90 protein-coding genes are annotated in these 115,343 nt (G+C 43.2%); 33 read left to right on the forward strand and 57 right to left on the reverse strand.

Annotated features, from left to right (window positions below):
* Positions 1–85 precede the first annotated feature (85 nt).
* The 6 genes from O3Q51_14370 to O3Q51_14395 form a co-directional block, all read right to left on the reverse strand.
* Positions 86–1,570, reverse strand: coding sequence for a T9SS type A sorting domain-containing protein (locus O3Q51_14370; protein MCZ4410003.1), 1,485 nt, complete (start codon positions 1,568–1,570; stop codon positions 86–88).
* Positions 1,571–2,587: 1,017 nt separating this feature from the next.
* Entirely contained in the window at positions 2,588–4,864 is a 2,277-nt protein-coding gene (locus O3Q51_14375) for a family 16 glycosylhydrolase (protein ID MCZ4410004.1), read from the reverse strand.
* Positions 4,865–5,272: 408 nt separating this feature from the next.
* A complete protein-coding gene (locus O3Q51_14380; protein MCZ4410005.1) occupies positions 5,273–5,818 on the reverse strand; it encodes an antibiotic biosynthesis monooxygenase in 546 nt (181 codons plus the stop codon).
* A gap of 80 nt (positions 5,819–5,898) precedes the next feature.
* Positions 5,899–6,579: a type 1 glutamine amidotransferase domain-containing protein gene (locus tag O3Q51_14385; GenBank protein ID MCZ4410006.1), complete on the reverse strand. Its 681-nt coding sequence runs from the start codon at positions 6,577–6,579 to the stop codon at positions 5,899–5,901.
* Positions 6,580–6,773: 194 nt separating this feature from the next.
* Entirely contained in the window at positions 6,774–7,349 is a 576-nt protein-coding gene (locus O3Q51_14390) for a Crp/Fnr family transcriptional regulator (GenBank protein ID MCZ4410007.1), read from the reverse strand.
* Between the two features lie 88 nt (positions 7,350–7,437).
* Positions 7,438–8,313: a hypothetical protein gene (locus O3Q51_14395; protein ID MCZ4410008.1), complete on the reverse strand. Its 876-nt coding sequence runs from the start codon at positions 8,311–8,313 to the stop codon at positions 7,438–7,440.
* Positions 8,314–8,747: 434 nt separating this feature from the next.
* On the opposite strand from O3Q51_14395, the gene O3Q51_14400 reads away from it, so the two are divergent.
* Positions 8,748–9,077 (forward strand): hypothetical protein, encoded by a 330-nt coding sequence (locus tag O3Q51_14400; protein ID MCZ4410009.1) that lies wholly within the window; start codon positions 8,748–8,750, stop codon positions 9,075–9,077.
* A gap of 110 nt (positions 9,078–9,187) precedes the next feature.
* Here the strand turns inward: O3Q51_14400 and O3Q51_14405 are convergent, their stop codons facing one another.
* The 10 genes from O3Q51_14405 to O3Q51_14450 form a co-directional block, all read right to left on the reverse strand.
* On the reverse strand, positions 9,188–9,808 hold the full coding sequence (locus O3Q51_14405; GenBank protein MCZ4410010.1) for a fibronectin type III domain-containing protein: 621 nt from the start codon (positions 9,806–9,808) through the stop codon (positions 9,188–9,190).
* A 1,485-nt stretch (positions 9,809–11,293) separates the two neighbouring features.
* Positions 11,294–11,629 carry a hypothetical protein gene (locus O3Q51_14410; GenBank protein ID MCZ4410011.1) on the reverse strand — a complete coding sequence of 112 codons (336 nt, stop codon included), beginning with the start codon at positions 11,627–11,629 and terminating at the stop codon, positions 11,294–11,296.
* Positions 11,630–11,698: 69 nt separating this feature from the next.
* Positions 11,699–13,276 carry a PQQ-binding-like beta-propeller repeat protein gene (locus O3Q51_14415; GenBank protein ID MCZ4410012.1) on the reverse strand — a complete coding sequence of 526 codons (1,578 nt, stop codon included), beginning with the start codon at positions 13,274–13,276 and terminating at the stop codon, positions 11,699–11,701.
* Between the two features lie 61 nt (positions 13,277–13,337).
* Positions 13,338–13,712: a hypothetical protein gene (locus O3Q51_14420; GenBank protein MCZ4410013.1), complete on the reverse strand. Its 375-nt coding sequence runs from the start codon at positions 13,710–13,712 to the stop codon at positions 13,338–13,340.
* Between the two features lie 8 nt (positions 13,713–13,720).
* The gene (locus O3Q51_14425; GenBank protein MCZ4410014.1) at positions 13,721–14,212 is read right to left on the reverse strand and encodes a hypothetical protein; all 492 of its coding nucleotides are present in this window, start codon (positions 14,210–14,212) and stop codon (positions 13,721–13,723) included.
* Between the two features lie 300 nt (positions 14,213–14,512).
* Complete coding sequence (locus O3Q51_14430; protein ID MCZ4410015.1) at positions 14,513–14,986, reverse strand: SRPBCC family protein; 474 nt, start codon at positions 14,984–14,986, stop codon at positions 14,513–14,515.
* A 100-nt stretch (positions 14,987–15,086) separates the two neighbouring features.
* The gene (locus O3Q51_14435; protein ID MCZ4410016.1) at positions 15,087–15,593 is read right to left on the reverse strand and encodes an ATP-binding protein; all 507 of its coding nucleotides are present in this window, start codon (positions 15,591–15,593) and stop codon (positions 15,087–15,089) included.
* 75 nt (positions 15,594–15,668) lie between these two features.
* The gene (locus O3Q51_14440; GenBank protein ID MCZ4410017.1) at positions 15,669–16,967 is read right to left on the reverse strand and encodes a hypothetical protein; all 1,299 of its coding nucleotides are present in this window, start codon (positions 16,965–16,967) and stop codon (positions 15,669–15,671) included.
* Between the two features lie 277 nt (positions 16,968–17,244).
* Complete coding sequence (locus O3Q51_14445; protein MCZ4410018.1) at positions 17,245–17,457, reverse strand: hypothetical protein; 213 nt, start codon at positions 17,455–17,457, stop codon at positions 17,245–17,247.
* A gap of 460 nt (positions 17,458–17,917) precedes the next feature.
* A complete protein-coding gene (locus tag O3Q51_14450) occupies positions 17,918–18,940 on the reverse strand; it encodes a LacI family DNA-binding transcriptional regulator (protein ID MCZ4410019.1) in 1,023 nt (340 codons plus the stop codon).
* A gap of 256 nt (positions 18,941–19,196) precedes the next feature.
* On the opposite strand from O3Q51_14450, the gene O3Q51_14455 reads away from it, so the two are divergent.
* From O3Q51_14455 to O3Q51_14470, 4 genes are all read left to right on the forward strand, one after another.
* Positions 19,197–21,824: a TonB-dependent receptor gene (locus O3Q51_14455; GenBank protein ID MCZ4410020.1), complete on the forward strand. Its 2,628-nt coding sequence runs from the start codon at positions 19,197–19,199 to the stop codon at positions 21,822–21,824.
* A gap of 93 nt (positions 21,825–21,917) precedes the next feature.
* Positions 21,918–23,126 carry a hypothetical protein gene (locus O3Q51_14460; GenBank protein ID MCZ4410021.1) on the forward strand — a complete coding sequence of 403 codons (1,209 nt, stop codon included), beginning with the start codon at positions 21,918–21,920 and terminating at the stop codon, positions 23,124–23,126.
* Entirely contained in the window at positions 23,123–23,758 is a 636-nt protein-coding gene (locus tag O3Q51_14465) for a hypothetical protein (protein MCZ4410022.1), read from the forward strand. Before O3Q51_14460 ends, O3Q51_14465 begins: the two co-directional genes overlap by 4 nt.
* The gene (locus O3Q51_14470) at positions 23,755–25,068 is read left to right on the forward strand and encodes an MFS transporter (GenBank protein ID MCZ4410023.1); all 1,314 of its coding nucleotides are present in this window, start codon (positions 23,755–23,757) and stop codon (positions 25,066–25,068) included. Before O3Q51_14465 ends, O3Q51_14470 begins: the two co-directional genes overlap by 4 nt.
* 287 nt (positions 25,069–25,355) lie before the next feature.
* Here the strand turns inward: O3Q51_14470 and O3Q51_14475 are convergent, their stop codons facing one another.
* The 28 genes from O3Q51_14475 to O3Q51_14610 form a co-directional block, all read right to left on the reverse strand.
* Positions 25,356–26,327, reverse strand: a complete 972-nt coding sequence (locus O3Q51_14475; protein MCZ4410024.1) for a VOC family protein — start codon at positions 26,325–26,327, stop codon at positions 25,356–25,358.
* Positions 26,328–26,356: 29 nt separating this feature from the next.
* Complete coding sequence (locus tag O3Q51_14480; protein MCZ4410025.1) at positions 26,357–26,764, reverse strand: DoxX family protein; 408 nt, start codon at positions 26,762–26,764, stop codon at positions 26,357–26,359.
* A 3-nt stretch (positions 26,765–26,767) separates the two neighbouring features.
* On the reverse strand, positions 26,768–27,169 hold the full coding sequence (locus O3Q51_14485; protein MCZ4410026.1) for a hypothetical protein: 402 nt from the start codon (positions 27,167–27,169) through the stop codon (positions 26,768–26,770).
* 6 nt (positions 27,170–27,175) lie between these two features.
* Positions 27,176–27,706, reverse strand: coding sequence for a YceI family protein (locus tag O3Q51_14490; GenBank protein MCZ4410027.1), 531 nt, complete (start codon positions 27,704–27,706; stop codon positions 27,176–27,178).
* Positions 27,707–27,794: 88 nt separating this feature from the next.
* Complete coding sequence (locus tag O3Q51_14495) at positions 27,795–28,313, reverse strand: Crp/Fnr family transcriptional regulator (protein ID MCZ4410028.1); 519 nt, start codon at positions 28,311–28,313, stop codon at positions 27,795–27,797.
* A 111-nt stretch (positions 28,314–28,424) separates the two neighbouring features.
* Positions 28,425–28,991: an integrase core domain-containing protein gene (locus O3Q51_14500; protein ID MCZ4410029.1), complete on the reverse strand. Its 567-nt coding sequence runs from the start codon at positions 28,989–28,991 to the stop codon at positions 28,425–28,427.
* A 34-nt stretch (positions 28,992–29,025) separates the two neighbouring features.
* Positions 29,026–29,607 carry a helix-turn-helix domain-containing protein gene (locus tag O3Q51_14505; GenBank protein MCZ4410030.1) on the reverse strand — a complete coding sequence of 194 codons (582 nt, stop codon included), beginning with the start codon at positions 29,605–29,607 and terminating at the stop codon, positions 29,026–29,028.
* 232 nt (positions 29,608–29,839) lie between these two features.
* Complete coding sequence (locus O3Q51_14510; GenBank protein ID MCZ4410031.1) at positions 29,840–30,151, reverse strand: type II toxin-antitoxin system RelE/ParE family toxin; 312 nt, start codon at positions 30,149–30,151, stop codon at positions 29,840–29,842.
* Positions 30,133–30,375 (reverse strand): hypothetical protein, encoded by a 243-nt coding sequence (locus O3Q51_14515; protein ID MCZ4410032.1) that lies wholly within the window; start codon positions 30,373–30,375, stop codon positions 30,133–30,135. Before O3Q51_14515 ends, O3Q51_14510 begins: the two co-directional genes overlap by 19 nt.
* A 285-nt stretch (positions 30,376–30,660) precedes the next feature.
* Entirely contained in the window at positions 30,661–31,707 is a 1,047-nt protein-coding gene (locus tag O3Q51_14520; GenBank protein ID MCZ4410033.1) for an AI-2E family transporter, read from the reverse strand.
* Between the two features lie 6 nt (positions 31,708–31,713).
* Complete coding sequence (locus tag O3Q51_14525; GenBank protein MCZ4410034.1) at positions 31,714–33,093, reverse strand: efflux transporter outer membrane subunit; 1,380 nt, start codon at positions 33,091–33,093, stop codon at positions 31,714–31,716.
* A complete protein-coding gene (locus O3Q51_14530; protein ID MCZ4410035.1) occupies positions 33,086–34,114 on the reverse strand; it encodes a DUF2955 domain-containing protein in 1,029 nt (342 codons plus the stop codon). The genes O3Q51_14525 and O3Q51_14530 overlap by 8 nt, the downstream gene beginning before the upstream one ends.
* Positions 34,104–35,189, reverse strand: coding sequence for an HlyD family secretion protein (locus O3Q51_14535; GenBank protein ID MCZ4410036.1), 1,086 nt, complete (start codon positions 35,187–35,189; stop codon positions 34,104–34,106). The genes O3Q51_14530 and O3Q51_14535 overlap by 11 nt, the downstream gene beginning before the upstream one ends.
* On the reverse strand, positions 35,189–35,629 hold the full coding sequence (locus O3Q51_14540; protein ID MCZ4410037.1) for a potassium channel family protein: 441 nt from the start codon (positions 35,627–35,629) through the stop codon (positions 35,189–35,191). Before O3Q51_14540 ends, O3Q51_14535 begins: the two co-directional genes overlap by 1 nt.
* Positions 35,630–35,802: 173 nt before the next feature.
* A complete protein-coding gene (locus O3Q51_14545) occupies positions 35,803–36,261 on the reverse strand; it encodes a hypothetical protein (GenBank protein ID MCZ4410038.1) in 459 nt (152 codons plus the stop codon).
* A gap of 126 nt (positions 36,262–36,387) precedes the next feature.
* Positions 36,388–36,843 carry a hypothetical protein gene (locus O3Q51_14550; GenBank protein MCZ4410039.1) on the reverse strand — a complete coding sequence of 152 codons (456 nt, stop codon included), beginning with the start codon at positions 36,841–36,843 and terminating at the stop codon, positions 36,388–36,390.
* Between the two features lie 574 nt (positions 36,844–37,417).
* Positions 37,418–37,975, reverse strand: coding sequence for a hypothetical protein (locus O3Q51_14555; GenBank protein MCZ4410040.1), 558 nt, complete (start codon positions 37,973–37,975; stop codon positions 37,418–37,420).
* A gap of 50 nt (positions 37,976–38,025) precedes the next feature.
* Positions 38,026–38,877 (reverse strand): hypothetical protein, encoded by an 852-nt coding sequence (locus tag O3Q51_14560; GenBank protein ID MCZ4410041.1) that lies wholly within the window; start codon positions 38,875–38,877, stop codon positions 38,026–38,028.
* A 103-nt stretch (positions 38,878–38,980) separates the two neighbouring features.
* Positions 38,981–39,457, reverse strand: a complete 477-nt coding sequence (locus O3Q51_14565; GenBank protein ID MCZ4410042.1) for a hypothetical protein — start codon at positions 39,455–39,457, stop codon at positions 38,981–38,983.
* 12 nt (positions 39,458–39,469) lie between these two features.
* Entirely contained in the window at positions 39,470–40,561 is a 1,092-nt protein-coding gene (locus tag O3Q51_14570) for an alpha/beta hydrolase (GenBank protein ID MCZ4410043.1), read from the reverse strand.
* 263 nt (positions 40,562–40,824) lie between these two features.
* Positions 40,825–42,027, reverse strand: a complete 1,203-nt coding sequence (locus O3Q51_14575; protein ID MCZ4410044.1) for a T9SS type A sorting domain-containing protein — start codon at positions 42,025–42,027, stop codon at positions 40,825–40,827.
* A 211-nt stretch (positions 42,028–42,238) separates the two neighbouring features.
* Entirely contained in the window at positions 42,239–42,682 is a 444-nt protein-coding gene (locus tag O3Q51_14580; GenBank protein ID MCZ4410045.1) for a hypothetical protein, read from the reverse strand.
* A gap of 11 nt (positions 42,683–42,693) precedes the next feature.
* Positions 42,694–43,950, reverse strand: coding sequence for a serine hydrolase (locus O3Q51_14585; protein MCZ4410046.1), 1,257 nt, complete (start codon positions 43,948–43,950; stop codon positions 42,694–42,696).
* Positions 43,947–44,381 carry a hypothetical protein gene (locus O3Q51_14590; protein ID MCZ4410047.1) on the reverse strand — a complete coding sequence of 145 codons (435 nt, stop codon included), beginning with the start codon at positions 44,379–44,381 and terminating at the stop codon, positions 43,947–43,949. The genes O3Q51_14585 and O3Q51_14590 overlap by 4 nt, the downstream gene beginning before the upstream one ends.
* Positions 44,382–44,569: 188 nt before the next feature.
* Positions 44,570–45,349 (reverse strand): redoxin domain-containing protein, encoded by a 780-nt coding sequence (locus O3Q51_14595; protein MCZ4410048.1) that lies wholly within the window; start codon positions 45,347–45,349, stop codon positions 44,570–44,572.
* A gap of 101 nt (positions 45,350–45,450) precedes the next feature.
* On the reverse strand, positions 45,451–46,572 hold the full coding sequence (locus O3Q51_14600) for a DEAD/DEAH box helicase (protein MCZ4410049.1): 1,122 nt from the start codon (positions 46,570–46,572) through the stop codon (positions 45,451–45,453).
* Between the two features lie 344 nt (positions 46,573–46,916).
* Positions 46,917–47,282, reverse strand: coding sequence for a DUF2200 domain-containing protein (locus tag O3Q51_14605; protein ID MCZ4410050.1), 366 nt, complete (start codon positions 47,280–47,282; stop codon positions 46,917–46,919).
* A complete protein-coding gene (locus O3Q51_14610) occupies positions 47,279–48,310 on the reverse strand; it encodes a serine hydrolase (protein MCZ4410051.1) in 1,032 nt (343 codons plus the stop codon). Before O3Q51_14610 ends, O3Q51_14605 begins: the two co-directional genes overlap by 4 nt.
* A 395-nt stretch (positions 48,311–48,705) precedes the next feature.
* On the opposite strand from O3Q51_14610, the gene O3Q51_14615 reads away from it, so the two are divergent.
* A complete protein-coding gene (locus O3Q51_14615) occupies positions 48,706–49,842 on the forward strand; it encodes a DEAD/DEAH box helicase (protein ID MCZ4410052.1) in 1,137 nt (378 codons plus the stop codon).
* Between the two features lie 176 nt (positions 49,843–50,018).
* Here O3Q51_14615 and O3Q51_14620 read toward each other — a convergent pair whose 3' ends face one another.
* The 4 genes from O3Q51_14620 to O3Q51_14635 form a co-directional block, all read right to left on the reverse strand.
* A complete protein-coding gene (locus tag O3Q51_14620; GenBank protein MCZ4410053.1) occupies positions 50,019–52,355 on the reverse strand; it encodes a T9SS type A sorting domain-containing protein in 2,337 nt (778 codons plus the stop codon).
* 188 nt (positions 52,356–52,543) lie between these two features.
* On the reverse strand, positions 52,544–53,266 hold the full coding sequence (locus tag O3Q51_14625; protein ID MCZ4410054.1) for an SIMPL domain-containing protein: 723 nt from the start codon (positions 53,264–53,266) through the stop codon (positions 52,544–52,546).
* 142 nt (positions 53,267–53,408) lie between these two features.
* Complete coding sequence (locus O3Q51_14630) at positions 53,409–54,569, reverse strand: iron-containing alcohol dehydrogenase (protein ID MCZ4410055.1); 1,161 nt, start codon at positions 54,567–54,569, stop codon at positions 53,409–53,411.
* Between the two features lie 196 nt (positions 54,570–54,765).
* On the reverse strand, positions 54,766–55,563 hold the full coding sequence (locus O3Q51_14635; GenBank protein ID MCZ4410056.1) for a DUF1853 family protein: 798 nt from the start codon (positions 55,561–55,563) through the stop codon (positions 54,766–54,768).
* A gap of 470 nt (positions 55,564–56,033) precedes the next feature.
* Between O3Q51_14635 and O3Q51_14640 the strand changes: the two genes are divergently transcribed.
* From O3Q51_14640 to O3Q51_14720, 17 genes are all read left to right on the forward strand, one after another.
* The gene (locus O3Q51_14640) at positions 56,034–58,643 is read left to right on the forward strand and encodes an SUMF1/EgtB/PvdO family nonheme iron enzyme (GenBank protein ID MCZ4410057.1); all 2,610 of its coding nucleotides are present in this window, start codon (positions 56,034–56,036) and stop codon (positions 58,641–58,643) included.
* 29 nt (positions 58,644–58,672) lie between these two features.
* Positions 58,673–59,407 carry a DUF6090 family protein gene (locus O3Q51_14645; protein ID MCZ4410058.1) on the forward strand — a complete coding sequence of 245 codons (735 nt, stop codon included), beginning with the start codon at positions 58,673–58,675 and terminating at the stop codon, positions 59,405–59,407.
* Between the two features lie 17 nt (positions 59,408–59,424).
* Positions 59,425–60,153, forward strand: coding sequence for a DUF6090 family protein (locus O3Q51_14650; GenBank protein ID MCZ4410059.1), 729 nt, complete (start codon positions 59,425–59,427; stop codon positions 60,151–60,153).
* Between the two features lie 148 nt (positions 60,154–60,301).
* Positions 60,302–66,142, forward strand: coding sequence for an ATP-binding protein (locus O3Q51_14655; GenBank protein MCZ4410060.1), 5,841 nt, complete (start codon positions 60,302–60,304; stop codon positions 66,140–66,142).
* Positions 66,139–68,343, forward strand: coding sequence for an ATP-binding protein (locus O3Q51_14660; GenBank protein ID MCZ4410061.1), 2,205 nt, complete (start codon positions 66,139–66,141; stop codon positions 68,341–68,343). The genes O3Q51_14655 and O3Q51_14660 overlap by 4 nt, the downstream gene beginning before the upstream one ends.
* Before the next feature lie 11 nt (positions 68,344–68,354).
* Positions 68,355–70,598 carry an ATP-binding protein gene (locus O3Q51_14665; GenBank protein ID MCZ4410062.1) on the forward strand — a complete coding sequence of 748 codons (2,244 nt, stop codon included), beginning with the start codon at positions 68,355–68,357 and terminating at the stop codon, positions 70,596–70,598.
* A 4-nt stretch (positions 70,599–70,602) separates the two neighbouring features.
* Positions 70,603–74,322 (forward strand): ATP-binding protein, encoded by a 3,720-nt coding sequence (locus O3Q51_14670; protein ID MCZ4410063.1) that lies wholly within the window; start codon positions 70,603–70,605, stop codon positions 74,320–74,322.
* Positions 74,323–74,350: 28 nt separating this feature from the next.
* Entirely contained in the window at positions 74,351–76,348 is a 1,998-nt protein-coding gene (locus O3Q51_14675; GenBank protein MCZ4410064.1) for an ATP-binding protein, read from the forward strand.
* 8 nt (positions 76,349–76,356) lie between these two features.
* Positions 76,357–80,061 (forward strand): ATP-binding protein, encoded by a 3,705-nt coding sequence (locus O3Q51_14680; GenBank protein ID MCZ4410065.1) that lies wholly within the window; start codon positions 76,357–76,359, stop codon positions 80,059–80,061.
* A gap of 81 nt (positions 80,062–80,142) precedes the next feature.
* Positions 80,143–83,925 (forward strand): ATP-binding protein, encoded by a 3,783-nt coding sequence (locus O3Q51_14685; GenBank protein ID MCZ4410066.1) that lies wholly within the window; start codon positions 80,143–80,145, stop codon positions 83,923–83,925.
* Entirely contained in the window at positions 83,922–87,617 is a 3,696-nt protein-coding gene (locus O3Q51_14690) for an ATP-binding protein (protein ID MCZ4410067.1), read from the forward strand. The genes O3Q51_14685 and O3Q51_14690 overlap by 4 nt, the downstream gene beginning before the upstream one ends.
* 6 nt (positions 87,618–87,623) lie before the next feature.
* On the forward strand, positions 87,624–89,732 hold the full coding sequence (locus O3Q51_14695; GenBank protein ID MCZ4410068.1) for an ATP-binding protein: 2,109 nt from the start codon (positions 87,624–87,626) through the stop codon (positions 89,730–89,732).
* Positions 89,733–89,736: 4 nt separating this feature from the next.
* A complete protein-coding gene (locus O3Q51_14700) occupies positions 89,737–91,851 on the forward strand; it encodes an ATP-binding protein (GenBank protein MCZ4410069.1) in 2,115 nt (704 codons plus the stop codon).
* An 8-nt stretch (positions 91,852–91,859) separates the two neighbouring features.
* The gene (locus tag O3Q51_14705; protein ID MCZ4410070.1) at positions 91,860–93,902 is read left to right on the forward strand and encodes an ATP-binding protein; all 2,043 of its coding nucleotides are present in this window, start codon (positions 91,860–91,862) and stop codon (positions 93,900–93,902) included.
* 75 nt (positions 93,903–93,977) lie between these two features.
* A complete protein-coding gene (locus O3Q51_14710; protein MCZ4410071.1) occupies positions 93,978–95,303 on the forward strand; it encodes an ATP-binding protein in 1,326 nt (441 codons plus the stop codon).
* Between the two features lie 5 nt (positions 95,304–95,308).
* The gene (locus O3Q51_14715) at positions 95,309–95,683 is read left to right on the forward strand and encodes a response regulator (protein MCZ4410072.1); all 375 of its coding nucleotides are present in this window, start codon (positions 95,309–95,311) and stop codon (positions 95,681–95,683) included.
* Positions 95,684–95,693: 10 nt separating this feature from the next.
* Positions 95,694–96,734, forward strand: a complete 1,041-nt coding sequence (locus O3Q51_14720) for a response regulator (GenBank protein ID MCZ4410073.1) — start codon at positions 95,694–95,696, stop codon at positions 96,732–96,734.
* A gap of 19 nt (positions 96,735–96,753) precedes the next feature.
* On the opposite strand, the gene O3Q51_14725 is transcribed toward O3Q51_14720, so the two are convergent.
* Positions 96,754–98,946, reverse strand: a complete 2,193-nt coding sequence (locus O3Q51_14725; GenBank protein ID MCZ4410074.1) for a B12-binding domain-containing radical SAM protein — start codon at positions 98,944–98,946, stop codon at positions 96,754–96,756.
* A gap of 242 nt (positions 98,947–99,188) precedes the next feature.
* Here O3Q51_14725 and O3Q51_14730 point away from each other — a divergent pair, with 242 nt between their 5' ends.
* Positions 99,189–100,730: a hypothetical protein gene (locus tag O3Q51_14730; GenBank protein MCZ4410075.1), complete on the forward strand. Its 1,542-nt coding sequence runs from the start codon at positions 99,189–99,191 to the stop codon at positions 100,728–100,730.
* Between the two features lie 74 nt (positions 100,731–100,804).
* The gene (locus tag O3Q51_14735) at positions 100,805–101,239 is read left to right on the forward strand and encodes a cupin domain-containing protein (GenBank protein ID MCZ4410076.1); all 435 of its coding nucleotides are present in this window, start codon (positions 100,805–100,807) and stop codon (positions 101,237–101,239) included.
* 69 nt (positions 101,240–101,308) lie between these two features.
* On the opposite strand, the gene O3Q51_14740 is transcribed toward O3Q51_14735, so the two are convergent.
* From O3Q51_14740 to O3Q51_14765, 6 genes are all read right to left on the reverse strand, one after another.
* Positions 101,309–102,952: a PQQ-binding-like beta-propeller repeat protein gene (locus O3Q51_14740; GenBank protein ID MCZ4410077.1), complete on the reverse strand. Its 1,644-nt coding sequence runs from the start codon at positions 102,950–102,952 to the stop codon at positions 101,309–101,311.
* A gap of 18 nt (positions 102,953–102,970) precedes the next feature.
* A complete protein-coding gene (locus O3Q51_14745; GenBank protein ID MCZ4410078.1) occupies positions 102,971–103,342 on the reverse strand; it encodes a hypothetical protein in 372 nt (123 codons plus the stop codon).
* Positions 103,332–104,489, reverse strand: a complete 1,158-nt coding sequence (locus O3Q51_14750) for a hypothetical protein (protein ID MCZ4410079.1) — start codon at positions 104,487–104,489, stop codon at positions 103,332–103,334. Before O3Q51_14750 ends, O3Q51_14745 begins: the two co-directional genes overlap by 11 nt.
* Positions 104,489–104,710, reverse strand: coding sequence for a helix-turn-helix transcriptional regulator (locus O3Q51_14755; GenBank protein MCZ4410080.1), 222 nt, complete (start codon positions 104,708–104,710; stop codon positions 104,489–104,491). Before O3Q51_14755 ends, O3Q51_14750 begins: the two co-directional genes overlap by 1 nt.
* Before the next feature lie 94 nt (positions 104,711–104,804).
* Entirely contained in the window at positions 104,805–105,452 is a 648-nt protein-coding gene (locus tag O3Q51_14760) for a response regulator transcription factor (protein ID MCZ4410081.1), read from the reverse strand.
* Positions 105,452–107,374 carry a sensor histidine kinase gene (locus O3Q51_14765; protein ID MCZ4410082.1) on the reverse strand — a complete coding sequence of 641 codons (1,923 nt, stop codon included), beginning with the start codon at positions 107,372–107,374 and terminating at the stop codon, positions 105,452–105,454. The genes O3Q51_14760 and O3Q51_14765 overlap by 1 nt, the downstream gene beginning before the upstream one ends.
* A 362-nt stretch (positions 107,375–107,736) precedes the next feature.
* Here O3Q51_14765 and O3Q51_14770 point away from each other — a divergent pair, with 362 nt between their 5' ends.
* From O3Q51_14770 to O3Q51_14805, 8 genes are all read left to right on the forward strand, one after another.
* Complete coding sequence (locus O3Q51_14770; GenBank protein MCZ4410083.1) at positions 107,737–109,584, forward strand: cystathionine beta-synthase; 1,848 nt, start codon at positions 107,737–107,739, stop codon at positions 109,582–109,584.
* Positions 109,585–109,589: 5 nt separating this feature from the next.
* A complete protein-coding gene (locus O3Q51_14775; GenBank protein MCZ4410084.1) occupies positions 109,590–109,811 on the forward strand; it encodes an RNA-binding S4 domain-containing protein in 222 nt (73 codons plus the stop codon).
* Positions 109,808–109,999 carry a YwbE family protein gene (locus O3Q51_14780; GenBank protein ID MCZ4410085.1) on the forward strand — a complete coding sequence of 64 codons (192 nt, stop codon included), beginning with the start codon at positions 109,808–109,810 and terminating at the stop codon, positions 109,997–109,999. Before O3Q51_14775 ends, O3Q51_14780 begins: the two co-directional genes overlap by 4 nt.
* A gap of 228 nt (positions 110,000–110,227) precedes the next feature.
* Positions 110,228–110,821, forward strand: coding sequence for a hypothetical protein (locus O3Q51_14785; GenBank protein ID MCZ4410086.1), 594 nt, complete (start codon positions 110,228–110,230; stop codon positions 110,819–110,821).
* A 94-nt stretch (positions 110,822–110,915) separates the two neighbouring features.
* Entirely contained in the window at positions 110,916–111,656 is a 741-nt protein-coding gene (locus tag O3Q51_14790; GenBank protein MCZ4410087.1) for a carbon-nitrogen hydrolase family protein, read from the forward strand.
* A gap of 22 nt (positions 111,657–111,678) precedes the next feature.
* Positions 111,679–112,113 carry a hypothetical protein gene (locus O3Q51_14795; GenBank protein ID MCZ4410088.1) on the forward strand — a complete coding sequence of 145 codons (435 nt, stop codon included), beginning with the start codon at positions 111,679–111,681 and terminating at the stop codon, positions 112,111–112,113.
* 100 nt (positions 112,114–112,213) lie between these two features.
* Positions 112,214–113,014: a 23S rRNA pseudouridine(2604) synthase RluF gene (gene rluF / locus O3Q51_14800; protein ID MCZ4410089.1), complete on the forward strand. Its 801-nt coding sequence runs from the start codon at positions 112,214–112,216 to the stop codon at positions 113,012–113,014.
* Positions 113,015–113,051: 37 nt separating this feature from the next.
* Positions 113,052–113,753 (forward strand): hypothetical protein, encoded by a 702-nt coding sequence (locus O3Q51_14805; protein ID MCZ4410090.1) that lies wholly within the window; start codon positions 113,052–113,054, stop codon positions 113,751–113,753.
* Positions 113,754–113,898: 145 nt separating this feature from the next.
* On the opposite strand, the gene O3Q51_14810 is transcribed toward O3Q51_14805, so the two are convergent.
* Positions 113,899–114,519, reverse strand: coding sequence for a hypothetical protein (locus O3Q51_14810; protein MCZ4410091.1), 621 nt, complete (start codon positions 114,517–114,519; stop codon positions 113,899–113,901).
* Between the two features lie 347 nt (positions 114,520–114,866).
* Complete coding sequence (locus O3Q51_14815) at positions 114,867–115,220, reverse strand: hypothetical protein (GenBank protein ID MCZ4410092.1); 354 nt, start codon at positions 115,218–115,220, stop codon at positions 114,867–114,869.
* Positions 115,221–115,343 lie beyond the last annotated feature (123 nt).

Raw genomic sequence — 115,343 nt, forward strand, 5'->3', positions numbered from 1 at the left:
GTTTTTTTTAAGTTCCGCAGGGTTGCAAACCCAGCGGAGCAGGTTTATTAGATCTGCAACATCAATTTCTTAATCACAACCCGTCTCAATGCTGAATAAGTAATTTTTCGCTGTAATAGCTGTTGTTTTTGGTTTTTACTTTTAACAAATATAAACCATTTTCGAGTTCTTGGATGTCTATTGTATTCCCATATCCTGCAAGGGCTTTTTTTCCTTCCATCGTATATATTTCCCAGTTCATTTGATTTTCAAAGTCTATCTGAATGTTTCTTGAAGCAGGATTGGGGTAGACTAAGATTGATCTTTTATGTTTACTATTTTCAAGCCCGAGTAAAGAGCAATTAAGATTAGTTCTTGTAATAGCAAGTTGGGGACCTGAGGGAATGTAAACAAGACTATCCTGTTGATTCAGGTCTACTGTTCCATCATCATACGTAAGGGGTATATCAATACCTGTATTACAATCGCCGCTAATTTTATGACTATGTATTTGTCCAATATATTTCATTTCAGCAGCAGACAGTATGTCATTAAGCATGACAAATACCCTTAATGTGTCTTCGTTTCCAAGAAGTAAAGATCTAAAAGCTAATGAAGTAATTCCATCAGCGGTACTTTGCAAGTCTGGCTCTATAACACCAATAACAAATATCTCGCTATTCAGCATGGATATTGAATCCAGGCAATTGCCATTATAATCGAAATGCCTTAGCCATAAATTGTTATTTGTACTGACCAATGTGCCATTTTCCATTTCTAAATGGTAAATTCCATTTTGATTGATTGTTGCTCTAGAATCAAAATCAAAGGTAGACCACGAGTATGCTTTGGTGAACGCTAAATTAAATGCTTCATCGTAAACTGCCAGATAGTTAACGTAACCCGTATTAGAATTAGGCTGAGGATTTACTCCATCAAATGTTGCGTATGCATGTCCGTTTGCAGCTACAACAACGTGAGTTTGACTACCGTCATGATAACAATTGATGTCATTCACATTTGCATTATGGATTGTATCAATGCTTATGTTGCTGAATCCGTTTTCATCAGCCGTCGATATGATACTATAGTTGAGCCAACTTTCACTTCTGGCTCCGAAAAAAACTTTGTTTAAATATCCATGACTAACACGGGCATCATGTCCGTTCAAGTCTGAATTGTAATCGGTCAGAACTATATTGCCGTTGAGATCTGTAACGATTAAGAAAAAACTGGATGCCGGTATGGTCTCATTTCCTACAGATATTTGATCAAGGCTTTGACCAACAAAATAACAATGCCCAGAGGTATCCAATCCACAATCACTGATGTATGACCAACCTGTAAGTGGGATATCCCACAGAACTTCTCCAATACTATTCATTTTTTTTAAAACGGATTGGCCATAGGAGTAGCTCGCAGCTATTGTGTCTTCGTATATTACAGCTGAATACCGATCACCATTTTGGGTCTTCTGATATGCTGTGATTAAACCAATATTGTCATTATAGACAGTGTCAACAGATGGAAAAAACTGAGCGTATATTATTGAGCTCCAAAAACACAGTACAGAGAATAAAAGTAACTTCATTTCTCAAAAATCGGGAATATTTGCTTTAATTTACAATTTCTTTGAGTTTATTCGTAAATAATGAAATCCTTTCTAGAAGTTATTGTCCTCTTTTAACTTCAATAACATCTATTTTTTCGACAAATATTCAGAAAACACTCTGTTTTCTACATTGAGCAACTTTTTTATAGCGTCCTTTACTATCTTTAATACATGGACTAATCTGAGTTTAAAACTTTCGGAATACCTACTTATATATTTTCATTTTTATACATATACCTTGGTTTAAGTGTATACATATTTCAGGACGGGTCAAATAAAGTACAACGCCCGAAATAAAATAAATGCCTTGCAGTTTCGCAAAGCTTCTGACCGGGGTGTTTCCCTCCAAAGGCGGGTAAATTTTGCGGGTTTTCTTCCTCCAAAGGCGGATAAATTTTAGACTAATTAATAAATAACTCGCAGTTATCGGGCATTTAGCAATTTGTTTGCGAAACAGGCTATCAGACTCATTTATAGCAATAAAACGCCCTCAATTGGCAACCACAGAAATCACTAGAGGCAGGTAAAGGCACTTGTCTCGCCGTAACGCAGTGAAGAAGGATGTGTTTTTATTTGATGTTAGCAGTTTTAATATAATAATCATGATACTTTTCCCCTCCATGTCTGTAAGCGCCGGTATTTTATGTCAATCCCTTTCTCGATTCCTCTCGTCGTCATTTTTCTGTAACAGAGAAATAATTGTTTATCTGACAGCACTTCAAGTCTCCCTTTTTCAATTATACTCTTCTTCCGCTCTTGCGCGTCTTCTATATTGAATCCTAGTTCTTTGATATGAGTCATCAACTCATCAATTTCACCACTTCACCGCAAACACGAAGGTTGGAAACTTTTACTCATCTTCCTTGATAAGAATATATAGAAATGAAAGGATTCATTAGATGACTCTCAGGAAGACCAAAAGAAAATAACAATTTGCGCAGGTCAATTCCTAAGCATTTTTTAAGTCTCGAACATCTGAGGGAACACCACAAAAAATCATTGTTTCACGATAACCTTGGCGTAGCGAAGAGATTGTCCGCTCAGGTTTACGACATATACGCCTGATGGCTCTGTGCTCAAATCAAAATCAACCAGTTGTCCTTGAGCTACTACGTGCTGCTTGAGAATTGACCGTCCCTGTGTGTCCATTACCTCGAGTGTGTAATTACTACCCGTTGGGAAGATACCTCTCGAGTCCAAAAAATACTGTCCCGAAGAAGGGTTAGGATAAACCGCTATCACCTCGGTTATGTCTTCTGCGATTTCTGTTCCAGCACTCAAGATCGCATCTGTAGTGTTCATCACATCATCAAAGTACCAGAATTCTGTACTTGTGGATCCGTGATTATATCTCATCCCAATTTCGTCATAAACATCTGTAGGTGCTTCGCTGAAATCATACACCAATTGAACCCATTGGTTCACGTCATTTGGCCCGTACTCGACGTTAATCCTGAGCTTCTCCTGACCTGTTGTTAGGTCGTCAATCAAGAATCGGACTATTCCAGAACTGCTTGAATAGACTTTCTGAGCCATCAAAGGCCTTAGATCTGTCGGTATTTCATAAACGTTCGCTTCGATTCCTGCATAGTAAGGACTTCCTGGAGTTTTGTTTACCCGGCCCACTAGTGCGCTCGTATTGATTCCAGAAGGAGAAGGATTGGCAACCTCACTCCATACTGCTCCATATCTGGGGATGAAATCCATATCCACTTCATCAAAATCAGCATATACCAATGACTCCTCAACGGCGACCAGCAGTTCGAAAGTGTTAGACCAGCAACTGTTCTCAACTAATACCGTAATCATTGCATCAGCAACCCCGAAGTCTACTTGAATCGAAGGTGTACCTTGTCCTGAAACAATTTCGACATCAGAAGGAACCGTCCAGGAATAGCTTGAACCAGGTATGTCAGCTATGGAGTAAGTTCGATTAGCAGTATTCGGCGGTACGGACGGCTGACCTATAATTCCAATTGTTTGAAGCGAAACTGAGAGAGAGTTTTCAAAACTGGAGCCGCAGGAGCCCATTAAAGAGTAAGTGACATCTCCTGGTTCGCATCCCCATTCTACTGCAATTTGATTGGTTCCTTGTCCGGAAACTATGTTCGCACCTGAGGGTACTTCCCAAGAAAAAGAACCTCCACTAGTCTGCGATACATTAAAAGTAATGTCAGCCTGATTCTCGGTAACCGTAATTGGTCCTGAAATGTCGGGAGTGATGAAACTCTCAACTTCGTATGAAAGAAATACTGTTTCGCAACTTGTTTGCAATTCAAGATCTACGTTACCAGCTGTGCAACCCCAATCCACTGTGATTTGGTGGGTTCCTTGTCCCGATATTATGGATGCATCCTGTGGAACCGTCCAAATGTAATTGGCTCCTTCAATTTCAAATGTGCTGTATTCCAGACCAACGGCTTCAACTATAGGCTGCTCACCTCTGATGGGAAGCCTTTCGGGATGGTTATAAACACGCACGTAATCAACCTCCAAAGTTTGAGGTAGTTCGGTGGTCTCATCTACTGGTCCCGGCCAGTTCCCTCCTAAGGCCAAATTCAAAATAAGATAAAAATCTTCTTGAAAAGGTGCCCATGGACTAAGGATGTCGGGAGTCAACTGGTGGTATTGGATTCCATCAAAGAAAAAGGTGACGGAGTCTGGCTCCCATTCTATACTGTAAATGTGAAAATCATCAGCCAATATTTCATCAGGAGGCAAATTGTAATAGCCTGAAATGAATGTGTGCGGTTCTCCTGTGTGCATTGTTCCAACAACCTGTCCAGGATTACTGCCAATCATCTCCACGATATCTATTTCCCCGCTCTCAGGCCAACCTCCGTAGGTGTCTTCTGTCGATAACATCCAAAAGGCGGGCCAAACTCCTTGGCCCGTAGGGAACTTCATGCGCGCTTCAATGCGGCCATAGCGAAAGTCGCCTTTATTCTTGCTATAGATTTTGGCAGATGAATAGGCAAGCCCTCCGAGCGTATCTTCTTTGCCCGTAATGATAAGCCGGCCATTCTCTAACATAATATTTTCGGGAGAATCCGTATAGTATTGCTCTTCGTTATTCCCAAAGCCACATAGGTCCGGACATCCATCCCCGATTTCGTAACTCCACTGATCACTATTCAATTCGGTGCCGTTAAATTCGTCGGACCAAATAAGTTCCATGCATGCTTGCGCGTGAAGGGTTGCGGGGCTGAGCGCCAATAAATAGCAAAACAGGGAATAGTTACAAAGTTGTCTCATTAGGTTCTTACGTTTCATAAAATGGTTGTTTTTTCTCCTCAAACTAGCAGGATATTTTAGATTCCTATTGCCCTGGTTTTGAATATGGTAAGATCGCTATTGTTCGGTCCCGGTTGGAAGCCCTGTCGAAAACAAACAAATGACCGAGTTAATCAGATACTTTTATCTATTTGCAAAACCTTATTCCTACTTACGAGTTTTGGTTTGACACCAAAGCTATAAAAAAACCACTCGGGATACAGGAAAAAAGGAAATGAGTCGAAAGTGCCTTCATTTTAGCTTGCTCACAACGGTTAGTATAAGAGCAGTAGCGGATTAACTGCTATTAGCTTTCAGATAGTAAGATACTTAATTAAAAACTAAAACGGTTTGAGTGAATACCCAAACCGCTATTGCTTTTATACCTTGTTGTGAGTAGTTTTTTTCTTAATCCTTTTTAAATATCCATGCAGCGAAAACGGTAGTAATTTTCGGCATAATTACATAGGTCATAAGCGATACTAGAGTTATTGATACCAGCAACATCCTAATGTAAAGGGGAAGGACTCTCAAGTAGATTCCAGCCAGAGTGCTTAATGTTAAGACCGATGGATAAATAACCATCCATGTAAGAAGAGCCATTTTCCATTTCTTTGGAGGTTTTGAATTAGAAAGCTGAGGCAAGGAAAACCAAAATTCTATGCCTTCCTGATATCGTATTTCACTTTCCTTAGTGATGAATTGTCTGATTTCTTTTGCCCATTCTTTTCTTGTATCTGAATTCGCCCAGATCTTATAATTGACTTCGTTGTCAAAACGAATCATTAATATATATTCATTTTCTAGTTTACTGTCGATCTGTAGGGTTTGTATGCCTTCATATCCTTTGTGTTCTTTTGCCTTTTTGATAACCTGTCTCAGTGCTTGTTCAAAAGGTGTTTTCTTTTCTGGTTTCACAAAGTGTGAAACGATAACCGAAAAAGGGCTTTCCATAACTTCTTGGGATTTAAAAGAGAAAAGACGACAAAATCAAAAGCATGATGTTGTCGTCTTATAGTGAGCCTGTTAAGCTGTTAGTTCAATTTTTTCAGTAGTAACTCAGCTACCAATTCTGAAGACATTGGGTTTTGTCCGGTTACTAATAAACCGTCTTCTACTGCATAAGGATTCCAATCCTCACCTTTTGAATAAACTCCTCCATTTTCTTTGAGGGCATCTTCCACAGAAAAGGGGACGATATTTGTGAAATCAATTGCCGCCTCTTCTGAGTTTGAATAGGCTGTTACTTTTTTGCCTGCAACAAGGGGTTTGCCCTCAGCATCTTTAGTATTCTTAAAAATGGCTGGTCCATGACAAACAGTCGCCACTGGCTTATTGTTGTTATAAAATGCTTCCACTAAAGCGATTGACTTTTTATTATCGGCTAAATCCCATAATGGGCCATATCCGCCTGTGTAGAAAACTGCATCATAATCTACGTGTTTTACAGTTTCCAGCTTAGCTGTATTAGAAAAGACAGTTTGTGCTTCTTTATCTTCATTGAACCTTTTAGTTGAAGAGGTCTGAAAGTCTGGCAATTCGCTTTTAGGGTCAATAGGGGGCTGACCACCTTTGGGTGAGGCTAGTGTAATATCTACGCCTTTGTCCTTTAAAAAGTAATATGGGCCTGCAAACTCTTCAAGCCAAACCCCAGTTTTGTCACCTGTATTTCCTAACTCATCATGACTAGTAATTACGAATAGAATCTTTTTCATTGTTTCTTTTTTTTCTTGATTAGTATTTAATTCTTGATTTGAAACTGCGCTTTCTTTTGCCTTATTCCCACAAGAAAAAAGAAAAGCAGAGCTTAATAATGCTATTAGTGCTTTTTTCATTTTATAATGATTTAATTACACAGCAAAATTGAGCTATATACTTCTCAAAAAAATTGATGTATGGTAAGAAACGGTTATTGAGCGATTTCTTTTCTGATTCTACTAAGACTCTCAGTTGTAATTCCTAAGTATGAGGCAATGTGGTAGTTTTTGATTTGTTGTTCTATTCTAGGATAAGTTTTGATAAAAGATAAGTATCTGTCTTTTGCAGGAAAGGCTAAGTTGTTAAGTGTTCTTCTATGAAACGCTTCCATTCTCTTTTCCAGTTTTTTCCTAAAGAACGTCTCAAAAGTTGGAATGTCAAGATACATTTGCTCCATGTTATTTCTAGATAACTTATATAGCGTGGTATCTTGAATACATTCAATATTCATCATGGCCTTAGCACCTGAGAAAAAAGCAGTATAATCACTAATCCACCAATCTTTTATGGCAAACTGTAAAGTATGGTCTTTACCAGAATCATCAATAAAAAAGGTTCTTAAACATCCACTATAAACATAATGTGTATGTGAAACTGTTTGATCCTTACGTAATAAAACATCCCCTTTTTTTAAATCAATTCTTTTTAAGTTCTCTCCAAGAGTTAACAGTTCTTCTTTTGAAAAATCGATGTGTTTAAAAACTTCTAAAAGTATTGATTCCTCCATGTTTTCTCAATTACTCACAACGCTAAGAGTAAGATGTCGTAAGCGACGTAAGGAGCTTATGCATTTTACTCAATGTTACCAGCTTTTTTTATTTTATTAGTCTTTTTAGTTTTTCCCATATACCTTCTTTCTCCAAGACATTTTCTGACTGTTTTTCTTGACCGCTAAGTAGTTCTATATATTCAAAATCAGCTTCACATGACTCAACGTTGTAATTCTTATTGAATTTAACTTTAGTCTTAGGTATAGTGCTCTTATAAATTATTCTATCGGTTGTTTTTACGAACTCCCATTTGTTTAAATAAGACGGGAACCGCATTCCACCGCCTTGCATCAGCCAAATGCAATGTTTATTGCTTCGAATCAGATTGTCATACTCGGCTCCATCAATTTTGAAAAAGTCAAACGGAGTTTCTATTACAGAATAAGTTGTTTGAAGCGATTGTGGGTCGAGGTGCTCTACTCTCATTTTTTGTCCCCAATTCTCAATAGTCCAAACGTTGTTGTCAGAACCGAATATTGTCTGCGAAATGTAGTTTTCTGGGTTCTTATATCTAAAAATTACCTTAAAGGATTCTAAGTCAATTAACTGGGAGTCATGTTGTCCATTGATTAAACAGAATTCACTTTTTAAATCAAATTGATTACCGTGCATGAAAAATGAATCAACTTCTATTGATTTATCATTTTTTAAGTCAAGAATTTCTATCCCATTTCGAGTAGGTAGTGCTAGAAACTGTTTGTTTGGGGAATGAAGTTCTAAGTAACTACAATCAGAAACAGTCCCAGACTTAAACAACTTTTTATTTTTAAACACTTTAAGTTCTCGGATGTAAACAGACATTCTGATTTCATCTGGTTCAGAAAACTCAACTTGATAAACATCATCGTTGAATTCGAACTGAAGGTTTTCAGGAAACGATTCAAATTTTATGTCTGATTTATCTGTTTTTTGAATTTTCATCTTATTGCTGGTAACAATTGTATAACACCCACTAGTGTGTGTTATTCAGCTTATGGCCCTACCTAAAGTTAAGTTACAGAGGAAGGTCTCAGCTCCATGGTATATTCTACCTACAAGTATAACGAATCTCAGGCTCAATGAGGTATAGCCCCAAAATGCTATTCACTTATTGACCGCGTAGCCGTAGAATGGAATTACACGTATTATTATACGTATAATTATACGTATAATCGGATTCTACGCCTCTGGATCGTTTGAAGCAGCATGTAGCAAAGGTCTGAAGAGGAGGCAATAAAGAGAAGTGCCTCTTGGCCGTTTTCCCATTTTTTTCTAATTTCATTCCGATGATCAACCCTGAGTGAAGAGAAGGTTGTGTTTCTGAATCCTTCCTGATTGCCGCTCGGTGTTGGCCGCTAACCAAACATTGAGACGCAATGCAAGCACATTTTAGAATTAGAAAAGCAACCAATGGAGTTGAATTGAACTTTGTCATCAAAGACGGCGGTGAATTACTTCACTGGCTGTGGTTTGAAGATATTGCTGCCGCCAAGGCTTTTGTGAAAGTACTGAAACGTAAATGCACCAAAAAGTATTTGTTCATCTCGGTTCAAGAAGGTTTATATTATTTCATGCTTATAGAAAAATTCAGGATCTTATTTTGCTGCAGTCATGATTATTCTTCGGCTCAGAGAGCTAGGGATGGGTTTGCCTTACTTTGCCGCCAAATACGCAAAGCCAAGGTGATGGGATTGACGGAGCTTTAAATCATTTAACGGCAACATTCTTTTATTCAGAAGAAAAACCCCCGCTTCGGGTATACTGAAACGAGGGTTCATTGACAACAGCGTCCAAAAGTCTAAAAAGGGGAGACTTGTTAGGCTGCCATAATCATAGCAGGATCGCTAAAGCCACTGCTCGAGCTGCGGCCTACCGCTTTTACTCTAAACCAGTAGTACTGCCCCGGCATTAGGTTATTGATCTCTGCTTTGCTTTTTGATGTTACCGCAACCGATGTCCACACAGCATCTACCTGCGAGGGATCGTTTGTGGTCATCATAACCTGATACGAAACGGCATTGGGCACAACTTCCCAGTCCAGATCTATCACACCACCGTGGCTGCTGCGTTCTGCTACTACGGCACTTGGCACAGATACGGGTGGTACAGGTTCAGCTTCACTTCTGATGTCGAATCCCGATGAAAGAATCACGTCACCATCTCCTGCCGCCGTCATAGCCACATAGTTGGCCAGGATGCGCAGCATGTCCTTGAGTTCTTTGGCAGCCTCGTCTCGAACGTAGCGATCACGCTTGGTACCGTCGAGGGCGGCTACTGCCAGCGTCTCGAATTCATCCAGTTTGGTCTGGATGTCAGCAAGGGCCGGTTGTGGGTCTGCAAAGTTTGGATTTCCCGTCATGCGGTTAATCAAACTGCGTGTAAATAAAACGAGCGACCTTGGATTGAGGCGCGCTACACCTGCTTTAATTGTTGCCATTTTCATGGAGTTTATGCAAGGGCCGAGGCCACTTGCGGTTTCGCTTAATGAAACGGGGAGGGTCGAAAAAGGGTTACGCAAAGGGTTGCTGTACAGTGTGTTGTGAATTAGGTGCTGTCACAAAAAAAACCATAGGTTAAAAATCGAAGTCACTTTTTAACCTTAGGAATATTTTGTGACGGGCACCTTCGCTGTGAAACGAAAATCGGGAAGTTCAGAAAAGTCCAAGGTTAAATATATGTTTTTAACGATGCTGATTATGGGGTGTTTTTTCCGCCTTTCAAAAAGGGCGATTTAACCTGAGCGGCATCAAAAAAAAAGTTCACTTTTTTTTCAAATGATGTTTTATGGAGTATCAGGTGTTGTTCAATTTGTTGTTTTTTATCCTTCATGAAGGATCACTATGGTTCGAATTCAATTCTATCAATTGAAATATGATTGCACTTTAGAACAAAGGGGCCTTATTAGTTTTCACGGAGAAATTAATACAGCCTTGACTTTTATTCGTGGCGTGTTTGTTTTAAGAGGAACTCATGAGACCGCTTGCGCTAAGTTTTGTCCCTTTTTGTGTCAACCGAAGGCCCGTAGGGAGGGACTGAGCTCACGAATTCAGCTGAAAGCAAAAAATCAATGAGTAACACAAAAAGGGAATGAAAACGCTATTTTGACTGATCAATTATTCCCCATTTACAACCGAATCCATCCATCTACACCCCTTCAAAAACTCCTTGACGACTGTAAAAATCTTTTTGACGACTGTTTTTAACTCTTTGAAGCCCTTCAAGAAGTCTTTGAAACCCTTCAAAAACCTTCCGACAACTGTTTTTAAGTCTTTGACGACTGAAAAAAAGCCCTTGAAACCCTTCCAAAACTTTTTGACAACTGTTTTTAACCTCTTGAAGCCCTTCAAAATGTCTTGGAAACCCTTCAAAAGGTTTCTGACGATTGTAAAATGGGGTGCAAGCCAAGGGCTAGAAAAAAAGAAACCCCGCAAAGGATTGCAGGGTTGGGCCGGTACACATTGTGCTATTGCACGGCTAACCAAAACCTCGCACCAGCAAGATGAAGGTAAGGAAAATTTTTGGGATGGGGTAGGAGAGTTGTGAGAAAATGCAGGATAATTATAGGCCTATTGTTTGAAACTAGTCGGGCAAGCCCGAAAACGGAATGCTATTGGTGTTAATTTTTTCAGCTCGATACACTTTTATGATCTATGTTCCTTTTCTGTATTTTCTGGTAATCTTCGGGTTGATCTATCTCTTGGCACCCGACCAAGGGCCGAATTGCTTGGAAAGGGCGGAGCGGTATGCGGAGGGGAAGGGTAGAGAGAAAAAGGTAGAATAGGAGGGCTTATAGCAACTTTACGACGTTGGAGTGTTTTTATGTAGCGAAGTAAGTCAAGATAGTGGTGCAGAGTAAATGTGACCTAAAGTTTATATTTGGTTGGTTCAGCAGAATTGACGCCCTACGTGTTATAAAGACGAGTCATTGCTCTCCAAAAGCACTTTCAAATGACATTGAATCTTCGTCAAAATCATCATCGTAGCGGTTTGGAAACATATTATCTAATTCGGCTTCTGCATCATAAAACTCATGTTCATCTTTCAAATGGATGAGTCGTTTGGCTAATTGATCGAGTTGATCAAATTGGGTGGCATTAGCTTGATCTTTTAAGTCAGCTATTTCTTCTTCAACGCTATAGACAAGTTCCACTTCTTTTTCATATTGGGCGCTACCTATTTGTTCAACATCGTGATTTTCGAAGATTGTTTCCAATTGCTCAACTTGTTGTGCTAGTTCTTTTATTTCTTTAGATATCATTTTTTCAAGTATTTTGGGATTGGTAACGTTTAGTATATGAAGCGTAGCCTGCCGATAGGCGGCTATGATTTATATACCGTGTTGTCCATAGTTTTTATTTATATCGTGTTGAGAGTTCTTCATGAACATTGGATAATCTTCAAGTCCACTAATATTGGTGTTAACACTTATTAATTCTCCTGTTGTCGTAGGAATAAATACTATCCCATCCTTTATAACAGGGGAAGAACGGACAGTCTTATTTGTCTCTTTTTTAAACAATACCTCTCCATTGTCACAATTCAATATTAGTAATTCACCTTTTAAAGTTACCGTGATTAGTTTATTTCCTGTAATTATTGGCGTGCTGGCAACTGAACCTCCTTCAGTTATTTGGTCAATATCAAATTTATAGCTCCAAAGCACTTTCTCATTAAGTGGGTCAACGCATTTAATTACATCTCCCATTAAACAAATCACATTGCTTTTATAGACCGAAACTAACGATGGTTGAAAAAGTTGAAGAGATGCTACATTGGATTGTCCAATATTTGAACTTGCCAATTTCCATCCAGAAGTAACAGGTGCTCCACCAATGAAACCATTTCCTAAATCCAAGCTATCTGATTTAGTCTTCAATTTTGACTTTTTTTGTACAGAATAGTCAAGATATGGGGCTTTTGTCTTTTCAAATTCCTTAATAAACTCAAGAGATTTTGCATCTAGGATAGCAATTGATTCTTTAACTCCAGTTGAATCATCTGAACGTCTAGTTATCAATATTCGATTTTCTGAAAAACTTGGCGGTGAAGTTGCTTTAAGCGAAGAACAAGAGATAATGTCTCCTGTTGTCTTATCTAGTTTATATAGTGTACCTGGAAATGTTGTCAAGTAAATATTTGATTCAACAATAACAGGTGTTTTTAGAACATCTCCGTCAAGCCATTTTTGCCAAATTATTCTACCGTTGGACGCATCCAAGCAAATAAACGGATGTGATGGTTTAATCTTCTTGTAATCATTTGTTAGGGTTGTATCAGTATATACCTTAAGACTTGGATATGTTGTATAAATTCGATTTTCGGAAGCAACTGGATTAGAAAGAAGTGGGTCGCCTAACCAATGAGACCAAGCCATTTCACCTGTAAATCTATCAACAGCGAAAATCGTACATGATTCAGTGTTAAATACGAGCAGAGACCCTATGACTATTGCAGATGAAGGTCCATCATCATCAAGGTCAATTGCCCAAATTAAACTTCCATCTTGAATTTTGAAGCAGAAGTATGATTTGCTTCCAAATCCACCTGACACATAAAGGTTGTCTTCAACAATTGTAGGGGTTGTAATTGGTGTATTGCTTTTTAGCTTTATAGTATATCCATCAGAGCGTTTTGTGAGATAACCATCAAGACTTCCTTGTTTTACATGTCCCTGTTTGAAATTAGTCTCAAACTTTAACATGGTATCATTATTAAATTTAATTACTTCAGATTTGAAATCGATTGTTTTAGAGAAAACTGAATCAATGGGTAGTTCAGTGATTTTCGTTATTTCAACTTCCGTGACTATTACTTCTTTATTATTAAACTCTAGAACATAGTAAGTTCCAACACCAAATGAAATTAGCAATAGTAGAAGTAATAATAAGTTTCTCTTTTTCTTCATGCTCAATTATGGACAACGTTCTGTGTAAGATGTCCTAGCTGACGTTAGGAAGCTATGCATTTTACACGTTGTTGTGCGGTCGTTTTTCTTTTTTTATTTCTTTCAGGAATGAATTTAAGTCCATTTTGAATTTTGGCGTAATCTCTCCTTCCATGTAATGAAAAACATCTGGGTCATCATTTCCTTCTACAGCAAAATACCAAAACTGATAACCTTGATGCATCATAAAGACACAATCCGTTTCACTTAGGAAATTTTCTATGCCATTTTCTTCAAGTAATTCAACTGCCCATGTTTTAAGCTCTGACTCTGAATTTAACAAATCGGTCCCAACTAGATTTGGCGGCTTTTCCCAATAACATAATCGAAAGAACTGTCGAAAAGTCTCTGGCAGTCTTTCTTTGAATTCCTTCTGTACTTGTTTGAGAGTAGTCACTGCGTCCTTTATTTTTTCAATTCGTTCTTACTCCATTCAAGTCCTTCAAATATTGCCTGTTCACTTATCAACCATTCTGCTTTTTCATCTTCTATAAAAGTCAATTTACTATCTTCAATTTGCTTATCAAGGTTAGACTTACCAGCCCCATATCCGTGAATTTTGTCAGTCGAGATAATGTTGACTTTATATCCAAGTTTTGTTTTTTCAATTCTTAATCCACCAATGTAATCGTCCCACAGGTCAAACGGAATAAATTTCGCTTGTCCTTTTTCTATTGTTTTTATTCTATCTGTCCAATAGTCGAGAAGTTTGATTGCACCAAAGGATAAAATTGAATCATCACTAACTTTCAACTTTTCAAGCTCGGATTCATCAATTTCTAAAAAGTCAAGCAAATAATAACTGTCGGCTGTTCTCGAAAAACTTGGCATCAAGTCAATTTTTAAAAAGAGGTCATCGTGTCCACTTCCAAGTTTATCAATAATCAGTCTTATCATACTCTATTCTTCGTTTCTATTAATGACGCACAACAAGTAGATAACCGCAACTCAGTTGCACTTTACCCTAGTATTTGGGGAATAACCGCAACTCAGTTGCACTTATTCAGCTTATGGGCTTATTGACTTTCAACAACACCCTTAGTATTCTACCCCCAAAACATCCTTAGAAAAACCTCACTCCTTCTATTCGGTTTTGGCTATTCCAAAAATAAGAAAAACCGCTTCAGTTCGAAGCGGTTGTGGATAAGACTTGAAAAGTCGGGGAGGGGTAGCCTTAGAAGAGAGGGTATCGAAGGGCTATGCCAACAGTTCCTTCCGTTTTCCTGATTCAGCCACTTCTTTCACCACGCTGTTTCGTTGGGTGAGCAAGTTGGTCATGTACTTTTCGAGTATGAGTTGATCGACCAGCTTTCCTAAGATACCGAATGGGGACTCATAGTCGAAGATGTCCGTCATAAGCGTTCCTCCATCCGTTGCGCTGAACCGGTGCTCGTGTTTGAACCGTTTAAAGGCTCCGCTGATCATCTCGTCTACGAAATATGTCGGGCGATCATAAGCCGTGATCTTTGACGTGAGGTGTTGGTAAATACCGAAGTGCTTCGCTCTCCAGGTAACGGTCTCGTTAAGGCCAATCAGCCCGCTGGTTTTTCCCGCCACTGCCGTCTCATTGGTTTGTTGGGTCGAGAGCTTGTGCAGGTCTATGCTTCTGGAAAGGTCAAACACTGTTTCTATGTCAGCCTTTATTTCTGTTTGAAGTTCAATCCTTGGCATCGTCGACCTACAGTGTGGTGGAGTTGAATGTTAACGGTGAAAGATAAGAGTAGTAGCGGCGAAGGAGCTATTACTTTTATCTAATGTGATGTGCTGGCTCTTATTCTTCAGGGTTGGTATCTATTATTACGGCATTCATTAATTCGCTTTCTGTTGCTTTATGAAATTCCCCTTCCATAAAATCAAACATTCCTGGTGTTACTTCGAATGAGAAAGTTTCACCTCTATTCACGTTTCTATCTAAAACTCGTTTTCGTCTAATTGGATGTTTTGCAGACACATAGTGTAATTGAATCTCTTTACCGTTTTCTTCGGCTAATTGCTGGAATAATTTTCTTTTCTCTCGCTTAGTAAATCCAAGATCAAGTATCACATCACATCCTCGATTAGATATATCTTCTGATAATTCCCATATTAGTTTTTCGCATCTTTCAACTCTTTCCATAATCCATTTTAGATTCATTGATTTAGGAAGATCATCTCCATACAATTTCCACATCCAATTATCTATTCCCAAATGAATTCCTTTAACTTCATCTGCTAATTTCTTTGAATATGTCGATTTTCCTGCCCCTTGAGGTCCAAAAACAATATGTATTCTACTCATTCAGTTTTTTATATTATGTTTTTTTCTTGCTTGTACCTAACGGTTTGGCTATGAGCAGTAGCGTCCCGCAGGGCGCTATTGCTTATAGGTTGTGTTGGGCACAGTTTTTATTTTTTCTAGATATTTTTTGGCAACAGTCAGTCTACTTCGGTCAATTGTCGTTTTAAAAACTCTTTCAATATCCTTAATTTGCTTATCTATTGTCGGAGAGCTTTCGAGTAATGACCATAGATCTACTACTCCTTTGAACTTATTTAAAATCCGCTTCTCTTTAATTTTATCCCAAGCTAGAAACCCTGCTTTGCCTGCTACTTTTCCAAGATTTAAGTCTTTAAGAACTTCTTCAACAGATTGGTTGTCAATCAAATTGTCGATTGAATTTTCATAATTTGAATCCTTCGCCACATCTAAGAATCTAAACATCAGACGTGTTGACTCATCATTGTATTTCTTTACTAAAGCAGCCCAAAATTTCTTGTACTGCTTTACAGCTTCTACCTGTTCTTTTATTGTACTAGCTTCATTGAGTGACTTTTCAAACTTTTCACAGCAAAGTCTGAATTCAGTAAAGTCTTCTCTCAATTCGCAGAGTACATCAGGAATTTGCTCAATCGTCTTTGTTTTGGAAAGTACAATGCTAACCAATGGTGGAATCGCTTGAAGTTCAGTACCAAAATGATTTTCTGCATCTTGAATCTTTTGGCCTTGAAGTTCACTTAGCTTAGTGTATATCTCTTTTGAAATTGCCTTTTTGCCAAGTTCTTTTAACTGTTCTTGGTATGTAAATACAGGTAAAGCAGCTTGGACATTATGATTTGTTATAGTATTGAAAAACGATTTTACAATCTCGAAAGGTTGATTTGTTGTTTCACCAATGAGTACTTGGCTCTTACTTCCAAATTCGGGTTGATCCTTTCCTGCAAAACCCAAAGAATATGTTTTCACGCTACTTATTGGCTTGGTAAAATCCGAAAGAATAAAGTTGTTTCTAATTCTTTTTGAATCTCTTTGGCGAAAGGCTTCTACAGCTTTTCGAGCAGTTTCTTCATCGTTTTTTTCAACCTTGTCAACATATACACACTGGGTAATATTATTACCAAACCCGCTGACAACTGATATATTTTTCGATTTAGAAAGCATGTCAAAGATTGGTCTACCGTGAGGAAAAAGTACCTCTCGAGTAATATTAATATGCTCTAGTTCTCTTCGAGTTACAATGAAATGACTAGATAATAGGTATGATTCAACGAAAGCGTTGAAATTGAAGATAAATTCAACGGTTGGCTTACCATATCCACCAATAAAGTAATCAAGTTCATCCAATAGATTTGAAGAAATTATGCAGCTGTTATGTTCAATTGTAAGCTCTTTCATTTTTCAAATTGTGCCCAACAATAGGATAAGTGCAACCAGTTGCACTTTACCTCTATATTTCGCAGATAAGCGCAACTCTGTTGCACTTATTCAGCTTATGGTCTTATTGACTTTCAACAAGCACCATCGTTTTATCACTCCCAAAACATCCCCAGAAAAATCTCACTCTTCCTCAATCAGCTTTGGTCGGCACCACAAGATAAGAAATACCCACTACAGGAAAATCAGGTGTTGATAAGATTGGAAAAGTCGGTGGGATGGGGTGCCGCTAAGGTCACTACTGCCCGTCGTTTTGGGGCATGTACTTCACTTCTTTCAAATAGGCCTCCCATTCCTCTTTGGTAAAGCCGTGCTTGCCCGGGCTTATGCCTCGGCCAAAATCAGATGCGCCGCGATCGGTCAAGGTGATGGAGAAGTCATCGGTGATTTCCAAAAGGAGTTCCAGCCCAAAAGAGGTGAGCAAGTGCACGGTCTGGCCATTGTCGGCCATCGATGCCGTTGATAAAGTGATTGTCTTTGAATCGATCCTTGGCGTCTTTTAGGGTCGCCTTTTTTACGCCACGAATGGTGAGCTGAGCGCGCCTGCCTAGCGGCAGGCTCCGTTGTGACTTGGTGTCAACCCTGCGGCACTTGCTATGAAAATGCGCTTTTAAGTATATGTTGGTTTCAGGTTATTGATACTTAGGGATCGCCGCAGGGTTGCTACTGAGCGCAGCGTTCTCACGCAGCGAAGCAAGTAAACCCAGTGGAACGGTATTTTAAAAAACTGAAAAGTGAAGTTGTTCCTTATCGCGAAAGAATAAACCCCAGAAGCTCCTCTTCAGAACGTTAAAGCTAGAAATCTTCGGGAGCAGGACCGTATAAAAATTTGTGGTAATTGATTTAATGCAACAGTTCTGTCGAATCTTTGCTCCTCCTCTGGCTTCAGTCTGTGTTGAAAACAGCGTTCCCTATTGCTGAAAATCTTCTGTTAACAAATCTGATTTCATGTTACTCATCAGCGGAGTATCAAGAATGTGGATTTGATTTTGAATAGGTGCCTTAGAACCCTCCATGCGCATAATGAGACGTTCTACCGATAGCTCTCCTGCACGGCAACCATCATGGTGCAAAAAGAAAATTGGTTCCGTAAAGAAAAAGGGCAACTTCCCGTCTGATATTCCCATAATGCGACAATCATCGGGAATGGCCATTCCATATGATTTCAATGCAGGGACAATTCCCGAAATCACTTCATCGCTCATGGCAAAAATTCCATCTATACCCTGCGCAGCATAATCGAGGGCACTTTTGTAAGCATCATTCACCTGATGAACGTGGGAAGTACCGACATCAACGAGTCCAAAATCCTCTACCGCATTCAAATACCCGCGTTCTCTTTCAATCGTTATGCTCATGGCAGGGTGACCAAAAATGCCCGCTATTTTGCCACACCCTGCTTCCTTTAAGGATGACACGGCGCTGTAAGCAGCCTTCTCGTCGTCAATTTTTATGATATCAAATGTGGCATTGCTAGGAGCTTTATCAAAAAATACGACCGGAATCCCATGGTCAATGGCTCGCTCAATATGGGTGAGTTCTTCCGTCTCACAGCTCAACGAAATAACTATTCCACTTACCCTGTTATCAATACAGATTTGAAGATTCTCCAACTCTCGCTCCAGTTGTTCATTGGATTGCAAAACCATTACATGGTAACCTGCTTTGGCAGCAGCATCTGTCACTCCATTTATTACCGAGGGGAAAAAGAACATGTTTACCTCAGGAATGATGAGTGCAATTGTAGGGTTGGAAGAGCTTCTCAGATTGGAGGCCATCTTATTTGGTCTGTAATCGAGGGCCTTTGCAATATCCTTGATAGTCTTTTTCACCTCGTCACTGATGTCGGGATGATCTCGAAGCGCTCGCGAAACAGTAGATGGATTGACTCCTGCCATCTTTGAGATATCCTTAATGGTTACTTTTTGACTCATGCTTTTCGTTTGCTTACCCTGACAATAGTGTAGAATTTCATCATTCCCAACTTGACTGAAGTGTATGCGGTACAGCAAATGTTCCTAATAATCACTCGCGACTGCTTCTAAAGATATGAACAATAGAACGAAATATTGGCATACTTATCAACCGCAATCGTTTGCACAACCGATTGCAGAAATTTCAAGCGCTTGGCTTCTAGCGTATTCATATGGGTAATCACATAGATTTGTGTCAAACAAACACCAAACAAGAATGAAGAAAAATGTACAATTAACCCAAGTACTTCTTGCCTTTCTATTTATTGTTTTGAGCGATGTTGCGTTGGCACAAGGCAATATTACCGGAACAGTCAGCAGTGAGGATGGACCACTGCCGTTTTCGACAATACAAATTAAGGAGACCGGTGGCGGTGCAGTTAGCGATCTGGACGGTAACTTTGAGATTAAGGACTTGCCTGCCGGCGATTACACTCTCGTTACGAATCAAATTGGTTACAAAAGTGATGAACAAACGGTTAGTGTAGTATCGGGTCAGACCGTAACGCTAGCAATAGTTTTGGGAAAAGACGCCCTAAGCCTTAACGAATTGGTTATAACGGGAGTTTCAAATCCAGTTTCCAAATTGGAAAGCTCAGTATCGATGACTACTCTTCGACCTGCAGCAATGATTGACCAGAATGCAGCCAATACTGCAGAGTTACTTCGCACCATTCCCGGTATTCGATCTGAAGCTTCAGCAGGAGAAGGTAATACCAACATTACGGTAAGAGGAGTTCCTATTTCATCGGGAGGTTCTAAATACCTTCAACTACAGGAAGATGGTATGCCGATTCTTCAATTCGGTGATATCTCTTTCGGAACGGCTGATATCTTTTTGCGTGCTGACCAAACAATACAGCGAGTCGAAGCTATTCGAGGTGGATCAGCATCGACCATGGCGAGCAACTCCCCTGCGGGTATCGTAAACTTCATTAGCAAAACGGGTGCAATAGCAGGTGGATCCTTGATAACCAGCGTAGGATTGGATTACGATAATTTCCGTACTGATTTTGAATACGGTGCTCCTATAGACGATAAGACGAGCTTTCACATCGGTGGTTTCATGCGTCAAGGCGAAGGAGTGCGCGAAGCAGGCTACAAAGCAAATCAAGGTGGGCAAATTAAAGCGAACCTTACCCGTCGCTTCAAGAGCGGTTATGCACGTGTATACTACAAGCACTTGAACGATCGCACTCCGGCTTATCTCCCAATGCCTATTCAAGTGAGCGGTACCAATGCCGATCCGACTTGGGAAAATATACCGGGCTTTGATGCCAGAAGCGGTACCATTCACACGCCATTCTTAACGTCAAACTTGACTACTGGACCTGCGGGTGACTTGAGACGAAGCAACGTTATGGATGGAATGAACCCCGTGTCAAATGTGGCCGGAGCTGAATTCGTTTCAGACTTAGGTGAGGGATGGAGTATTGAGAACCGCACGCGAATGGCTTTTAACTCTGGCCGTTTTGTTTCCCCTTTTCCTTCAGAAGTAGGCGATGCAACGGCGATAGCTGAATCCATTGGAGGTGCAGGAGCACAACTTCAATATGCCGATGGAAGTGAGTTTGGAAATGGAAATGCGGACAACAACCTTTTGATGAGACTTCATGTTTTTGACACCGAGCTAAATGACTTCAACCTTTTTGCCAATGACCTTAAAATCAAAAAGAGCATAGATAATTTAGATCTTACTTTCGGGTATTACAGATCGGTGCAAAATATATCCATGTCCTGGTTATGGAACTCCTATCTATTCGACGTCAACGGAGAAGATGCACGTCCGGTCAACGTAACAGGACAAGACGGGACAGAATTTAGCACAAATGGACTATATGCTTACGGAACACCTTTTTGGGGAAATCTACACCGCAATTATGATACCCAGCACAATACCAGTGCACCGTATGCAGCAGTTTCTTACAAATTGAATGAGAATCTTTACATCGATGGATCAGTGCGCTATGACATGGGTTCTGTAAGCGGTTCATTTGCAGGTGGAACTTCTCGTCCCTTTGATATGAATAATGACAGCACCATATCGGCTTATGAAGAGGATGTTTATTTTATTGACAATGAAGCACGGACTCCGGTTGACTATGATTACGAATACCTCTCATTCTCCTTGGGAGCGAACTATAAAATCGATGAGACGCAAGCCGTATTCGGACGTTTCAGTCGAGGTGGTTCTGCAAAAGCAGATAGAATACTTTTCCAAAATCTACCCTACAGCGGTGGTGTAGAAATCAATGCACTCGATATGATCGATCAAGGTGAAATTGGTTGGAAGAAAAACTTTAAAAATGCAGCATTATTTGTGACTGCCTTTTACGCACAGACTACTGAAGAAGGAGGATTTGAGTTAACTACTCAAAATATTATCGATAACAATTACCAAGCATACGGACTCGAAGTGGAAGGTGCAATCAACTATAACAAATTTGAGATACGGGGTGGACTTACTTACACCGAAGCAACTATTGAGTCAGGCGACAATGATGGAAACACTCCAAGACGTCAGCCTACATTGATGTACTTTGCAACTCCTACTTATCGGTTTACAGAAAAGCTCAATATCGGTGCTACCATTATTGGCCAAACAGGAGCCTACACTCAGGACAACAATGAGCTCTGGATGCCTGGCTATGCCTTTGTGAATGGATTCATTCGTTACCAATTGAACAAGAACTTATCGGTATCTGTACAGGGCAATAATATCTTTGACACACTTGGTCTTACGGAAGCTGAAGAAGGTGCTATAGGAGAGAACCAAGTAAACTTTGTTCGCGCCAGAAGCATAGTCGGACGCAACCTTAGTGCATCTGTAATGCTCAGATTTTAAATTGGATTTTTGATTTTAGTTAGGTAGACAAAAGTCGCATGGGTATCCATTCCCATGTGGCTTTTGTCGACTTTATTTAAAAACGCTGCCTGAATGAAACCGATTCCTATTCAAACTATCAGAGAGAAGGCCATAGAAGTACTTCATGGTTCTTGTTTGCCTCAAGGCATTGCAGCTAGTGCTCAGCAGGCTGATAATTATCGCCGCATTTGGGCGCGTGATGGAATCATGACGGGAATTACAGGTATAACAATCGGAGATGAATATATCATAGAACATCTGGCCAAAACCATCCACTACTTGGGTCAGTATCAGGATCAGTCGGGAATCATTCCTTCCAACGTTGGTGTTGAGTCAAAACCCACTGTGAGTTTTGGGAGTACGGCGGGAAGAGTTGATGCTACGGCATGGTGGATCATTGGAGCACTCTTATTGCTAAAAGATTATCCGCAGCTTTTGAAGAACGTGGAGAACCTCGAAGAGAAGGTATTGAAAGCCATTGGTGTAATGGAAATTTGGGAGATGAATCTCGGTAATTTAATTTACACGCCCATTGGTGGAAACTGGGCAGATGAATATGTTATCCAAGGACATACGCTCTATGACAATACTTTGAGGTTATGGGGCCTTAAACTGGCTGCAAGTGTTCTCGCCGACAAACAACTCACAGATAAAGCAGGCAGAGTAGAAGAGAAAATAAAACAAAACTTTTGGTATAGCACAGATCACGATACCCCACGCTACCACAAAGAGGCCTATGCACGAGTAGGGCGTGACCCAGGATATCTTTTTGCATCGATTGGCCCCATGGGGTATGATACCAGATGGGATTGTGCGGGAAATGCATTGGGCTTGCTCTTGGGATTCACGGAGAAAAAAGATCAAACAGAAGCCTTCTTACACGGTCTTTCGGAAGATTTACCCGAAAGACTTATACCGGCATTCTGGCCCGTGATTGAACCAAAAGACGCTGAGTGGTCATTTTTGAAAGACAATTACAATTACCGATTTAAAAACAAACCGTATCACTTTCATAACGGCGGATCATGGCCTATTTTTAGTGGACTCATGTGTTTGGCAATGGCCTATCAGGAAAAACCTGAAATAGCCACGCTTATTCATGAATCCATGACCAAGGCGTTAGAACGCGAAGAACCTGCCTACCGCTTTTTCGAATACTTTGACACCGAGAAAGGACAAGCTCAAGGAGTTCAGCAATTGTGCTACTCCGCCTCGGGCTGGCTTCTTTCAGATCTTGCTGTAAGTGGTGATTTTGATCGATTAAAACACATCCTTTCATGATAGGCGATGTTATTAATATCAAACCTGAGTACGTAAACACTGCGCGAGAAATCGTTTCACTCTGCGGGAATCTTTTCTTTGACAAAAAACGCGTGATCTTGATTGCGGGTGAGTCTGGAAGTGGGAAATCCGTGACAGCTGTTTCGCTTCAAAAAGTGTTGCTCGAACACCACGTAGACGCGATGGTCATTCATCAAGACGATTATTTTCATTTGCCCCCTGCTACCAATCACGACGAAAGGCTAAAAGATATAAGCCGCGTAGGTATGGATGAAGTCAACCTCAATTTGATGCAAAAGCACATTGATGGCTTCAAAGCCAATGCCGAGCGAATCACTAAACCTTTGGTGCATTACAAGGAGAACGAAATACTCCAAGAAAGTATCAATATTGCCGCTTATAAAACACTGATTGTCGAAGGAACTTACAGTTTTGCGCTTAGCGGAGCGGATACCCGCATTTTCATGGTGCGTAATTATAAAGACACGCTTACAAGTAGGTTGGAAAGAAACCGCGATGTAGCAGGAGACTTCATCGAGAGAGTGCTCGAGATTGAACACGGTCTCATCTCACCGATGGCAGCTCATGCCGACATTGTGATTCGCAAAAACTATAAAGCCGAACGATTATGACTACACAAGCTGAAAAACCGCGCCTTTCGATTTGGCAAATCTGGAACATGAGCCTTGGCTTTCTGGGCGTGCAGTATGCCTTCGGCCTGCAGCAGGCCAACATGAGCCCCATTTATCGCTATTTGGGCGCCGACGAGAGTGAAATTCCGTTTCTTTGGTTGGCCGGACCCATCACAGGGTTGCTTGTCCAGCCTTTTATTGGTGCCATGAGCGATAAAACCTGGCATAAATTCTTGGGCCGTCGGAGACCCTACATTTTATTTGGTGCCATAGCTACCAGCCTTGCCCTCATCTTAATGCCAAACTCCACCCAGCTTTGGCAAGCGGCCGCTTTGCTCTGGTTGCTCGATGGTGCGGCTAATGTAACCATGGAGCCCTTTAGAGCTTTGATAGCGGATAAACTCAATAGCAAGCAGCGCTCTTTGGGCTTTGCCGTCCAGAGTTTGTTTGTTGGCTTTGGGCAAATTCTGGCTAACCTCATGCCTTTTATTTTGGGTGCGTTGGGGCTGCTTTATACGGTGGGAGAAGAAGTAGAACAGATTCCACTTTTCGTGAAACTATCGTTTTACGTAGGCGCTGCAACTATTCTGGTCACCGTTCTAGTCACTGTATTTACCACAAAAGAAATTCCTCCATCCACCCAAGAGGAAGAAGAACTTAAAGCTTCTGATGGAAAAGGCACACTGGCAGAAATCTTTGCCGCATTCAAAGAAATGCCCAAAACCATGAAACAATTGTGGTGGGTAAAATTCTTCACATGGTACTCATTGCCATTGATGTGGCAATACTATTCACTCTCTATGGCTAGACATGGTTTTGGAGCTTCGGATCCAGGAGTAGAAGCATTTGAAGAAGGAATTAAATTTGGAAACCTTGGATTTAGTGTATTTAGCGGCGCTTGCTTGGTTTTTTCTATGTTCATCCCCGCCTTGTCAAGAAAGATAGGTAACAGGGCCACACATGCCATTTGCCTCAGCATCGGTGCATTGGGCTTTATGGCTATGCAATTCACAAATTCACCAAAGGCCCTTGTCGGACTGATGGGTCTGGTAGGTATTGCCTGGGCTTCAATCATGGCTATGCCTTACGTGATGCTTGCAGGAGCCGTTCCTGCCAAAAGAATGGGAGTTTACATGGGTATTTTTAATATGTTCATTGTGGTACCGCAAATCTTGAGCATGCTGACTGTACCTCTGTTTTATGATAACTTCTTGACGGGCGATCCGAGAAACGCGCTTTTCCTTGCAGGTGTGCTGCTACTTTTTGCAGCGGCATCAAATAAGTTCGTTTCAAAGAAAGCAGAAAATTAGTGCGTTGATGAACTGCATAATTGTTTAAGTAGGTCTGAAAGGGGCCTAGTACTTTCACTGCAAAGACCATTACCAAAATAGGGCTTATTCAAAATAGCGCGCGGTAAGAGCAGAAAGGAATGAAAATTCACAAGAGATCAGGAAAGGCACACCACATCTCCAGTTTTCGATGAAAATTATTTCGATACAAAATACCAAGGCATGGGCAGTGTCCCGCAAGGCATTGGTTATAAGTTTCCGAAGTTCGTTTTTTCTCTATGCGATGACCTGTAGAATTTGAGTAAAGCCTAAAGATGTGTCAAACAGAATTTATTTCCAGTTGGATCAATCAGCCAATATTCTCCATCTTTTTCAGTAATATCAGGAGCATTCATAATGGCCATGTCCAGACGTTCCTTGCTATCGAAAATGATGTGAAAATGCCTCATGCCAGCATTTTCAATCGGTGCTAAGGGTCTATTCTGGCCATGCCAAGAGTTCATGGCTATTCGATGTTTGTAAGAACCGCCAGCTCCTACATCGGCATACATGAACTGGGGTAGGAAGTTGAAAGATTCAAATCCAATTTTTTGATAGAAGGAATTAGACTCTTCGACATTGTTTGCATAGAGATGAATATGACCTAGATAGGTGTCTTTATCAATGATGTTATTAGGTATCGAATTATCAGCGTGCGAGAGAACTTCATTCAAGTCCAATTGAGCCGAAGCACTGCGAATATTCCCGTCCATATCTTCTATGCTAAGTCCGTGCTCCGTTACTACGCGTTTAAAACGCTCGGGAGTTTCCAGTGTGAACTCGACATTGATGCCATCTGGGTCATCTAAATAGAGCGATTTCGACATGGTGTGATCAACGGGAGAACTTGGATATTTTTTGTCAAATACGCGTTTCACCATATTGGCAAACTCACGTGTGTTAGGTGCGTGAATTGCGAAATGGTAAAGTCCACTGTAGCCTTTTTTAAACTGGGCTGTAGCCGTTTCGTGAACTACGATGAGGGTCTTTGATTCTGTGCCAAGCTCTGCAGATTTTTCAGAACGAGCTCTTATCTTCATTCCGACCAGTTCGGTGTAAAAACCTATGCTTTTGTCTAACTTAGTTATGTTGAGATGTATGGCCCCGAATGTGGCATACCTGCCTGTTTTGTCTAACTGTGTATTCATGCTTGAAAGAGAATAAGCAATGGATGAAAAACCATCCATTGCTATCAATGATGCGCTACCCAATATTGCCTTCATAAAGTCATTGCGCTGCATATTATATAACGTTTGTAATTGCTTTAATTTTATTTAGCAGTAATTGGTGCTTTCTTAGATCTTCCCCAGGCGATAAAGCCTAAGAATAAGATGAACAGGGCATTGGCCCCTATGGCTGGAAACTCACCTCTTGAAGCATGGAATATGGCTGCAAAAACCATAACTGCAGTCAGCCCCACAGATGCCCAAACGCTCAACGCTGGTTTGATGCGCAGTAATGAAGGAAGTACCAATCCGATTCCTCCTAAAAACTCACTGATACCAATGAAGCGCACTAATCCTTCTGGAACGTCTAATACCCATGGCATCGATTCGGCCATTGCTTCTATCGGTTGAAATAGTTTAGTCAGACCTGCCATGATAAATAAAGCTGCAAAAAGTCCTTGAAACACCCAAAGAATGATGTGCATTGTCTTGTTCTTTTGAGTAGTTGTCATTTCTTAAATTGATTTAGTGATTTGAAAAAAAGGTTGAAAAGTGAAAAAGGCTAGAGCCGGAAAGAAGTGCATGGGTACTACAAGTCCTGGAAAGAGTTCAGGGAAATCTAGATCTAAAGGAAGTGAAGCATCCATTGCGCCTATGATGCTTGCGAATGAAAGAGTAGCGTAAATAATATTTAACCAACCCATAAATCGGTTAAGTTTAAATTTTAGAAACCCCCAATAGCCCAAGGTCATCAGCAAACAACCCATTGTGCTCGCACCTATTATTGAACCCCAGTTTACTACTGAGTTGAATTCAGTTAACATGAGATATTGATAAATCTCAAAGTATACAACGCCAGCTATACTCGCAAATGCACTGGAAATGATTCCGTGCCACAAAAGGTGTTTTCTATTCATGGCAACTTATTTGGTGACAGGGATAGTCACATCGAGCTTAATTTCATTGGATACCTTCTTAGACATTCCCTTCATGGTTCCAACACCAAAGTCCAGTCGGTTGACAGAAAATTTGGATGAAAACGAATTCTCATTGAATGCAAAAGGTATTGTCATTTCTTTTGACACCCCATGTATACTCATAATGCCAGTCACTTTGTATGCATCTCCTTCTTTTGAAACTGAGCTAGACTTGAAGGTTATGTTTGGGTACTTATCTGCATCAAACCACTTGTCACTAATGGCATGTTTGTTCTTCATGCCCTTTCCCGTATTAATTGAATTAACGGCTACAGTAAACGAAAAGGATGAGTTTTCAGGGTTTGCATTATCAAATTTCACATCACCTTCAAGGTCTTTGAAAATCCCTTCTGCGTCAGTTCCTGAGAATTTGACCGAATAACCTTCACTAATTTTCCAATCAACAGATGTTTTGATGGTAAATGCTGATAAGACTATGATTGCCATTGAAGCCAGTAAAAATTTTGTTGTTTTCATTTCTTATTGTTTTAGAATTATTTAGGTCACAAATTTCAGGCGATCCCAATAATTAAAACTTAAGCTACCTTAAGAAATGAAAGCAGAGCTATTTTCCTGCGAGTTTACGCCTGATCTCACTCAAATATTCGGGGGTAATGCCAATGTAAGAGGCAATCAGTTTCAATGGCAAACGCTGTACAAGCATTGGGTACGTTTGGGTGAACTCAATATACCGTTGCTCAGCTGTGGCACTTAGCAGGGCGATGAGCCGCTTATTACTGGCTATTAAACTGTTACGCAGTTTATGATTCATTTCAAGAATAAAGCGATCATTCAATTTTTCTAAATCAGAATAAGCATCATGAGAAAAAACTTGAAGGTTAGAGTCCTCGATGGCTTCAATAAATATTTTGGAGGGTTCTTGATTAAAAAAACTGGCCATGTCTGAAATGAGCCAATTTTCGGGGGCAAATTGAATGATGTGTTCTTTTCCTGAGTTATCGAGCACATAGCTTTTTAGACAACCGCTTTCCACTTTAAAAGCCATTTTGCTTATGTTTCCTGCGCCATGCAAAACTTCACCGCGCTTTACTTTAATTGAGTTGACTTCTTCTTCAAAATCCATAGAAGTAAAATAAAGATTTTTTTATTGCTTATATCTTATTGAGCTTCCTCGTATTTGGTTTCTTTTAATGTTCGTAAAGGCACATGCTTTACACAAGTTAAAGATTAGGGTTTACACTAAATTAGTCTCTAACCTTGTTGATGATTCTTTACTTCTAAGATGTCTTTCATCAAAGAAACCTAAAAATACGTCTCGGTAATACGCTTTCCAAATTCCGTTACCGCTGTCTTCCAAACCGACATATTTTCCCTTCAAAGCTGCTGTTAAATAGACCCAGTAATAGGTCTTCCATCTGATGGCTCCGTTGCGGGTAACTTTCAATATTTTGTATGTGGAGTCGTAGTCAAAATCGGGTATCCTTTCGGGGAATGGCCTGGTGGAAAAATCATGCATGTGAGCGGGTGTTTTCATGTCCAGTGCTTCATGGGGTCGAATGTGATTATACTCTTTCACAAAGTGATTTAATCTCCTCTGTTGAGCTTTCAAATCGTAGGCAGAAGGTTTGGCGCAAGCAGCCTTTAAATCGCGGTGCATCCGTTCATGTCTACCGTTTTGTTCGGGGTGCGCAGGATCGGAAAATACAGGCTTAATTCCGAGCTCGATGAACCAATATGAGAGCTGCGTAAAGCGTTGAATGGCACGCACGGATCCAAAGGGGCTTCCGTTGTCGGTGTGCATCTGTTGCGGGATGCCGTATTTCCTAAAAACCCTTTTAAACTCTGCCTTTGCTGACTTTATATTTTCGTGATAATGACCTTTTGCGGTAAACAAAAAAACGGCTTTTAGAGTCTGCAATGGTGAGTGGATGGCAGTAGATTTTGTTACCCATTAAGAACTTTCCTTTGTAGTCAGCACTCCAAACTTCATTGCACTTTTTTGGATCGAATATGGGAAAGATCGGCTTGACTCTTCGCATTCTTTTTTGCGGGCACACCAGGCTATTTTTCTTGAGGATATTATGTACCGTGACCACCGATGGGATTTGTTCCTCAGTAAACTCGTTAAACAACAAAATGCGGATTTTCTTCGCTCCCCAGAGCTTGTGTTTTCCTTTGAGCTTAAGGATACTTTCTACAATATTTTCAGGTGTAGAATTAGGATGATTTTGAGGAGATCGCGACTGCTCTTTGAGACCTTCAAATCCCAATTTTTCGAACCGATCAATGAGTCGATAAGCGGTTGGCCTGGAGATCTCAAAGCTCCGACATAGTTCTGTGATCGTATACTTTCCCGTACGCCATTCACAGATAAATTCAATCTTTTGTTCCATTGTTGTACTTACTTTCCAAGGCATGGTAATCTGATTTTGACCTCAAATTACCCCCTAAAAAAGTGTAAACCATGTGCCTTTAACTCTGTAAACTATGTCCCTTTAACGTACCCAATGCACCCCAACGCTCTGGCTAAGAAACGTGCGGTTTTAAAAACCGAAAATCTTTCACCTAAGACGTGATTAAAATTAAAGGTAATCATCTTCATTTTAACGAGATTCCGCATGTGTTCTTAGGTGATGTTGTGCAGCGTTTTTATTTATTTTTCAGGATGTTAAGTAGTTTTTTAGGGTCTTGACGGTTGTCCCAAAATGCTGTCACGATTATTCTGTCATCGAATACTTTGTAGTAGATACTGAAATGTCCGAGTGATGCGACACGCGTATCCTTGAAGTCCGCTGATTTATACAGAAATGGGTTCTTGGCTATTTGCTTCGTTCGGTCGGATACCAAACTCATCAGCCTTTTGGAGTATGAATTAGATTTATTCTTTTCGACCCAGAATTGAAGAATTCCGACAAATTGAATGTCCGCAGTTCTCGTCCAAACTACTGCCCGTTTAGCCATTCAAGATTCCGTTTATTCATCGCTTCCTGTGAAATGAGGCGACCACTTTCTATGTCGTCGTCGCTCATTTCGAGCATTTCTTTCTGTTCGGCAGTGAGTTCCACAAGGTCAGACGTTGAACTACTTGATGCGACGAGCTTATCCAGCGCTTCTAAAAAATCTTTGTTCTTAATTGCCAATATCTTATCGATTAACTGACTTCTTATTTTGTCAACTGCTGCCATGACTTTCTTATTTCCCCTAAATATCCACTTTTATCACGAGTTCTTCAAATGCTGCACAACAATCGTATAATACGCACTAGTGTGTGTTATTCAGCTTATGGGCTAATCGACTTTCAACATCGCCCTTACTAATCCCTCTCCCAAAACATCCCTAGAAAAATCTCACTCCTTCTAATCGGCTCTGGTCATTCCTCAATCTAAAGAAAAAACCGCTTCAAACAGAAGCAGTTTTGCATAAAACGTGAAAAGTCAGATAGCGAATTGCTCTCTGCAAGCTCCGCAATCCTAACCCTCTTCGGGGCTATTGACCCAGTAGAGGTAGAATCGATGGGTGAGCGCCAAAACAACCGTACCCACAAATAAGCCGACAATGCCGTGAAGAAGAACGCCCCCGATGGCACCAAGAAAGATGATGATGGTGGGGGTTTGCAATCCCTTGGCCAGTAGTATGGGCTTTAGGAAATTGTCCAATAGCGATACGATGACGATATAAACGGTAAAGATGATGGTGTAGGTCGTATTGTCCGAAAGGGAAAACGCCAAGATGATGGCAGGGATCACCACGATGGTGACCGGTACTTGCACAATAGCGGCAAACAAGACAACGATGGCAAACACACCCGGGGCGGGTAAGCCAATGAGTTGAAAACCGACGAAACTCAATACCGATTGAATAATGGCCACCAAGAGAATGCCCTTGACCACACTTCTGATGGTATTGCGCGACATGATCAAGACTTCCATGCCATCTTTGCCTACCAACTTATTGGCCAGTTTTAGCGAGGTAGTATAAGCCCCATCGGCATTGTACATAAAGGCCACCGCGATAAGCAAGGAGACGATAAACAGCACCAGCGTTCCCATAATTCCTAAGAAGCTGTTGATGATCCCACCTGCTTTTTCGGTAATGAAATCTTGATGCGCAAAGGCAAAAGCCTTGAGGTCTGTAGAAGCCTTATCCCAGGCTCCGTATATTTTATCGCCCAGAGGCCACTCCTTCACCTGTTCTGTGGGAGGTGGCACTACCAAGGTGCCTTCCCTGAACTGTTCGACCACGGCAGTGGTAGATTCGAGCACCGAGCTGAAGATGTAGTAGGAGGGAACCGCCAGAATGGCCACCGTAACAAGGGTAAAAATCGTGGTCACCATCTTTTTGCGTTTCTCTCCGGCTTTGTTCACCAATTTTTGGAAAAACGGATAGATGGCTACTGCCAATATCAAGGCCCAAGTCAAGGCCCCGATAAAAGGGGTGACGATAAAAAACGCCCAGAGGACGAGTAGTGCTAAGACTGCCAGCCTGATGACGGAAGTGATGTTCAAGGAACTTTTCATGGGTATTTAATTCTGTGGTTGGTTTTCATTTGGCCATCCGCCTCCCAAGGCCAAGTATAATCTTACGACGGACTCAAGGTGCAATTTATAACTTTCGGATGCAATGAGTTGGGAGCTAAATAGGGAGTTCTGCAAATTGATAAATTCCAGGAAAGAGGTTACTCCTTCGTTGTAGCGCACCCAAGATAAGTCGAGGGCTTCCTGTGCCAGATCCAATTGTTCTTGCCTTATTTCGTATTCCCTGCGGTAGGTGTCAATGGCTATCAGGGCATCTTCCACCTCTTGAAATGCCTGCAAGTAGCCTTGTTCGTACTGATTGACCAGTTGGATGTATCTTTCTTCTTCAAATTCAATGGAGCTTTTGATGCGCCCTTTGTTGAAAATCGGGCCGGCTAAATTTCCCGCCAGCGAACTGAAGAGCAGGGTAGGGTTGGTCAATTGCGCTCCCAGATCTAAGGAGATGGTAAAGTTTGGGTACAGCAGTGCTTCGGTAGCCCCGATAATGGCCAATTGTGCTCTTAGCTGTCTTTCGGCTATCAATATCGAGGGACGGCGTTGCAGCAATCCCGCGGGAACCCCCGTGGGAAATTCTGAAGGGAAAACCTGTTCCTGAAGCAAAAGTCCTCTGGGAATGGATTTTGGGGCTGACGCCAATAGGATGCTTAGCGCATTTTCCACTTGTCTTCTACCACGGAATAAGGCTTGTAGGGTGACTTCCGCTTCTTTTTGCTGGATGATGACCTGATTCAAATCCACTTTGGAAATAAAGCCCGCATCGTACCGAGCTTGTATAATGTCTCTGAATTCGGTCAAGGAACCCAGCATGTTTTCTGAAATGATGATCTTATTGTCGATATCCCTCAGCGTAAAATAGATGGTGGCAATTTGAGAAACCAAGGTGGCCTTCACTTGGTTGTAGGCCATCTCTGTGGCCAGATACACCTGCAGAGCTGCTTCGTTCTGATTTCTGATTCTGCCCCAAATATCCAATGTGTAGGACACATTTGCCGCCGCAAGGGCATTTTGGGTGGTTCCCGATTCGGCGGTGTTGGCACCAATATCGCCACTCACGCCGTAGTTGACACTCGGGTAGAGCTGTGTTTTGGCAATGTCCAGTTGAAGCTGCGATTGCTTGATTAAGCTAACCGTATTCAGTAGCGCTAAGTTTCTGTCCAGTCCTTCGTCAATCAAATTGACCAGGGTGGAGTCATTAAAAATCTCCCACCACGATACATCGGCAAAGCTGCTGCTGTCTGCCGCGGTATTATCGCGGAAATCGGCCGCTTCTTCTACGGGCGGCGCTACGTAGTCTTTCTGTATTCGGCAAGACGAAAACCAGAGAGCAGCGCCAAGGATCAGGCCATATTTTAGATAGACTCTAGGCATTCAGAATTTTTGGATTGTTGAAGGTGTTGATGACTCTGAATGCAACGATCACGTAGATAACCGCCAGCCCGATCTGCAGGAGACGTTCCCAAAGCATCGCGCCTGCATTGTCTGATGAAGTGGATATGACACCCATCACCACAAAAAAGGTATTGAAGCTGGTCTTAAAGATGGGAGCGATTGGCTTGCCCGAATAAATCTTGGGGGCAAAGTAAAAAGCCACATTGATGATCAAGAAGATGTACAGCAAATAACTCGGACTAATGACCAAGAGATTGTACACCAGCACCCCGATCAATCCGCCAACGACATTGGCCGCTAAGATGGCTACTCCTTTTTTCGATTGATAAATGAAGGGGTCGAAGCTGAGTATGACAATAAATACCAGCGTGATCAAGGCCACCGAGATATCGAAGAAGTAAACCAAGGTGACCACGGGAAAAACGACGATCAGGCCGTTCAATGCCATTCGCTCCAAGTTCATGTTTTCAAAAGCCTTGGTCTCTTTCTTGTCGGCTGTGGAGTCCTCAGCTTGCGTGAAGGGGAAGAGCAGGTAGGCAATGCGCACGACCACGATGGCCATGATCAAATTGAACAGCATGGATGACAATACAAGGCTTCCCAGCGCATTCGCCTTAAGGCTGATAAAAGGCAGTAAAACGGCCAACATCAAAAACAGCAAGCGGATGGCTTCGGGTATTTTGACCAAGCGAAAAGACCAAAAAATGGATAAGCCCAAGATAGGCAGCACCACCAAGGGATAGTCAATGAGGTGCTTGCCAATGATGCTGCCAAAAAACCCAAGTACGCCGAGACCGAAAACAACGATCACCTCGGTTTTTAACCCCAAGGGTTTTTTCTCGGGAGCTAAGAGGATAAGCGCAAAGATGGCGGTCATGTGAGGAATCATGTATCCCAAGGTCGTAGATCCGACCAGCGCCAGAGTAACGCCAAACACACAGCGCAGTAGCGGCGTGTGCTCCATAAGATCCCTGTAAAATGATTTCACCCTACCTGACATAAGATAAGTATGATAGCACATTGATGCGGACGCTTGCCAGAAAGTTGAGCAACCAGTTGTCGCCCGTGTACACCACTATTTCGGCCTGACTCCCTTGCCTTAGTTTCTTTAGAATGGCCTCGTTTTCTATTTCGATAATCACGGGAAAGCGCTGCGGGTCTCTCAGCCATCCCTGCGTGGAGTTGATCTGTGGTAGACTTCCGGGGTTTGTTTGATCCGTGCTCACACCATAGGCGATGCTCGCTACTTTTCCCTGAAAGACCTCTCCGGGCTCAATGTCAAATATCACGTCCACTTCATCGCCGATGGAAATGTTGGAGATGTTGTTTTCCTTCAAGTCGGCTTGAATCCAGAGGTTGCTGTTCGAAATCAAGGTCACCATCGATTTTCCCGCACCGGCATAATACCCGACTTCCACATTGAAGCTTTCAATCACACCATCAGATGGGGCGATGATAGCGGTATGCTCGAGGTCCCATTGGGCTTTTTCCAATCTATTCAGCACCGATTTTACATCGGGATTGTTCTCATCGGTAGGGCCGAGGGCGGCCAGCTCCTTGTCCAGTCTGGCTTGCGTCGACTTTACCTGTTCGATCGCGTTTAGATACGATGCTTCCGACCGGTCTTTATCTGCTTCGGAAAGGGCGCCTTCGTTTTGGGCGATCACTTTCTGCGTACGTGTCCAGTTTTTTGTGGCTCTTTCCAGCGAGACCTTTGCTTTGCTGACCGATGCCGTAGCCGATTGTATGGCAGATACCCCGGCAGTAATGTTTTGGGTGACTTTTTCAAGATCGCTTTCTGCCATTGCTACCGCAATTTCATAGGGCTTTGGGTCGACTTGAAACAGCGTGTCTCCCTTTTTTACGGAAGTGTGTAAGCCTACATTGACCTGAGTCACGTATCCATTCACCATGGGATCAACGGAGATCAATAGTCCTTTGACTCTCGCCTGATCTGTATTGGGAGTAATCCTGTCGGCGGAGACGTACCACACAAAGAGCAGAAAAGTCAAGACCGCCGTCAGCAGGCTCAACTTCTTTACGGCTTGTCCCTTTTTCTTTTCCGATTTAGCCATTATACCACTTTTATTTTCTTGTAGATATTCTGAATGAGCGAATACATCATGGCCGTAGACCAGCCTATCAGCATGATTCCATTGATGGCTTCTAATCCCGAGAGCAAGCGCCAATCTGATACCAATGTAATTTCACCATAACCCAGGGTGGTAAAAGTCACCATTGAAAAATAGACGGCTTCCGTGAAGCTTTCAAACTGACCTGAGGTTTCGGGTATAAGGTAATAACAAGTCGCCCATACCAAGGCGTGGATGGCATGAATGAGTGTAAAAAACATCATGGACAAGATTAGCACTCTGACAATTGCCCCATTCGTCACCGCTTGATTTTCGCTTTTGGATACTGCGATTTTTCTAATCCAGATTACATTCCCAAAACCCTGAATCAACAGGTTGATGGTAATGATGATGAAGCTGATGCATAGAATGTAGAAAAGCATAACCGCAAAACTCTAAATTTCAAGGGACTTTGCTAGGGTTTTGATGGATAATGTAAGGGCAAAGACTCGGCAAAGAACGGACACTGCGCATTCATTTCAAACGAAAGAATCAAAACCAGTACTCCCTTTTTGCTCGTTTAAGTCAGTTCCCGCTTGTTTGTCAGACCTCAATTCTAGGCCAGAGCTTTATAGATCTTTCTGACAATGCCTTCCGCAACCAGAATACCAATGACCACCACGATAAAGGCGACAACTCCGTGCCATGGTCCTAAAAACTGAACGTGTTCTCCGAATGCATAGTTGATCACCTCTAAGATGAGGAGCTTGGAAACAAACAAGATGGCCCAGGCAGAAACAAAGCGCATGACTTTCGGCATTACCCCCGATTTTTTATTGAAGTAGGCTGCCACCTTATGCTCAATAACCAAGGTTAGTTTTAGCAGCACCTGAAGCAATAATGCTGCAACTAGGGCAATACTAAATAAGTCAATAACCACAAGCTCCCAGAATTCGTTGAATAGCCCAAGCACGACCAGGTCCACCAAAACTGCGACGATGAGTCGATTGAAAAATTGCTGGTGATTGGAAATGGTGTTCTCAATCTGTTTCTTTTTCAATTTGCCTTTTCCCATTTATTCGTTTTTGCCAAATTTAGAGGAATTACGGGCATGTCAAAATTGGGGGATATTACCTCGGGATGACATACCCCGAGGAGCGAGCGGGCAAGCTAAAGAATAGGAGTAGAGTTGATAAGCGCTTCATTTTATCCAGAACTCTATTGTTTTGAGTGTTTGACTATTGGATGGTTCGGCTATGGTGAGTCTGGCTGCGGGATAGCCCGTCTCGGATTCATCAAGTTCAACTATGTATTCCAAATTGTCTTTGTAGTAAGTGCAGGTCTTGGGATTGTAGGTGTGTCCATCCTCGGCCGTCAGGAGAATATCGGGTACCCTAAAGCATGCCAAGTCGCCACCAATCGTTTTAGTTTTTCCTGTTTTTGAACTTAGCGACGTGAAGACGAATGTTGCTTTAATTCCATCACTACCGATAAAACTTGTTTGTATGAATTCCAACTCATACTTGATTGAGTCGGCTACCGCTTCAAAAACATACGCTTTCCCGAGTTCATGATCTTCTCTGATTTCATTCGCCACTTGCGCCTCGAGTCTAAGGCAAAATGCAATGCAGAGGATGAAAAACAGTGGTTCTTTCATTTGTTGATGAGGCTGAACGGTTTTGCCAAGAAACGTGGCCCCAAGGGCATGATTTCCTAATAGTTGTTGTAGCGTGTATTTTTATTTTGAGTAATTTATCTTGTATTCATTCCTGACCTTTTCCCGAGGTATAAGTTCATTACAAATCGTCAATAAACTATCGAATATGGGGTGATATGTATTGTCTAGTCTAAAATGATACATTTCATTCCTAATTTCAATTTCAATGTCGAATTGATCTCCATCAAGGGTAGGCGTTATTAAGTTCGTTGGAATCGTATCCCAAATAACTCCTTCGATAAATTCAATGAGAGTTGAATTATCGATATTTCTGTACGTATGCTTATTTCGAGCCTTTACTATGTCAGAATTTGAAACATAGACAGTCTCGAATAATCTCAATTCTTTATTAGTTATAAAATAGTTGATTGTTACTGGATTGGGCAGTCCAATATATGAGATGTTAACCGCACAATTACTTTGTTGACGATATCCTCCAAAAGAGGTTAGCAGAATAAATACCAGAATTACGGTCAACGGTTTTGTCATACTTCCAATGAGCTACAACGCTAAGCTAAGAAACGCGTCCCGAAGAGGATGTTTTCTTGGTATTGTTGTAAAGCGTTATTTTTATTTTCTTCTCTGTTATTTCCTTTTCTGTCAATGCTATTGGTGATATGAAGATTTTCTGTAAGGCAGTTTTATTTTCATCAAATCCATCATAATCAGTGTCGCCAAATGCAAGTCGCACATTTCTATTTGGCATAATGTAGTGACTTTGCCAATCTTCAATCCAGGCCTCTTCAAAGTTGAAGTTCAGCTTCTTCAATATTTGACGAACTGAAGGAATATTCAAATTATGCCTTATCCAATCATGACTAAAAAAGTCAGACTTATAATCACGATAAAAGTGCCAAACTCCAATCACTATTAAGTTTAACTCTCTAAACTCATTCTCTTCAAAATAAAACTCAATATCGTCAACAAGTAAATATGGACATTTTAATTTATTACTTTCTTCAAAAAATGTCTTCCATTCCGGGAAAACGTTAAGAATGTCGTTTTTACTGTCACCCCATTTAAGCGGGCCTATTTCACCAGTCTTAAGCCAACTATTTAGGTGGATTTTCATTTTTATGCTTTACAGCAAAAGGATAACACGCTCCGGCATGTCTTGAACTTTCACTTCTTCTTTTCGCGCTTCTTTTGATCCTTGTTGATTTTTTCAATTTCGTTCATCGGAACGACAATCAATTCATTCGTTTCACAATTCCACGTGTTCATGTACTTTTCGGAGATAACATTGTGCGATTTCCAACCGGCAAACTCGGAGTAAAGCATGAGGGTGCAGATATCAGTGGCGGTAATGAACTCTCCCGTTTCTTTGGTGTGGCTGTGCATCGCGATTTCTGATTTCGCTCCATTGGGTAAGTTGCCATACTCGATGGGTATGAGGTTGCGGTGCAACATGTTCTTCGATTTCAATTTATTGGTAGAGTCAAACTCCAGCAAATAATCATTTCCGAATATGACCACACCGTTTTGAGTGGGGCCTGTCAGGATGTATACTTTTTTCTCATCTCCATTGATCAGCGGAATAAAATTCGGGTTGGTGTTCTGATAAAATTGATAGAACTCATCCTCGTTTTTCTGAAGATCAATTAAGGCTAGCTTTCTAATTTCATAGAGGTCCTTTTCAGTTGGTGTAAAGTCTCGTTCATCCAGATCTACCGGAGCCGTATTCACATTGTAAGTGCTATCGAAAGAAACGGTTCCGATTACCGTCGGATCTTCAGCTGAAGCGAAGAAGATGCACTTAATGGTATCGCCTTCAGAGTAAGAAAAGTAGCCTCCGATATTGGATCGGTTGGAGTATTTTGCAATGAATAGATCGGTGCCGTACCAAGAGGCCATTTCAGACTTATAGAGGAGTTTTCCTTCTTCGACAATTGGCCGGGCCTTTTCGGTCGGACTTTTCTGTCCAAACGCGCTTAACGAAAAAACGGTAAAGACAATAGATAGTATTCTGATCATAACATGCTGCTGTTGGGTTGCAAAGGTATGTGTTTGATTATTTCTTCGTTTTACTACCGTGAATAGTCTATTGATGATTTGATGACAACACCGCTTCTTTGATCTACAGCAAAACAAACACCAAATCTGCCACCAAGAGCGCTTGAAGGACAAAAACCAAGGTGCCGATGTCTTTTTTAGATCGATACGCGATGAACATAGAAACCAGAGTCAGCAATGGAATGACGATTCCCGATACAAATCTCAAGGACGAAAAAGAACTGTTTTGAGAAGAGACCAATCGATAGCGGTTTATTTCTTTGAATATCCATGAGACTGAGTATTCGATTTTTTCGTCATTCTGAGCCAATGATTTGGCAAAGTCTTCTTCAACGTTAAATTGATGTTCACTCGTAACGACTTTGTATGAAAAGTGGTGGTTTCCGCCTGCATTGTAATAGTGCTGCCGCTCTCTTTCTACCTTGACGATTTCACTGGTTATTACCCTCCCGGGCAAGACGAAGTCGAGGATAAGGGCAACTGCCATCAGCACAAGCAGGGCACTCAAGGATCTGCGGAAATTTTTTGGCGGTTTACTCATTGTTCAATCTTATTACCGTAGTATTTCATCAATATAGATCGAACGGTATTTCTCGGGATACTCAAACTGCACGGGATGAGTGGCATCTTCAAAGAGGAACCATTCTTTTGATGGAGCCTCCAGCGAATCAAAATAGGCTTTGGCCAATGAAGTTTCCGTAAAGTGGTCATTGTCGCCATGCATGATGTAAACAGGTATTTCCCATTTGGGAATATCTCTCATGAGATTTATTTGAAAGCATGTAGGCCACAATAACCGAAACGCGGGAACATCTTGATTGGGGCTTAGCTTCTCGTCGAAGGTCATGCTGTTGTCCAATAAGAGCGCTTTAATACCGCTAAAGTCCGCATTGATTCTAGGCCTTTCGTATTTCGTTACAACGGTTCGCTGCACATTGCAAGCCTCTGCCATTTCTTCATTTGATTTGTTCGGATAAGGTGGTCGTCCTATTTTATTCAATTGTCTGATAGAAACAGTATCATTTTGGCTTTGAGCTTGCGTCATGGCAAAATCATAGGATAGTTTTTCTGATAAAGGCTGATTGGCCATTTGGCCTATCCCGATATACGCATGGAAAAACTCAGGATTTTCCTGAACCATAAAGGCGCTTACAGCCGTGCCCCATGAGGAGCCTTCAATGAAGATCTTCTCCTTGTCAAATTTCTTTCTGAGATAATCAGTAACCAAAAGTCCGTCACTTACAATTTGGTTGAGCGTAATCGTTGAATCAGGAATGTCAGTCGTGTAAGCTATTCCAGCGCCACGCTGCTCCCAATAGCAAACGGTAAATAGATCTTCTAAATCAAATCCATTGATTCTGGAAATAACGGGTGGTACGGCACTTCCCGGTCCTCCATGTACTCGCAGTAATATGGGGTTGCTGACATCTCTTCCTCTTATGGTGATCCGCTGAGGAACTCCATTGACATCAATATTTTCGTGAATTGCGATACTATTTGCGACTATTTCTCCATCCTCATCCAGAAAGGGTTCCTCTTCCCCAGAACTGTTGATTCTTATGGTGATAAGCACGACCACTGCAAAAGCTACAACTCCACCAATCATGTAGAGCAACCACTTCCCGACTTTTTTTAATGCTTTCATAATTTGTGTCTTGAGGTTTGTATGGAAGCCAATTAGTCTACAACGCGATCCACTTCTATTGCACATTTCAAAGATGGATATCCTTCCAATCGGTGGCTCATTTCCAAAAATAGAAAAAACCGCTTTGTCCTGAAGCGATGGAGGATAAGCGTTAAAAGGTCAGGAAGGAACTACCTTTTGGTAAGTCGAAAAGGGAAATAAAAAAGCCACGCGATTTACCGCGTGGCTTCAAATAGAGTTCACCGCTGTTGGGCGATGGGGGATTAACGGATCACCATAATCTTGGATGTAGCGATCAAATCTTCTTTGAAAAACTGCAGGAAATACATTCCTCCCGGTAGATCTTCCAAATTAATCTGTTTGCGGTTGACTGTTCGCACACTCTGTCCATAGCTATTTACCAAGCGTATTTCAGAAAATTCGGTGATGTCAGCATCAATATTGATGAAGCTTTCTGCCGGATTGGGAAAAACACCTACAGACTCAGCCGCCTCGTCACGCACTGAGGTAACGATAGGTTCCAGCTCGAATCGCATCATATCACTTTCCAATTGCACGTTACTGAGACCACACATAAAGTAGACATAGTTGTCAATGATGAAGTTACCCGGCGCCCAGCGACTACTCCCGGGGTGCGAGGTCAATTCAGTCCACTCATCGGTTTCAGGCTCATATTCCCAAAACTCGCCTTGCGGCATAAATGAGTGATTATCCCCGTCACCACTTAGTACATATCCTTTTCCGTTGTAATCAAATTGAGTACCTGCTACACGAGCCTCACCGGGGAAGTCGTTCAGTTGTGTCCACTCATCCGTTGCAGGATCAAACTTGTAGAAGTCGTTCAAAATATTGACGTTGTTGTTCACATTATTTCCATGGCCAAAGCCAACGTAAGCGATACCATCAATACCGAAATAAAAAGGGTGGTGTCTCTCTGGTCCTGGCAAATCGTCTTTTTGCGTCCAAGTATCTGTAGGGATGTCATACTCCCACCAATCGTCTAAGTTGGTTGGGTTGTTTCCTAAACCGATGTAGATCTTATCATCCAATTGGATAAAGGCAGGGTGGTAGCGTGGTTGGCACGGACAGTCGGCCAATTGTGTCCATTCTTCTGTTTCAGTATCATACTCCCAAAGGTCATCGAAAGCCACTCCAACAGCTCCGCCAAAGCCCACATATGCTTTGGTTCCTCGCGAGGTGGCGTATGAGAAGCTACGAGGAGCACCGGGAAAGTCAGGAAGAGTTTCCCAAGAATCAGTCGATGCTTCATACCGCATAAAGTCATCGGATGGCATACCATTCACAGCACCCGCGAGAAGATACCCGTATCCATCAACAGAAAAGGTAATGGGATGATGGCGAGCGTCCAAAGGACCTCCCGGCAATGAAGCCATTGGCTCCCATGTCTGTGCAAACATCAAGTTTGCAGATAAAAGAAGCGCGTAGAATAGTATAAGTTTTTTCATAAAATCATGTGTTTTGCTCAAAGCTATTATTCTTTTTCATACGGCATAAAACCAAAGAAAACCTAGATTGAAACTCTAAGAGCCCCTTGATGTTCAATATTCCATTATAATTGGGACATAAAAATCCGGACTTCAAGTACAATTTGGAGCGTTTTAATCAGCTCGTTATTGGCTTACACCTCTCACATTGAAAAGGGGACAAGTGTTGTTCCTATTTATTGGCGGCGTATAAGTCAGGAGTTACTAAAATTTTAAACAGGAATTCACCATGTTTATCCTTGTAGTAATAACTCATTGTCGTTTCGTTATCCCTATTTATTTTCATATCGGGATTTGTCCTTACGTTGTTTATCAAAGTTGGTCTTAAGTATGTTTCCAATTGGCCGATGTCTGTAGTCGCCTTTTCCATGTTCACCAAAGTGTAGTTGTACTGAAATATATTTTCAGGCAGAGCTACGGCATTGTCAAGCCTGGTTTCTTGATCCACCATTATGGGGCAAGATTTATTGATCTCGCTTGCTGCTTGCATCATGACTTGATCATAAGAAGGTGGTTTGAAGAAAAACTGTTGAACCAAAATAAATATTATTCCACCGGCTATGAGGCCTACGATAGTTTGAATATTGAGCTTTTTCTTTTCTGTTTGTCCCATCATTTCTATTGTTTTTATTGATCTAGCTCACTTGCGTATGCTACTATTTTATCCCAAATGGCGTAGTACTCCAACTCTGTTTTACGATCGCCAATATCCGTATTCATTACCATATATGTGCCTAGAGATTTTTCCTTGTTGAAGTAAAACCAGGTAGAAACGCCCGCATCGCCTCCCGAATGGCCTACGTAGCCCAATGCGCTATGGCCAATGAAAATGGCAGGATCATAATCACCGTCATACGGATGATTGGGGTCACGGCTGCCTTCTTCAAAGTGTTTTTCTTCGAGTTGAGCTTTGAAGTACGCCGCATAACTTTCCTTGCTTAGGATTGTGCCTTCTCCGCGGTAGCCTTTTATCAACTCAGTGGCGTATCTGGCCATATCGCTACTCGAAGTGATCAACATACCATCGGGATAGGTAATGGCGGTGTAAAAGGGCAGCAGGGTAGAATCGCTTCGGTAAAGTCGAGAGTGTTTGGATACGTCTACATCTTCCAACGACCAACCCGTTGAGTTCATCTGCAATGGCTTGTAGATGTGTTCGGTCGTGAATTCGTCAAAGGCTTTGCCCGTGGCTTGTTCTATGATGAAAGCCGCCAAGGTGGCGCCAATGTTGGAGTAGTTGTACCGTTCTCCCGCTTTGAAGTCAATGTAATTGTCGGGCTGGTAATACGCTCCACCTTCTTCCAAATAGCTTTTGAGGTAGGTTTCCATCGGCACGTTTTCCATTGAGGGATTGAGCACTTGTGCGTAATAATCGCTACTCGCCTTTTCAGAACCCCGGTATTCGGTCAGCACCCAAGCATGATCCATATACTGCTCCGTATCGTTAATGCCCGAGGTATGCGTAGCCAAATGCCGTATGGTGATTTTTCCCTCAGGGTGGAAAGGGTTGACCACCTGAAAAGGAAGGTAGTTTTCGATGGGATCATCCAATTTCAATTTGCCCATTTCCTTCGCCTTCATCAAAGCTAGTCCGATAGATGTCTTGGATACGGAAGCGATGTGCTGGATCGTGTTTTCCGTGTATTTCTCTTTGGTATCCATATTGGCATAGCCAAAACCGTGGGTATAAAGTGTTCCTTCTTCATTGGCGATGGCTACCGCGAAACCAATGAAGCCGTTAGCAGTACTCATCGAATCGAGCTCTGCGGTAAGTTGCCTGATGAGTACTTCTTTCTCATCAGACGTTTCGCTCTTGGGAGCTTCGTTCTCGCTGCAAGCGAATAAGGCCATGGCAAGGACGACAAGTAGTGCTTTTCTGTTCATGCTTGATTTAAATATTGATTCCACTCTTCTTTGGTAAATCCATGATTTCCAAAGCTAATTCCTTTTCCAAAATCAGATTCACCCAAGTCGACCAAGGCAATGGAGAAATCCTCCTCAACTTCTATGATGAGCTCAAGTCCGAAGCAAGTCGTCAATTTTACCGTTCCGTCCTTACGGTCAAATAGTATCTCATTGATAAAATGATTGTCTTTGAATCGATTATTGCTGCTGGTCAGGGTCATTTTTTTAAACCCACGTATTTCGATCTCAGAATTTCCTCCTTGATAGCGCGTAATCGTCCCAAAAAACCACTTCCTTCCGGTGACATTTTCGATCGTTCGTCTTTCCAATTTAAGGGTAAGGGGATTCTTTGGAAGATTCTCGACGATGTTCTCGTATTCAACGCTTGCATCATAAATCAGACGATTCAAAATCTCAAGGTTATTTATGTTGAATGTATAGTGCATTTAAATATCTCTCCGTTTCTTTGAGACTCTGAACCCTTAGTTCAGCTCATTGCGCTTATGATTTTATCGAATACAGGAAAACTGCTTCAGTGAAAAGCTGTTTTGAACAGAGTGATGTGGTCAGTTGAAGTTAAGAAGCCAGAGAAGAACGGCTAATCCAAATAAAATTTCTTTACCACTGAACCATAATCCGTTCGGACTTCAAAGAAATAAATCCCGGCAGGCATTTGGTCTATGGCGATGGCCGGAGAGCTGACAGCATTGATGGATTGAACCACCTGTCCGGTAATGGACATTACCCGCACTGCTTGCACATCTTGATATTTGTCGATTTTAAGACTTCTCGATAAGGGATCAAAATAGATGGCCCCGAGATCCAAAGCTTCATTTACCGAAAGGGCCGCCTGACATTCCTGCACCTTTTCGTAGATCAACTCCTCGGATTCTGAAGTGAAGATTCTCTCCGTAATGCCATCGGGACAAATTTTGAATACGATGGGGTAGCCCGTTATGTTGTAGTCTTCAAATACACCACGATCGGGGTCTTCCACGTCAAAAATCGGGAATGGAGTTCCATCCAACCAATTACCTTGCGTAACCCAAGGTGGCCCGTCGCCGATGAAAGCCGCGTGCGAGTTCCATTGATCGTGCTCCAAGGCCAACACCACTAATTCATCGGTTCCTTCAGGGCCGTAAGCGTTGTAAAGGTTTTTTAATCGGTGCGTTTGGTGGAAGTTCCAACAGGCGGGACAGTGCGCGGCAAAAATCTCAAGGATGACCGTCTTTCCGTCCTCCAAGTAAGAATAGAGGTTGTGCTCCGTTCCGTAATAGTCGGTCAAGGTAAAGTCGGGCGCAGTGCTTCCGTCGGGAAGCTGTCCGAACAGGCTCACCTGAATCAACATTGCAAACGCGATTAAAGATTTCTTTAACATCTGCCAAAGGTACTGTGAATGATTGCTTCGTTACAATACTGGGAGTTTATAAATCAAGAGATATTGGTTTCCTTTCTTCTTGATGGAGAGCCTTTCAGCGTTTACCTCACACTCCTTACTTGCTCGAATTTGATACCCAACGTACGCTCGTAATTCTTCAGAGCCTTCACTTCATGGTGGTTCACAAAGCACATGGAAACCCCTTCTTTTCCTGCACGTGCAGTACGTCCGCTTCGGTGAGTGTAGTACTCATCGCTTTCGGGTAGTTCGTAATGCGCTACGAAGGACAGATCGGAGATGTCGATGCCTCGAGCCGCGAGGTCTGTCGCTACGAGCACACGGAGCGATTCATTCTTAAAAGCCCGCATCACCTTATCGCGTTCTTTCTGGAAAAGGTCGCCGTGGATGGCTTCCGTAGCAATGTTCTTTGCGATCAACTGTTGTGAAAGCTTCTTGGCCGTGGCTTTGGTTCGGCAAAAAATCACTCCTCGGTTTTCTTCCTCTGATTTCAAGAAGAGCTGAAGCGCGTAGAGTTTGTCTTCGTCATCACAGACTTGGTATTGGTGGGTGATGTTCTTGTTGACCACATCTTCTTGGCTCACCTCAATACGCTCAGCATCGGCTGAAAGGTGTTTTGAAATGATGAACTGAATGCCATCGGGAATAGTGGCCGAAAACAGCCATTTGTTCTCAACCACAGGAAGAAAACTTAGAATTTCGTTTAGCTCGTCTTTGAAGCCCATACTGAGCATTTCATCTGCTTCGTCGAGTACTACGGTTTTTACATAACTCAAGTCTACTGCGTGCTTTTTCACCAAATCAATCAATCGCCCCGGTGTGGCGACTACAATTTGTGTAGGCCGCTTTAATGCGGTAATCTGTCTGTCGATATGCTCACCACCATAAACGGCTTCAGCAAAGATCTTGTCGGTATACTTCGTGAATTTGAACAACTGCTTGGCCACTTGCTTAGCCAGCTCGCGTGTAGGGCAGAGGATGAGACCTTGTACCGCTTCCATTTTGGGGTTCATCTGCGCCAATAGCGGAAGTCCGTAGGCTGCAGTTTTTCCTGTGCCCGTTTGTGCTTGCGCTACCATATCGGTAGATCCCGCCATCAAAATAGGTATCACCTTCTCTTGAATAAATGTAGGCTCGATGATATTTAATTCGGCGAGGCCTTTAACGTAGTTGGAGCCAATGCCCAGTTCTTGGAATTTTTTCAAAACAGATGCGATTAATAATCGCGCGAAGGTACGGGAAAGTTAGTCGGAAAGGGTTGAATCGGATTTACCAAGCCGAAGATGGATGCAATCGAATTATGGGCTTAAGATTCTCCTCCCTTTATTTCTTCCTCAGCTTCAATTCATGCGAATATCCCCAAATCAAGTACGTACTAACAAGAATCCATATTACTAAATCAGACAAAGAAAATCTGCCATTTTTAATTGTATTGGCAATGACGCCTATCACCACAACTAGACAAATTGCTTTGGTAATCGGCCGCTTTTCGAAGTAATCCGATGCTTTGCTTAAAAGTCCTTGTTTCATTTTCTCCGGCATGCTCAATTCAACCTTTGCGCAAAATCTTCTCCATCTTCCTTCCCTTTGCCAATTCATCGACCAGCTTGTCGAGATACCTTGCTTTTCGGGTAATCGGATTTTCTAATTCTTCAATTCGGTAGCCACAAATCATTCCTTTGATTAATTCAGCGTTAGGGTTCATATTGGCGTTTCCATAGAAGGTCTCCATATTCACTTTGGCATCCATTAATTCACGGAGTTTTTTTTCGTCATATCCCGTTAGCCATTCTATTGCTTCGAGAAGCTCTGCTTCGGTGCGTCCGTGTTTTTCTATTCTGCTTACGTAGTGGGGATACACTGATGCAAAGCTCATTTTTGCGATGCGTTCGTTGTGTTCGGCAGTTGCTTTCATTGACTGATTATTTTGACGATTCGGTTGTAAAAGATCTCCGATAGATTCCAGTTGTAGCCTTCAAAATACGTAGGTCCTGTGAATTGCACAACTACTGCATCAATGTCGTTGTGGTACTCTGCGATGCTCTGATAGCCAGGTATAAGCCCGGTGTGATTGTACACATAGATAGAGGAGTAGATCTCTTGCTCCCCTTCGTCAAACAATGATCCATCATTCAGTGCTCGCAAGAATATCCCTACATCTTCGGCGGTAGCCAACATACCTTGATTGTCGGTTTTTAGGTCAGGTGGATACCCCACATGGTAGCCGCTCATCACATCGTCAATATTGACCTGACCAAGTGAAGCAAACGTGTTTTTGAGCTTTAGTCGGTCTAGGATTTCCATTTGAATATAGTCGAAGTGGGGATAGCCTAATACTTCGTTGATGATTTCTGCAAGTAGCAAATAGTTGGTATTACTGTACTCATAGCCCGAGTCGGGTTCGAAATTTGCGGGTAAGTCAAGAACCAGTTCCAAGTTCTCCTGATTGCTCTCTTTCGGAGCCGACCAATAATTGTAGGTATCGGTAAAGTTGGGAATGCCACTTCGGTGTTGCACCATCATTTTTAAGGTAATGGTTTCTGCATTTTCAATTCTGCCGATCAGTTTGGGCAAGTAATAAGCCAAACTACTGTCCAACGACAAGCGGCCATCGTATGCTAATTTGGCAACAGCCACGGAAATATAAAGCTTGCTGATGCTGGCTATCTTGAATAGAGCATGAGAATCGGCAGGGACTTTGTTTTTTTTATCCTTCCAACCGGCTGCGTAGAATTCGGGTTCCTGACCTGCCTTGTCGATGTAAAGCACCATCCCGTCAAAACCATATTCGATTGCTGTATCCATTTGCTCCTGCACTGAGTCGGGAAGAGGAATAATCCATGCTTTCACCAAAACCCACGGAACGAAGTAGAGTGAAATTGCCGTTCCGACGAGTAAGACAATTCTGAAAATAGTTTTGGATTTTTTCTTAGCCGTGGTCATTCTTCTGGCAGATTACTTTTTTTTGGCTTATTCACCAATTTGTAGATGATAAACAGAGGGATCAATGTTACGAGTCCCACTGTATGTGCCAGTAGACTATAAATCACGACTCCCACCATAAACCCAATGATGAAGGCATTCGTGATCAGATTGGACTTTTCTCTTTTCGTCTTCTCCGACGAGTCATGGTTTGAGGGTCCTGAGGCGTCCTTTACTTGCATTTTATGCTTTGCTTCTAATTTTTAAGTTAAGAGGAGTATCAATACTCTCCAATACCATTTAGAGCGTACTATCAAATTGGTATTGTTCCTCAAAATTAATCGAAATGGGGAATCTCTCCATCGCATAGCTGCCTTTTTAAGACTTACCTTCGCCACGGAAATAAAAAACCGTTTATGTCTTTCAGAGAGTTGGGGCTTGCCCCGTTTTTGATCAAATCCATCGTTCAACAATCTTACACCAAACCCACTCAAATTCAAGAGAAGGCGATACCCGTTATTTTACAGGGCAAGGATGTACTTGGTATTGCACCTACGGGTTCTGGAAAGACAGCAGCCTATGCATTGCCTATTTTGCAAAAGCTGAAAGGCAAAACCACGACTAAAAACAGACACATCAATGTGTTGGTGTTGGTTCCTACACGCGAATTAGCGGGTCAGGTTGAAAATGTATTTCGATCTTTTTCGGATGATTTACCTTTTCCATTTAAATCCTTGGCAGTCTTTGGTGGAGCTTCCATCAATCCGCAAATGATGGGGATGCAAAATGTCAATGTATTGGTGGCCACACCGGGTCGATTGTTGGAGCTGTCAGAATCAAATGCCATGCACTTTGACGACTTGAGCACACTCGTGTTGGATGAGGCAGACAAGATGCTCAATCTCGGATTTAAAAAGGAGATGGATCGCATTTTTGAGTTATTGCCCGCGAGGCGTCAAAACCTTTTGTTCTCTGCTACTTTAAGTCCCGAGGTGCAATCGGTGGAACGGGTATTATTGAAAAACCCCACCGTCATCAAGATCGAAGCTGAGAAAGAGACGGTAGACTTAATCAATCAAGTAGGCTATTTCGTGACACCCGAAAAGAAGGGGCCGCTACTGCGTCACTTGATTCTAAGCAATGATTGGAAACAAGTTCTGGTCTTTACTTCTTCTGTTTATCAAGCCGATTTGGTAGCTGATAAATTGCAGCGCAACGGAATAGATGCCCGGGCTACACATAGCAAGAAAAGCCAAGGAAGTAGGAGAGAAGCTCTGGCCAAATTCATCTCGGGAGATTTACGCGTATTGGTGGCTACGGATTTACTTTCCAGAGGAATTGACATCAACTTTTTGCCACATGTGGTGAATTACGAATTGCCGCGATCACCGAAAGACTTCGTTCACCGAATTGGTAGAACGGGCCGCGCCGAGAATCCCGGTGATGCTATTACTTTCGTCACCGAAGAGGACAAACACCACTTCCGAGTCATCCAAAAGAGAATGAAACGCTGGGTCAATATGATCGATGCGGAGAGTTTGGATTTGAAGTGATTCGTTCACTTCGAGTGAATTTTCACATTGCCTTAGCGATGGGGTAATTTGTATCGAGAATTCTTTTAACGCGATAAATTACTTCGAAATGGTTCTCGATGCATTTTCTGATTCCTACGTCATCACAAAATACTCGAACTGACAAACCTGAACGCTTTTTAAAAATCCTTTTAACCTTACAACTTCATCACATTGAATGTCTCCCGTCTTTCCTTGTCTACCAAAACCTCCACAAAGTAGGTCCCGGGATTACCGGTAAGCTTAAAACTCAGGATATCAGCTAAACCAAAGTTGTGTTGATTGATCAGGCGACCGGTCAAGTCGTAAATACGCACTTCTATGTTGTCGTAGCCTTCGCCGAGCGTCAGGGTCAAGTCCTGAGAAGTAGGGTTGGGGAAGAGCTGAAATCCCCCCGTGCTTTCATTGGTAAATGCCACCAACTCACTCGACGATTCCGTACCATCAAAGTCTACTTGCGTCAGTTTGTAATAGCTCAAACCCTTCAAAGGATCGCGATCCAAGAAAGTGTAATTAAGCACCGTAGAAGAATTTCCCGCGCCACTCACCGTGCCAACTGTTTCGAATTCAAGTCCGTCTTTGGTTCGCATGAGAAGGAATCTATCATTGTTAATTTCTGAGGCTGTAGACCAAGCGAGCAAGGCATCTCCGTTGTGCTCACGAACCCAGAAATCCAGCAGTTCGATGGGAAGAGGGTTTGCACAATCGGCGATGGCGTTGACTTGGTAAACGGTGGGGTCGGTAAAAACATCGCCCGAAACACTGTAGTCAAATCCCATCCAACGTAGATTCTGAACTGCAGGGGTACCGACAAGATCATATCCTGTATATGTTATTTCTCCTCCTGCTGTAGTTGATGGATAACTTGGAATAGTTGGTACACCACCTCCTAATTGAAAACTTCTCAGTCGACAGCCCGTCCCTCCGGTGAGGGTAACTTCCAGTTGCATACTGTTTCCAATGTTCATGGGAACGGGAGGCGTAAAGAGATATTCCTGTTTTGCGTTATCGTTGGCGGGGATTGTCAAGTCAATGGTTCGCACTGTGGTCGCAGATGACGCTAAGGTTAGATTACGTCCGGTAACGGTATAGGTGCACGGACCTGGTGAATTGATGAATTTTGAAACGATATCGACACTATGCCATAAGCCATTGTCTATATTGGAATTGAAGTCCATTGTAGCCGTTCGAGGACCGGATAAGTCATCTGCAGGTCCGAGTAGAGTCGGTCCAACGTCCGTTTGTGGAAGCGCGACGGTAGAAACATCTTGAACGTAATAGGATGTATTACTAAAGAGTGGAGGAGAGGTAAAGGTACTACCCATTCCTACTAGATTTGTGGTAGCGAGGTCATCATACCACAGGTATGTGCCAGGTCCGGGAAAGGTAAATGTCACGGGCAGTCCCGGACAAAAATACGCACTACCTAGGGTGAAGAAGAAGCCGGGCGGAGTGATGAGCTGCTCTACATCGTCAAAAAGGAAAGTGGAAGTAGCAGATCCATCTCCACTATTTCCAAGGTCAAAGAGGAATGTGAGTCGATTATAGGCATCGGGTGCGAGCTGATATACAAAACAAAGCGGTTCCCATTCTCCCGATACGGTCGTAACGGCTACAGCGTCAATATCCGGCTGTCCCGTGTCGGTATCTTCTATTCTCAGAGTTACATTGGTACCTACGGGAGCATCTGTAAAGACATTCATACAAATAATCGGGTAGGCGTCAAAGTTTAAATTGACGGGAAGGCGCACAAAAGCTCCTGCTTGGTCAGAACCAGGGTGACGCACAATTTGACCCACGGTGGCACTCGTATTGAGCCCACCGATTTGTGGGTTTGGAATAACGGTAGCAGCGCCGAAATCTAAACCATTAGCTCCACCAAAACCTCCGCCTAAAGAGCCGAAGTTACTGTCATCAATTTGGTTTCCTGCATTGTCGACACCTTCAAAATCCAATGGTAGTAAGACTTCATTTCCTGTTAGGACAACCGGTTGTTCTATATCGTCAAAATAGTAGGTTCCGTTTCCTGAGATACCCAAGTTGAATAGAAAAGTCAAACGCGTGAAATTAGTAGGGGCGCCCGGGGGATCAAAACAAAGGGTTTGCCAACCTCCTGAAACTGTGGTAAGCTGAGATATTTCAACAAAGGCGCCACCATCTTCCAATTTTAGTACTACCGGAGTGCCGACGGGAGCGGTAGTGTAAACTTTCATGCAAATGGTAGACGTGGCGGAGAAAATAAGCGGTGCGGAGAGATCCAGAAAGGCTCCCGCAAAGTTTGTGGCAGGTGTGCGAACCATTCGTGCAACCTTGACGCTATTATTGTCAACATCTACAAAAGGATTGTCTATTACTGTTGCAGTTCCACCACCAAAACCTGTAAAATTGGCTGTCGTTACGACCCCTCCTTCGAAATTTATTGGCAAAGTCACAACTTGACTATATGCAGATGCATGAAATAAAACCAATACGACTAGTGGGTAAATGTATTTCATTGTGGGAAGTGTCTAGTTGACACTAATGTAGGTATAATAGTAATGGAATGGTTATGTTTTTATTCTGCAATGGTGGTATCCTACCTAAAGAATAAAACCTAAAAGCATTTGTTTGCAGTCGTATTTCAGTTCGTAAAACCAATAAAACTGATATTCATACTGATGCCAATGAAGCACTCCTAAAAAGCCTACTGCTCAATCCCAAATTTCACATAGATCGAAGCTTGGAGTTTGATCTTTTTGAATTGAAGTAGTACTTTATTCTTGCTCTCTTGGCGTCCTTCCAAATTAAACTGAATAACTTCTAAATCCTGTATTTGAACGTTTGAATACCTGTCGTCTCTGACACCTTCATAGGTCTCTTTTACAACCAGTGCCTTACCTGTTTTCTCTCCTATAGCTGCCAGTAGGTAATCAGCTTTGTCTTTGGCCGCTTTAATCGCCATGATGTGCACTTCTTTTTTGAATTCCCTGATTTTAGAATGACTCACCTTGGAGATGTTGGCATCATCTATTTTCAATTCGTCCAGTTTCTCGAACACACGACCGACGGTGGAAGCGCTATCTACCATCAAAAGGTAATTGGCTACAGAGACTACTTCCTTCTTCGACCATTTCACGTTAATGTAATCGGCGTTGGCATCAGACAGGAAAAGATTGTCAGTAGAAACGCCTATTTCCTTCAAGGCATCCTTGAGTTGTCCTTCCTGTTCCTCTACCGTTATTTGATCTCTTCCTGATGGCCGCTCGCGAAGTGTTATGGAAATATAGATTTCATCCGGAATCACTTCCTTTTCGGCTGTTCCCGTAACTTCAATATAAGGATTTTCTATCTGGGCATTCGTTGTGTTTTGACCAAATGCGCATGCGCTAAAAAGAAGGAGCAGAGTGGCCGTTTGAAGTATTTTCATCTTTTTCAGAGTTTAAGGATAAATACAAAAAATCGAATTTAAGTTTTCCTTTCAAAACCGAATACACTTCTTGTTTTGGCAAATGATAGTTGTCCAAGCCCATACTGGTCAAGCATGGACTTGGATTTACCTAATCTCATCTCTAATAAGACAGTTTTACAATTTCTTCGATATCCTCGGGTTGTAGTTTTTTGTGCTCGCCCAGTCCTTCCCAACCGCGATCCTTAAATCGTTTGGAGATTTCTTCAGCGGTGCCTTCGTATCTTTCCGTGTACTTAGAGAGCTTGGTATCAATCCCAAGGCCGTTGAAAAATGCCTCTGTTTTTTCAATGGCTGCTTTCGCTTTATCCTCGAGAGAGCCTTCAGTTATGTTCCAAACCCTCTCGGCATATTGCGCCAGCTTTTCCTTTTTTGACTCAAAGTTGAATTGATAATGACCCGGTGCAATGATGGCCAGTGTTCTGGCATGATCGATACCGTAAAGTGCGGTAAGCTCATGCCCCATTGCATGTACCGCCCAGTCTGTGGGAACTCCTTTTTGGATCAATCCATTGAGCGCCATAGTACAGCTCCACATAAAGTTGGACGCTGCAGTGTAGTCGTTGCGATCTTTCAATATTTTGGGTGCTACCTCTATAAGCGTTTGCAAAATGCTTTCGGCAAATCTATCCTGCAGATGTGCGCCGGCAGGGTAGGTGAGGTACTGCTCCAAAACGTGTGTAAAGGCATCCGTAATTCCATTGGCAATCTGTCGGTGAGGTATGGATTGTATCACCTGAGGATCTAGAACCGAAAAAACAGGAAATAAACCTGCGCCACCCATGGTTCGTTTCTCTTTGGTCTCTGCTCGGGTGATTACCGCCCCTGAATTCATTTCTGATCCTGTGGCGGGCAATGTGAGCACCGCACCGAATGGCATCCCTTTTAGCGTCGGAATGTTCTTAGCGAGAATTTCCCAAGGCTCATCGCCATTGTAGAGGGCCGCAGCCGAAAGAAACTTGGTACCGTCTATCACCGAACCGCCGCCCACGGCCAGCAAGTAAGTGATGTTCTCATCCTTGATCACCTGAAGTGCATTTAGAAGGATATTGTATTCGGGATTGGCAGGAATACCGCCAAACTCGAACACTTTATGGTCACTCAAGGCACCCATCACCTGTTCGTAAATCCCATTGGTTTTAATGCTTCCGCCACCGTATAGAACGAGGACCTTAGCCTCTTGAGGGATTTCATTTTTTATGTTTGCTATCTGACCTTTTCCAAAGAGAATTTTGGTCGGGTTCTTAAATTCAAAATTGTTCATTTGTGTTTTTATTCTTTTGAGTGATTAGGCATCTTCAAGATAACAATAACCGATGTCATTTGATTAAAGTTTAACCTGTAAAATTGGACCGTAAGCCTTCTTGGCACTTTCTGCCTGCCGGACACTGGTCATTTCAGGGTATAGAATACTATTGGGTACCATAATCTGATGGATTCGCTCTAAGCAATGACTACTTCTACCACCAAACAATAAAAAATTCGGAGTAGGAATCACCGTCCTTTTGCCAACACAATCGGGCTTGCTTTTCGCTTAAGCTTTTGACGAGGGCTTCTTCGACATCTTTAAATTCTGCCCAAATCTTGTTGTCGCTGGGATCCATTCCCCATTCTTTTTTTAAGGGAATATGATAGGTCCTTGACGGATAGTCCAAGCCAGCGAATGTCTTCCAATTCAGGTAATAGCCTTTTACCGCTTTCGCATAAGCGGGGCTCAAAACTTCCTCGTATTCGTATGGAATATACAGTGAAGCCAAGAGGCAGAGCGCTTGAGATACTTGGTCTAATTCTATCTCATGGAGCCTGGTTTTGACATGTGGGTGGTAAAGAAGAGGAAATTGTTTTCGCTTCAATTTTTCCAATTTTTCTTTTAAAGAATCGTTCCTATTCGGACCAATCCAGTTTTTGATTGGTTCATCAGAAATGTTTGGGTCGAAAAGGTAAAACTTGTAGGCCAACTCCAAATGGATAAATTGATTGGTATCAATCTCTCGGAGTATAAAGTCAAGTTCGCCTACGGTTCTTCTCTCTTCAATGATCTGAATATTTTCATCGATCAGTTCGAAATTGGATGATGCCTTGATTAATCTCGAAACAATTTTTTCTGCCAAATGTCCAAGCCTTACGTTGGCCGGCAATGGAAATTTAACAGGCGATTCGAGATTTATTCCGGACAAATGAAAAGTCTTAAACCCCGTGATGGAAAAGTCCAGACTCTCCGCTCTTAAAATGGATGCAATTCTAGACTTGGCGTTCATTTTTAACAGTTCTCTCTGAGTCGATTTCGGGTGTTTTTTAGATATCTATTAGGAGGCTTTTTATTCCAAACTGAAAAGTAAACATAATTGAAAGAAGTATAGGTCGGGTAGGCTAGGGGCCAACTCGAAAAGTTTAGAGACGAGCCTTCAAACTTAATGACCCCATCAATCACTACGGGGTAATAATCGTCATTCTATAGTTAGTGGGCATGCAAAAAGGTCTCTGGTTGGTCAGAAATAGCGAGATCCGATAAGAAGTCAGATATCAGAAAGTTTGTGAATTTCTTTGATGATAAACAACATCTGGGGCGTGAAGAAACCCTTGCGGAAAACCCTATTATTACACTTTAACCATTGTTAGTCAATCATTGACAGAAACCATTGGATTTGAATTCGGATAAATCTACGGAATTCACTCTTCTTTGTGTGGCTATGTGCGACTGGTAAATGCAACCTTAAGAAGAATATAGATGTCAGAATCACGTCAACTCGCCGCCATAATGTTTGCAGACATTGCAGGCTTTTCAGCCATGATGCAAACTGATGAAAAGCGAGCTTTAGCTCTGCGGCAAAAGCTGAAAGATAAGCTCGAATCTGCCATAGAAAAGTACGATGGAAAAATCGTTAAATGGATGGGCGATGGAGTGATTTGCACCTTCAACAGTGCCGTTCAGTCAATTCATACCGCCATTGATGTGCAAAGAGCCATGCTCCAAGATCCGGTAGTTCCGATGCGGGTTGGCATCCACCAGGCCGATGTGATTTTTCACGATGGCGACGTGCACGGAGATGGGGTCAATATTGCTTCGCGCCTCGAATCCTTTGCCACAATAGGCAGCATATTCATTTCCTCCAAAGTTCAAGATGATCTTAAGAGCCAGAGTGATATCGAGACGGTTTCTCTGGGCAAGTATCTCTTGAAGAATATGGAAGAGCCGGTGGAGATATTCGCCGTAAGCAATGAAGGCTTAGTGGTTCCTGCGAACAAGAAACTCGAAGGAAAGGGAATCAAATATGTCAGTGACAAAATCTCCATCAAAAAGCGGACACTCCTATTGAGAATCGCGATTGTCTTGGCGATACTGGCGGTGTCGGGCTATTTCCTGATTCCGCCTTACCTCAATAAATTGAACGCCCGTAATACTTTGCTCCCCGCCATTCAAAAAATAGCTGAGGACAATTTCTACGTTCCGACTTCAGGCTTCGACATGGCGATAGAAGCGGAAAAATACATTGCTGAAGATTCGGCGTTAATAAAATTATGGCCGCGCCTGGCTACTACCATTTCTATAGAAACTGTTCCATCGGGGGCAGAAGTTTTTTGGAAAGACTATGATAAACCCGATGACGAATGGAGATCAGCCGGCTCCACTCCTCTCGAGGATCTAAAATTACCACGTGGTTACCTCCGCATGGAATTCAGAAAAGACGGATACCAAACCGTTGAGTATGCAGGCCCATGGGCCAAGTCCATCGGGCCGCAGATAGATACGGTAAAACTGGATGCATTGGAAAGTTTGCCAAAAGATATGGCACGGATTCCCGACAATGAAGCTCGTATGTACATAGTAGGCCTTGAGCAAACAGGCGGTAATGAAATAGAAGAATTTTTGATGGACAAATTTGAAGTGACCAACAAAGAATTCAAAGAATTCGTGGACGCCGGTGGCTATGCCGACACAAGTTTTTGGAAACACCCCTTCTATGCTAAAGGGGTTGAATACACCGCTGACGAGGCCATGGCAACATTCATCGATAAAACAAACCAACCCGGGCCTGCCAATTGGGAAGCGGGCACCTATCCCGATGGCATGGAGAGCCACCCGGTGACAGGCATTTCTTGGTACGAAGCGGCTGCCTATGCCGTCTTTGCCAAAAAGAAACTCCCCACCATTTACCATTGGAGTGTGGTGGCGCATACCAACAGAACCCAGTATATCGTTCCGCTGAGCAATTTCAACGGAAAATCAACCGTTCCCGTTGGCAGCCTCAGTGGTTATAGCGCTTTTGGTGTGTACGACCTTGCGGGAAATGCACGAGAATGGTGCATGAATGGAAGCGATATCAAAGGCCAGAATTATATTCTTGGTGGCGGGTGGAATGATCCCACCTATGCATTTAACGACAGCTATACCCAATCGGCCATGGATAGAAGTGTGGCCAACGGTTTCCGCTGTATGAAGCTTCTTGAAGGCGAAACGGCTGTGTCACAACTCACGGCAGATGTCGCTCCATTGTTTCGGGATTACTCCTTAGAAAAACCGGTAGACGACAAGACTTTTGCACTTATACTTAACCAATTCATCTATGATAAAACCCCTTTAAATCCTACCATTGAGCAGACGATCAATGGAGAAGGCTGGAAGGCTGAGAAAATAGTCTACGATGCGGGATACAACAATGAGGAGATGGAAGCATGGCTTTATTTGCCAGAAAAGGCAGAAGGACCATATCAACCCATTGTTTTCTTCCCAGGTTCGAATGGTATCTACTCCACCCAATATGACCCCGAGTATGCACCACGCCTTATGAGTTTTGTGATGAAAAGCGGACGTGCACTGGTGGTACCGATTTTCAAAGGAACACATGATCGCCATGACGACTTGAAATCAGACCTTCCCGACGAAACTGTATTCTATAAGGATCATTTAATCATGTGGGGCAAAGAAGTACAGCGAACGATTGATTATCTCGAAACGAGATCGGATATACAAGCAGATAAGATCGGATATTTAGGTTGGAGTTGGGGTGGCTATATGGGTGGAATCATGCCGGCTATTGATAAAAGAATCAAAGCCAGTGTACTGAATGTGGGTGGTATGGTGATGAATAAATCACTCCCTGAAGCTGATCAGCTCAACTACCTGCCTCGTGTTACTCAGCCTACGCTGATGCTAAACGGCAAGCACGATATGTTTTTTCCTGCAGAAACTTCACAGAAACCCATGTTTGAATTTCTGGGCACCCCAGATGCGCATAAAAAACGCATTGTTTATGAAGCAGGACACCTTGTGCCCCGTGTGGGTTTTATGAAGGAGTCACTAGCCTGGTATGATCGCTATTTGGGTGAAGTGAAGTGAGATTGATAAATTCAAAAAGAGACTAATTCATGATTAAGTTCTTCCGCACCATCCGCCAAAACCTTCTAACGCAAGGCCGCGTGACTCGTTATGCTACCTATGCCATTGGCGAAATTGTCCTGGTGGTGATTGGAATCCTGATCGCTTTACAGATTAATACTTGGAACCAAGACAATCAGCGCGCTAAACTTGAGAAGGGTATTCTGATCGAAATCGACAACAACCTAAAGGGAGACCTCATTGATGTACAGGACGAAATAGCAAGCTTTAAAACCATATTGCGGGTTGATTCTGTGCTTATCGAACATTTTCGGGCAAAACGTCCCTTTAATGATTCCATAGCGGCCTATTTGCATATTGTTGCTATAAGTCCCCATCTCTCGCCAGGTCAAAATGGATATAAGCTTTTGGAGTCAAAAGGAATAGACATCATTTCCAACGACTCTCTTCGCATGATGATCTCAAATCTCTACGAGCGGAATTATTCCTACTACATGACATATGCAGCTGAACGCTTTGATATGCTCCGATTCCAAATACACCCATATTGGACTGATCAATTTTTCATTGAAAAGTATGAGAAATGGCCTTACAGTAAACGGGTTGCGATAAATTATGATGAGCTGCTGGATGACCCGCAGCTCATTGCAAGGTTACAAAACAGTTCGTACCAGGCTTCAATCATGTTGAGCAAGTCGCTCCACCTGAATAGGCAAATTGAAACCGTTCGAGAAGGTATCCGGGATTTTTTAGAAGATAACTAATCAAGTAACAGCCAAACATGTTAAAATTCTTCCGTAAAACTCGCCAAAACCTGCTCGCCCAGAACCGTTTTACACGCTACCTGGTGTACGCTCTGGGTGAAATTTTTCTTGTGGTAATCGGAATCCTGATCGCACTGCAATTGAACAATTGGAACGCAGAGCAGAAAGCAGCGAAAGAGGAATTAAAACTTTTGCAGGAAATGCGCCACAATCTGCACAGCGATTTGGAAGATTGCTATTGGAACATCAACAAGCAAGTGGAGCTGAAATACTCCAATACCGCTGTTTTGAGGCATCTCGAAGACGGTACCTCCTTGACTGACTCATTGCGTTTTCACTACGGTAACTTGATCTATTCCACTACCCAAAGGCGAAACATGTCGGCTTACGATCACCTAAAAGCCAAAGGAATAGACCTGATTCAAAACGACAGCTTGCGAAGAAACATCACCGTCGTCTATTCCGAACGGTACTATTACATCGAACGGCAAGAGTTGGAATACGACAATGTCTACCAAATGAATGAGGTCATTCCGCAGCTCAATGCCAAAGTGATTTTAGACGAAGGTTCAAATACCGGAATGCCCATCAATCTTTCTGATTTAAAAGAGGATGAAGCATTCAAGGGAACCCTTCGAATGAATGCAAAAGTTCGGCAGTCTATGAGCAATCGGTATTCGCGTTTATCCGAAGATTTGAAAAATCTAATTGCTCATATCGATCAAGAATTGAATGATAGAAAATGAGCGGGTTTTTTAGGGAGATCCGTCAATTTCCAGTCGATCGAAGCCTGGCTATCCGAGGTAATTGGCAAGCCATTGATGCCATTATCGTTGATCTCATCCACATTTTCACCATCTTAACGCCCATCAATCATTTTAAACCTAATTGAGTATGACCTTGAGTCGTAAGGAAATCGCCGCTGCCCGCGAAGTGTACGAAACGTATTGGGATAGCTACTTCATTTGGAATATGGAAAAATTCGGGAGCTTAATTGACACCGAATTTACCATGATTGGAACTTCCGAAAGTGAAGTGAGTTTTGGGAAAGCAGGCACGCTTGAAATACTGAAGGCTCAACAGAATGAAGTTGCTGGAAAAGCCGAAAAACGCAACAGGCAGATCAAAGAAATACCTGTAGGTGACATGCTACAGATTATTGAGTTCTGTGATATCTATGTTCTGATTGATGCCGAATGGACCTTTTACTCAAAGTTCCGCCTATCCACTCTTCTGCACCAAACCACAGATGGCTGGAAGGTTTTGCAACAGCACGGTTCGGTACCCGATATGCGTGTCGAGGAAGGCGAAACAATCGCCGTCGATAAAATTAGGAAAGAGAATGTCGAGCTCCGCGATGCCGTGAAAAGGCGCACAATTGAATTGGAGAACAAAAGCCGTGAATTAGAGATTGAAGCTGCTTTAGAAAGAGTGAGAAGCCGCAGCATGGCCATGCAAAACAGTGATGAGCTCAAGGCGGTGATTAAAGTTGTTTACGAGCAGCTTAGTAACTTGAATATCAACCTCGATCACGCGGGTTTTGTTGTTGACTATTCCCCACACGACGATTGGCATTTTTGGATTGCCGATGACCGGGAAATTCCATCGAAAATCACACATCCCTATTTTGAGTCTGTTTGGGCAAATCAATTTAATGAAGCCAAAAAGAATGGGGCAACCCATTTTGTGACCCAGTTAAACTTTGAGGAAAAGAACAAATTTTACAATGAGCTTTTATCACATGTTTCCGGATTAACCGAAACATCCAAAGAGTTTTACCTAAGTTGCCCCGGACTGGCTGCAACTACCGTGTTGTTCGACGATGTTTCCCTTTACATCGAAAACTTCTCCGGAATCCCATATAAGGAAGAAGAAAATGAAATAGTGTTGCGGTTTGGGAAGGTCTTTCAACAGACCTACACCCGTTTTCTGGATCTGCAAAAAGCAGAAGCTCAGGCGAGAGAGGCCCAAATAGAAACTGCCCTCGAGAAAGTTCGCTCCCGAACCATGGGGATGCAGAGATCTGAAGAATTGGCAGACGTAGCATTTGTGCTCTTTGAACAACTTAGAGGATTGGGGGGAAATCTTTGGGGGACAGGATTTGGATTGTGTGAGAAAGACAGAGATAAGGATTCCTTCTGGTTTGCAAATGAGAATGGTGTTTTCCCGCCGGTATGTATTCCGAATACCACTGATCCTGCTCATCGACAAATGTTTGAAGGGTGGAAAGCCGACAAGGATTTCTTGGCCATAGAGGCTTCCGGTATGGATGTTAAAAGCCATTATAACTACATGCTTTCCCTGCCTGAGGTTAAGCCGTTTTTTCAAAAAATCATCGATGAAGGGCTTTCATTCCCTGATTGGCAGCAATGGAATGCCGCCTACTTCAAGCATGGGTATCTGTTGATAATAACACTCGAATCCTACCCGGATTCGGGCATTCTAACAAGGTTTGCGAAGGTCTTTGATCAGACCTATACCCGATTTCTGGATCTGCAAAAGGCCGAAGATCAGGCTCGTGAAGCCCAAATAGAAACCGCTCTAGAAAAAGTGCGATCTCGGACAATGGCGATGCAGCACAGCGACGAGCTGCAAGAAGCATCTTACTTATTAGACCAACAAGTTAGGTCGTTGGGGATACAAACTTGGGGGTGTGCATTCAATATTTATGGGGAAGAAGATTCTACCGAATGGTTCGGAAATGAGGCCGGTGTATTGCACACTTATACCGTGCCACGGAAAGGCATATTCAAAGAGTATTATGACAAAGGGCAGAAAGGTGAATCATTAGTGATAAACGAATTTTCAGGAAAAGCATGTGTAGATCATTATGAATATATGAGCAAACTTCCTGTTTTAGGAGATGTATTAAAAATACTTAAAGAAACCAACGACGGTTTTCCAACCTATCAAATAGACCATGTGGTTTATTTTAAATATGGTTATCTATTATTTATAACCAGAGAAGATGTCCCGGAAGCTCATGACATTTTTAAACGGTTCGCTAAAGTTTTTGAGCAGACCTATACCCGTTTCCTCGAGCTTCAAAAAGCAGAGGCCCAGGCACGTGAAGCACAAATCGAGGTGGCGTTGGAAAGAGTAAGAAGTAAGGCAATGGCCATGCATAGCTCGGATGATCTTGCCCAAACTGTAGATGTATTCTTTCATGAAATAAAAAGTCTAAATGTCTCTCCAAGAAGATGCGGGGTGACGCTAATCAATAAAGAATCCACCTTAGCAAATGTTGCGCTTACCTCGGCAACTGATAATGGTGACGATGTTAAACTCATTGGTCAGTTCGACTTATCAGGGCACCCGGTATTCGATGAAGTGTATCGGCATTGGCAAATTCAAGAGGAATATCATCCTATTCTGAAAGGAGAAGAATTACGTGATTATTACCAATTCATGAACCCTCAACTGGAATACCCAATTTTTCCAGATGATAAAGTTCAGTTTGGACATTATTTATATTTCGAAGAAGGGGTAGTTTTTGCCTGGACAGATCAAGAGTTTTCCAATGAAGATCTAGAGATCTTTAGAAAATTCAAATCAGTACTTAGTCTGACATATAGGCGCTTTCTCGATTTGCAAAAAGCGGAAGATCAAGCTAGCGAAGCCAAGGTTCAATTGGCTCTAGAGCGAGTGAGGGCGCGAATAATGGCTATGCACGAAAGTGATGAGCTATCAGATGCCGCTGCTGAAATGTTTCAGCAAATGGCAGACCTAAGTGTAACGCCCGAGCGATTGAATATCTGCTTCTTTAAAGAAGAAGAAAGAACACTTGAAGTCTGGCCCACCGACGAAAGTGGACTGGCAACCAACAAGCAATTTACTGCCAGCCTTGACGAACCAACCACCATTTTCAAAGCCTTCACAGCATGGAAGGAAAAAAAGAAATCAATCATCATAGACTTACACGGCCAGGAACTCGAAGAATGGGTGGCTTATGTGCGTGAGGCATTGGGATTGACAATAAAAGAAGAAACGCTCAATAACCGCAGGATTCATTCCATGGCTTTCTTTTCACATGGCTTGTTGATGACTACTTCTTCTCAACCTATTCCTGACAAGTCCCTGCAATTGTTGGAGCGATTTACCCAAGTTTTTGATCAAGCTTACATTCGGTTCCTCGACCTTCAAAAAGCAGAAGCGCAAGCTCGCGAAGCACAAATCGAAAACGCATTAGAAAAAGTCCGCTCCCGATCATTGGCCATGCAAAGTCCCGATGAACTTATTGAAGTGGCTGAGCTGCTCCGTGAAGAAATGGGAGCTTTAGGCGTGGAAGAATTGGAAACCAGCTCTATCTACATTCACGATCATAGCACCAACCTAACGCAATGCTGGTTTACCATCAAGGATGCGGAAAATCCCGAAAAGTCGGTTTCTGACCGAATGACCATGGACCTGGCTGAGACAGCAGTCGGACAGCAGATGACTGCCTTTTACCTCTCGCCCCAGGAAAAAGCATCCATCCTGATGAAAGGCGAAGATCGAGTGGAATGGATACGCTACTGCGAGGACAAGTCCGACCTGTTTGGTACCAGCGAGTTTTATGGGAAAACCATTCCCGAACGCACTTATCATCTCTATAAATTCTCCAATGGCTTTATCGGTGCAGCCTCTCCTGGTGAAATATCCGACGAAAGTTGGGATTTGTTGCGAAGAGCTACGTCTGTTTTCTCATTTGCTTACACCCGTTTCATGGATCTTAAGAAAGCCAAAGAGCAAACACGCGAAGCACAGATTGAACTCTCGCTTGAGCGCATTCGGGCCCAAGTCACAGGAATGCAAGAATCTTCTGACCTGCTTGACATTGTAGTGACCATGCGCACTGAGTTCGTGAACTTGGATCACGAAGCACACTATTTCTGGCACATGCGTTGGCTCCCTGAGACCTATGAGAAAGCCATGACCTCGGGTGATGGAACCAAGATCGGGATGGTGATGACGCTACCCCGACATATCCACGGAGATATTGCGACCGTCGCCGCTTGGGAAAGAACCAAAGATCCGTTCCATGTTTTAGCAATGGATGTTGATGTCGCCGTAGACTACATTGACAAGATGATCTCTCTCGGAGATTTCGAACGGGTTGATCCGCAGGCCCCATCGCTCGATGACATTCGCCACATCGGCGGGCTCACCTTTGTGATGGCCAGAACCACCCACGGGGAAATAGGCTTCAGTTTGCCCGGAGTCGTTCCCAATCCGCCTGAAGATGCGGTGGATACCCTTGTGCGTTTTGCAGGAGTTTTTGATTTGGCTTATCGACGATTCGAAGACCTCAAAAAAGCAGAAGCACAGATGCGAGAAAATCGGATTGAGCTCTCACTGGAGCGGATCCGCGGTCAAGTCACAGCCATGCAGGAGTCTTCCGATCTATTTGATATCGTGGTAGGGATGAGGAAAGAATTCATTTCATTGGGGCACGAATCAGATTACTTCTGGCACATGCGCTGGTTGCCTGAAGTGTACGAAATGTCCATGACCTCAGAAGATGGAAATCGATTGGGTATGGTCATTCAAGTGCCAAAAGTTGTGCACGATCAAATAGATGTGCTGGCTGAATGGGAGAAAAGTGATGACCCGATTTTTGTATTGCCGCTCAATGCCAAGGATGCATGGGACTATCTGGAAAACATGAATACCTATGGCCACTATGAGAAGGCAGACCCCAATGCACCTACTCAGGAAGATATTGAGCACATCGGTGGGTTAACATTTATCATAGCCCGCACCACCCACGGGGAAATCGGCTACAGTCTCCCGGGAATGGTACCCAATCCACCCAAAGAAGCACTGGATACGCTTATGCGTTTTGCTACTGTTTTTGACTTGGCTTACAAGCGCTTTGAAGATTTAAAAACCGCTGAGAAAGATTTGATTGAAATCAAAAGAGCTAGACAAAAAGCGGAGGATGCTCTTATCGAACTCAAAGCCACCCAAACCCAGCTCGTGCAGCAGGAAAAGCTAGCCAGTTTGGGACAACTCACGGCAGGCATCGCCCACGAAATCAAGAACCCTCTCAACTTCGTCAACAATTTTTCGGAAGTCTCGGTAGAGCTGATCGATGAAGCGCTGGAGGAAATTGAAAAACTGGATGATTCAGACGTGAAAGAGGAGATCGTCGAGATTCTGAATGATGTAAAAGGGAATTTAGTCAAAGTTCATACGCACGGCACACGGGCTGACTCCATTGTAAAGTCCATGCTCCAACACAGTCGCGGCGGTAGTGGGAAAATGGAACCGACTGATCTCAATGCCTTGATCAAAGAGTATGTGAATTTGTCTTTTCATGGGATGCGCGCAGGAAAGAATCCCATCAATGTCGACATCCAACTCGATCTCGACGAGGATATCGGACAAGTAAACCTAATCGGAGAAGATTTTAGCCGGGTACTACTTAACCTGAGCAATAATGCCTTCGACGCCATGCGAGAAAAAGCGAAAACGGCAACGGACTACCTCCCCGCCCTTTCAGTTAAAACCCAACGAACTCCGAACGACGAGCTCCGAATTACGATTTCCGATAACGGCCCTGGTATTCCAGAAGCTAATAAGGATAAAATCCTTCAGCCATTTTTCACCACCAAGAAGGGTACGGAAGGAACGGGATTGGGTCTGAGCATTACCAACGATATCGTGAAGGCCCATGGAGGAGAGATTACCATCGATTCAAGTCAGGGAAAAGGGACAACTTTTTCGATTCACCTACCAACAAAGGGATTATGAAATTCAGATACCTTCTGATTGTTTTGGCCACGGTGCTCAGCTGCATCAACCTCTCTGCACAACGGGAAGCTGTGACGCTCTCCACCGAAATGTTCCAACCGCATCAGCGCCTTTTCCTCGCTCCTCTCGATGGCTGGGTATTTCGAAAGGGCCATAACCCCCATTGGGCAGATCCTGATTTGGATGTATCCGATTGGAAGGCCTTCAACCCAACTCAAATCAGTCCGGAATTAGAAGATGTCTCAGGTCGTATCGAAGGCTGGTTTCGAATAAAAGTGAAGTTGGATGAAAGCTTTGAAGGTATGGACTTGGCTATTGGCCGACAGCTCTGGGCGGCCACCGAAGTATATATCAACGGCAAACTTTTTCACCGTTTTGGAAACACAGGAAGCCCGTACGAGGCATTTAATCCCATCCTGAAATATCCAGTCCCTGTTGATCTTTTGTCTGGTCAGGAATACACCATTGCCGTGCATTTCGTCGATTACGAAAGCACCTTTACCCAAAGGGAAATACGCCTAAAGTCCGAAAATCTTCAGAACTTTCTCAACCTAACGGGACCAGATTATGAAGCATGGGTGACTCGAGATCATAAACAGACCCATATTTATGTTACGCTTTCTTTAGGCGTATCCTTTCTGTTGTTTTTCCTCTATTGGTTTCTGGTTTACCTCAATCCCGATCAAAGAGTATTTCGAATCATTGCGTGGTATACGACGGTCGTCCTCATTGGAACTGTGGTGATATTCGGAAACACCTATTTTGAAATGTCTTATGGTATGGAGAAGATCAGGTTCGTGCTCTTTATAACATTCCAAGCCATTATGACCCTTTTTGGACTTTTTATCCTGGAATGGGTGCTCACTCAAAAAATCTCGAAGCTCTCATGGGTACTTTTTGCCTTATTGCTTGTCTTGAACATTCCGGCACATATATTCTCCATCTCTCAACCATTTGCAGTAGCTTTTGTATTGATGCTGGTTCATTTTGGACGAAAGCTCTTTGCGCATCGTGGTGCAATCAAAGGTGCGAATTGGGCTATTGTGGCGGCCGTAGTCATACCTACCGCGGCTATCATTATACAGATCGTTCTCCACAAATACTCGCTAGATCTTTACAACGAATACGATAAGCTTCTGCTATCGCTTAATATCCTCAGTCCTCCGCTGTTTTACCTCGCCTATATTTCCGTTCGGTATAAAGAAACCTTAGTTGCGGTTCGTGTTGAAAGCCAAAAGCTATTGCAAGTCACCGAAGAGAAGCGTGAAATATTGGCCAACCAGAATGCTTTACTTGAAGCGCAGGTGGAAGAGAGAACACGTGAATTGAAGGAGTCACTGGAAACGCTCAAGTCGACACAAGCCCAACTCATCCAATCCGAGAAAATGGCTAGCCTCGGAGAACTCACATCGGGCATCGCCCATGAGATCCAGAACCCGCTCAACTTCGTCAATAACTTCTCGGAGGTGTCTTCTGAGCTGGTGGATGAGACTATTGAAGAGGTGGTGGCAGTAAAGACAAGGCATGCCTTGTCTCAACAGCAAGACTCGTCTCAACAAAAAGACTCGTCTGAAGACAAAGAAAGCTTGACTGATATCACAGAACTACTCGGAGACGTCAAACAAAACCTCGAAAAAATCACCCACCACGGCAAGCGCGCCGATGCCATCGTAAAAGGAATGCTTGCTCACAGCCGCAGCGGAAAAGGAGAAAAGTCACCCACCGATCTCAATGCCCTGGCCGAAGAATACCTCAAGCTATCTTACCACGGTATTCGAGCCAAAGACAATACCTTCAACGTCGATTTCAAAACCGACTTTGAGCCGAATTTGCCAAAGGTGAATGTCGTGCCGCAAGACATTGGTCGGGTTCTGCTCAACTTGATTAACAATGCCTTTCAGGCAGTGGCCGCCGAAGCCTTGGCGAAGGAGGGCGGTGACTATAACCCTTTAGTCACCGTCAAAACCGAACGAGCTACGAACGACGAGCTACGAATCACGGTCACCGACAACGGTCCCGGCATCCCCTCCGACATCAAAGACAAAATCTTCCAGCCCTTTTTCACTACCAAGCCCACTGGCGAAGGAACGGGATTGGGACTGAGCTTGAGTTATGATATTGTGAAGGCTAATGGCGGAGATCTAACTGCAGATAGCAAACTAGGTTTAGGAACGGCCTTCAAGGTTGAAATACCTCTATAAAAATGAATCAAATGAAAATTCGCTTTACAGGAAAAATCATACTGATTATAATCATTCTTAGCTGTCCATTTAAGGCTATGCATGGGCAAACCAGTCGCGTAGATTCGGTACTTCAAATGCTTCCGGAAGTGAGGCAGGAAAATGGAATTGACACATCGAAATTTGTCCAAGCCACTTCTCTCATTGATGAGCTTACTTTAGCCGATGATGATATCAGTCAGATAGAAGAGTTTGCTCGCGAATTGGATCGCAAAGACGACAGATTTTTGGAATATATCGTTCGACACTCCATCCTATTAAGCTTAGTTGGTAATGACAACGATAAGGCAATTTCCTACGGCCAGTCATGTTTAGATGAGCTAGAACAAGAAAAATGGCCTTACTCAAACTGGATGCGAAGTGCTTACTTAAAAACACTGCGTCTGCCTTTCAGAAATTCTGATCGAATTAACGACGGATTCACCTACTTTTCCGAGAAGCTGGTTGATGCTAAATCCGAAAATGACAGCGTAACCTTGGCTGCTTGTCATTATGTATTGGGCGGTTTTTACTCGATTATCTCCTTACAAGATCAGGCCATCTACAATATGCAAAAATCCATTAGCTACATGGATACAACTATTGTTTCGAGACATTACTTCTTCAGGTCAAGCCCCATTGGCAGGAGTACATACATGAATAATAGTCACGTTCTTGGTTTATTCTATCAACAGGCCAAGGATTACCAAAAGGCCTTAGATCAATTTTCTTTTGTGATCAGCATGTGCGATAGCACATTCGACATGGAACCCGTTTCATCAAAAGGCGCAGCTGAAACTTATTTAGAAATGGATTCCCTTGCGCCTGTACCGGAATTGCTCGAGATAGCACGGTCTCGTTTTCCCGGTGACTTGACCGGCTCGTTTCCGGTCGTTTTAAATCAGATTGAAGCCGAGTATTGCATCAAAAAGGGAGACTTCGAAAGAGCTGATTCTTTGCTCCAAGCAGCGTGGGAGGAGGTGCGCAGAGAAAATATCCCTCCTTCTCCGTTTTCAGGTACCGTAAACCCCGACTATTATTTAGCTCTTTCCCATCAGGCGAGAAGCCAGTACGCAAAGGCCATTGAATTTGTTGAAAAGGACATAAAGCGTGTGATCAATTTGAGGGGGCAACTGCTTGTAGACTACAAGCTCTTGGCAGAGTTGAATCTACAAGTAGGAGATGGAGCAAAAGCAGCCCAAGCGTATAGAACCTATATCGATATTCAAGATGATATTCTAACCGAACAAGCAGCATTTAGAAAAAGCAGCTTTGAGCTAGAACAAGAAATGAATGAACGCGAAATTTCTATAGCGAATCTTGAGAATGAAAACGAGGTAGCCGGTTTAACAAGGAATTTCACGATCGGCTTGGCGGTATTATTGTTCATACTTGCTCTGGTGGTTTACAACCGCTACCGCACCAAGCAAAGAGACAACAATAAGCTCTCAGAAACACTGTCAAGTCTTAAATCCACCCAATCCCAACTCATTCAATCCGAGAAAATGGCCAGTCTCGGGGAGCTCACGGCAGGCATAGCGCACGAGATTCAAAACCCGCTCAATTTCGTCAACAACTTTTCAGAGGTAAGTCGAGAATTGATTGATGAAATGGAAGAAGAAATTTCCAATGGCAATATGGAGGAGGTGAAAGAATTGTCGAAAGACATCGATGCAAACCTCGAAAAAATTACCCACCACGGCAAGCGGGCCGATGCCATCGTAAAAGGAATGCTCGCCCATAGCCGAAGCGGAAAAGGTGAAAAGAAACCAACAGACCTTAATCGATTGGCTGAGGAATACCTCAAACTCTCTTATCACGGAATTCGAGCCAAAGACAAGAGCTTTAACGCCGATTTCAAAACCGATTTTGATGACAATCTCCCGAAAGTAAACGTCGTGCCGCAGGACATCGGTCGCGTTTTGCTCAACTTGATCAACAATGCCTTTCAGGCGGTCAATGGTGTTTCAAACCCCACCGTCACTGTCAAAACCAAGCGAACGACGAACGACGAGCTACGAATCACGATCACCGACAACGGCCCCGGCATTCCTCCCGACATCAAAGACAAAATCTTCCAGCCTTTTTTTACCACGAAACCAACTGGTCAAGGAACCGGATTGGGACTCAGCTTGAGCTACGATATTGTGAAGGCGCACGGCGGGGAATTGACAGTAGAAACGGAAGAAGGCAAAGGAACATCCTTCCTTATTCGATTGCCGAATCAATCAGTATAGCACGATGAAAATGAAAACTGGAAAGAAAATCTCTTCGGCCATTGCCCTTTTGTACGGCATTCTTTTGGGAATCGTAAACCCCGTATTTGCTCAGCCCGATAAAATCCCTTTCGAAAAATACGGCGTTACCGAAGGGCTTCCCGAAGAATTTGCGATTGAGCTTTTGCAGGATGACAAAGGTTTTATGTGGTGCGCCACCCAAAACGGATTGGTAAAGTACGACGGCTACAATTTTAAAGTCTATAAAGCGACAGACGATCCGAAGGATACCACTCAACTGCAATTGAGAAATCTGTTTGGCGGAATGCTAAAAGCCAAAGATGGTAAAATCTGGATGGGTGGTTCGATGAAAAATGACAGAGAACGCGGAATCTCTTGCTTTGATCCTGAAACCGAAAGATTTAAAAATTACACACCGAAAGTCGGCAATACTTCTGTACAATCCTTTTTAGAACTTTTACTCGAAGACGAGGAAAGGAATATATGGTTCAGAGTGACCACCAATTCGAGAGAGGAGACAACAATCTGCCGTCTGAATCCCCAAACAGGTGCTATTTCCAAATATACGGTTCCCGAAAGTCGCGCTCATCGATGGAGACATGGCAATATTGCTGAGGCTGCTCATCAGGTTTGGCTGCTGGATACACTAGGACAATTACAAAAATGGAATCCCGACTACGATGCTTTTGATGTGGCATTATCCACCGGCACTATATCTTCTTCAGCGGGGCAAGCAGATACCTTAAGAAGCCTTTTTAATGGCAAGGATGACCGTTTGCTTTTGACCGGAGATCATGGGCTGTACATATTTGATGCAAAGACCGAAAAGGTCGTGCGACAGTACGTTTCAACTCCCGATGAATCAAATGGTTTATCGGACAAGAAAACGGTGAGTGCCATAGAAGATTCGACCGGTCAGTTTTGGGTATTCCATGAAGGTGCAACTATTTCCATGATCAATCCCGATCAAAACACCATCACCGTACTGACCTATGGAAGCGGGCCCTTGTTATTTGATCAGTCGCCGGATTATTTGAGGCTAAACGAAAAGCACCATTTCCAAGAAAGCTTTCAGGATAAGGAAGGTATTTGGCTGCAACCAATAAATCCGGATAGTTATTTTATCGAGCAATTCTCTATGCATTACAGTTTTGCAACCAAGGAATTCCGATTCTACGATGCGCAATTTAATGTAGAAAACAACCGCATGAATTTTTGGACTACGTCATACGGCTTTATGGAAGATCAAACCGGGCTCCTTTGGCTAAACACCAGACCTGGATTTTACAAACAGGCGCCCAAAAAACAGCAAATGGATCTGTTTCTCCGCAAGGAATCAGAGGCCGATGGCTTGCCATCAGATACCATCAACTTCCTGTTTGAAGACAGTAAGCAGCGACTTTGGGTAGGTACTGAAAATGGTTTGGCCTTATTCCAACCTGCGAATGATAATTTTCTTGTTTTCCAAAACGATGTGTCAAATGCAGGCTCGTTGAGCGATGACCGTGTTCAATTTATTACCGAAGACGTCGATGGAGGTATTTGGGTATGCACCAGGAACGGATTGAATAAATTACAGGAAAGCACCACTACTTTCGAGCGTTTCTTTTTCAATAATGAAGAGCCAAACCTATGCGCATTCTTGCACCCTGATACCAAAGGTCGGTTGTGGCTTTCTATTTCTGATAAAGGGGTTTTTGTTTTGGATCATACGTCAGGAGCTATCCTTAAGAGTTTCGTATCAGATCCTACAAACCCAGCTTCACTAACCAGCCAACGAATCAGTTCTTTTTATCAGGATTCAAGAGGGAATATCTGGCTGAGTGATGCTGATGGTGGGGAAAAAGAAAGTGGCCTCTTTCGACTGAATGAATCTGAAGATGGGTTCACGCGCTACCAGCCTGTTGCCGAAGACAGCACGTCAATTGCTGACACTCGGGTCTTCTTTGTTGTTGAGGATGAGCAAAAACAACTTTTGATCGCTCAAAATAATGGCCTCGACATTTTTGACTATGAGCACGACGAGTTTATCCATAAGGGCAACTGGTGTACTGTCGGATATGCGATTGATCTCAATGGCAATTTTCACTTTGGTACATACAGTGGAGACGGATTAGCCGCAATCGATAAGACATCTGGCGAAGTAACCTTTTATGGTGAAGAACAAGGTTTGTTGCACAATGACATAGTCGGTAGCCGCAATTATCATAATTACGCTATGGACCATACAGGCAAGATATGGTTACCCAACCAAAGAGGACTATCCGTATTTGACCCCGAGAAAAAATCTTTTACCAGTTATTTTGAAAAAGATGGATTTCAACCAAACGGCAGGAGATATTGTGAAATTACCACCGCCAATGGAGATGTCTGGATTGGTGGTTCGAACGGACTGAACCGTATCGTCCCTGCAGACTTGTTGAAAAAGGATCCTTCTGTACCCGCCGTGGTTATTACAAAAGTGAGCGTAGACAACCGCATTTACTCTATCCCTGACGGCGAAATATTTAAAAAGGCCGTTGCTTATACTGATGCCATCAGCTTGGAGCATTGGCAAAAAGACGTTGGTTTTGAATTTGTGGCCTTGCACTACCTGCGGTCTGAGGACAATCAATATTCGTGGAAACTGGAAAATTACGATAATGACTGGAGCCTACCTTCAAAGGCAAGAAGCGCATCCTATACCAACCTTTCGCCTGGCAAGTACACCTTTCGGGTAAAGGCTTCCAATGCCGATGGGGTGTGGAATGAAGAAGGAGAATCCATCATCATTACCATAAATCCGCCTTGGTGGCTCACTTGGTGGGCTTACTCCATTTATGGGTTGCTGTTTCTGGCTGGGTTGAGAATATTCAGCAAATGGCGTGAGAGAAATTTGCGCATGGAAAAAGAGAAATTGGAACTAAGCGTAGCAGAACGGACTACCGAACTAGAAGCGTCGCTGGAAACCGTAAGATCAACCCAAGCCCAGCTCATCCAAGCAGAGAAAATGGCCAGCCTCGGTGAGCTCACGGCAGGTATCGCCCACGAGATTCAAAACCCGCTGAACTTCGTCAATAACTTCTCGGAAGTGAGCAATGAGCTCATAGACGAAATGGCCGAAGAGATGGCCAAGGGTGATGTGGAAGAAGCCGCAGCCCTCGCCGCCGATATCAAGGCCAACCTTGAGAAGATAACCCACCACGGCAAGCGTGCCGATGCCATCGTAAAAGGAATGCTCGCCCATAGCCGCAGCGGCAAAGGCGAAAAAACTCCGACCAACCTCAACGCCCTGGCCGAAGAATACCTCAAGCTCTCCTACCACGGACTGCGCGCCAAGGACAAATCCTTCAACGCCGATTTCAAAACCGATTTTGATCCCGAATTGCCCAAGGTGAATGTGGTACCGCAAGACATTGGAAGGGTTCTACTCAACTTAATCAACAACGCGTTTCAGGCTTGCGCTCAATCAGGAACGGAAAACCCAATAGTAACCGTCACCACCAAACGAACTACGAGCGACGCGCTACGCATATCGATTTCCGACAACGGCCCCGGCATCCCTCCCGACATCAAAGACAAAATCTTCCAGCCTTTCTTCACCACTAAGCCTACAGGTCAAGGAACTGGACTGGGGTTAAGCCTGAGCTACGATATTGTGAAGGCGCATGGCGGCGAAATTAAAATATCAAATAACGAAGGTGGAGGTGCTGATTTTTGCATCACATTGCCGACTAATGCATAAATGGCTTCAAATATTAATTTGACAAACTATGAATAAGCTTTATTCTGCTCTCATTTTTCTTTGTGTTTCATCATTGGCTCTAGCCCAAAGACCAACGGTTGACAGTTTGAACAACCTTCTGTCAGGGGCGCAAAATGATACGGCAAGGATGAATTTGTATTACAATTTGGGACAGGCCTACGCCCGCGTAAATATGGACAGCTCAATTTTGTCACTCAATCAAGCTCTTGAATACGCGCAAGAATTGCAATTGAAAGGCTCAGAAGTCTCCATTTCTGATTGGCTTGGATATGTAAATCTGTCCGTCAAGGATTACCCCAATACCCTCACCGCACTCACTAAGGGTATTGAAATAGCCGAGGACAGTTCAGCTGTAAAATATACTAGCGGAGGAGTTCTTTCGGAAAGAGAAAGGATAAGCAGATTGGCCGTGATGTACCATCGCTTAGGCAATTTGTACTATTATATTGGGAATACCAATGAGCAGAGGAAGTATTATCTGAAGGCGAGGGAAATGGCCATTCAATCGCTTGATTCGGGAACAATTCGATTCTCGGAGGCAATGTTGGCGGACTATTATTTGCAAGTAGAAAAACCAGACTCAGCGCTTATCTATGCGCAGAATGCACTTTACATTTCTAACAAGATCGATTCAGGTGAAACTTGGACTTTTGCATTGCTCGGAAGAATCTATCTCCAAAAAGGGGAACTTCTTAAGTCCAGGTCATACCTCCAAAAAGCTCTTGTAGAAGGCGAGTTTGAAGTTGGTTATCAGGGTGGCATATTCTTAACACTAGCCGAATTGACCTACACCACTCTTGATTTGGACTCAGCCCTCACTTACGCGAAAAAAGCTGCTACTATCTTTAAAAATAGACGCTTGCAAAATGAAAGGGAAGAATCTTACACACTGATCTCTAAAATATATGATAAAATGGGTATGCCTGATAGTGCCTTGGTATACTTACGGCGTAGCGCAGTACTTAAGGACAGCTTGATAACGGAGGAGAAGAAGAACTTAATGGCTTTCCAAAATATAGGGTTTGGTCAAAAATATAAGGTCCAGGAGCTTGAAAAGGAAAAAATTGAGACAAAAGCCGAGATCAGAACGTATTCACTCGGTGCAGGGATCGCCGTTTTTTTGATCGTCGCTTTACTATTATTTCGAAACAATCAGGTCAGAAGAAAAGCCAACGCCGTCTTGGGAGAGCAAAAAAAGAATGTGGAAGAAACGTTAGTTGAGCTAAAGTCCACCCAATCCCAACTCATCCAAGCCGAGAAAATGGCCAGCCTTGGAGAGCTCACCGCGGGCATCGCCCACGAGATTCAGAATCCGCTAAATTTCGTCAATAACTTCTCGGAAGTGAGTAATGAGTTAATAGATGAGATGAAGGATGAAATGAGTAATGGCGACGTGGATGAAGCCAAGGAACTGGCTAATGACATCAAACAAAACCTCGAAAAAATCACCCACCACGGCAAGCGCGCCGATGCTATCGTAAAAGGAATGCTCGCCCATAGCCGCAGCGGAAAAGGTGAGAAGGTCCTTACCAACCTTAACGCGCTAGCTGAAGAGTACCTGAAACTCGCTTACCACGGGCTAAGAGCCAAGGACAAATCCTTCAATGCCGATTTCAAAACCGATTTTGATCCCGATTTGCCAAAAGTGAACGTGGTGCCACAAGACATCGGTCGTGTACTATTAAATCTGATCAACAACGCTTTCCAGGCCTGTGCTGACCGAAGTCAACGTGCTGAGCACGAATATAAACCAACCGTTACAATCAAAACCGAGCTAACAGCTAACGGCCAGCAGCTAATAGCTATTTCCGACAACGGCCCGGGCATCCCTCCCGACATCAAAGACAAAATCTTCCAGCCCTTCTTTACCACTAAGCCAACTGGTCAAGGAACCGGATTGGGACTCAGCTTGAGTTACGACATTGTGAAGGCGCATGGCGGGAAATTGGAAGTAGAATCCGAACTCGGAAAAGGCAGCACATTTTTTATCACTCTACCAACATGAAAGAGAACATGAACTTCAGATCAACACAAATATTCGCGTTTTTTCTAATCGCGTCTGCATTGGCTCTTACATCTTGTGATAAGAAGGGCGAAGCCATTCCTTTCCCGCCTGAAAAAACGGAACTATTGCCGCCATCAAGCGAACCGCTGCGCTTTAGTGAACCCAAAAAATTTGAGTGGCAAATCAACGATTCGGTCACATTTGAAAAGCCTTTTCCTCTAAGGGTGGATTTGACATCTGTTCCAACGAAACCATTTTACCCCGATGGTTTTATCCCCCTGGAAGAACCTTTAAAAGAGATCGAATTGGTGATAAAACAAGATACCGTAATCGACCTCAAGGGAATGCCATCAGAGCCTATCAAGTTTACTATCTCAATCTTGGAAGCCCCCGTCAAAGTAAGAGCCCGCTTACCAAAACTAAACAAGGATGCCTCGGTCGGCATTTTTGAATTCGGAGAAGACCAAGGTCTACCCGGTAGTTTTATTTCTGCTCTTATGGAAGACAGTCACGGCATGATGTGGATCGCAACTGATTATGGAATTTGTCGATTTGACGGCGAGTACATCGAAATCTACGATATCCTTGATGAGCGATTCACGGGATCACAAACCGCCGTTCTGAGCATGGTGGAAGATGAGAATGAATGCATCTGGGTGTATACGGCAGATATGGGATTTTACGTAATTGACCTCCGTGCCGGAATAGTTCGAAAGGCTTTTCTCATAGAGGAGAGTTTGCGTCTCAATGTGGGAAGAGCGATGACCATGGATAGCAAGGGTATGTTATGGTTCGGTACGGGGCGAGGTGGAGTGTTTATAGTAGATCCATACAATTACACTGTCAAATCCCTAGACGGTCTGGCGTCTATTAGCACGGTGAGTGCCTTGGCAGAAGATGGAAATGAAAACATGTGGATTGGTTCTGACTCTAGCCTCTTCGTTGTGAATATTCATTCCGGCCAAATTCAGTCAATACTGGATCAGCCGACATTTTCCTTTCGCAATGCAAGTGGCTTATTCTGCGACAGCCAAAACAACATTTGGGTAGGGAACGCTGAAAGAGGAGTTGCAAGAATTAGCCACAGCAGAGAGACCTATCAGTTTTTAGGAGAAGCTCATGGAGTGAATAATCCCGTGAGGCATTTTAACAAAGGGTCAGATAATAAGATATGGATGTCTTCAAATAGCGGAGGTGTTTATGTTTATGATCCGAGAAGAGAATCTTTGAAACACTTAAGTGAAGAGAATGCGCTTATTGATGACCAAGTATTCAATTCCTTATTGGACAGTCATGGTCAAATGTGGATCGCTACTTCAAAAGGCCTTAACCTGATGGACACCGAAGGGTTGATGCCGAATTTTCTGACCCAAGAGGATGGGCTGAGCTGGCCAAATATATGGTCGTTTATGGAGGACAAGAAAGGAGATTTATGGCTGGGTGGATGGCAGCGCATGGACATTTACGATTCAAAAAGCAACACGATCAAAAGAGTGGATCTTGCGCTTCAGCTTGAGAAAAGTATAAACATTCCTTTCGAGCCAAAGCGCATGCCTTCGGGGAATTATTTGATTAAGGCCCCTTCCATTGGGTTTGGTGTATTTGATCCTGACGAAGAAACCATAACCAAAGTCACTCCTCGAAACGGGTTGAAAAACATCTACCACTCAGCTTGTTTTGTAGACCGATCGGGAAAAATTTGGACAGGTACTTTTCGATTTGGACTTATAGAAGTCTACGACCCAAAAACGAATGGAGTTAAGCGTCTCACTAATGAAGAAGGCATAATCGGAGATATCGTGTGGGGAATCCAAGAAGATGCCGCAGGACAAATTTGGGTTGGTACGGACATGGGAGTGAACATTATAAATGTGGAAGAAAATACCATCCGCCATCTTAAAGAAGGAAAAAATCCGGCGAAGAGAAATTTCGGAGCATTTCTAATTGATGAACAGGATCGATTATGGATGGGTACCAGAACGGGAATTTTGATAGCCGATCAAAGTAATGAACTGTTGACCAAAATTCAACCCGAAAACGGATTGATATCAGAAGAAGTATATACCCTTTATCAGCACGATGGGATCATGTATGCCGGAACGGAAGATGGCTTGACTACCTTTAAGGCACCCGTGAATTTCACCGGCGATCAATCAGTTTTTGACATTAAGTCATACGCCGAGGAGCAAGGTCTTATCTTCAATAATTTTAATGCCGATGCGGCCATCGCTTACGACGATAAACTTTGGTGGGGAATAGAAACAGAAGTGCTCACCGTTACCGATTTTCCTTCAAGAGATACCGTGCCGGGCAAAACGTTTATTTCAGGGATAGAGATTTCCGATCAAGTCCGAAATTTTTACGACTACGAGCTCGCTCGCGAGACATATACTGAACTGGATACCCTGTTTAGTGCTGAAAAGGACACTTTCTACCTGAAAGAGCAGCGTCCCGAAGAGTCGGGCTGGCTGAACGAAAATGACATCCAATGGGATGGGTTAGAAGGAATCTATAACCTGCCTGTTAACCTAAAAATTCCTTTCGAGCAAAACTATGTGAGTTTTCAGTTTACGGGAACCCAATTGAAGAACAGAAACAAAACCCGATACAGCTATTATCTGGAAGGGTTTGATGAAGAATGGAGTGACCTTTCGGCTGATCCTTACAGCAAAAACTACAGAAATCTCCCAGCGGGGAATTATACCTTCAACGTCCGTAGTCGCACGTTTGATGGAGTTTGGAGTGAGCCCGCAACCTTTAGCTTTACGATTTTACCGCACTGGACAAATACTTGGTGGGCTTGGTTGCTATACATTTTCACATTCATAATGGTTGTTGGCGCCATTGTCCAATACCGTGCTCGCGCACTACAGAAGGAGAATGCCCTTTTGGAAGAAAAAGTAAACCATCGAACGGCTCAGCTGAAGAAGTCGGTCGAGGATTTGAAGTCGACACAGTCTCAACTTATCCAATCCGAAAAGATGGCCAGCCTCGGTGAGCTCACCGCAGGTATCGCCCATGAGATTCAAAACCCACTCAACTTCGTCAATAATTTCTCGGAGGTCAGCAATGAGCTCATTGACGAAATGAACGAAGAACTCGACAAAGGTGATGTGGAGGAAGCCAAGTCTCTTTCGTCAGATATAAAGCAAAACCTCGAAAAAATCACCCACCACGGCAAGCGGGCCGACGCCATCGTAAAAGGCATGCTGGCCCACAGCCGCAGCGGAAAAGGCGAAAAGTCGACCACCGACCTCAACGCCCTCGCGGAAGAGTACCTGAAGCTTTCCTACCACGGCCTCCGCGCCAGAGACAAAACCTTCAACGCCGATTTCAAAACCGATTTTGATCCCAATTTGCCGAAGGTGAATGTGGTTCCGCAAGACATTGGACGTGTACTACTCAACCTTATCAACAACGCTTTTCAAGCCTGCGCACAATCAGGTACGACAAACCCACTAGTCACTATCAAAACCCAACTATCGACTAGCGACCAAATACTAGTGACTATAACAGACAACGGCCCTGGCATCTCCGATTCCATCAAAGACAAAATCTTCCAGCCCTTTTTTACCACCAAGCCCACAGGCGAGGGAACGGGATTGGGCTTGAGCTTGAGCTATGACATTGTGAAGGCGCATGGAGGAGATTTGAGTGTTGTGAGCAAAGAAAATGAAGGAAGCGAGTTTGTTATTTCATTGCCTACGGACTAACGGTGCAGTGCATTTTTAATCAAACAAGAATGAAATACACCATAATTGAAATGAACCGACTTCACATAAGATAGCAGTATTATGAAAAATAAATCAGTAAGATTATTAAGTAGTATCAGCATATTCTCCATGCTCTTTTTAATAGCGGGAAAGGTTGATGCTCAGGAGGAATATTTCTTCGAAAAGCTAACTGTATCGGACGGATTGTCTAATTCTACGGTGTTTAGAACGTATCAGGATCACCTCGGTTTTCTTTGGGTTAGCACTGGAGACGGATTAAATCGATATGATGGATACGATTTTAAAACCTATAAAAATGTGCCCGGTGATTCCACGAGTCTTCCTATTAATTTCACTCAAGCAATTTACGAGGATCGCAATAACAATGTTTGGGTCGGCTCATTTGGTACCGTCTCCAAATACAATCGGCAAAAGGATAATTTCATCTCTTACGAATTGGATAAAGGACCGAATGTAACGATTGCTCTGGTAAACCAAATTTTTGAAGATCAAAAAAACAGGCTGTGGGTGGCTACAAGTCAAAATGGCGTGCAGCTGTTTGACCCTTCCACCAATAGGTTCAATGGAATTGATCTTATCGACTACGCAGGTGATACCATTGCTCACTACAGCGAAGTAAATTTTCAATCGATAGCTGAATTAAAAAACGGGAATATAATCGCTGCGAGTCCTGAATTTGGTGTTTTCATTTACAATGCTGCAGTGAATAATTTTCAGCCCTATTTCCCAAACTCCGAACTAAATAAAAAAGAGATTTGGAACCTCTACGAAGATCGCAGCGGTAAACTCTGGCTCGGAGGCCAGGACAATATTTTCATTTACGATCCGGCTTCATTTACCATGCGGACCATTGATTTACAAGATGTCTTTCCGAATCAACGCGCTAATAGTAGGTATGGCCCATTTTACGAAGAAGGTCAAGATAGAATGATAATCGGATCCTCTTTTGGAATTGTAGAATCAGATAGTAAAGCCACTGCTTTTTCCCTGCTCTCTAAGGAGATGGATAACACAATAGTCCTAAATTTATTCAGGGATGATTTTGGGATCTATTGGATCTCTACCCGCGGCACCGGGTTGTATAAACTTGATCCTACAAAAAAACCCTTTCAGTTTTTTCAGATTGATCAAAATGGCTCTTCTGAAAAAATATCCAATGCCGTAATTGATATTACTCAGAATACTGAGAAAAGGGATGAACTCATCCTTTCATTATTCGACCGGGATATTTACACGTATAGTCAAAACGCTAATTCATTCTCCAAAATCCAAAATGAGAAAGGAAAAAACTTAGAATCCGATAAGAACGATGACTTATGGTTTACAGCCGATCGTTCACTAAACAAACGAAACCTAGAGACTGGAAATAAAAAGTCATTCCCATTTCCAAATTTCACTTATACGAGAGAATTTGATATTAATAATCTGAAATTTGGTCCTGACCAAAAGCTATGGATTGCAGGTTTTAGAGGTATCGAGACCTTTGACCCCGAAACGGGGGAGTTCGGACAACTCCCATCGCTCATGAATAAGAAAGCGAGCCCCGATTTAATTTCAGCCATAAAGAATATTGCTACGACCAAGCAGCCACTTTCTTCCATTCTTAAAGTTGGCGAGGGAGCCAATCTATCGAAGGAATTCACTCTTAATAAATCCACAAAAATTTTAGTCTTAACCTTGGGCGAAGGCAGACTCCAGAACATTATCCCCAATATGTTTGATTTTGGTACGATTGAAAACGCAAAGGGTGAGACGATCTGGGCATCCGACAGTACCCAAAACACTTTTCACTACGGAGGCGGATATAAAAACAGAATTTCCATGGGGGCGCTTGATTTACCGTCAGGTACCTATAAAATTACTTTCAAAACCGATATCGGACATAGCTTTGGCGCATTCAATGTGGCGCCGCCTTTAGATTCAACTTGGTACGGCATTCAGATTTTTCAACTGGATGAGAATGATCACGCCTATTTAGATAAACAGGTTGAAAAAGAACTGGACAACACCTATTACCCTCCCTTTGAAATCATCAATGACATTGAATTTAGCGAAAAATACGTCCGCTCGGCATGGGTTGCTACCAATGGAGTCGGTTTGGTTAAACTCAATCTTAGCGATAACTCATATGAGCGTTATTCTTTCGGAGATGAAGGTGGCAAGGTTGTAAACCTTTCAAATAGAGCACAAGATGTTCTGGAAGATAAAGATGGTATCGTTTGGGTAAGCACGTTAGGTGGCCTGGTACGGTTTGACCCTGAAACGGAAACTTTCAAAATTATTGAAGGCTTACCAAGTAATCAGGTTGCATTTATGAAGGAAGATCTAAATGGAAATCTATGGTTTGGCACCCCGGGAGGTATCTCCATGCTGGATAAAACAAATAATGACTCTCCGTTAAGCTTCATTAATTATGACAATACCGACGGCATAAATAGTTTACCACTCAATACCTCTGTGGTCATGACCGATGAAGGGAAAATCTTTTACGGAGGGATCGGGGGAGTAAATGCGTTCTTTCCCGGAAGCTCCAATAAAACACTTCCTAAACCTGTGCTAACCAATTTGATCGTCTCGGAGAAAACCTTCAACGATATTGCCGATGAAATAGGGTTGGATACCAATATCAGTGAAGCCAGCTCCGTTACCCTTCCCTACGACTACAACAGCCTTTCGTTTGAGTTTGCCTCCATTCACTTTTCTCGACCTGCAAAAAATAAACTGGCTTTTATGCTTAAGGGAATTGATGCAGACTGGAATTACTCTAACCGAAGGTTTGCATCCTACTCTAATTTACCGCCTGGTAATTATGAGTTTTTGATAAAAGGCGCAAATGGAGATGGTATTTGGAACCCTGAGATTTCTTCATTGAAAATTTCCATTACTCCACCCTGGTGGAGAACCTGGTGGGCCTATTGCGTATATGGAATACTCGTGCTTGTCGTTTTACGGCAATTGCATAGCTTTCAAAAGGCGCGAACAATCAGGATCGAGCGACAAAAGACACAGCAGAAAGAATTGGAGCAGGCCAAGGAAGTAGAGAAGGCTTACTCAGAATTAAAATTTACGCAAGCCCAACTCATCCAATCCGAGAAAATGGCTTCCCTCGGGGAGCTCACCGCGGGCATCGCCCACGAGATCCAAAACCCGCTCAATTTCGTCAATAATTTCTCAGAGGTCTCTGTAGAACTGCTGGAAGAAATGGCCAATGAGATTGAAAAAGGTGATATGGAGGAAGTGAAAGATTTGTCGAAAAACATCAGCGCCAACCTCCAAAAAATCACCCACCACGGCAAGCGTGCCGATGCCATTGTAAAAGGGATGCTCGCCCATAGCCGCAGCGGAAAAGGAGAAAAGGTACCTACCGACCTCAACGCCCTAGCCGAAGAATACCTCAAGCTCTCCTACCACGGCCTGCGAGCGAAAGACAAAAGCTTTAACGCCGATTTCAAAACCGACTTTGATCCTAATTTACCAAAGGTGAACGTGGTACCTCAGGACATCGGGCGAGTCCTTCTAAACTTAATCAACAATGCCTTTCAGGCTTGTTCGCAATCAGAAACTGAAAATCCTCTAGTCACCGTCAAAACTGAACGAGCTATGAACGACGAGCTACGAATCACGGTCACCGATAACGGCCCCGGCATCCCTTCCGACATCAAAGACAAAATATTCCAACCCTTTTTCACCACCAAACCTACTGGTCAGGGAACGGGACTGGGCTTGAGTCTGAGCTACGATATTGTGAAGGCGCATGGAGGAGAGATAAGGGTAGAAAGTGAAGAAGGTGAGGGAACAACCTTTACTATTGCCTTACCTTTTAAAATTAATCACGTATCATGATAGCGAAAACGAAAACCATCCTATTCCTTTCCATCCTTACAGCCGTTTTTGCCGTATCCTGCAATGATGATGAAGCTGAAAAAAGGGCTCTTGACCCGACAGCTTTCAGAGCGCCTGTAACCAGCACCTTTAAACTGACAGAACCTATACCCATCGAATGGCAAGTCATTGACCCGGATAGTATTGACCCTCCTCAAACATACCCGTTGGACATTGACAAAATACCTTCTCAGCCATTCAGCATCAATGAGTTCAAATCTCTAAAGTCTCCAATGGAGGAATCTCCCTTGGATTGGGATCCCAATGATCGGATCAAGCTGGAGTTTGACACCATTCCGATAGAAAAGAAAATTTCCATCCTTCCCACGCCTGTTGTCACCCGAATGGACAGACCGCAGACGCTCGAAGGTACTACATCCGTCCTGTTACAGCTTTCGAGAAATCAGGGGCTGCCTTCGAACGACATCCGAAAAATCATTCAGAACGATGACGACACGTATTGGATCGCCACCTTCGATGGAGGACTATGTCTCTACAACGGGAATGAGTTATATACTTATAATGTTTTGCGAATCTGGGATCTCGAAAAAGACCGGGATGGCAAACTCTGGGTGGCCGCGGAAAATGGGATCTACGTTCTTGACTTCAAGAAAAAAACCCAAACCCATTTCCTGAAAATGCAGGTAATGCTTTCTCTTCTTTGTGATCATCAAAATCAAATATGGATGACCCATTGGGAAAATGCCACCTATGTCATGGATAGTGAAATGGAGTATTTACGTCGAATCTCCAATCCCGGATTTCTAGGTATTCGTCCTAATTATCCATTAATGGAGGACAGGAATCACAATATTTGGCTATTAAGTCAAAGTGGGGATCAAACCGTAACCAGTATCATCGGTAAAGACAGACAGGACTATACAAACATCCCGCTTAGTGGTGGCTATCATTTTTTGGATCGTGACAATAGGATGTGGATGACTTCCGTAAGTGGCACCTTTGGCATTTCTTTAGACGATAGAACGGTCCGTACTCTTAATAAAAAGAATGCATTTAATGAAAAAGCGCAATTTTGGGAAGAAGCGCAATTTTATGAGGAAGACAATCAGGGAAGATTATGGATGATAAATAGTGATAGTATCCATGTACTCAATAAAGAGTACACTAAAATGAAATCAATTGCGACCAACAGTCCTGTAAGATTTGGAAGTACGGTAAAAGATAAAAGAGGCGTCATCTGGATTGGCACTGCTACGAAAGGAATCCTTCTGGTGGATCCGAATGGACCCTTTGCGGAGCTCCTGGACGAATCTGATGGGCTGATGGATGGTCAAATCAGGAGTATGGAGGAAGACCATCGCGGGGATGTCTGGCTCGGAACACAAGACGGAATCAATATTTATAGCCCTTCCACCAAGACCCTCAAAGCGATCGATGATGCAACGCTACAAAACCCAAATTCAAGAAATATTTTTTTCATCAAAGAATTTGAAAAAGATAACTTATTCGTTGATGGAGATCAGCAGGGTTTTCTCATCATAAATCGCAAGGAAAAAGTACTCACCCGGTATCTTACAACGCAAGACATTGCACAACGGATTTTCGGCGCTCTCAAAGATGAAGAGGGCAGCTATTGGTTAGGCAGCAGTAATGGACTCGCGGTATATAATCCGGTATCAAATGAATTAAAGACCATCCCGGAGGAGTCTCCCCAATTAGATGCTGATTGGGTAAGCTGTATTCTCGATGATGGATCAGGTCTTTACTGGCTGGGCACGAACAATGGATTGGTTATCATAGACCCTGATAAAAATACGATCCAATATTTACGGGAATCGGAAGGATTGTGCCATAACTCCGTCACGAAGGTCATAAAGAGGGAGGATGGCACATTGTGGGTGGCAACAGTAGAAGGCATTTCGATTATTGATCCTATCAATCAAACCATCACCAATCTGGGAGAAGCAGAAGGACTCGTTCCGGACGCCGTGTACAACTTACAGGAAAAAGATGGCACCATATACATAGGGAGTGTAGATGGTCTCCTACTGGTAAAACCTCCCGCTGATCCAAACACGCCCTGGAATTTTTTCAACTATAGCGCGGCTCAAGGTTTTCTCTCAAATGACTATAATCGATCAGCAGGTGTGCTCCTGGCTAACGGACAACTTTGGTTTGGTAGTGGGCCTATTTGGAAATTGACCATTCTGACACAAGATCCCGTGATTGACACTGTGCCCTGTCCGGTTTTCATCACCGGCCTGACTATCATGGATGAGAAACGCTCTTTTGATCGTATGGCAGATTTACGGCCCTCTGTTGAAACGAGCGATACCCTTTGGTCCGGCGATGGCAAGCAACTATTCACGAAAAATACGCTGCCGCAAGATTCGGGATATGTTTTTGAACACAATATCCAATGGGACAGCCTTTCAAGTCCTTACCAATTGCCCATCGGGCTGCAACTGCCTTATGATCAAAATTACCTGCGGTTCAGTTTTGCCAATCTGTGTGCCTTGAATAGGGATAAAATCTCATTCAGATATATGTTGGCAGGCGCTGACGATCGCTGGATCTATGCAGGCCTGGAACCTCAAAGCAAAAATTACTTTAATCTCACACCCGGTGCCTACACCTTTCGCGTCGCAACCAGAGGAATCAACGGCCAATGGGGTACCCCTGCTGAATTCAGTTTTCGCATTTCACCGCCCTGGTGGCGGACCTGGTGGGCATACCTGGCTTATGCAACCCTAGCCTTCGGAGGCATTTGGTTAATAGTGCAATACCGGTCGAGGCGATTAAAGAAGGAAAACCGTTTGCTCGAAGAAAAAGTAACCCAAAGAACCGATGAACTTCGGGAGACCATTAGCAACCTCAAATCCACCCAATCTCAACTCGTCCAATCCGAGAAAATGGCATCGCTCGGGGAGCTTACCGCAGGCATTGCCCACGAAATTCAAAACCCGCTCAACTTCGTCAATAATTTCTCAGAAGTCAGCAATGAGCTTATTGACGAAATGGCTGAAGAAGTCGAGGCAGTAAAGACAAGGCATGCCTTGTCTCAACAACAAGACTCGTCTCAAGACAAAGAAAGCTTGACCGAAATCACAGACCTACTAAGCGACGTTAAATCAAACCTGGAGAAAATCACCCACCACGGCAAGCGCGCCGATGCCATTGTAAAAGGGATGCTCGCCCACAGCCGTAGCGGTAAAGGCGAAAAGTCCTCGACCAACCTGAACGCCTTAGCCGAAGAATACCTCAAGCTCTCGTATCACGGCCTTCGAGCCAAAGACAAGACCTTCAACGCCGATTTCAAAACCGATTTTGATCCCGATCTCCCGAAAGTAAATGTCGTGCCGCAGGACATCGGACGTGTTTTACTCAACTTGATCAACAATGCCTTTCAGGCAGTCAATGGTGTTTCAAACCCCACCGTCACCGTCAAAACCGAACGCACTACGAGCAACGAGCTACGCATATCCATCACCGACAACGGTCCTGGTATTCCCGATGAGATCAAGGACAAAATCTTCCAGCCCTTTTTTACCACCAAGCCTACGGGCGAAGGAACGGGATTGGGATTGAGCCTGAGTTATGATATTGTGAAGGCGCACGGTGGAGGTATTCAAGTGGAGAGTTCGGAGATCAAAGGCACTAGATTTTCCATTCAAATTCCTCTAGAAAACTAAGCACTCATGAAAAGGTATATCTCTCTTTTTCTAGTCTGGCTACCATTAATTGTAATGAGCCAATCCAATGAAGTTCAATTATTGGACGAAAGTCTGAATGAAGGCTGGATCTCTCTGACCGAAGACTGGAAATACCGCATAGGAGATGAGCTAAATTGGGCTCGACTAGAATATGATGACAGTACTTGGAGAGAGGCCGTTGCCGAATACAACAATATCAATTCTACAGGTGATACAGCTATTGCCGGAGAAGGTGAAATTATCTGGTTCCGTAAAAAAATCAAGTTAGCTGGAAGTGTACGAGAACCAATAATTTTTAATATCAATCAAGTAGGTGCTTCCGAGATTTACCTGGACGGAGAACTTCTTCAAACTCTTGGTGTGGTGAGCACTAATCCTGAGGTTTTTGAACGTAAAAGTCAAGTGGATGATATCTATTTACTCCCTCTCCAGACTGGTAAAGAGCAAGTTCTCGCCATTCGTTACGCAACGGGTAATCAAGATTATCCCTTGTTAAGTGAAAGCCCTTCTCTGATTGAGATCAAGCTTACTACCCTAAATGTTTTAAACAGCAATGATTCCTCAATAAATACTGGATTGGCTCTGATACCGGTAGGTTTTGACACCTTCCTCATTAGCCTGGGCGCTACTTCGCTGATATCGATTCTCTTCTTAACACTCTTCCTCTTTTTCCCTAAGGAAAGAATCAATGGATACTTTGCTCTATCCACCTTGTTCATGTCTTTTTTCTTGATTTTTATTTACATCGTCTTTTCTGTAGAGGGATCCAGTTTTTGGCATCTTACTGCTGCAACTATCTGCCTGTATTCGGGAATTCTATTGATGCTTTTTTGCATCTATCGCATCTTAGATCGCAAAGTGGGGTTTTGGTTTTGGACACTTACTACCTTATTCTTAATCGATATAATTTTAAAAATAGTATACCCCATTGTTGATCTAGGCTTAAGTCAAATTCTATTTATTGGTACGGCTATCATCCTTAGTATACGTTCACTTAAAACGAATAAAGTTGCCGCACTCATTTTCTTGTGCTGTATCGGATTAATATTTATTTATTTTCTTTCAATAATGATTACAAATATGCTGGGAATTGATAATTCCAGCTATGGACGGACCTTTGGCGGTCTTTCATTTATGCTAATGCCATTGAGCATCGCGATCTATTTAGGGTATAGCTTTAGCCAGCGTAGCAGGTCTCTCGAGCTACAGCTCCAAGCGGTAAAAAAACTATCTTCTGAAAACACTAGAATTCTTTCAGACCAAAAGAGCATCTTGGAAAAGCAAGTCACCGAGCGCACATCGGCACTGAACGAATCTTTAGATAACCTAAAGGCAGCGCAATCGCAACTGGTCCAATCCGAGAAAATGGCTTCACTAGGGGAGCTAACAGCAGGGATAGCACACGAAATTCAAAACCCACTCAACTTCGTCAACAACTTCTCTGAATTAAACAAAGAGCTGGTAGAAGAAGCCGTTGAAGAATTGGAAAAGGGTGACATTGAAGAAACCAAATCTCTCTTGAACGATTTAGGTGAGAATTCTGAAAAAATAACCCACCATGGAAAGCGTGCCGATGCCATCGTAAAAGGAATGCTCGCCCATAGCCGAAGCGGAAAGGGTGAAAAAAAACCAACCGACCTCAATCGACTGGCTGAGGAATACCTCAAGCTATCTTATCACGGAATTCGAGCCAAAGACAAAAGCTTCAACGCCGACTTCAAAACCGATTTTGATCACAATCTCCCGAAAGTAAATGTCGTGCCGCAGGACATCGGTCGCGTTTTACTCAACTTGATCAACAATGCCTTTCAGGCGGTCAATGGTGTTTCAAACCCCACCGTCACCGTCAAAACCGAACACACTACGAGCAACGAGCTAGGCATATCCATCACTGACAACGGCCCTGGCATTCCCGATGACATCAAGGAAAAAATCTTCCAGCCCTTCTTTACCACCAAACCAACTGGCCAGGGAACGGGGTTGGGATTGAGTTTGAGTTATGACATTGTGAAGGCGCACGGAGGAGAGTTGGATTTGGAATCTAAATCCGGAAAGAAAACCACATTTACCATTTTATTGCCACTAACAACTTGAGATTATGAGAGTACTATTAAACGTTTTTGGTTTTTTCTTTTTAACGCTTGGATCATTGACGGCGGCTCATGGCCAAGACTCTCTATTTGTTTTGAAGTCTTCAGATGTAAATGAAACAGGCTATTTGAATGCCAGCAGTATCACTGAATGGGAATTTAAAAAAGGGCATGATCTATCTTGGAAAGATTCTTCTACAGACGATAAGAGTTGGTCGAAACTTGATTCTTCAGAAATAGCTCGGTTAGACTATGATGATGAAGGGAAATTTGAAGGCTGGTTCCGTTTTAGATTCAAAATGGAAGATGAGTTTGAAGCACTACCATTATTTCTATTAAGTATCAATTCCGCAGCACAAGACATTTATTTAGATGGCCGGCTAATGGGATCATTTGGGAAAATTAGTGAAAGCTCAATTGAATATAGAATGAATTCAATGGACAGGCATGTCTTCCTCCCGCTCATTGCCGGAGAAACCTACCAACTTTCCGTTCACTTTGTAAAGAAGGAAGGCTTTCAAGAGTTTGCCTTAGGAAGCTCCCCTCTTCTTTCGGAAAAAGGGTTCCTATATTTTACCGATTATGAAACAGCCAGTGAACGAGAGATAAAATTTGAAAGGACCAAATCCATAGTGAGTATTCCTCTTACTTTGTCCACCTTGATTCTCTTGGTAGCCTTTTTGGTTACTTATTTAAATAGGTCAGAGAAGCATCTCAGGTATATCGCCTTTTCTATGCTTTTCATTTGGTTCTATGTGCTCAACATTTATTTTAGTTTTCACTTCTCTAGTCCGTACTCGCGGCCGATTTCCTCCACAATAAGTGCGTTGTCCTTATTAGGACTGTTCGTGATACTTCCCATTTTGGCTGCTCAGATTTTTTACGGTCGTATACTCAAGTGGATTAAAATTGTCAGTATAATTACTACCCTCTTGTTTATAGGTTATCGATTCGGCAATGATTTACCAAACGTTACTCCTGTAGCGGCAATTGGTAGCTGCATCTACATTATTTTTAAATCCCGTAAATCCATTAGCAATCAAAAGTGGGCCATTGTGGCAGGTATTATTGGTACACCTTTGTGCCTTCTGATCACCTTTTTGGTGAATCTATTTGAGTTAATTGACAACTATAGTATTGGCTATTTCTATGTGTTTTCGATTTCTGTTTTCCCGGTAAGTTTGTTAGCCTTTATTGTCTTATGGTTGAGAGATTCCATTAACAATGAAAAAGAGAAAGCATCTCAAGTGATTGCGCTTACCAAGGAAAAACAAACTTTTTTGGAAGACCAAAATGTAAAATTGGAGCAGCAGGTTTCTAAACGCACCCAAGAATTAAATGACTCATTACACGATCTAAAATCCACCCAATCTCAACTCATCCAAGCCGAGAAAATGGCCAGCCTTGGGGAGCTCACCGCTGGAATCGCCCATGAGATCCAAAACCCGCTCAACTTCGTCAATAACTTCTCAGAGGTCTCTACTGAATTGCTGGAAGAAATGGCAGAGGAGATCGAAAAAGGCGATATGGAGGAAGTCAAAGATTTGTCGAAAGACATTAGCGCCAATTTGAAAAAAATCACCCACCACGGCAAGCGTGCCGACGCCATCGTAAAGGGAATGCTCGCCCATAGCCGCAGCGGCAAAGGCGAAAAGACACCAACCAATCTCAACGCCCTAGCCGAAGAATACCTCAAACTCTCCTTCCACGGCTTGAGGGCGAAAGACAAAAGCTTCATCGCTGACTTTAAAACAGATTTTGATCCCGACCTACCGAAAGTAAACGTCGTTCCGCAAGACATCGGACGGGTACTTTTGAATTTAATCAACAACGCCTTTCAGGCTTGTGCGCAATCAGCTACTGAAAACCCGCTGGTCACCGTCGCTACCCAACGATCGGCAAACGACGAAATACGCATTACGGTTACCGACAATGGCCCTGGCATCCCTCGAGATATTCAAGACAAAATCTTCCAACCCTTTTTTACCACCAAACCGACTGGACAAGGAACAGGCCTCGGACTGAGCCTTAGCTATGATCTTGTGAAAGCCCACGGTGGGAAGCTCACTTTGGATTCAACTGAAGGCAGGCCGACTGCATTTAACATCCATTTGCCTGTATGATAAAAGCAATGAAACAAATTCTCTATATTCTTATCGGATTGATCATTTCAATCCATTCATTCTCACAGAGTAGTGCAGGGCAAATAGATAGTTTGCGCCAAGTCTACCATTCAGCAAAACCTGATACAAACAAAGTCAAAGCAGGAATAGCTTTGGTTTACGCCTATGTGCACCTCGATATCGATTCGTCTATTAACTACGCATTAGAAACTTCTGAACTGGCCAATTCAATAGGTGATAAACGGTTCGAAATTATAGCTAAGTATGCTCAGGCAAGAGCACTATCTGAAAGGGATATTCCAACAAGCATGCAGCTTTACTTCGAAATCCTCGACCTCAGCCGTGAAGGAGGCGATAAGACCGGTATGGCGCAATGCTATAATTCTATTGGACTAGTGTATCTCTACTCAGGGAGTCCCGAGAAATACATAGATTATCTGAATAAAGCACGTAAGATTTATGAAGAGTTGGGAATGACCTCACAGATCAACCATTGCTTGGCTGAAATAGGAGGTGTTTATGCTAACATTAACAGAGATTCTGCCTTGTACTATTTAAATCTTGCAGGGGTTGATTCTTCAAGATGGAAATCACAATACTTTCAATACTATTGGGGAGTCACAGAATCAACGGAAAATCCGGATAAAGCGAGAACACACTTTTTAAAAAGCTTGGAAATATCCCTGGAAAGAAACGATCTGAGATGCTACAGTCTGGCTTCGCGTTGGTATTGCATTTTTCTGCAAGAAGAGAATGAAATTGACTCAGCCATCACGGTGGGTAAAGGTGGTTTGAAAGCAGCACGTCAACTGGGCTTTTTAAGGGGGCTTCGGAATAATGCCGAGCAATTACATAAGATCTACGATAATCTGAATCAGATTGATAGTGCCTACAAATACTTGACCATTCAAATTGATGCGCAAAACGAGCTCTTGAGCCAGGAAAAGATAGATCAGATTCAACAGACTTCAATAAGGGAGCAGAGAAGAGCTCAGCAATTGCAGGCCGAAAAGGACCAAATTCAGGCAGAAATTAGGTTGTATGGGGCTGCCGGGGCGGCCATTGTTTTTCTTGCTTTTACAATCTTCTTTTACCGCAATCAGCGCAAAACAAAAAGATCCAACCAACTCCTACGGAAACAAGCGCAAGAAATTGAAGAAAAAAATATTGAGTTGAAAGATTCTTACGATAATCTCAAATCCACCCAATCTCAACTTATCCAAGCCGAGAAAATGGCCAGCCTCGGGGAGCTCACCGCGGGTATTGCCCATGAGATTCAGAACCCGCTCAACTTCGTCAATAACTTCTCGGAGGTATCATCTGAGCTATTGGATGAGACTATTGAAGAGGTGGAGGCAGTAAAGACAAGGCATGCCTTGTCTCAACGGCATGCCTTGTCTCAACAACAGGACTCGTCTCAAGACAAAGAAAGCTTGACCGAAATCACAGACCTACTAAGCGACGTTAAATCAAACCTGGAGAAAATCACCCACCACGGAAAGCGGGCCGATGCTATCGTAAAGGGGATGCTAGCCCACAGCCGCAGCGGAAAAGGAGAAAAGCTACCGACCGACCTCAACGCCCTCGCCGAGGAGTACCTCAAACTATCCTACCACGGCTTGCGTGCTAAGGACAAAAGCTTCAACGCCGACTTCAAAACCGACTTTGACCCCAACTTGCCAAAGGTGAATGTCGTACCACAAGACATCGGACGAGTGTTACTCAACTTGATCAACAATGCCTTTCAAGCAGTAAACGAAAGAAGCAAACGAGAAGAGCCGGAATATAAACCTACTATTACTCTCAAGACTGAGCTAACAGCTAACGGCCAACAGCTAATAGCTATTTCCGACAACGGCCCCGGTATCCCCTCCGATATCAAAGACAAAATTTTCCAGCCTTTCTTTACCACCAAACCAACGGGCCAAGGAACGGGATTAGGCTTGAGTTTGAGTTACGATATTGTGAAGGCGCATGGGGGGGAGCTCACTTGCGAATCAAAAGAAGGAAAGGGAACCGAATTTATCGTTAAATTGCCTCAGAATTTATGACAGTCAAAGAACCCACATTTTTCGTCGACCTATTGCAGAGCCAAACGCCAAATCTAGCCGCTATCCTTTCTTGATATGACCTCTAAAGGAGATACAAAAATAGAATCAGAGCTGGATAAAGCCTATGAAACATTCTTGAAAGTGGGTTTTATGGAAATGGATGTAGAGCTTCTGGATGAGGTGATAACTCCTAATATTTTTGGTTTCGGAACCACCATTGACGAGAAAATCAATAATGCCGATGAAATCAAAGCATTGATCAAAAAGCAAATCAAAGAAGGAGAAAACGGCAAATTTAGCTATGATAGACTCCAACATAGGAAGCACCTTTTAGCAGGTGGCCACTCAGCCATTATGGTTGAAGAAGGTGAGATAAAAATAGAGATGCCAGAAGGCTCGATTCAATTCCCTTTTCGCGTCTCCACTATACTTGATCAAATAGACGGAAAGTGGAAAGTCGTCCACTGGCACGGTTCTACCCCTGTGATGAGCGAAGACGATACGTATCACATCAACGACTGGAAAAAGAAAAACGACGAACTCCAAGCCAAGGTGGTCGAAAAAACGGCAGAACTGGCCGCTTCCCTAGATGAGCTCAAGGCTACCCAGACCCAACTCATCGTTCAGGAAAAACTTGCAGCCTTGGGTCAGCTCGCGGCTGGAATAGCCCACGAGATCAAAAACCCGATGAACTTCATCAACAACTTTTCGGAGCTTAATCTCGAGTACGTCGAGGAGATTACCGAAATGGTAGACGAGTTGGAGAAATGCGATTCCACCGAAGAAATCAAGGAAGTCCTCAACGATATGGCGGACAACCTGAAGAAAATACACCAGCATGGCACCCGTGCAGATAGCATCGTGAAATCCATGCTCTTGCATTCGCGCGGCGGCAGCGGCCAGTTGGAACCTACCGACCTCAATGAACTCGTTAGCGAGTACGTCAACTTGGCGTTTCACGGTATGCGGGCAGGGAAAAATCCGATCAATGTAAAAATCGACTACGACTTTGACGATGCGATAGGGATGGTGCCCGTATTCCCCGAAGACTTTAGTAGGGTAGTGCTCAACCTTTGTAAGAACGCCTTTGACGCAATGCGCGGAAAGGTAGAAGCAGGGTCGAACGGCGACTACCTTCCTGCACTCCATATCACTACCGCTAAGGAAGGCGATAATGTGAAAATCATATTTAAAGACAATGGCCCGGGGATACCCGACGGAATTCAACAGAAACTTTTCGAGCCTTTCTTCACCACCAAAAAAGGTACGGAAGGAACGGGGCTCGGTCTCAGTATTACCCACGACATTATAAAAAACCACAAGGGACAGATCGTGATTGAATCGGAGCTAGGTGCTCACACCAGATTCATCATCGATTTACCCATCACCAATCAAAACTAACCGGCATGAAGATATTAATTGTAGATGACGAGCGAGATGTAGAAATGCTTTTCCGTCAGAAATTCAGAAAAGAAATCAAGCGCGGAGAGATAGAAATGGTTTTTGCCTTTTCGGGGCAGGAAGCCTTAGATCTTCTCGATAAAAGCAAGCCGCCCGAAGTGATGTATGTATTTTCGGACATCAATATGCCGGGCATGACAGGGCTAGAGCTACTGGATAAAGTAAAGGAGCGCTTTCCATCGATTAATGTAAGCATGATATCTGCTTACGGCGACACCGAAAACTACAACAAGGCTAAAGAATCGGGTGCGAAAGAGTTCTTTACCAAACCGATCGATTTCAATTCGCTAAAAGAAGAAATAGGCGGCTTGATTAAATAACAAGACAGTTATGACCAAAATACTTGTGGTAGACGACGAGGAGGATTTGAAAGTATTGATCAAGCAGCGCTTTCGTCAAAAAATACGTCAGAACGAGTACGATTTTATTTTCGCTGAAAACGGTCGGCACGCATTGGAGCAGATACTTGCTCATCCCGATGTGGATTTGGTATTGAGCGATATCAATATGCCCGAAATGGACGGGCTGACCCTACTGACAAAGCTCAGTGAGCAAAACTCCTTGCTCAAGTCTGTTATCGTATCGGCTTACGGCGATATGGAAAACATTCGCACCGCGATGAATCGCGGTGCATTCGACTTTATCACAAAACCCATCGATTTCAAAGATCTCGAAATTACCATCGAGAAAACCATAGTACATGTGGCAGCGCTGAAGAAAACCTTACAGGCGGTCAAAGAGAACAACATCCTTCGCATGTACGTGGACGAAACCGTGCTCAACTTTATGGGTGGAAAAGAAGCTGAGACTGCCCTCTTTGAAAATGAAACCATAGAAGGTACCGCGGCCTTTATTGACATTTGCGGTTTTACTGCCATTAGCGAAACCGAGCCTGCCGATAAGGTGGTAAAGATGCTCAATGCCTACTTTGACATTATCGTGCATGAGATCATCAAAGAAGAAGGTACGGTGGACAAGTTTCTCGGAGATGCGGTCATGGCTACCTTCCGTGGCGATTACCATGTTGATCGTGCAATAGATGCATGCCTATCCATACGCAACGCCATTGAAAACGCCGACATCGGTATTGGCGAAGACTCTTATAAACCCGACGTTTCCATAGGGATAAACAGTGGCGAAATGGTGTGGGGAAACATCGGTTCGGCTGCTCTGCGTAGACTGGACTACACCGTAATTGGCGATGCGGTAAACGTAGCTGCGCGACTGCAAGCCGCAGCCGATAAAGGTCAGATTGTGATCGGGGAATCCAACTACTTAAAAGTGAAGGAGTCTTTTGAGTGCAAAGAAATTGGCGAGATTAATATGAAGAACAAGAAGTTGCCTCTAAAGGTATACGAAGTGCTGAAGTAAGCCTCGTTCCTCTTTTTCATTACACAGTCAGCAAGCCGAACTCTCTGAGCTCTTGTATGGGTTTGGAATACCAAAACAGTTCAAAATTTTCAAATTGTGTTTCGTAGTCGGCTTTAACCTGCCCGAATGTCAACAGCCTTTCTTGGGTTGGCGACAGCTTAGGAAAGGTATTCATCAACCATTCCCCTTTGTCTTTGTCCAGTTTGATTTGAAAAGATTCCCGCTTATCGTGAAACGTGAGCCGAAGGATCTCCCAAGTCTTGCCTTTTTTTGTTTTGGATTGAGCTTTCGCGAAAGGCACCCCACCCAGCCATACGACTTTGGCAGCAGCCTGCACACTGATGTAAGGCTCCGATTCTAAGCAAGTGAGGATATAATCTTGCCTGACTTTGGTCTTAGGGATTTTAAAATCAAACCATTCTTGAAGTGGCAATTCAAAACCGAGGCCGTGCATAAAATTGAAGAGCGACTTCTTTAAGCCAAAGCTGAATTGGCCGTGATCGATGCCCGTTTGGTCAGTAAAGTCTACATCGTTATTGGCGAAGGTGATCTCTTTGTAAATGGGTTCAATGCCGTAATCTGAGGGATTTAATCCAACGGGACTGTGCGCCGTGAGCGCAAACTGATGCCAGAATCCCGATTGCAGAACGCCCTGCTCAAAAAGCTGTCGCACCATTTCCAAGCTATCTATCGTTTCCTGCACGGTTTGCGTTGGATAGCCGTACATCAGGTAGGAGTGCACCATGATATTGGCCTGGGTGAAGTTGCGCGTCACGCGAGCCACTTGCTCTACCGTCACGCCTTTGTCTATCAATGCCAAAAGACGGTCAGAAGCCACTTCCAGTCCGCCCGAAACGGCGATGCAGCCCGATGCCTTCAGCAGGTAGCAGAGGTCTTGGGTGAAGTTTTTCTCAAATCGGATGTTGGTCCACCAGGTCAGGGAGAGCTCCCGCTTGATGATCTCCAAAGCAAGGGCTTTCATCAGGGCGGGAGGTGCGGCCTCATCTACAAAGTGAAAACCCGTTTCGCCCGTTTGTGCAATCAATTCTTCCATCCGATCTACCAAGAGCTTGGCAGCGATGGGCTCGTAGAGCTTGATGTAATCCAGCGATATATCGCAAAAGGTGCACTTGCCCCAGTAGCAGCCGTGGGCCATGGTGAGCTTGTTCCACCGCCCGTCGCTCCATAGGCTGTGCATGGGGTTGGCGATTTCAATTACGGAGATGTATTGATCGAGCTTGAGGTCCGAGTAGTCGGGAGTGCCTACTTCACTCTGCTTGTAATCCCGCCGCGTAGTATTGTTCTTGTGAACCACTTCTCCGTTCTCTATGAGAAAGGTGCGCTTGTATTCAACCCCTGTGTCGTCTTTCGCGGAAGCGTGCTGAGCCAGCAGTTCTATGGGCAGTTCGCCATCATCCAGAGTGATGTAATCAAAATAGGAAAAGACCCGCACGTCTTTCAGCGAGCGCAATTCGGTATTGGGGAATCCGCCGCCCATGGCCACTTTCACTTCAGGATAATGGGCCTTGATGAACTGAGCGCAGCGGAAGGCACTGTACAGGTTTCCCGGAAAGGGAACCGAAAAGCAAACCAATTTGGGATTGATGGCTTTTAGCTGCTTATCGAGAATCTTCAGCGTGATGCCATCGATGTGGGTCAATTCGCCTTGGAGGGTATCGTGCAATTCGTCAAAGGAATTGGCGCTTCGTCCCAGACGTTCGGCATATCGGCTAAAGCCAAAGTTGGGGTCGACGCATTCCACGATAAAATCAGAGAGATCTTCGAGGAATAAGGTGGCCAAGTGCTTGGCCTTGTCTTGAATGCCCATGGCGCCAAAGGCCCAATCCATATCGTCGAGCGCATCAAAGCGAGATGCCTCAGGCAAGAAATTCTCGGTACAAATTTGCCGTGCAAAGGTTTGGTTCTTTCCCTGAAGGAAGGCTACAACTTCGTCAATGACCAATAAGTAGTGGGCTCTTAAGGCGTATATCCTGTGGCCATTATCTGAGCTTACTCTGCGCTGCTTGTGCGCTTCAGCGAAAAGGAACTCAAAGCTCTTTTTGGAAAACAACTCCAGAATGACTTCAATGCCGAGATCCATTTGATACGCACCGATACCTTTCGTATTCAGAAAACCCTTGAGATAGGCCGTAGCAGGGTAGGGCGTATTCAATTGTGTAAACGGAGGAGTGATGAGCAGAAGGTCTTTCAAAAGTCAAATTTGGACTGGTGGCCGCAAAGATAGATGGAAAAGTGACTGGCAAATCTAAAGACAAAACAACTTCTTGCCTCTGTGTCCCTTTCTCTTGCTCTGTCGCAAATGCGCAGTATCGGGTAAAAACAAAACACTGATTTGCCGCATTTCTCAATCACAACTGCTTAGGCAACATTTCATCATCTATCAATGCCCGAATTCATTTTGTCTAAATTTGAGCCATCTATATATGTACACCAATGACACGAACTCTTTTTCTCTTTCTGGCAATTGCCTTATTTGCCTGTAATTCTACTCCAAAGCAATCGGGCGATTTGGGTGTAGTGAATTTGGAGGTGCAGGGCTCACCGGAAGCGGTTGAAGCCTTTAACCGAGGACTGCTACTACTCCATAGCTTCGAATACGAAGACGCTCGTGAATCCTTTCGAACGGCTACCGAAATAGACTCGGCCATGGCCATGGCCTACTGGGGCGAGGCGATGACGTTTAACCATCCCATCTGGCATCGGCAAAAGCCGGACAGTGCACGAGCTGTTTTAAACCGGTACACAATGGCAGGTGCTGAGCCTGAGTCAGACTTAGAAGCCGATTTTTTGGAATCTCTGGAAGTTCTTTATAATGAGGAGTTTGAGAAGGACCAGCGTGACGACAACTATTTGGAATTTTATACCGAGATGGCCGAGCGCTATCCGAAAAATCACGAAGTGCAATCCTTCTATGCGCTGGCCCTTTTGGGTTCGGTAGAAGATGGACGTGATGTGGAAGTTTATGGAGAAGCAGGAAAGATCGCTGCGCAAATCGTCAAAGAAAATCCACAACATCCGGGTGCCTTGCATTACCTTATTCATGCCTACGACGACCCTGGGCATGCCACACTCGCCATGGAGGCGGCAGAAACCTATGCTCAGGTAGCACCATCGGCTAGCCACGCCCTGCACATGCCATCGCATATCTTTGTAGCTAAAGGAATGTGGGATGCCGTCATTGCTTCAAATATCGACTCTTATCAAGCAAGCGTAGACAGGATGGTGGCAAAAGACTTGGACGATGATGCCCGAGGCTATCACGCTTATCACTGGCTCGAATACGGTTACCTTCAGAATGGTGAAATGGATAAAGCAGCAGTTTTACTTGATAGTATGATGATCCATGCAGAGGACACACCTTCCAAAAGAGGGCGCTCCCACCTGATTTATTTGCAAGGGACCTATTTGGCAGAGACGGGAGATTGGAACAGTCCCTACGCTGAAATGGCGATAGATGCGTCTGATCTCAGCATCACCGTAAAAGCAAAGCAGTACTTCATAAATGCCATGCGATCTTATTCTAAAGGCGATGCGGACTCGCTTAGAGCGACCCAAGAGCTGCTGGAAGCATTGATACGCAGAGAGTCTCTCTTTGCCGATACATTGGATTTCAAACTGTGTATTCCCAGCGATATAAGCAAAGCCAGGCCCAGCGATATCGTAGCAGCTAAAGCGATATTGTATCAAGTCTACGCACTTGGTTATATGCTTTCGGGTGATGATGAATTGGCAGAAGAATATCTGGTGAAGTCCACGGAACTGGAAGATTCGGGAGATTACAGTTACGGGCCTCCCGTGATTCAAAAACCCACACACGAGTTGTACGCCGATTGGCTATTGTCAAAAGAACGCTACGCAGAAGCCTTGGCTGAATACGAGATAGTACTTCATCGAGCACCGGGTAGAAGATTGGCGACCATTGGGGTTGAAGAGGCAAGGGCTCAGATCGGTAAAGACCAAACCGCGGCGATTTAGTGGTTCATAGATCGTAACCGAGTCGTTTGCTTGATAAGCAATGAGCATCCAATCAGCGTTATTTAAAATTCAATATGGAATCAAAAGAACTTATTCGAAAAGGTGAAGGTGAGAATTACAATTACGCTCAAGACCATTGCTTTGTGAAACTTTCGTCGCGCGATACAGACGGCGAATTATGTATAGTGGAAGATACTTTGAAGCAGGGGTTTCATCTAAAGCGTCACCATCACAAGGTCATGACAGAGGTATTCTACATGTTGGTTGGGGAGCTAGAGCTCATTTTCGATGACGAAACAATTGTTCTGAAAGAAGGAGACACTATAACGGTTCCGCCAAATGTTTGGCACGAAGCTAAATCAGCGGAAGGCGGAAAGATGCTTACGATATTCAAAAACGGTGCGTTTGACATTTTCTTAGAGCAACTCTCCACAATGACCGAAGATGACTTTTCAGATGCGAAGCTAATGAAGGCCGTCTCTGCCAAATTTGATATTTACGAGGAGTAATGCAAAAAAAGAAACCCTTCCACGACGGGAAGGGCTCTTTGAGGTTTGGTTGCAAAAACAACAGTCTTGTTATTTTGCTGTGGTCAATAGCCGCGTTACGTCCTTTTTCTCGTAAACATATACGTGCTTTCCATCGGTGGTAAGGGAATTTCCAGCCCCTTTCTTGGCATTGAAAGCCCAGTACTTACAACCGTCTTTGATGTCAAAAGCAGCGATGTCATTCTTTGGTGTTTCCAGAATCAGAATGTTTTCGTGGAAGTCAACCACAGAAGCTCTTTTGTATTTATTGGCGGCGACTAAACTCCCGTCAGCAGAATTAAAAGTTGAAACTCCTTTTTCTCCAACTACTACAATCATTTCCTCATAGGGCAAGATCACCACGGCATTTCCGACTCCGCCGTTTTTCACCTCAACTTGGTAGTTTACATCTCCACCATGAATCTTTAAGCTGTACAGTTCCTTTCCCGAGCACACCACAAGGTTTTCACCATAGACGAGCATATTGGTAATACCCTTTTTGAATTTTTCGGAATCCCAGATGAGTCTGCCGTCTTCGTCGCTGTACGCCTGCACACCGCATGGCTTGATGTTTTGATCGTATACTTTCTTGGTGTAAGTAATATTTCCGTCGGCATCTTTTTCTCTAAACACCCCCTGAATTTCTACCACGCCACCTATTTGAAGCAGGAGTTTCCCATCTTCCAAGTACATGTTTGGAACCACTTTTGCGCCACCACCTATCTCTTGTGATTGCCAAACCAAACGGCCTGTGCTTCTTTCGTATTTGTTGATGTGCTGACCTTTTTTGCCTTCCATATCAAGCACATACACAAACTCATCTGTAATGATAGGATCGGGAAGTGCACCGTAAACGCCAAAGGCAGTTGCATTGCCGGGTGCTTTAACGGGAATTTTGTAATCAAACGCAGCACTCCACTTTTCTGCTCCCGTTTTGTAGTCATACACCTGCAGTCCGCCCAAGTGAAGAATTACATTTCCATCTATCACATCAATGCCATATAGCCAGTCGCCTGTTACCACTTTCTTACTCGCTCTACCTATGTAGGTATTCTCCCAAACGAGCTCCCCTGTTTTCATGTTGATTTTGGCAATCTGATTTTTAAATCCTGAAAACATCGCTATCAATCCCGATGGAATAAAGTTTACGGTAGTAAGGAATCCGTCTTCGTAGTAATACTTTCCAACTTTTCCTTTGAATTTGGCGGTGCTCCAGAGTTCTTCGCCCGTGTCGGCGTTTACGAAAAGGTTCACATCTTTAAACGTAAACAGAAAGCCATTTTCCTCCTCAATGAAGGAAATCATCTCTTCTTGCTTCAGCTTGTATCGATCAGATTCCCACAATAAGTCGCCTGTTACCATGTCAATAACGGCTACTTGCTCTTTTCCCATTTTTAGATCGAGGAGAAAGATTTTTTTCGCCTCCCAAACGGGAATGATCCCATCTACTTTTTTGAGTCGTTGAGAGATGTCCGTAAAGTCCTTTGTCCACACCACCTTGCCGGTTTCATTTTCGTAAACGGATATATCCTTATTCGAGGCAGTATATCCGTAGCCTACCCAGCCACCGTTGTCGCAGCCAAAGAAGTCTATCTGGTGGTCGAGTCGGGTTGACCACATTTCGGGCATATCGTCTTGCGCACTGATTGACAAAGCCAAAAACAAGCCCGTAATAAAAATTGATATTGCTTTCATTTTAGTTGATTTTAATAGTTATGGAATTATAAATGTGTATTGAAAATTATAGAGGTTTCCTTTGGGTATTTTGAAATCAAATTTGTGGTGCCTTACCAAATCATTTAAGGTGTTTTGTCCGTGGATGGAGGCGTCTTCTGATCGCTCCAAAGAGCGCATATGGGTTATTTTCCCCTTGTCGCCCACGGTTATTTGATAGGTGTAGCTCCCGTGTATTTCTTCTTTTTCCATGCCTTTCAGGAATTTTTCATCTTGGACGAGTTCGTCGAGATTCTTGGTGGCAAGTTCTGCAAACTCGTCACTCGTTTCTACGAATGGTCGTTGTGCTGAAAGCTCAGCACCTGTGAGCAGAATTGCGAACACAAGTAGTATTTTGAGGTTAGTTTTCATATGGTATTTCCCATTTAAAGATTAGAGATCCGTTGGTTATCAGAAGGTGGCTGTCATCAGCAGAAAATGCGATTCCTACGCGTCCGTCATCGGCAGGAAACTGCCCCTTCGTGTGACTTCCAAACATTCGCTTAGCCAATTCAAATCGAGCTATTATGCTTGCGTCATCGTACCTGCACACCCATACTTCAGGGAAGCGACCTTTGTTGATAGTCACCAGTGCGAAATACTCTTGGCTATTGCTGAATTCGAAGTCGGGCTCGTAGATGGAATTTGAAACGAAGCCACGGGGTAAGGTTTCTCCGTTTTCGACATTGATTACCGAGATGTACCTGGTACCCGTCATCCCCGTTTTTGCGACCACCTTGGTATGCGGTACCGAGTAGCAGAGTAGGGTAGAGCCTTCCGGCGAAAACTCCAGCGCGTAGGGAATGTCAAACATTTCATCAACGGTGTATAGCCTTGTGTAGTTTTCCGTTTCGTAGACGGAAATGCACTGCCGGTACTTCTTGAAGATTTTGTAGTTGTCTTTTTGCTTCTTCTTGGTGATGTAAGAATTGAGGTATTCATCTTCCACATGATGAGAGATGGCCACCTGGGAACCATCGGGAGAAAAGGCCATGCAATTGGTCGCGTCAGGGGTAGGGAGGAGTACTTTCTTTCCTTTGCCCGAAAGGCTATAGCTATACAGGTTGTCACCTTCAAGCACGATCAACTCCTCATTGTTGGGGTGAAAGTCGGCATCGTGGCCTGCATCGATGGTCAGCACCTCTTTTCCCGTGGCAGCTTCTACCACTTCAAACTTTACCTCGCGGTCTTTATTGGGAGCGTAATCCAAGTATTTGAGCTGCTGAAGCAAAATGTACCTGCCATCGCTCGAAAGATTGACTCGAGAACCGCCGTACCAATTGCCCACATCGTAAGTCGACTTGATATTGAGATCTTGGTCTACCACATATAGCGGAAAGCTCTGCGTGGCTGAGATGATGTAATCTTCCGTTCCAGGAATGATGTCAATGTCTGAATGCAGAAATTTATAAGGGGCAGGCGAGACATCTATTTTCTCAAAGACCATATTCGTGCTTTGCCCCAATAGTTGCAGTGAACAAAAGAATATCGAAAGAATAGTTATGCTTTTTGCCTTCATTAGTCTATAAGTTTCATTTTTATCGCATGCCGAATCATCCCGGCAACGTTCTTTACTTGGAGTTTGGTTCTGATGCTTTTTCTATGACTGGCTACCGTTCCCTCATCGATATTTAGCAGAAGAGCAATTTTTTTGCTGGTGAAGCCTTTGGCAATAAGCGCCAGTACTTCTTTTTCTCTTCCGGAAAGTGGATGTGTGTAGAATGATGAATCGGCTGTCATATTCAGTTGATTAGAACAGGACAAAGATTCCTAAAGCACGTTGGGTAATAAATAGGGAGAAAGCCCTAATCGTATAGGGTAAATACCCTAATTCTTAAACTAGACCGTTGGAAGCGGCCAGTTTTACAAGAGCTGCTGAATTGTGAACCTGCAGTTTTTTCATGAGGTTCGTTCGGTGGGAATCTACCGTGCGGTGAGAGATGAATAGTTCTTCTCCAATTTCTTTATTGGACATTCCTTGAGCGATGAGTTTGAGGATTTCCCGTTCTCGCTCGCTGAGTTTTGAAAAGAGTAGGGCGTCCGTTCCTACGGTAAAATTACCCGGAGTTACATTCTCTCCTGTAATGACCGCACGCGCCGCATCGCCGCTGAAGTAGGTTTTTCCTTCGGCCACCCGTTTCAACGCGGTTTCAAATTCAGAGCGATCTGAATTTTTCAGTAGAAAACCACTGGCACCGATTTCCATCATGCGTTTGATGAGAGACGGGTCGCCGTGCATGGTGAGTATGATAACCTTTGTTTCAGGACTCCGCTTTTTCAGTTCGATGGTCGCTTCCAAGCCATTCATTACGGGCATATCTACATCCATAAGTACAATGTCGGGCTTCAGCATATCTGTAAATTCCAGCGCCTCTTTTCCGTTTTCGGCTCCTCCTACTACCTCAAAGCCGCCCAAGCTATTCACGAGCTCGCTTATTCCGCTTTGCACCAGGGTATGATCATCGACAATCAATATGCGCATCAGGAGAGGGGAGTTTTAATGGTGGTTTCGGTTCCGCCTTCTTCGGGAAAATCAAAGCTAAGAGAGGCATTGATTTGCTGAAGGCGCGATTTGATGTTGAGGAGGCCATGGCCCTCATCTTTTGTCGGGTTAAAGCCTTTTCCATTGTCTTTCACGGCCAGCACCAGCGTTTCGTTTTCCTTTAAAAGATCGATAGAGACGCGATCGGCTCCAGAGTGCTTGAGAATGTTGTTGATCAATTCCTGTGACACGCGGTACATGTTTACCTCCACTTGGTCGGCGAAGCGGTTGCCTTCTGTATCGTCGTGAAAGTGGTACCTGATATTATTGAGGCCCAAGCTTTTTTCTAATGAATCTTTGATCGCCGCGCCGAGCCCCAGCTCGCTCAGCGATTTTGGCATCATTCTATGTGAGAGCTCTCTCACATCTTGCGCCGATTCATCTACCACTTTCTCAATCAACTGAAATTTGGTTTGATTCTCTTCGCCTTGGTCCTTCATCTGATTGGACATATTGGCGAGCCCGAGTTTAATGCTGGAAAGCTGCTGACCGATGCCATCGTGCAGTTCTCTGGCCATTCTCCTTTTTTCCTGTTCGGTGGCGTTTATTACTGCATCAAGTTGGTTTTTCTGCTCAGCTGCAATGGCTCGTTGTAGCTCTGCCTCTTTTTTGGATTTAATAAAGCGGTACCCCAGAATTCCCGATACCAATGCCAACAAGAGAATTCCCGATAGCCCCAGAAGCATATTGTTCCTAGCTTGAATTTTAAGATCGGCTTCTTCCAGTTCGAGTCCTTGAATTTTAATCTGTTGCTCTTTTTCCTTCGTTTGGTATTGCGTCTCCAGCTCCTGAACGATCTCTTGTTGGTTTTCGCCAAGAACCGAATCATGAACTGCCAAGTACTGCACATGGTATTCCAAAGCCTTTTCAAAATTGCCTAAGTTCTTGTACGAACTGGCCAAATTGGCGAGGGAAATCTCACGGTCGTGCTTCGAGTCAATTTCGTTGGCCATGCGCAGGCACTTCTCTAGCGTTTGGATCGCTTGGCGCGGGTTGCCCATTTCATTCTTCATCTCTGCAATGTTCGAGAGGGTACTGATCTGTCCGCGAATGTCGCCAAGGGTGCTGTCTATTCGATAGGATTCGCGGAATTGATCGATAGCACTCTCCATATCGCCCATGTAGTAATACACGGCGCCAATATTGTTGATGCTTTCAGACATTCCCTGAAGGTTATTGAGCTCCTTCTCTATTCCGTAAGACCTTTCGAAGTATGTGAGCGCAGAATCAAGCACACCCTGATTGGCATAAACTATTGCGTAGTTATTGTAAATATTGGCAATCTCTTTTCGGTTGTTCTCTTCGGTTTGGATGTCCAGAGCCTCATCATAATAGGATAGAGCCTTGTCGTAGTCTTCCATATACATAAACATCACACCCACATTATTCAGTACCGTGCCGACATCTGTATTTTGATTCGCCTCTTTGTGCAGGTCGATGGCTTTTTGGTAGGATTTGAGTGCCTCTTCGTATTCTCCCTTATACCTGTAGCAAACACCTTTGTTGGAATGGATGGCTGCTTTGAGCGATACGGCCTCCGTTCCATCTAGATAGCCGAGAGCGCTGTCCGCATAAAGCAGTGCCTCATTGTAATATCCTTGAAATCTGTAGGCTACTGAGAGTTTGTGCATGGCATCCGCAGATCCGTAAGCATATTTGAGTTCGACTGATTTTTCAGCCGCTTCTTCCGCCATTTCCTTGGCACGATTTGGGTCTGATTGAGCAATGGTAAAACTCAGCTCGTTGAGTTTGTCTACCAAGGCTTGATTTTTCAGCCCTATGAGCTTTTGATCTAAGCTATCGACTTGCGCATACAAGCTGTTTAAGGAAATGATTAAACAGAACAAAAAGACTCTTTTCATATGATTAGTGTAACCAAAACGAATATATACCTCTTCTTTTAATTGTTCCACTTTTCATGAAAAATGAAGAGTAGATTAGACTCATTCTAGGTACTTTGACGGGTATGGTTTTGAGTGAATCGGTTTTTTATGGTAATGAGAAAAAAAGCTTATTTCTTAGGTTTCTATAAGAGGTGAATCTGTTTAAACTCGATTTTAACGACTAATAAAATGTTGTGTATCAAAAGCTAGGAGGAGTTAGATTTTTCACTGTAACCCGAGGCATAACTTCCTCTTTTGGGACATGTGAAAAAAACGTACTGCAACATTTTCCATCTCAATAGGATTAATGTAGATTGGCCACACGTGAAAAGATACTATTAATGGAAAACAGTAAAGTAATCAACCAGCTCAGAGTCGTGTTAAAAAACTTACCGAATGACTGGTTGGGCTTAACTACACACAGGCTGGATATTTACAATGAAGCTAAAGCCAAGACACAATTCTTGGATGAGTTTGAAGACTTATTGTCTAATGAGAGGGTCGATGCCACTGCGCTCAATGCTTTGCCCACGGCTTACGACTACATTCGTTTGGGGCATCCTTTGTCCTGTGTTTTGGAATGGGCTATTGCCAATTTGAATCACCTGAACTTTGAGAATGTTATTGGTTTTTCATCTATAACGGCTCCTGTTTTGGCGGTTCTTAGAAAGAACTTGTTTGAAGGTGAAAACACGCGGCTAGCTTATACCGGTGAATTGCCTGGCTTTTTTGATGCCGGCTTGGTTCGACGCGTTTATGGATATCAATTTGAGCTGACACAAGTTGCTCAAGAAGAGGATATTTCACAATTTGATGGAACCACCATTTTCCTTTCTCAAGGTGGTGAGTTGGGTAAATTCGAAACTAATCCCAATGTTGACTTTCGTATCAATGTCCATTCTGAGCTAGGGAGTATCCTGATCGTAAACGGCAAGAAGAATGAAAGTGCGATTTCAGAAATTCAGCACGTTCGAAGAAGAGAGACCATAGCTATGACACCTGCCGATTGTCTTACCGCCATAGAGATGCTGATAGGAGAGTCTTCTGACAGAAATAAGAATCAGGTTGACTCCGATAAAACCAAGGTTTTGAATTCCATTCAGGCTATTACCGGTGCACCGACAAAGCCATTGGTTGGTTCCAGCGGGCTATCTATTCAATATGCTATCATGATGGGGTTAATTGATGATGCTCTGGAGAAGCATCCCGGGAAAGCCATCAAATTTATCGTTCCTCCTAATTGTTATGGTGGGACAAACGACCAGGCAAGGAGAGTTGCCGCATGTCTTGACAATGTGGAGATCGTAGACTTACCGGTTGACGGCGAAAACGATATGGTACAGAGCATTCATGATGTTTTGGATCGAGTAGCGAAAGAGGATGCCGTTCCATATATCATCGCTGAGATTCCCACCAATCCAAGGGTAGAAGTTCCCGATCTTGATCAATTGAAAGCTGCGCTCGGCTCTAATCGAAAGACACAAAACGGTGAGGATGCAATTGATCCTGTTTTCATTTTAGACCAAACCTTCTGTCCGAATTTTCAGTTTTTGGGTGAAGGCAAAATTCTCTCAACGGTGCGTACGATATCTTATGCCAGCGGATCAAAATTTCCAAGTGGTGGAAAATGCACTGCAGGCTACTGTGTTGGAAATACGAAAGCTTTGGCCTTGATGGGCTCTATAGAAAGGCATCTTGAACTTTGTGATAATGAAGCTACCGATCTTCAGATGGAAATATTGGCGCAGCAATTGCCTTCAATGAATCAACGCATTACTGATGCCTATGAGAATACACGTGAATTTGTAGAGTTCATTAAAGAGAATTTGCCTTCGGCAAAAATCAATTTTGTATCAGAAGAATTGGCAAGTGAAGGATTTACACCATCGGTTTTTTCTTTGGATCTGCCTGCGGAAGGGCGCACACATGATGAGATAGAAGCCAATAAAAAAGTCTTGAACAACAGATTGATTCACATGATGATCACCGAAATTCCCAACGAAAGCAAGTACTGTGTGAGCTACGGGCAGCTAAAGGGATGCTATTGGACCATACCCGCTACATCCACTCAAGGCACTACGAAGGAGGGAGACAAAGACTACATCGTTCGGGCATCACTTTCGCCTGATATGGATCTTGAACGACACAAAAAAGTATTTTTAGATTTTGTAGCCACTATCCAATCATAACAACCATGACGCAACTTAAATTCAACCTTACTGATGGCAAAGAGTACATCGCTCTTGATAAGCTACTGAAGCTGATGCGGGTAGTAGGCTCCGGAGGTGAAGCCCACGCTGTAATTCAAGAAGGAATGGTGCTGGTAAACGGTGTTGCCGAAACTCAGAAGCGCAAGAAAATGCGCGTTGGTGACAAAGCCGAGTTTAATGGACAGGTGATAGAAGTGGAATCATGAATGGAACACAAAGAGCAGCTATCTCTATCGGATCGGCAGTAGAAATCGTTCTAAAAAAAGATCAGAGAACAGGCGCGTTGACCGCTGGAATTGTAGCAAGTATTCTGACCAAATCCCCAACTCATCCCCATGGAATAAAGGTGCGTTTGGAAGACGGGCAGGTAGGCAGAGTAAAGAAGGTATTATAACGTTGATTTCCCGGTGGTGTGCAAGCCTGTAGTTACAAGATGCCTAATAAGACTGCACCGAGCTTGTTCGATGTTTCTCATTTTAGCTTCTCCATGAAAATCAAAGTTTTGAAGAACAAAATCAAGGCTATAAGCTCGTCACTTTTTTGTTTTTTCCTTTTGTCGTTCAGTTATGGACAGTTTCCCCTAGACAAAAATTTTGAAGGACTGAAAGCTTCGCCACGTATAATGAGCGAGACCATAGAAATGGTTTCTGAAGGGATCAAGTTCAGGCAAGTTTATCATTTCGATGTTTCGGGACATCTCATGAAAATTGAAAACTACAATGACTATCACCTAGATGAAGATTCACTCCATCTTGGCGAGATTACCTATTTTGAATACACAACGGGCAATAGTCGAAGTAGTTTTACGCTGTCCGCAGATAAGAGCGACACAGTAAAGGTGACTCATTACGAGTTTTTTGGTGAGAATAACATTAAGGTCTATACTGAAAATTACAGCAATTCATATTTTACAGAAATCATTCAAACTCTCGATGAGAAGGGAAGGATTGTGGTCACTCATGGATTTATTTCAGATCGAGATAACGAAGAGATCTACACGGCCTCTATCACAAGATTCATCTACGATCATGATAAATTACTGAAGCTGATTGTAGTCAATGATCGTACAGGAGCCGAAGGTAAAGAGGTATATTGCCACAGCAGGAAGTATGATGAAGTGGGTAATCTGACTCACATGGAATACCAAGACGAGGATGGAGTGATTGTGAGTATTGTCGACAAATCGTATGAGTACTATGGCGCCGAAGTTAAGTAGCGCAAGTTAACTCAGAATGGCCGGGTCGATTTAAATGAAGTGATGATGGAGTGATTGGTGCTATCAAAAACATCAAAACTATTTTGAAAGTAGAATGAAAGTATGCGTTGCACAAGTAGAGCCTAGGAAAGGGGATATTCAAGAGAATATCAAAATCCACATGACTTGTGTAGAAATGGCCATTGCTGAGAATGTAGACTTTATTGCTTTTCCTGAACTTTCACTTACAGGCTATGAACGTGAACTCGCACAAGAATTGGCAATGGAGATAGATGACTCCAGGTTGGATGAGTTTCAAAATGCAAGCAACATCAATCATATCACAATAGGAGTAGGGATGCCCCTCAAATCAGAATTGGGAACGCATATCAGCATGATGTTCTTTCAGCCTCATCAAGCTCGAAAGATCTATTCCAAGCAAAAACTACACGCTGATGAAATCCCATTCTTTGTTGAAGGTCACGAACAGCTGATACTGACGGTTGGCAGCACTGAGATTGCCCCCTCCATTTGCTATGAATCCACGTTTGATGAACACTCTGAGAACGCCAAAAAACTCGGAGCTGATGTTTACTTGGCTAGTGTAGCCAAACCCAAGGGCGACATTGATAAGGCCTACAATCATTATCAGAGAGTGGCTGAAGAATTAGGTTTGACAGTGATCCTATCAAATAGTATCGGGCCTTGCGATAATTTTCTGAGTGCTGGAGGATCAGCAATTTGGGACTCGACCGGAGTTCTACAAGGGTCAATAAAATCACAAAGCGAAGGAATTCTAATTTTCGATACAATTGCTAAGGAGGCAATTGAAATATCGATAGCGCCTGTCGATTAATTCAAAGGAAATTTATGCAATTATGCACCAAGGGAAGGATGATATGGACGAGCTAATCAAAATTGGAAAGAGGAAGACAATCTTGATATCTATTGGTATTCTACTTGTATCTATCCATACCATCTATTTTTACCATGCCGTGAGACCCGAAATAGAAACGAAGAAATTAATACAGCAGATAATTCGATTTCTTCTGACAGTGGGCCTTTTGATGGTTACGTACAAAGGAAAAAAATGGGCGAGAATACTCTCCATTATTCTATTTTCTCTGGGAATGGTTGGGGGATTGATCGGACTAGTTGCATTAGACAGTGCCTCGTTTATCAATAAGTTGCCTTTGCTGGTGATGACTTTTGTATACTCTATAGCTGTTTATCACTTTGCCATTACGAAAAGCTTTAAGGCATATTTTGATCAACTCAATGGCAAGGAGGTAGAGCTCGAAGAAGAATTTTAGAAATCGCTTAAAGTCCCCCGGTACATTCAATCAGGGTACCTGAGTCATTGAGATTTTTTACTTTCGGTGAATGGATCATTGCCATTGCAAAAAGGCGACAATGAACCCAGAGAAAACGCATATGCACCATCCCGATTCCATTCGACTAAATAAAGCGATCAGCGATAGCGGTTATTGTTCTCGACGCCAGGCTGATAAGCTGATTGAGCAGGGTAGGGTGCGCCTGAACGGCAATAAGGTAAAACTTGGCGACCGCTCTATGCCGGGCGATAAGATTGAAGTAAACGGTGAGCTGATTACGGGCAACGATAACCTAGTGTACATTGCTTTGAACAAGCCTGTGGGCATTACCTGCACTACGGATCAGCGGGTAAAGGGAAATGTGGTAGATTTTATAGGGCACAGCGAGCGAATCTTCCATATCGGTAGATTGGATAAGCCCAGTGAAGGTCTCCTGTTAATGACTAACGACGGAGATATCGTAAACAAGATTCTCCGTGCGGGAAACGAGCACGAAAAGGAGTATATCGTCAAGGTGCACAAGCCCATATCGGAAGAGTTTATTGAAAGAATGGGAAATGGTGTTCGCCTCCACGAACTGAAGGTGACGACCAAAAAGTGCGAGGTGAAACGACTGAATCGGTTTACTTTTAAGATCATTTTGGTGCAAGGGCTCAATCGCCAAATCAGGCGAATGTGCGAACACCTGGGTTACGATGTAATGGAACTCAAACGAATCAGGATCATGAACATCGAATTGGGAAATCTCCCTCTTGGGGCTTGGCGCGATCTGACTTCTCAAGAATTGAAGGGCTTAAAAGCTTCGATTAAGGAATCAGATAATAGTTCATATGTCGATTCGCTTGAACAAGGTAAAGGACAGCATAAGTCCAACAAATGAACATGAACCGAATCGATAACTTTCAAAAACGCATTGAATGACTTTTAAAATAGCTTTCTCATTCCTTCGTCAGTTATTGTTATTAATGGCAATAGGTATGATCTCTGCAGAAAACCTCATGGCTCAAGAGGTAGATAGCCAGAGTGATAGAGACATCGCAAGGGCGCATATTACAGCTTTGAAAGGAGGGGCACTGTTGGTTCGGCTACAAACCAGAGCTCAGTCTTTGGAAACCCTCAAAGAGAGAGGATTGACCGATAAAGCGGAAGAGTTGGAGAGAAGACAAGTCGAGGAGAATCTCGAATATGTTAAAGCCTTTATCTCTGAATTTGATTTTGCTCCCGTTTACTTCTTTAGAAGCGAAGACTCCAAGCTGGTCAAAGAAGGCAGGCTGAGTGAGGTGGTTTTTTTAAACGATGATCTAGTAGCTGATAGCAGTATCACCGTAGAGGAGCGAAGTATCTATACCGCTGAATTTGGTAATGTTGCCCCTGACGATGAGAAAATGCGCCAAGATTACAGGCTTGACAAAGACAGTACCGGTGTCAAACAAAAGGCAACTTATTACGGCTCTGCTGATATGGGCTTCGAAGCATTGGTCATAATGGATGATCAATTCATCCAGTTGCGCAATCCATTTCCCTATTACGTGCGCACTTATGACAAGAAAGGTATCATAACTCGAAGTGCTGAAAAGGCCGTTCGGAAATTGAATCAAAAGTTGCACCAGTTCTACTGACAAGAGAAGCCAATCAGGCCCATCCAAGATGGCGTGATTTTCAATCAATCAACCACAATGAATTTCATCCCTAATGGGAAAAGCCGTTTACATGAAATCAGAAAGGTTTTGTCCTAGTCTTTCTTTTTTCTCCAGGTTGAATGATTTATCTGGAAATCGTGCTTAAATACTTATGACTCAGATTTGCTCCACAAGATGGAGGACAAGGATTTTCTCCCTTTACTACCTTCGGTGAAATACTTTTTACCACTGTATTTCCGGACAATTTAGCGGAAGTTAATAAAAATGTAGGGCTACCATTTTGTGTTGTTGCTCTGGTTACCTCAATTCCTGTGCAGCCCTCGGCCTTCAATAGCGCATTGATTTCATTATTGCTAATGGTCACGGCAAATCTGACACCATTTACATTTCGAACAGCTTTTGCTGCCTGATCTTTTGAGAGTTGATTTGTAGAAGGGGTTCCGTTTTGAATTCCTGAAAACAGGCGATATTTTGTTGAGGAGGAACTCATGACCTTCATATCAGCTCCTGAAGAAACACAAACAGCAAGCACGGATTCAGATCCGTTCGAATTAGGTTTTGCACTGTAAAACCGAATGGCTTCACAGTTTGTTCGTCCCATCATTTCATAGAGCAAGTTTGAAGAAAAAAACACGCCTCCGTTGGATTGATCCAATAAATCTGAAGAGGATTTATCTATTGAAATGAAGCCAAATGATATGGAAGCAATTAGTAAGATTGCTAAGGGAAAAAACTTGAATCTCATGACAGGTTAAATTACTTGGTTAGTTTAAGGAGACAGAACTTTCATTTGAGGGAAACTCTGCCAGTCTTGACGAAAATAGGGTAAAAATCTTAATCAAGGGATATTCATAAAATTCTAAAACCATAGGTTTTCCCGGAGTTCATCGAATCAAATTATCAAGCCATCCTCTTGCTCGTGCAAGGGGAGTCAATGCTTAGAAAGAGATGAAGCGAAAATAGGGTAGAGCCATTCCTTTGAATCCTACTTGCCCTAATTTGCTTTAAGTCTTTTAACAAAAAAGCCTGCTCATCAAAGTGAGCAGGCCTGCATTGTTATAAAAATCAGCTTTAAGCCGACAGGATTAATACTTATCCTTTTTTAGTAGCCTCTTTCTTGGATTCGGCTTTCATTTTTTCAGCTTTCTTATCGCAGCAAGCTTTGCCTTCTTTCGCTTCGGCCATATTGCTGCAACATGCTTTTTCCGAACCTGCTGATGCTTTTTCGCCACCTTTCTTGCAACATCCTTTAGACATTTCCTTGCAACTCGATGCTTTGGCAACTTTAGCGGTTACTTCCTTATCAGCCGATGTGGCTTTCTGAGTAGTTTCAACTTTTTGAGTCGCTTCTACCTTGGTATCAGTTGATTTTGTTTCTGTCGTTTGCGCATTTGCAATTCCCGCCATGGCGAAAACGAGTGCGAACAATAAAATGTATTTTTTCATATTGATAGGTTATTTGAGATAAAGATAAGTACTTTTTGATCAGTGCATCAACACTGAAGGTTATTTTACCATTTATTGGTACAATACGAATGAGCGTAAAAAGTGTTCGTAAACCGAGAGAAT

This window comes from Cryomorphaceae bacterium 1068 (assembly GCA_027214385.1).
Taxonomy (GTDB): Bacteria; Bacteroidota; Bacteroidia; order Flavobacteriales_D; family Cryomorphaceae; genus JAKVAV01.

What these genes read in the sequence shown, in the direction of transcription:
- O3Q51_14370 (MCZ4410003.1), bottom strand. Translation starts at nt 1,570, where the DNA reads ATGAAGTTACTTTTATTCTCTGTACTGTGTTTTTGGAGCTCAATAATA.
- O3Q51_14375 (MCZ4410004.1), bottom strand. Translation starts at nt 4,864, where the DNA reads ATGAAACGTAAGAACCTAATGAGACAACTTTGTAACTATTCCCTGTTT.
- O3Q51_14380 (MCZ4410005.1), bottom strand. Translation starts at nt 5,818, where the DNA reads ATGGAAAGCCCTTTTTCGGTTATCGTTTCACACTTTGTGAAACCAGAA.
- O3Q51_14385 (MCZ4410006.1), bottom strand. Translation starts at nt 6,579, where the DNA reads ATGAAAAAGATTCTATTCGTAATTACTAGTCATGATGAGTTAGGAAAT.
- O3Q51_14390 (MCZ4410007.1), bottom strand. Translation starts at nt 7,349, where the DNA reads ATGGAGGAATCAATACTTTTAGAAGTTTTTAAACACATCGATTTTTCA.
- O3Q51_14395 (MCZ4410008.1), bottom strand. Translation starts at nt 8,313, where the DNA reads ATGAAAATTCAAAAAACAGATAAATCAGACATAAAATTTGAATCGTTT.
- O3Q51_14400 (MCZ4410009.1), top strand. Translation starts at nt 8,748, where the DNA reads ATGCAAGCACATTTTAGAATTAGAAAAGCAACCAATGGAGTTGAATTG.
- O3Q51_14405 (MCZ4410010.1), bottom strand. Translation starts at nt 9,808, where the DNA reads ATGGCAACAATTAAAGCAGGTGTAGCGCGCCTCAATCCAAGGTCGCTC.
- O3Q51_14410 (MCZ4410011.1), bottom strand. Translation starts at nt 11,629, where the DNA reads ATGATATCTAAAGAAATAAAAGAACTAGCACAACAAGTTGAGCAATTG.
- O3Q51_14415 (MCZ4410012.1), bottom strand. Translation starts at nt 13,276, where the DNA reads ATGAAGAAAAAGAGAAACTTATTATTACTTCTACTATTGCTAATTTCA.
- O3Q51_14425 (MCZ4410014.1), bottom strand. Translation starts at nt 14,212, where the DNA reads ATGATAAGACTGATTATTGATAAACTTGGAAGTGGACACGATGACCTC.
- O3Q51_14430 (MCZ4410015.1), bottom strand. Translation starts at nt 14,986, where the DNA reads ATGCCAAGGATTGAACTTCAAACAGAAATAAAGGCTGACATAGAAACA.
- O3Q51_14435 (MCZ4410016.1), bottom strand. Translation starts at nt 15,593, where the DNA reads ATGAGTAGAATACATATTGTTTTTGGACCTCAAGGGGCAGGAAAATCG.
- O3Q51_14440 (MCZ4410017.1), bottom strand. Translation starts at nt 16,967, where the DNA reads ATGAAAGAGCTTACAATTGAACATAACAGCTGCATAATTTCTTCAAAT.
- O3Q51_14445 (MCZ4410018.1), bottom strand. Translation starts at nt 17,457, where the DNA reads ATGGCCGACAATGGCCAGACCGTGCACTTGCTCACCTCTTTTGGGCTG.
- O3Q51_14450 (MCZ4410019.1), bottom strand. Translation starts at nt 18,940, where the DNA reads ATGAGTCAAAAAGTAACCATTAAGGATATCTCAAAGATGGCAGGAGTC.
- O3Q51_14455 (MCZ4410020.1), top strand. Translation starts at nt 19,197, where the DNA reads ATGAAGAAAAATGTACAATTAACCCAAGTACTTCTTGCCTTTCTATTT.
- O3Q51_14460 (MCZ4410021.1), top strand. Translation starts at nt 21,918, where the DNA reads ATGAAACCGATTCCTATTCAAACTATCAGAGAGAAGGCCATAGAAGTA.
- O3Q51_14465 (MCZ4410022.1), top strand. Translation starts at nt 23,123, where the DNA reads ATGATAGGCGATGTTATTAATATCAAACCTGAGTACGTAAACACTGCG.
- O3Q51_14470 (MCZ4410023.1), top strand. Translation starts at nt 23,755, where the DNA reads ATGACTACACAAGCTGAAAAACCGCGCCTTTCGATTTGGCAAATCTGG.
- O3Q51_14475 (MCZ4410024.1), bottom strand. Translation starts at nt 26,327, where the DNA reads ATGCAGCGCAATGACTTTATGAAGGCAATATTGGGTAGCGCATCATTG.
- O3Q51_14480 (MCZ4410025.1), bottom strand. Translation starts at nt 26,764, where the DNA reads ATGACAACTACTCAAAAGAACAAGACAATGCACATCATTCTTTGGGTG.
- O3Q51_14485 (MCZ4410026.1), bottom strand. Translation starts at nt 27,169, where the DNA reads ATGAATAGAAAACACCTTTTGTGGCACGGAATCATTTCCAGTGCATTT.
- O3Q51_14490 (MCZ4410027.1), bottom strand. Translation starts at nt 27,706, where the DNA reads ATGAAAACAACAAAATTTTTACTGGCTTCAATGGCAATCATAGTCTTA.
- O3Q51_14495 (MCZ4410028.1), bottom strand. Translation starts at nt 28,313, where the DNA reads ATGGATTTTGAAGAAGAAGTCAACTCAATTAAAGTAAAGCGCGGTGAA.
- O3Q51_14500 (MCZ4410029.1), bottom strand. Translation starts at nt 28,991, where the DNA reads ATGCACACCGACAACGGAAGCCCCTTTGGATCCGTGCGTGCCATTCAA.
- O3Q51_14505 (MCZ4410030.1), bottom strand. Translation starts at nt 29,607, where the DNA reads ATGCCTTGGAAAGTAAGTACAACAATGGAACAAAAGATTGAATTTATC.
- O3Q51_14510 (MCZ4410031.1), bottom strand. Translation starts at nt 30,151, where the DNA reads ATGGCTAAACGGGCAGTAGTTTGGACGAGAACTGCGGACATTCAATTT.
- O3Q51_14515 (MCZ4410032.1), bottom strand. Translation starts at nt 30,375, where the DNA reads ATGGCAGCAGTTGACAAAATAAGAAGTCAGTTAATCGATAAGATATTG.
- O3Q51_14520 (MCZ4410033.1), bottom strand. Translation starts at nt 31,707, where the DNA reads ATGAAAAGTTCCTTGAACATCACTTCCGTCATCAGGCTGGCAGTCTTA.
- O3Q51_14525 (MCZ4410034.1), bottom strand. Translation starts at nt 33,093, where the DNA reads ATGCCTAGAGTCTATCTAAAATATGGCCTGATCCTTGGCGCTGCTCTC.
- O3Q51_14530 (MCZ4410035.1), bottom strand. Translation starts at nt 34,114, where the DNA reads ATGTCAGGTAGGGTGAAATCATTTTACAGGGATCTTATGGAGCACACG.
- O3Q51_14535 (MCZ4410036.1), bottom strand. Translation starts at nt 35,189, where the DNA reads ATGGCTAAATCGGAAAAGAAAAAGGGACAAGCCGTAAAGAAGTTGAGC.
- O3Q51_14540 (MCZ4410037.1), bottom strand. Translation starts at nt 35,629, where the DNA reads ATGCTTTTCTACATTCTATGCATCAGCTTCATCATCATTACCATCAAC.
- O3Q51_14545 (MCZ4410038.1), bottom strand. Translation starts at nt 36,261, where the DNA reads ATGGGAAAAGGCAAATTGAAAAAGAAACAGATTGAGAACACCATTTCC.
- O3Q51_14550 (MCZ4410039.1), bottom strand. Translation starts at nt 36,843, where the DNA reads ATGAAAGAACCACTGTTTTTCATCCTCTGCATTGCATTTTGCCTTAGA.
- O3Q51_14555 (MCZ4410040.1), bottom strand. Translation starts at nt 37,975, where the DNA reads ATGAAAATCCACCTAAATAGTTGGCTTAAGACTGGTGAAATAGGCCCG.
- O3Q51_14560 (MCZ4410041.1), bottom strand. Translation starts at nt 38,877, where the DNA reads ATGATCAGAATACTATCTATTGTCTTTACCGTTTTTTCGTTAAGCGCG.
- O3Q51_14565 (MCZ4410042.1), bottom strand. Translation starts at nt 39,457, where the DNA reads ATGAGTAAACCGCCAAAAAATTTCCGCAGATCCTTGAGTGCCCTGCTT.
- O3Q51_14570 (MCZ4410043.1), bottom strand. Translation starts at nt 40,561, where the DNA reads ATGAAAGCATTAAAAAAAGTCGGGAAGTGGTTGCTCTACATGATTGGT.
- O3Q51_14575 (MCZ4410044.1), bottom strand. Translation starts at nt 42,027, where the DNA reads ATGAAAAAACTTATACTATTCTACGCGCTTCTTTTATCTGCAAACTTG.
- O3Q51_14580 (MCZ4410045.1), bottom strand. Translation starts at nt 42,682, where the DNA reads ATGATGGGACAAACAGAAAAGAAAAAGCTCAATATTCAAACTATCGTA.
- O3Q51_14585 (MCZ4410046.1), bottom strand. Translation starts at nt 43,950, where the DNA reads ATGAACAGAAAAGCACTACTTGTCGTCCTTGCCATGGCCTTATTCGCT.
- O3Q51_14595 (MCZ4410048.1), bottom strand. Translation starts at nt 45,349, where the DNA reads ATGTTAAAGAAATCTTTAATCGCGTTTGCAATGTTGATTCAGGTGAGC.
- O3Q51_14605 (MCZ4410050.1), bottom strand. Translation starts at nt 47,282, where the DNA reads ATGAAAGCAACTGCCGAACACAACGAACGCATCGCAAAAATGAGCTTT.
- O3Q51_14610 (MCZ4410051.1), bottom strand. Translation starts at nt 48,310, where the DNA reads ATGACCACGGCTAAGAAAAAATCCAAAACTATTTTCAGAATTGTCTTA.
- O3Q51_14615 (MCZ4410052.1), top strand. Translation starts at nt 48,706, where the DNA reads ATGTCTTTCAGAGAGTTGGGGCTTGCCCCGTTTTTGATCAAATCCATC.
- O3Q51_14620 (MCZ4410053.1), bottom strand. Translation starts at nt 52,355, where the DNA reads ATGAAATACATTTACCCACTAGTCGTATTGGTTTTATTTCATGCATCT.
- O3Q51_14625 (MCZ4410054.1), bottom strand. Translation starts at nt 53,266, where the DNA reads ATGAAAATACTTCAAACGGCCACTCTGCTCCTTCTTTTTAGCGCATGC.
- O3Q51_14630 (MCZ4410055.1), bottom strand. Translation starts at nt 54,569, where the DNA reads ATGAACAATTTTGAATTTAAGAACCCGACCAAAATTCTCTTTGGAAAA.
- O3Q51_14635 (MCZ4410056.1), bottom strand. Translation starts at nt 55,563, where the DNA reads ATGAACGCCAAGTCTAGAATTGCATCCATTTTAAGAGCGGAGAGTCTG.
- O3Q51_14640 (MCZ4410057.1), top strand. Translation starts at nt 56,034, where the DNA reads ATGTCAGAATCACGTCAACTCGCCGCCATAATGTTTGCAGACATTGCA.
- O3Q51_14645 (MCZ4410058.1), top strand. Translation starts at nt 58,673, where the DNA reads ATGATTAAGTTCTTCCGCACCATCCGCCAAAACCTTCTAACGCAAGGC.
- O3Q51_14650 (MCZ4410059.1), top strand. Translation starts at nt 59,425, where the DNA reads ATGTTAAAATTCTTCCGTAAAACTCGCCAAAACCTGCTCGCCCAGAAC.
- O3Q51_14655 (MCZ4410060.1), top strand. Translation starts at nt 60,302, where the DNA reads ATGACCTTGAGTCGTAAGGAAATCGCCGCTGCCCGCGAAGTGTACGAA.
- O3Q51_14660 (MCZ4410061.1), top strand. Translation starts at nt 66,139, where the DNA reads ATGAAATTCAGATACCTTCTGATTGTTTTGGCCACGGTGCTCAGCTGC.
- O3Q51_14665 (MCZ4410062.1), top strand. Translation starts at nt 68,355, where the DNA reads ATGAAAATTCGCTTTACAGGAAAAATCATACTGATTATAATCATTCTT.
- O3Q51_14670 (MCZ4410063.1), top strand. Translation starts at nt 70,603, where the DNA reads ATGAAAATGAAAACTGGAAAGAAAATCTCTTCGGCCATTGCCCTTTTG.
- O3Q51_14675 (MCZ4410064.1), top strand. Translation starts at nt 74,351, where the DNA reads ATGAATAAGCTTTATTCTGCTCTCATTTTTCTTTGTGTTTCATCATTG.
- O3Q51_14680 (MCZ4410065.1), top strand. Translation starts at nt 76,357, where the DNA reads ATGAACTTCAGATCAACACAAATATTCGCGTTTTTTCTAATCGCGTCT.
- O3Q51_14685 (MCZ4410066.1), top strand. Translation starts at nt 80,143, where the DNA reads ATGAAAAATAAATCAGTAAGATTATTAAGTAGTATCAGCATATTCTCC.
- O3Q51_14690 (MCZ4410067.1), top strand. Translation starts at nt 83,922, where the DNA reads ATGATAGCGAAAACGAAAACCATCCTATTCCTTTCCATCCTTACAGCC.
- O3Q51_14695 (MCZ4410068.1), top strand. Translation starts at nt 87,624, where the DNA reads ATGAAAAGGTATATCTCTCTTTTTCTAGTCTGGCTACCATTAATTGTA.
- O3Q51_14700 (MCZ4410069.1), top strand. Translation starts at nt 89,737, where the DNA reads ATGAGAGTACTATTAAACGTTTTTGGTTTTTTCTTTTTAACGCTTGGA.
- O3Q51_14705 (MCZ4410070.1), top strand. Translation starts at nt 91,860, where the DNA reads ATGAAACAAATTCTCTATATTCTTATCGGATTGATCATTTCAATCCAT.
- O3Q51_14710 (MCZ4410071.1), top strand. Translation starts at nt 93,978, where the DNA reads ATGACCTCTAAAGGAGATACAAAAATAGAATCAGAGCTGGATAAAGCC.
- O3Q51_14715 (MCZ4410072.1), top strand. Translation starts at nt 95,309, where the DNA reads ATGAAGATATTAATTGTAGATGACGAGCGAGATGTAGAAATGCTTTTC.
- O3Q51_14720 (MCZ4410073.1), top strand. Translation starts at nt 95,694, where the DNA reads ATGACCAAAATACTTGTGGTAGACGACGAGGAGGATTTGAAAGTATTG.
- O3Q51_14730 (MCZ4410075.1), top strand. Translation starts at nt 99,189, where the DNA reads ATGACACGAACTCTTTTTCTCTTTCTGGCAATTGCCTTATTTGCCTGT.
- O3Q51_14735 (MCZ4410076.1), top strand. Translation starts at nt 100,805, where the DNA reads ATGGAATCAAAAGAACTTATTCGAAAAGGTGAAGGTGAGAATTACAAT.
- O3Q51_14740 (MCZ4410077.1), bottom strand. Translation starts at nt 102,952, where the DNA reads ATGAAAGCAATATCAATTTTTATTACGGGCTTGTTTTTGGCTTTGTCA.
- O3Q51_14745 (MCZ4410078.1), bottom strand. Translation starts at nt 103,342, where the DNA reads ATGAAAACTAACCTCAAAATACTACTTGTGTTCGCAATTCTGCTCACA.
- O3Q51_14750 (MCZ4410079.1), bottom strand. Translation starts at nt 104,489, where the DNA reads ATGAAGGCAAAAAGCATAACTATTCTTTCGATATTCTTTTGTTCACTG.
- O3Q51_14755 (MCZ4410080.1), bottom strand. Translation starts at nt 104,710, where the DNA reads ATGACAGCCGATTCATCATTCTACACACATCCACTTTCCGGAAGAGAA.
- O3Q51_14760 (MCZ4410081.1), bottom strand. Translation starts at nt 105,452, where the DNA reads ATGCGCATATTGATTGTCGATGATCATACCCTGGTGCAAAGCGGAATA.
- O3Q51_14765 (MCZ4410082.1), bottom strand. Translation starts at nt 107,374, where the DNA reads ATGAAAAGAGTCTTTTTGTTCTGTTTAATCATTTCCTTAAACAGCTTG.
- O3Q51_14770 (MCZ4410083.1), top strand. Translation starts at nt 107,737, where the DNA reads ATGGAAAACAGTAAAGTAATCAACCAGCTCAGAGTCGTGTTAAAAAAC.
- O3Q51_14775 (MCZ4410084.1), top strand. Translation starts at nt 109,590, where the DNA reads ATGACGCAACTTAAATTCAACCTTACTGATGGCAAAGAGTACATCGCT.
- O3Q51_14780 (MCZ4410085.1), top strand. Translation starts at nt 109,808, where the DNA reads ATGAATGGAACACAAAGAGCAGCTATCTCTATCGGATCGGCAGTAGAA.
- O3Q51_14785 (MCZ4410086.1), top strand. Translation starts at nt 110,228, where the DNA reads ATGAGCGAGACCATAGAAATGGTTTCTGAAGGGATCAAGTTCAGGCAA.
- O3Q51_14790 (MCZ4410087.1), top strand. Translation starts at nt 110,916, where the DNA reads ATGAAAGTATGCGTTGCACAAGTAGAGCCTAGGAAAGGGGATATTCAA.
- O3Q51_14795 (MCZ4410088.1), top strand. Translation starts at nt 111,679, where the DNA reads ATGCACCAAGGGAAGGATGATATGGACGAGCTAATCAAAATTGGAAAG.
- rluF (MCZ4410089.1), top strand. Translation starts at nt 112,214, where the DNA reads ATGAACCCAGAGAAAACGCATATGCACCATCCCGATTCCATTCGACTA.
- O3Q51_14805 (MCZ4410090.1), top strand. Translation starts at nt 113,052, where the DNA reads ATGACTTTTAAAATAGCTTTCTCATTCCTTCGTCAGTTATTGTTATTA.
- O3Q51_14810 (MCZ4410091.1), bottom strand. Translation starts at nt 114,519, where the DNA reads ATGAGATTCAAGTTTTTTCCCTTAGCAATCTTACTAATTGCTTCCATA.
- O3Q51_14815 (MCZ4410092.1), bottom strand. Translation starts at nt 115,220, where the DNA reads ATGAAAAAATACATTTTATTGTTCGCACTCGTTTTCGCCATGGCGGGA.